The 115,078-nt window shown below is 58.7% G+C and carries 95 protein-coding genes, 2 tRNA genes, 1 other RNA gene and 1 pseudogene; 56 read left to right on the top strand and 43 right to left on the bottom strand.

Features of this window, described 5'->3' with window-relative positions:
- Positions 1-55 precede the first annotated feature (55 nt).
- The gene (glyA, locus tag ODQ19_RS22410; protein WP_116664955.1) at positions 56-1,309 is read right to left on the bottom strand and encodes a serine hydroxymethyltransferase; all 1,254 of its coding nucleotides are present in this window, start codon (positions 1,307-1,309) and stop codon (positions 56-58) included.
- Positions 1,310-1,579: 270 nt separating this feature from the next.
- A complete protein-coding gene (locus tag ODQ19_RS22405; RefSeq protein ID WP_330211242.1) occupies positions 1,580-5,431 on the bottom strand; it encodes a sensor domain-containing protein in 3,852 nt (1,283 codons plus the stop codon).
- 285 nt (positions 5,432-5,716) lie between these two features.
- Here ODQ19_RS22405 and ettA point away from each other — a divergent pair, with 285 nt between their 5' ends.
- Entirely contained in the window at positions 5,717-7,381 is a 1,665-nt protein-coding gene (gene ettA, locus ODQ19_RS22400; RefSeq protein WP_014720011.1) for an energy-dependent translational throttle protein EttA, read from the top strand.
- A gap of 66 nt (positions 7,382-7,447) precedes the next feature.
- On the opposite strand, the gene ODQ19_RS22395 is transcribed toward ettA, so the two are convergent.
- Positions 7,448-8,377, bottom strand: a complete 930-nt coding sequence (locus ODQ19_RS22395; protein WP_330211241.1) for a LysR family transcriptional regulator — start codon at positions 8,375-8,377, stop codon at positions 7,448-7,450.
- A 95-nt stretch (positions 8,378-8,472) separates the two neighbouring features.
- Here ODQ19_RS22395 and ODQ19_RS22390 point away from each other — a divergent pair, with 95 nt between their 5' ends.
- From ODQ19_RS22390 to gdhA, 7 genes are all read left to right on the top strand, one after another.
- Positions 8,473-9,666: an MFS transporter gene (locus ODQ19_RS22390; RefSeq protein ID WP_330211240.1), complete on the top strand. Its 1,194-nt coding sequence runs from the start codon at positions 8,473-8,475 to the stop codon at positions 9,664-9,666.
- A 34-nt stretch (positions 9,667-9,700) separates the two neighbouring features.
- The gene (locus ODQ19_RS22385) at positions 9,701-10,525 is read left to right on the top strand and encodes a hypothetical protein (protein WP_019818016.1); all 825 of its coding nucleotides are present in this window, start codon (positions 9,701-9,703) and stop codon (positions 10,523-10,525) included.
- Between the two features lie 32 nt (positions 10,526-10,557).
- Positions 10,558-11,775 (top strand): MFS transporter, encoded by a 1,218-nt coding sequence (locus ODQ19_RS22380; RefSeq protein WP_330211239.1) that lies wholly within the window; start codon positions 10,558-10,560, stop codon positions 11,773-11,775.
- Positions 11,776-11,814: 39 nt separating this feature from the next.
- Positions 11,815-13,044, top strand: a complete 1,230-nt coding sequence (locus ODQ19_RS22375; RefSeq protein WP_330211238.1) for a pyridoxal phosphate-dependent aminotransferase — start codon at positions 11,815-11,817, stop codon at positions 13,042-13,044.
- Between the two features lie 24 nt (positions 13,045-13,068).
- Entirely contained in the window at positions 13,069-13,914 is an 846-nt protein-coding gene (locus ODQ19_RS22370; RefSeq protein WP_330211237.1) for a hypothetical protein, read from the top strand.
- 48 nt (positions 13,915-13,962) lie between these two features.
- The gene (gene aepX / locus ODQ19_RS22365; protein WP_034126960.1) at positions 13,963-14,853 is read left to right on the top strand and encodes a phosphoenolpyruvate mutase; all 891 of its coding nucleotides are present in this window, start codon (positions 13,963-13,965) and stop codon (positions 14,851-14,853) included.
- A 358-nt stretch (positions 14,854-15,211) separates the two neighbouring features.
- Positions 15,212-16,549: an NADP-specific glutamate dehydrogenase gene (gene gdhA, locus ODQ19_RS22360; RefSeq protein ID WP_330211236.1), complete on the top strand. Its 1,338-nt coding sequence runs from the start codon at positions 15,212-15,214 to the stop codon at positions 16,547-16,549.
- Here the strand turns inward: gdhA and ODQ19_RS22355 are convergent.
- From ODQ19_RS22355 to ODQ19_RS22340, 4 genes are all read right to left on the bottom strand, one after another.
- Positions 16,546-17,043: a GreA/GreB family elongation factor gene (locus tag ODQ19_RS22355; protein WP_330211235.1), complete on the bottom strand. Its 498-nt coding sequence runs from the start codon at positions 17,041-17,043 to the stop codon at positions 16,546-16,548. The two genes, gdhA and ODQ19_RS22355, sit on opposite strands and share 4 nt — an antisense overlap.
- Before the next feature lie 172 nt (positions 17,044-17,215).
- Positions 17,216-17,572, bottom strand: coding sequence for a hypothetical protein (locus ODQ19_RS22350; RefSeq protein WP_047711822.1), 357 nt, complete (start codon positions 17,570-17,572; stop codon positions 17,216-17,218).
- 243 nt (positions 17,573-17,815) lie between these two features.
- Complete coding sequence (locus ODQ19_RS22345; protein WP_330211234.1) at positions 17,816-19,669, bottom strand: Lnb N-terminal periplasmic domain-containing protein; 1,854 nt, start codon at positions 19,667-19,669, stop codon at positions 17,816-17,818.
- Between the two features lie 92 nt (positions 19,670-19,761).
- A complete protein-coding gene (locus tag ODQ19_RS22340) occupies positions 19,762-20,250 on the bottom strand; it encodes a DUF3015 domain-containing protein (RefSeq protein WP_003194274.1) in 489 nt (162 codons plus the stop codon).
- 263 nt (positions 20,251-20,513) lie between these two features.
- On the opposite strand from ODQ19_RS22340, the gene ODQ19_RS22335 reads away from it, so the two are divergent.
- Both ODQ19_RS22335 and ODQ19_RS22330 read left to right on the top strand, forming a co-directional pair.
- Complete coding sequence (locus ODQ19_RS22335) at positions 20,514-22,952, top strand: Lon protease family protein (protein WP_202692467.1); 2,439 nt, start codon at positions 20,514-20,516, stop codon at positions 22,950-22,952.
- Between the two features lie 314 nt (positions 22,953-23,266).
- Complete coding sequence (locus tag ODQ19_RS22330) at positions 23,267-23,584, top strand: PA4575 family protein (RefSeq protein ID WP_003194269.1); 318 nt, start codon at positions 23,267-23,269, stop codon at positions 23,582-23,584.
- A 59-nt stretch (positions 23,585-23,643) separates the two neighbouring features.
- Here ODQ19_RS22330 and ODQ19_RS22325 read toward each other — a convergent pair whose 3' ends face one another.
- Positions 23,644-25,467 carry a hypothetical protein gene (locus tag ODQ19_RS22325; RefSeq protein WP_330211233.1) on the bottom strand — a complete coding sequence of 608 codons (1,824 nt, stop codon included), beginning with the start codon at positions 25,465-25,467 and terminating at the stop codon, positions 23,644-23,646.
- 162 nt (positions 25,468-25,629) lie between these two features.
- Between ODQ19_RS22325 and ODQ19_RS22320 the strand changes: the two genes are divergently transcribed.
- Complete coding sequence (locus ODQ19_RS22320) at positions 25,630-26,118, top strand: TIGR00645 family protein (RefSeq protein ID WP_014719996.1); 489 nt, start codon at positions 25,630-25,632, stop codon at positions 26,116-26,118.
- Between the two features lie 15 nt (positions 26,119-26,133).
- Here ODQ19_RS22320 and ODQ19_RS22315 read toward each other — a convergent pair whose 3' ends face one another.
- The 4 genes from ODQ19_RS22315 to ODQ19_RS22300 all read right to left on the bottom strand — a co-directional run bounded on the left by ODQ19_RS22315 (position 26,134) and on the right by ODQ19_RS22300 (position 29,937).
- Positions 26,134-27,567 carry an ArnT family glycosyltransferase gene (locus ODQ19_RS22315; RefSeq protein WP_330211232.1) on the bottom strand — a complete coding sequence of 478 codons (1,434 nt, stop codon included), beginning with the start codon at positions 27,565-27,567 and terminating at the stop codon, positions 26,134-26,136.
- A gap of 116 nt (positions 27,568-27,683) precedes the next feature.
- Positions 27,684-28,709 carry a hypothetical protein gene (locus tag ODQ19_RS22310; protein ID WP_330211231.1) on the bottom strand — a complete coding sequence of 342 codons (1,026 nt, stop codon included), beginning with the start codon at positions 28,707-28,709 and terminating at the stop codon, positions 27,684-27,686.
- A gap of 106 nt (positions 28,710-28,815) precedes the next feature.
- A complete protein-coding gene (locus tag ODQ19_RS22305) occupies positions 28,816-29,070 on the bottom strand; it encodes a DUF6124 family protein (protein WP_223023191.1) in 255 nt (84 codons plus the stop codon).
- A 348-nt stretch (positions 29,071-29,418) separates the two neighbouring features.
- A complete protein-coding gene (locus ODQ19_RS22300; RefSeq protein WP_330211230.1) occupies positions 29,419-29,937 on the bottom strand; it encodes a cysteine hydrolase family protein in 519 nt (172 codons plus the stop codon).
- Positions 29,938-30,315: 378 nt separating this feature from the next.
- Here ODQ19_RS22300 and ODQ19_RS22295 point away from each other — a divergent pair, with 378 nt between their 5' ends.
- A complete protein-coding gene (locus ODQ19_RS22295; protein ID WP_330211229.1) occupies positions 30,316-31,119 on the top strand; it encodes an HNH endonuclease in 804 nt (267 codons plus the stop codon).
- A gap of 517 nt (positions 31,120-31,636) precedes the next feature.
- On the opposite strand, the gene ODQ19_RS22290 is transcribed toward ODQ19_RS22295, so the two are convergent.
- Both ODQ19_RS22290 and ODQ19_RS22285 read right to left on the bottom strand, forming a co-directional pair.
- The gene (locus ODQ19_RS22290; protein ID WP_330211228.1) at positions 31,637-33,505 is read right to left on the bottom strand and encodes a DUF2075 domain-containing protein; all 1,869 of its coding nucleotides are present in this window, start codon (positions 33,503-33,505) and stop codon (positions 31,637-31,639) included.
- Between the two features lie 24 nt (positions 33,506-33,529).
- Entirely contained in the window at positions 33,530-33,913 is a 384-nt protein-coding gene (locus ODQ19_RS22285) for a nucleotide pyrophosphohydrolase (protein ID WP_330211227.1), read from the bottom strand.
- A 557-nt stretch (positions 33,914-34,470) separates the two neighbouring features.
- Here ODQ19_RS22285 and ODQ19_RS22280 point away from each other — a divergent pair.
- The gene (locus ODQ19_RS22280; protein WP_330211226.1) at positions 34,471-35,157 is read left to right on the top strand and encodes a sce7726 family protein; all 687 of its coding nucleotides are present in this window, start codon (positions 34,471-34,473) and stop codon (positions 35,155-35,157) included.
- 16 nt (positions 35,158-35,173) lie between these two features.
- Here the strand turns inward: ODQ19_RS22280 and ODQ19_RS22275 are convergent, their stop codons facing one another.
- The 4 genes and pseudogenes from ODQ19_RS22275 to ODQ19_RS22260 form a co-directional block, all read right to left on the bottom strand.
- The gene (locus ODQ19_RS22275; RefSeq protein ID WP_330211225.1) at positions 35,174-36,310 is read right to left on the bottom strand and encodes a beta family protein; all 1,137 of its coding nucleotides are present in this window, start codon (positions 36,308-36,310) and stop codon (positions 35,174-35,176) included.
- A gap of 5 nt (positions 36,311-36,315) precedes the next feature.
- The gene (locus ODQ19_RS22270; protein WP_005791565.1) at positions 36,316-36,807 is read right to left on the bottom strand and encodes an ImmA/IrrE family metallo-endopeptidase; all 492 of its coding nucleotides are present in this window, start codon (positions 36,805-36,807) and stop codon (positions 36,316-36,318) included.
- Positions 36,804-37,460, bottom strand: a complete 657-nt coding sequence (locus ODQ19_RS22265) for a hypothetical protein (RefSeq protein ID WP_330211224.1) — start codon at positions 37,458-37,460, stop codon at positions 36,804-36,806. The genes ODQ19_RS22270 and ODQ19_RS22265 overlap by 4 nt, the downstream gene beginning before the upstream one ends.
- A gap of 580 nt (positions 37,461-38,040) precedes the next feature.
- Positions 38,041-39,020, bottom strand: a pseudogene (locus tag ODQ19_RS22260) (integrase domain-containing protein).
- A gap of 268 nt (positions 39,021-39,288) precedes the next feature.
- Here ODQ19_RS22260 and ODQ19_RS22255 point away from each other — a divergent pair.
- Positions 39,289-39,513 carry a hypothetical protein gene (locus ODQ19_RS22255; RefSeq protein WP_330211223.1) on the top strand — a complete coding sequence of 75 codons (225 nt, stop codon included), beginning with the start codon at positions 39,289-39,291 and terminating at the stop codon, positions 39,511-39,513.
- Here the strand turns inward: ODQ19_RS22255 and ssrA are convergent.
- The 4 genes from ssrA to ODQ19_RS22235 form a co-directional block, all read right to left on the bottom strand.
- Positions 39,492-39,888, bottom strand: a transfer-messenger RNA (tmRNA) gene (gene ssrA / locus ODQ19_RS22250). The genes ODQ19_RS22255 and ssrA overlap by 22 nt on opposite strands.
- A gap of 94 nt (positions 39,889-39,982) precedes the next feature.
- Positions 39,983-40,261 carry a hypothetical protein gene (locus tag ODQ19_RS22245; RefSeq protein ID WP_330211222.1) on the bottom strand — a complete coding sequence of 93 codons (279 nt, stop codon included), beginning with the start codon at positions 40,259-40,261 and terminating at the stop codon, positions 39,983-39,985.
- A gap of 136 nt (positions 40,262-40,397) precedes the next feature.
- Entirely contained in the window at positions 40,398-43,208 is a 2,811-nt protein-coding gene (locus ODQ19_RS22240) for an FAD-binding and (Fe-S)-binding domain-containing protein (protein WP_330211221.1), read from the bottom strand.
- A gap of 70 nt (positions 43,209-43,278) precedes the next feature.
- On the bottom strand, positions 43,279-44,973 hold the full coding sequence (locus tag ODQ19_RS22235; protein WP_020301770.1) for a lactate permease LctP family transporter: 1,695 nt from the start codon (positions 44,971-44,973) through the stop codon (positions 43,279-43,281).
- 251 nt (positions 44,974-45,224) lie between these two features.
- Between ODQ19_RS22235 and ODQ19_RS22230 the strand changes: the two genes are divergently transcribed.
- Positions 45,225-45,992, top strand: a complete 768-nt coding sequence (locus tag ODQ19_RS22230; protein WP_116668666.1) for an FCD domain-containing protein — start codon at positions 45,225-45,227, stop codon at positions 45,990-45,992.
- Between the two features lie 27 nt (positions 45,993-46,019).
- Here the strand turns inward: ODQ19_RS22230 and smpB are convergent, their stop codons facing one another.
- On the bottom strand, positions 46,020-46,502 hold the full coding sequence (gene smpB / locus ODQ19_RS22225) for an SsrA-binding protein SmpB (RefSeq protein WP_003176160.1): 483 nt from the start codon (positions 46,500-46,502) through the stop codon (positions 46,020-46,022).
- Between the two features lie 167 nt (positions 46,503-46,669).
- On the opposite strand from smpB, the gene ODQ19_RS22220 reads away from it, so the two are divergent.
- Positions 46,670-47,104: a type II toxin-antitoxin system RatA family toxin gene (locus ODQ19_RS22220; RefSeq protein ID WP_330211220.1), complete on the top strand. Its 435-nt coding sequence runs from the start codon at positions 46,670-46,672 to the stop codon at positions 47,102-47,104.
- On the top strand, positions 47,097-47,399 hold the full coding sequence (locus ODQ19_RS22215; protein ID WP_330211219.1) for an RnfH family protein: 303 nt from the start codon (positions 47,097-47,099) through the stop codon (positions 47,397-47,399). Before ODQ19_RS22220 ends, ODQ19_RS22215 begins: the two co-directional genes overlap by 8 nt.
- Before the next feature lie 304 nt (positions 47,400-47,703).
- Here the strand turns inward: ODQ19_RS22215 and ODQ19_RS22210 are convergent, their stop codons facing one another.
- Positions 47,704-48,231, bottom strand: coding sequence for an outer membrane protein assembly factor BamE (locus ODQ19_RS22210; RefSeq protein ID WP_019817954.1), 528 nt, complete (start codon positions 48,229-48,231; stop codon positions 47,704-47,706).
- 98 nt (positions 48,232-48,329) lie between these two features.
- Here ODQ19_RS22210 and fur point away from each other — a divergent pair, with 98 nt between their 5' ends.
- A complete protein-coding gene (gene fur / locus ODQ19_RS22205) occupies positions 48,330-48,734 on the top strand; it encodes a ferric iron uptake transcriptional regulator (protein WP_003194220.1) in 405 nt (134 codons plus the stop codon).
- 86 nt (positions 48,735-48,820) lie between these two features.
- Here fur and recN read toward each other — a convergent pair whose 3' ends face one another.
- Positions 48,821-50,494, bottom strand: a complete 1,674-nt coding sequence (recN, locus tag ODQ19_RS22200) for a DNA repair protein RecN (protein ID WP_330211218.1) — start codon at positions 50,492-50,494, stop codon at positions 48,821-48,823.
- Between the two features lie 254 nt (positions 50,495-50,748).
- Between recN and grpE the strand changes: the two genes are divergently transcribed.
- The 8 genes from grpE to ODQ19_RS22160 all read left to right on the top strand — a co-directional run bounded on the left by grpE (position 50,749) and on the right by ODQ19_RS22160 (position 61,228).
- The gene (gene grpE / locus ODQ19_RS22195) at positions 50,749-51,309 is read left to right on the top strand and encodes a nucleotide exchange factor GrpE (RefSeq protein ID WP_003194215.1); all 561 of its coding nucleotides are present in this window, start codon (positions 50,749-50,751) and stop codon (positions 51,307-51,309) included.
- A gap of 102 nt (positions 51,310-51,411) precedes the next feature.
- Complete coding sequence (gene dnaK / locus ODQ19_RS22190) at positions 51,412-53,334, top strand: molecular chaperone DnaK (protein ID WP_330211217.1); 1,923 nt, start codon at positions 51,412-51,414, stop codon at positions 53,332-53,334.
- A 317-nt stretch (positions 53,335-53,651) separates the two neighbouring features.
- A complete protein-coding gene (gene dnaJ / locus ODQ19_RS22185) occupies positions 53,652-54,776 on the top strand; it encodes a molecular chaperone DnaJ (RefSeq protein WP_330211216.1) in 1,125 nt (374 codons plus the stop codon).
- Between the two features lie 10 nt (positions 54,777-54,786).
- Positions 54,787-55,593: a 4-hydroxy-tetrahydrodipicolinate reductase gene (dapB, locus tag ODQ19_RS22180; protein WP_330211215.1), complete on the top strand. Its 807-nt coding sequence runs from the start codon at positions 54,787-54,789 to the stop codon at positions 55,591-55,593.
- Between the two features lie 259 nt (positions 55,594-55,852).
- Entirely contained in the window at positions 55,853-56,989 is a 1,137-nt protein-coding gene (gene carA / locus ODQ19_RS22175; protein ID WP_003194208.1) for a glutamine-hydrolyzing carbamoyl-phosphate synthase small subunit, read from the top strand.
- A gap of 105 nt (positions 56,990-57,094) precedes the next feature.
- Positions 57,095-60,316, top strand: coding sequence for a carbamoyl-phosphate synthase large subunit (gene carB / locus ODQ19_RS22170; RefSeq protein WP_003194205.1), 3,222 nt, complete (start codon positions 57,095-57,097; stop codon positions 60,314-60,316).
- A gap of 2 nt (positions 60,317-60,318) precedes the next feature.
- Positions 60,319-60,795 (top strand): transcription elongation factor GreA, encoded by a 477-nt coding sequence (gene greA, locus ODQ19_RS22165; protein WP_330211243.1) that lies wholly within the window; start codon positions 60,319-60,321, stop codon positions 60,793-60,795.
- Between the two features lie 28 nt (positions 60,796-60,823).
- Positions 60,824-61,228 (top strand): MFS transporter, encoded by a 405-nt coding sequence (locus ODQ19_RS22160; protein WP_116668671.1) that lies wholly within the window; start codon positions 60,824-60,826, stop codon positions 61,226-61,228.
- Between the two features lie 9 nt (positions 61,229-61,237).
- Here the strand turns inward: ODQ19_RS22160 and ODQ19_RS22155 are convergent, their stop codons facing one another.
- Entirely contained in the window at positions 61,238-61,546 is a 309-nt protein-coding gene (locus ODQ19_RS22155; RefSeq protein WP_003176146.1) for a YhbY family RNA-binding protein, read from the bottom strand.
- 106 nt (positions 61,547-61,652) lie between these two features.
- Here ODQ19_RS22155 and rlmE point away from each other — a divergent pair, with 106 nt between their 5' ends.
- From rlmE to ODQ19_RS22075, 16 genes are all read left to right on the top strand, one after another.
- On the top strand, positions 61,653-62,303 hold the full coding sequence (gene rlmE / locus ODQ19_RS22150; RefSeq protein ID WP_014719954.1) for a 23S rRNA (uridine(2552)-2'-O)-methyltransferase RlmE: 651 nt from the start codon (positions 61,653-61,655) through the stop codon (positions 62,301-62,303).
- Between the two features lie 200 nt (positions 62,304-62,503).
- On the top strand, positions 62,504-64,414 hold the full coding sequence (gene ftsH, locus ODQ19_RS22145) for an ATP-dependent zinc metalloprotease FtsH (RefSeq protein ID WP_116668672.1): 1,911 nt from the start codon (positions 62,504-62,506) through the stop codon (positions 64,412-64,414).
- 8 nt (positions 64,415-64,422) lie between these two features.
- Entirely contained in the window at positions 64,423-65,274 is an 852-nt protein-coding gene (gene folP / locus ODQ19_RS22140) for a dihydropteroate synthase (protein ID WP_054898020.1), read from the top strand.
- 16 nt (positions 65,275-65,290) lie between these two features.
- Entirely contained in the window at positions 65,291-66,628 is a 1,338-nt protein-coding gene (gene glmM / locus ODQ19_RS22135; RefSeq protein WP_003194195.1) for a phosphoglucosamine mutase, read from the top strand.
- Positions 66,629-66,694: 66 nt separating this feature from the next.
- Positions 66,695-67,450: a triose-phosphate isomerase gene (tpiA, locus tag ODQ19_RS22130; RefSeq protein WP_003194193.1), complete on the top strand. Its 756-nt coding sequence runs from the start codon at positions 66,695-66,697 to the stop codon at positions 67,448-67,450.
- A 4-nt stretch (positions 67,451-67,454) separates the two neighbouring features.
- On the top strand, positions 67,455-67,838 hold the full coding sequence (gene secG / locus ODQ19_RS22125) for a preprotein translocase subunit SecG (RefSeq protein ID WP_003194191.1): 384 nt from the start codon (positions 67,455-67,457) through the stop codon (positions 67,836-67,838).
- Positions 67,839-67,860: 22 nt separating this feature from the next.
- Positions 67,861-67,946, top strand: a tRNA-Leu gene (locus tag ODQ19_RS22120).
- A gap of 96 nt (positions 67,947-68,042) precedes the next feature.
- Positions 68,043-68,119 (top strand) — tRNA-Met (locus ODQ19_RS22115).
- A 140-nt stretch (positions 68,120-68,259) separates the two neighbouring features.
- Positions 68,260-68,718 carry a ribosome maturation factor RimP gene (gene rimP, locus ODQ19_RS22110; RefSeq protein WP_032873230.1) on the top strand — a complete coding sequence of 153 codons (459 nt, stop codon included), beginning with the start codon at positions 68,260-68,262 and terminating at the stop codon, positions 68,716-68,718.
- Positions 68,719-68,765: 47 nt separating this feature from the next.
- Entirely contained in the window at positions 68,766-70,247 is a 1,482-nt protein-coding gene (nusA, locus tag ODQ19_RS22105; RefSeq protein ID WP_057703317.1) for a transcription termination factor NusA, read from the top strand.
- A gap of 27 nt (positions 70,248-70,274) precedes the next feature.
- Positions 70,275-72,791 carry a translation initiation factor IF-2 gene (infB, locus tag ODQ19_RS22100; protein ID WP_003194185.1) on the top strand — a complete coding sequence of 839 codons (2,517 nt, stop codon included), beginning with the start codon at positions 70,275-70,277 and terminating at the stop codon, positions 72,789-72,791.
- 159 nt (positions 72,792-72,950) lie between these two features.
- Positions 72,951-73,346, top strand: a complete 396-nt coding sequence (gene rbfA, locus ODQ19_RS22095) for a 30S ribosome-binding factor RbfA (RefSeq protein WP_003176137.1) — start codon at positions 72,951-72,953, stop codon at positions 73,344-73,346.
- Between the two features lie 3 nt (positions 73,347-73,349).
- Positions 73,350-74,267 carry a tRNA pseudouridine(55) synthase TruB gene (gene truB / locus ODQ19_RS22090; protein ID WP_005791476.1) on the top strand — a complete coding sequence of 306 codons (918 nt, stop codon included), beginning with the start codon at positions 73,350-73,352 and terminating at the stop codon, positions 74,265-74,267.
- Between the two features lie 260 nt (positions 74,268-74,527).
- The gene (gene rpsO / locus ODQ19_RS22085; RefSeq protein WP_003177875.1) at positions 74,528-74,797 is read left to right on the top strand and encodes a 30S ribosomal protein S15; all 270 of its coding nucleotides are present in this window, start codon (positions 74,528-74,530) and stop codon (positions 74,795-74,797) included.
- Between the two features lie 195 nt (positions 74,798-74,992).
- Positions 74,993-77,098 carry a polyribonucleotide nucleotidyltransferase gene (gene pnp, locus ODQ19_RS22080; RefSeq protein ID WP_003194180.1) on the top strand — a complete coding sequence of 702 codons (2,106 nt, stop codon included), beginning with the start codon at positions 74,993-74,995 and terminating at the stop codon, positions 77,096-77,098.
- Between the two features lie 294 nt (positions 77,099-77,392).
- Positions 77,393-77,992: a BON domain-containing protein gene (locus ODQ19_RS22075; RefSeq protein ID WP_116668674.1), complete on the top strand. Its 600-nt coding sequence runs from the start codon at positions 77,393-77,395 to the stop codon at positions 77,990-77,992.
- Positions 77,993-78,281: 289 nt separating this feature from the next.
- Here the strand turns inward: ODQ19_RS22075 and ODQ19_RS22070 are convergent, their stop codons facing one another.
- The 13 genes from ODQ19_RS22070 to dksA all read right to left on the bottom strand — a co-directional run bounded on the left by ODQ19_RS22070 (position 78,282) and on the right by dksA (position 96,984).
- Positions 78,282-81,203, bottom strand: a complete 2,922-nt coding sequence (locus ODQ19_RS22070; protein ID WP_330211214.1) for a DUF748 domain-containing protein — start codon at positions 81,201-81,203, stop codon at positions 78,282-78,284.
- 88 nt (positions 81,204-81,291) lie between these two features.
- Entirely contained in the window at positions 81,292-82,308 is a 1,017-nt protein-coding gene (locus ODQ19_RS22065; protein WP_330211213.1) for a class I SAM-dependent rRNA methyltransferase, read from the bottom strand.
- A gap of 92 nt (positions 82,309-82,400) precedes the next feature.
- Complete coding sequence (acs, locus tag ODQ19_RS22060) at positions 82,401-84,338, bottom strand: acetate--CoA ligase (RefSeq protein WP_330211212.1); 1,938 nt, start codon at positions 84,336-84,338, stop codon at positions 82,401-82,403.
- A 105-nt stretch (positions 84,339-84,443) separates the two neighbouring features.
- On the bottom strand, positions 84,444-86,108 hold the full coding sequence (pgi, locus tag ODQ19_RS22055) for a glucose-6-phosphate isomerase (protein ID WP_003194166.1): 1,665 nt from the start codon (positions 86,106-86,108) through the stop codon (positions 84,444-84,446).
- A gap of 224 nt (positions 86,109-86,332) precedes the next feature.
- The gene (gene panC / locus ODQ19_RS22050) at positions 86,333-87,184 is read right to left on the bottom strand and encodes a pantoate--beta-alanine ligase (RefSeq protein WP_330211211.1); all 852 of its coding nucleotides are present in this window, start codon (positions 87,182-87,184) and stop codon (positions 86,333-86,335) included.
- Positions 87,181-87,981 carry a 3-methyl-2-oxobutanoate hydroxymethyltransferase gene (gene panB / locus ODQ19_RS22045; protein WP_330211210.1) on the bottom strand — a complete coding sequence of 267 codons (801 nt, stop codon included), beginning with the start codon at positions 87,979-87,981 and terminating at the stop codon, positions 87,181-87,183. The genes panC and panB overlap by 4 nt, the downstream gene beginning before the upstream one ends.
- 363 nt (positions 87,982-88,344) lie before the next feature.
- Complete coding sequence (folK, locus tag ODQ19_RS22040; RefSeq protein WP_330211209.1) at positions 88,345-88,830, bottom strand: 2-amino-4-hydroxy-6-hydroxymethyldihydropteridine diphosphokinase; 486 nt, start codon at positions 88,828-88,830, stop codon at positions 88,345-88,347.
- A 2-nt stretch (positions 88,831-88,832) separates the two neighbouring features.
- Positions 88,833-90,236, bottom strand: coding sequence for a polynucleotide adenylyltransferase PcnB (locus tag ODQ19_RS22035; protein ID WP_003194157.1), 1,404 nt, complete (start codon positions 90,234-90,236; stop codon positions 88,833-88,835).
- 697 nt (positions 90,237-90,933) lie between these two features.
- Positions 90,934-92,370: a sigma-54-dependent transcriptional regulator gene (locus tag ODQ19_RS22030; protein WP_116668682.1), complete on the bottom strand. Its 1,437-nt coding sequence runs from the start codon at positions 92,368-92,370 to the stop codon at positions 90,934-90,936.
- A gap of 22 nt (positions 92,371-92,392) precedes the next feature.
- The gene (locus ODQ19_RS22025) at positions 92,393-95,347 is read right to left on the bottom strand and encodes a sensor histidine kinase (protein ID WP_003194154.1); all 2,955 of its coding nucleotides are present in this window, start codon (positions 95,345-95,347) and stop codon (positions 92,393-92,395) included.
- On the bottom strand, positions 95,331-95,507 hold the full coding sequence (locus ODQ19_RS22020) for a hypothetical protein (protein WP_003176118.1): 177 nt from the start codon (positions 95,505-95,507) through the stop codon (positions 95,331-95,333). The genes ODQ19_RS22025 and ODQ19_RS22020 overlap by 17 nt, the downstream gene beginning before the upstream one ends.
- A gap of 62 nt (positions 95,508-95,569) precedes the next feature.
- A complete protein-coding gene (gene gluQRS, locus ODQ19_RS22015) occupies positions 95,570-96,457 on the bottom strand; it encodes a tRNA glutamyl-Q(34) synthetase GluQRS (protein WP_330211208.1) in 888 nt (295 codons plus the stop codon).
- A gap of 83 nt (positions 96,458-96,540) precedes the next feature.
- Positions 96,541-96,984 carry an RNA polymerase-binding protein DksA gene (gene dksA / locus ODQ19_RS22010; protein WP_003194150.1) on the bottom strand — a complete coding sequence of 148 codons (444 nt, stop codon included), beginning with the start codon at positions 96,982-96,984 and terminating at the stop codon, positions 96,541-96,543.
- Between the two features lie 320 nt (positions 96,985-97,304).
- Between dksA and ODQ19_RS22005 the strand changes: the two genes are divergently transcribed.
- Together ODQ19_RS22005 and sfsA are read left to right on the top strand one after the other, a co-directional pair.
- The gene (locus ODQ19_RS22005) at positions 97,305-98,477 is read left to right on the top strand and encodes a pyridoxal phosphate-dependent aminotransferase (RefSeq protein WP_014719940.1); all 1,173 of its coding nucleotides are present in this window, start codon (positions 97,305-97,307) and stop codon (positions 98,475-98,477) included.
- The gene (gene sfsA / locus ODQ19_RS22000) at positions 98,477-99,190 is read left to right on the top strand and encodes a DNA/RNA nuclease SfsA (protein ID WP_330211207.1); all 714 of its coding nucleotides are present in this window, start codon (positions 98,477-98,479) and stop codon (positions 99,188-99,190) included. The genes ODQ19_RS22005 and sfsA overlap by 1 nt, the downstream gene beginning before the upstream one ends.
- Here the strand turns inward: sfsA and ODQ19_RS21995 are convergent.
- Positions 99,187-99,504: a Rieske (2Fe-2S) protein gene (locus ODQ19_RS21995; RefSeq protein ID WP_330211206.1), complete on the bottom strand. Its 318-nt coding sequence runs from the start codon at positions 99,502-99,504 to the stop codon at positions 99,187-99,189. The genes sfsA and ODQ19_RS21995 overlap by 4 nt on opposite strands.
- 156 nt (positions 99,505-99,660) lie before the next feature.
- Between ODQ19_RS21995 and ODQ19_RS21990 the strand changes: the two genes are divergently transcribed.
- From ODQ19_RS21990 to ODQ19_RS21980, 3 genes are read left to right on the top strand one after another with little or no spacing between them, the layout of a single operon-like run.
- A complete protein-coding gene (locus ODQ19_RS21990; RefSeq protein WP_330211205.1) occupies positions 99,661-100,539 on the top strand; it encodes a heme/hemin ABC transporter substrate-binding protein in 879 nt (292 codons plus the stop codon).
- Entirely contained in the window at positions 100,536-101,573 is a 1,038-nt protein-coding gene (locus ODQ19_RS21985; RefSeq protein WP_330211204.1) for a FecCD family ABC transporter permease, read from the top strand. Before ODQ19_RS21990 ends, ODQ19_RS21985 begins: the two co-directional genes overlap by 4 nt.
- Positions 101,573-102,340 (top strand): heme ABC transporter ATP-binding protein, encoded by a 768-nt coding sequence (locus tag ODQ19_RS21980; RefSeq protein ID WP_330211203.1) that lies wholly within the window; start codon positions 101,573-101,575, stop codon positions 102,338-102,340. The genes ODQ19_RS21985 and ODQ19_RS21980 overlap by 1 nt, the downstream gene beginning before the upstream one ends.
- A 243-nt stretch (positions 102,341-102,583) precedes the next feature.
- On the opposite strand, the gene ODQ19_RS21975 is transcribed toward ODQ19_RS21980, so the two are convergent.
- The 3 genes from ODQ19_RS21975 to ODQ19_RS21965 all read right to left on the bottom strand — a co-directional run bounded on the left by ODQ19_RS21975 (position 102,584) and on the right by ODQ19_RS21965 (position 105,054).
- Positions 102,584-102,856, bottom strand: coding sequence for a TfoX/Sxy family protein (locus ODQ19_RS21975; protein ID WP_003194139.1), 273 nt, complete (start codon positions 102,854-102,856; stop codon positions 102,584-102,586).
- Positions 102,857-103,060: 204 nt separating this feature from the next.
- Positions 103,061-103,405, bottom strand: coding sequence for a pentapeptide repeat-containing protein (locus ODQ19_RS21970; RefSeq protein ID WP_330211202.1), 345 nt, complete (start codon positions 103,403-103,405; stop codon positions 103,061-103,063).
- A gap of 92 nt (positions 103,406-103,497) precedes the next feature.
- A complete protein-coding gene (locus ODQ19_RS21965) occupies positions 103,498-105,054 on the bottom strand; it encodes a bifunctional aminoglycoside phosphotransferase/ATP-binding protein (RefSeq protein WP_330211201.1) in 1,557 nt (518 codons plus the stop codon).
- A 118-nt stretch (positions 105,055-105,172) separates the two neighbouring features.
- Between ODQ19_RS21965 and mrcB the strand changes: the two genes are divergently transcribed.
- The 9 genes from mrcB to msrQ all read left to right on the top strand — a co-directional run bounded on the left by mrcB (position 105,173) and on the right by msrQ (position 114,988).
- Entirely contained in the window at positions 105,173-107,497 is a 2,325-nt protein-coding gene (gene mrcB / locus ODQ19_RS21960) for a penicillin-binding protein 1B (protein WP_116668691.1), read from the top strand.
- A gap of 16 nt (positions 107,498-107,513) precedes the next feature.
- Positions 107,514-108,248 carry a tetratricopeptide repeat protein gene (locus tag ODQ19_RS21955; RefSeq protein WP_330211200.1) on the top strand — a complete coding sequence of 245 codons (735 nt, stop codon included), beginning with the start codon at positions 107,514-107,516 and terminating at the stop codon, positions 108,246-108,248.
- Positions 108,248-108,577 (top strand): YqcC family protein, encoded by a 330-nt coding sequence (locus ODQ19_RS21950; RefSeq protein ID WP_330211199.1) that lies wholly within the window; start codon positions 108,248-108,250, stop codon positions 108,575-108,577. Before ODQ19_RS21955 ends, ODQ19_RS21950 begins: the two co-directional genes overlap by 1 nt.
- Positions 108,578-109,007: 430 nt before the next feature.
- The gene (locus ODQ19_RS21945) at positions 109,008-110,732 is read left to right on the top strand and encodes an acetolactate synthase 3 large subunit (protein WP_330211198.1); all 1,725 of its coding nucleotides are present in this window, start codon (positions 109,008-109,010) and stop codon (positions 110,730-110,732) included.
- A 2-nt stretch (positions 110,733-110,734) separates the two neighbouring features.
- The gene (gene ilvN, locus ODQ19_RS21940; RefSeq protein ID WP_003176102.1) at positions 110,735-111,226 is read left to right on the top strand and encodes an acetolactate synthase small subunit; all 492 of its coding nucleotides are present in this window, start codon (positions 110,735-110,737) and stop codon (positions 111,224-111,226) included.
- 46 nt (positions 111,227-111,272) lie between these two features.
- Positions 111,273-112,289: a ketol-acid reductoisomerase gene (ilvC, locus tag ODQ19_RS21935; protein WP_003194132.1), complete on the top strand. Its 1,017-nt coding sequence runs from the start codon at positions 111,273-111,275 to the stop codon at positions 112,287-112,289.
- A gap of 144 nt (positions 112,290-112,433) precedes the next feature.
- Positions 112,434-113,291 (top strand): CDP-diacylglycerol--serine O-phosphatidyltransferase, encoded by an 858-nt coding sequence (gene pssA / locus ODQ19_RS21930; RefSeq protein ID WP_003194131.1) that lies wholly within the window; start codon positions 112,434-112,436, stop codon positions 113,289-113,291.
- A 63-nt stretch (positions 113,292-113,354) separates the two neighbouring features.
- The gene (gene msrP / locus ODQ19_RS21925; RefSeq protein WP_330211197.1) at positions 113,355-114,368 is read left to right on the top strand and encodes a protein-methionine-sulfoxide reductase catalytic subunit MsrP; all 1,014 of its coding nucleotides are present in this window, start codon (positions 113,355-113,357) and stop codon (positions 114,366-114,368) included.
- Positions 114,368-114,988 carry a protein-methionine-sulfoxide reductase heme-binding subunit MsrQ gene (gene msrQ, locus ODQ19_RS21920; protein ID WP_330211196.1) on the top strand — a complete coding sequence of 207 codons (621 nt, stop codon included), beginning with the start codon at positions 114,368-114,370 and terminating at the stop codon, positions 114,986-114,988. Before msrP ends, msrQ begins: the two co-directional genes overlap by 1 nt.
- The last annotated feature ends 90 nt before the right edge of the window (positions 114,989-115,078 follow it).

Below are 115,078 nucleotides of genomic sequence, written 5' to 3'. Positions count from 1 at the left end.
ATCGGCATAAAAAAGCCCGGCTCAAGAGCCGGGCTTTTCATTCAAGCAACTGCAATCAAGCGCCGTATACCGGCAGCTTCTTGCAGATGGCCTTGACCTTCTCACGTACCGCGTCGATCACGGCTTCGTTGTTCAGGTCGGCCAGGATGTCGCAGATCCAGCCCGCCAGTTCCTTGCACTCGGCTTCCTTGAAGCCACGGGTGGTCACTGCCGGGGTGCCGAAGCGCAGGCCGGAGGTGACGAACGGCGAACGTGGGTCGTTCGGCACGGAGTTCTTGTTCACGGTGATGAAGGCTTTGCCCAGGGCAGCGTCAGCATCTTTACCGGAAATGTCCTGCTTGATCAGCGACAGCAGGAACAGGTGGTTTTCAGTACCGCCGGACACCACATCAAAACCGCGCTCGATGAACACGCTGGCCATGGTCTTGGCGTTCTTGACCACTTGCTGCTGGTAGGTCTTGAACTCAGGCTGCAGTGCTTCCTTGAAGCAGATCGCCTTGGCCGCGATCACGTGCTCCAGCGGGCCGCCTTGGGCGCCCGGGAAAACGGCGGAGTTGAGCTTCTTCTCGATCTCGGCGTTGGCACGCGCCAGGATCAGGCCGCCACGCGGACCGCGCAGGGTCTTGTGGGTAGTGGTGGTGACCACGTCGGCGTAAGGCACTGGGTTGGGGTAAACGCCCGCAGCCACCAGACCGGCCACGTGGGCCATGTCGACGAACAGGTAGGCACCGACCTTGTCGGCGATTTCACGGAAGCGTGGGAAGTCCAGGATCTGCGAGTAGGCAGAGAAACCGGCCACGATCATTTTTGGCTTGTGCTCAACCGCCAGGCGCTCGACTTCGTCGTAGTCGATCAGGCCGTTGGCATCGATACCGTACTGGACGGCGTTGTACAGCTTGCCGGAGGAAGAAACGCTGGCGCCGTGGGTCAGGTGACCGCCGTGGGCCAGGCTCATGCCCAGGATGGTGTCGCCGCCTTGCAGCAGGGCCAGGTACACGGCGCTGTTGGCTTGGGAACCGGCGTGTGGCTGGACGTTGGCATAATCGGCGCCGAACAGTTCTTTTGCACGGTCGATGGCCAACTGCTCAACCACGTCGACGTACTCGCAACCACCGTAGTAGCGCTTGCCTGGGTAGCCTTCGGCGTACTTGTTGGTCAGAACCGAACCTTGAGCCTCCATCACCGCAGGGCTGGTGTAGTTTTCCGAAGCGATCAGCTCAATGTGCTCTTCCTGGCGCACGGCTTCTTGCTCCATGGCGGCGAAGAGATCGGCGTCGTACTTGGCAATAGTCAAATCACGGCTGAACATGGCGGTCCTCAAGGATCGGGGGCAGAAAAGGAGGGCATTCTAACTCAATGGGTTTTAGATGGCATATGAAAGGACATCATGTCGCGGACAAGTGGGGCTCATCTGGGGATGGGCGGTGCCGGTGATGGGTACATCGCCTTCTTCTGTAGGAGCGAGCTTGCTCGCGAAAAACGTCAACGATAACGCGTGCATCCTGAATGAACGCGGTGCCTGTGAGTTTTTCGCGAGCAAGCTCGCTCCTACAAAAAAACCTAAGCCCCGCCACAGCTTTCAGTCGAACATGAACAGCGCATCATTACTGAACTGCACCTCAAACCGATTCGCCGGCATCGGCCGCCCGAACAGGTAACCCTGCACCTCATCACAGCCATGCTCACGCAGGAAGTCCAACTGCTCATGGGTTTCCACCCCTTCGGCAATCACCGCCAGGTTCAGGCTGTGGGCCATGGCAATGATCGCCCGGGCAATCTGTGCGTCCTGCTCACCCGAGGGCAGGCCGTCGACGAAGGTGCGGTCGATCTTCAGCACATCGATGGGGAATTGCTTGAGGTAGTTGAGCGACGAATAACCGGTGCCGAAGTCATCCACCGCGATGCTCAGGCCCAGGTTTTTCAGGCTGGCGAGGATCTGCAGGGCTTCGTTGACTTCACGCATCAGGATGCTTTCGGTCAGCTCCAGCTCCAGGCACGCCGGCGGCAGGCCGGTGTCCTTGAGGATGGTGGCGATGCGCGTGCCCAACTGGCCGTCGGAGAACTGCCGCGCCGAGATGTTCACTGAGACTTTCGGCACGCGCACCTTGTTCTGGTGCCAGGTCTTGAGCTGTCGACAGGCCTCGCCAATCACCCAGTCGCCCACATCCACCACCAGCCCGAGTTCTTCCAGCACTGGGATAAAGTCCCCGGGCGGTACCAGGCCACGGCGCGGGTGGCGCCAGCGCAGCAGGGCTTCGGCGCCGGTCAGGCGTTTGCCGTCGCCGCTGAATTGCGGCTGGTAATAGAGCACGAATTCGTTCTGGTCCAAGGCGTGGCGCAGGTCGCTTTCCAGCTCCAGGCGCTCCAGGGCGCTGGCGTTCATGTCGGCCTGGTAGAACTGGAAGTTGTTCTTGCCGCGCTCTTTAGCGTGATACATCGCCGTGTCGGCGTTTTTCATCAATTGGCTCAGCTCGTTGCCGTCTTGCGGGCTCAGGGCGATGCCGATACTGGCGGTCACGAAGAACTCGCGACCCTCCAGCACAAAGGGTTTGACCAGGCTGGCGAGGATCTGCTCGGCCACATGAATGGCGCGGTTCAGCGCCATCTCGCGGCTGACCCGTGGTTGCAGGAGCAAGGTGAACTCGTCGCCGCCCATGCGCGCCACGGTGTCGTCCTCGGCCACGCAGCCGAGCAGGCGCGTGGCCATTTCCTTGAGCATGCGGTCGCCGGCTGCGTGGCCGAGGGAGTCGTTGATCGGCTTGAAGCGGTCAAGGTCGAGGAACATCAGCACCACCCACGACTTCTGCCGTTCGGCGGACTGCAACGCGGTGTGCAGGCGGTCCTGGAACAGGGTGCGGTTGGGCAGGTGGGTCAGGGCGTCGTAGTAGGCCAGGCGGTGGATGCGCTGCTCACTGGCCTTGCGCTCGCTGATATCGCTGAAGAAACACACATAGCTGGCCAGGTCGCCTTCATCGTCGAACACCGCGGTAATGCCCACCCAGGCCGGGTAATGCTCGCCATTGCGGCGCTTGAGCCACACTTCACCTTCCCAGGTGCTGTGCTGATGCAGCTGTTTGAGTACATAACGCAGATGGGCTTCCTGCTGCTCGTCGACGGTGAGCATGTTCGGCAATTGGTCGAGCACATCCGCCACTTCATAGCCGCTGACCCGGCTGAACGCCTCGTTGGCCTGCACGATATAACCGGCCGGGTCGGTGATCAGGATCGCCGAGGTGGAATGTTCGAATACCGTGGCCGCCATGCGCAGGTCTTTTTCGGCGCGGCGTTGCTGGCTGATATCGCGGCCCACGCCGAGGATGCCTTCAAACCCGCCATGCTCATCCCACACCAGCACCAGGCGCAGCTCTATCGGCACCTTGCGTCCGTCGGCGCGCAGGCAGTCGAACAGGAACAGTTGGGTCTGGACTTCATCGCGCAAGGTGTTCAAGGCCTCGGGGTTGCCGAGGGCGCGGCTGACCTGTTCCATCAGGTTGTAGATGCCGGTCAACTGCTGAGGGTTGGCAACGATCGACTGCCAACCGTTCTTGAACACCCAGTCCACGTCATAGCCCAGGACGGTGTTGACCGAGGGGCTGATGTAGTTGAGGGCCAGTTGGCTATCGGTGGAGCAGATCACGTCGCTGATGCTTTCGGCCAGCATCCGGTAGCGCTGTTCACTGTCGCGCAGCGATTCACTGGCCTCGATCTGGTCGGTAATGTCCTTGGCCACGCCGATGATCCGGGTGACCACTGTGGACGTATCGCGGGCCAGGGCCTGTTCGCGGATATCGAAGCGGCGCCACTGGTTATTGCGGTGACGAAAGCGCAGTTGGCAGTGCAGTTGGGTCGTATAAGCGGCTTGGCGTTGCTGCTGGCGCAAATCGTGGTAATGCTCGGCGTCTTCGGGGTGCAGCAGGATTTCCCAGAAGTACTCACCCATTTGCTGCAGTTCGGCTTTGTTGTAGCCCAGGGTGTGGCCCAGATGATGGTTGCTGAAAATCATGCGCTGGCTGATCACGTCCTGCACATACAGGTGATCAGGCACGGTGCGCACCACATCCGACCAGAAGCTTTCACGCTCCACCAGCGACAACTCGATCAGCTTGCGGCTGGTGATGTCGCTGATGCTGAGAATCACGGCCTTGACGTCATCCTGCTGCTCCGGCAAACGCATCACCAGCCACAGGTACTGTTCGTTGCCAGCCACGTCGTTGAGCTGGATTTCCAACTCCAGCTGTTTTTGCCGGGTCAGTACAGCTTCCAGCACCTGATAGCCGATGGACGTGGCATTGCGCGGGCAATCATCGATCAGGCGTTCCCAGGCCTGCTCGCAGGACGCGACGTTGAGCAGGCGCACGGCCATCTGGTTGACCTCGGTGACGCGCAACTCTTTGAGCAGTTGCTTGCGCTCAGTGGGGTTGGCCTGCAACCAGGCGTGCAACTGCTCGCGGCTTTGAACCTGGGTCTTGTTGCAAAACGCCTTGAGCCCGGACAGGTCAAGCACGCACAACGCCACGCCTGTGCCCTCGAAGATGTCCTGGTAGCGTCGCCGGCCTTCATGCACTTGGCGTTGGCGGCGGCGCATGTTGAGCAGCACGATCACCGGGACCAGCGAAAACGCCAGGCCCAGCAGGCACTTGCCGATAAAGGCAGGCAGCAGTTGTTCCAGCACCGCGCTACGGTCAAACAGGCCGCGCAGTTGCCAGTCGCTTTTGCTTAAAGGCGTGACCAGCACACTGCGGTTCAACTCTTCCGGCGTCAGGGCGCCGGACCACTGCGCCGGCATCCCGCTGTCACGGCTGACCACACGATGGTTCAGGCTGTTCTCGATCGCCCACATCGGGCGTTGACCCTGGGCATCCTGGCGTGTGAGGTTGGCCAGGTAATTGGGCGCCAGGCGCAAGGCCCAGTACACCTTGGAGCCACCGCTGGGTTGGTGCAGCAACAGATAGATGACCGTGCCGTCATTGTCGTTGCTCAGGTAGTAGGACTGGGCGTGACTGCGCTTGACCAGGTCTTCGAGCAGGGCACTGTCTCGGCTGTTGGCGGCAGTGTCGCTGATCAGTGCGCCGCTGGGGGCGAGCAGGGCGAAGCTGCGCAGGTCTGGCAACGAGCGCTGCAAGGTGCGCATCAGGGCCTGCTGCTGTTCGGCATTGCGCGGCGGCTCGACAATCGGCAACAGGTTCAGGGCGATCTGTGCGCTCAGGGCCATGTTCTGGCTGATCTGCTCGGCCAGGTCGGCGCTGTAGTCGATGGTGTATTGCTGCTGGTTTTTCTGGTTTTGCTGTAATTGATCAAGCAATTGCCAAAACAACAAGGCGAGCAACAGCAGCACAAGCGTCGCCAACGCGCCTTTCAAGGTGCCGTGCAGGGGCGCTCCCGGCGCAATATGAGCGGCGCGCAAGGGCGTGGGCGGCGTGACGTTGGGCAAACTGTGATCCTGCGGTTTGGCTGGACTGGCGCGCGACGTGCACTATAAGCCGGACGCCCGAAGGGCGGCTAGCATGCCTTGAGTTGTGGCAAAGTGCCAGTCCTGCCTGGCTGGACTGCCCCAGCGCATTCAGGTAGCTTTGCCGGTTACGCGGGGGCGTTCCAGCCCCAGATATTCAGGCTTTTTTTGCTCGCTGGCATTGATGATAGTCAAAGGCCCGCGCGGCGCATGGCCTGGCACGGGCATCGTCCGCTTAATTCATCAGTCACTGACGCTAGGTTCACCATGGCTCAATACGTCTTCACCATGCATCGGCTGGGAAAAGTTGTTCCGCCGAAGCGGGAAATCCTGAAAAACATTTCGCTGTCCTTCTTCCCTGGCGCCAAGATCGGCGTGCTCGGCCTCAACGGTTCGGGTAAGTCCACCCTGCTGAAAATCATGGCGGGCGTCGACACCGAGTTCGAAGGCGAAGCCCGCCCGATGCCGGACTTGAACATCGGCTACCTGCCGCAAGAGCCGATCCTGGACCCGACCAAGACCGTGCGTGAAGTGGTCGAAGAAGCCGTCAGCGTGATCAAGGACGCCCAGGCCCGCCTCGATGAGGTGTACGCCGCCTACGCCGAACCGGATGCCGACTTCGACAAGCTGGCCGCCGAACAGGCCAAGCTCGAAGCGATCCTGCAGGCGGGCGACGGTCACAACCTGGAGCGCCAACTGGAAGTCGCCGCCGATGCGCTGCGCCTGCCAGCCTGGGACGCCAAGGTCGAGCACCTGTCCGGTGGTGAGAAGCGTCGTGTGGCCCTGTGCCGCCTGCTGCTGTCGGCCCCTGACATGCTGCTGCTCGACGAACCGACCAACCACCTGGACGCCGATTCCGTCGCCTGGCTGGAGCATTTCCTCCACGATTTCCCGGGCACCGTGGTTGCGATCACGCACGACCGTTACTTCCTGGACAACGTCGCCGGCTGGATCCTGGAGCTCGACCGCGGCGCCGGTATCCCTTACGAGGGCAACTACTCCGGTTGGCTGGAAGCCAAGTCCGACCGTCTGGCCGCCGAATCCAAGCAGCAATCGGCCCACGAAAAAGCCATGAAGGAAGAACTGGAGTGGGTGCGCAAAGGCGCCAAGGCCCGCCAGTCCAAATCCAAGGCCCGTCTGCAACGCTTTGAAGAAATGCAGTCGCAGGAATTCCAGAAGCGCAGCGAAACCAACGAGATCTACATCCCGGCCGGTCCGCGCCTGGGTGACAAGGTCATCGAGTTCAAGAACGTCACCAAAGGCTATGGCGACCGCGTGCTGATCGACAACCTGTCGTTCGCCATGCCAAAAGGCGCGATCGTCGGCGTTATCGGTGGTAACGGTGCGGGTAAATCCACGCTGTTCCGCATGCTGATGGGCAAGGAAACCCCGGACTCCGGCAGCATCGAGATCGGCGACACCGTGCAGTTGGCCTGTGTGGACCAGAGCCGCGATGACCTGGACGGCAGCAAGACTGTGTTCCAGCAGATCTCCGACGGTTCCGACCAGATCCGCATCGGCAACTATGAAATCCCGTCGCGCACCTACGTCGGCCGTTTCAACTTCAAGGGCGGCGACCAGCAGAAGTTCGTCAAGGACCTGTCCGGTGGTGAGCGCGGCCGCTTGCACCTGGCCCTGACCTTGAAAGAGGGCGGCAACGTCCTGCTGCTCGACGAACCGTCCAACGACCTCGACGTTGAAACCCTGCGCTCCCTGGAAGAAGCCCTGTTGGACTTCCCGGGCGCCGCCATTGTGATCTCTCACGATCGGTGGTTCCTTGACCGCGTCGCGACCCACATCCTGGCGTACGAAGATGACTCCCAAGCGGTGTTCTTCGAAGGTAACTACACCGAGTACGAAGCCGACCGTAAGAAGCGTTTGGGTGAGGCCGCTGCCCAGCCGCACCGTGTGCGTCACAAAAAGCTGGCTTGATGCTGCAATAGCCGCAGCAGCCTGTTGAAAAAATACCCCTCACGCAGGGGTATTTTTTTGCCCGCGTTATGCCGGGAGCGTTGTGGGCGCCAGGGCCGGGCGGCTGCGCAGCAATTCTTCGACCACCCCCATAAACGCCTCGACCAACAGTGAGCGTGACTGCGAGCGTGTGAGTATCAGCAGGTGTACCCAGGCTTCGGGGTCTGCCAAGGGGCGGTAGACCACGCCTTTCCTGGCCAGGGTGTGGGTGCACCGGGGCACGAGCGAGACACCTTGGCCTGCGGCCACCAGGGCGATGATCGAGGTGATCTGGCGCCCCGCAGGGCCCGGGCGCAGCGCTAGGCCGCGGCGTTGATACAGGTGCTCGATGGAGCCGTTGAGGCCCGAACCGTAATCGCTGGGAAACAGAATCAACGGGTACTCACTGAGCTGGGCGAGGGTGACTTCGTCCTGCTCCGCCAGCGGGTTGTCGCTGCAAAGAGCCGCCACCAGCGGTTCTTGCCCCAACGACAAAACGTTAACGCCGGTTTGCCCGGCCTCCGGCAGCAGGCGGCTCATGCCGATGTCGATGCGCCCGTCCAGCACGTGGGTGTGCAGGCTGGCGGAAGCGCTCTCCACCAGGGTCAGTTGCACATCGGGAAAACGCTGGGCGAAGGCTTGCAGGGTTTGGCTGAAGAGTTCCGACAGGGCGATCGAGCTGGCATAGCCTACGACCAGTTGGCCGGTCGAGCCGGCAGCCAGCTTGGCGGCGATGTCTTGTGCAAGCCTGGCGTGCTCCAGCGCTGCGCGGGCATACGGCAAAAAGTGCTGGCCTTGGGCGGTCAGTGTGACCGTGCGACTGGTGCGGTCGAACAGGCGAAAGCCAAGCTCGGTTTCCAGGGCCGAAATCTGCCGCGTCAGGGGCGGCTGGGCAAGGTGCAGGCGCTGGGCCGCGCGGCCGAAGTGCAGCTCTTCGGCGACCGTCAGGAAGTAACGTAACTTGCGTAGATCAAGCATTCTGTTTCCTGGGTATTGATCGGTCCGAATTCGGTATTGGTGTTCCCTGCGCTGGGTATTCTATAAACATCCTCGACTATAAGACGAGAGGTCACATGAACCCGCGCTTGCTTCACGCCCGCTTCGCCGTATTCCTGTGTGGCTGTGCGGCGTTTCTGAATCTTTATGCGACACAGAGCATCCTGCCTGCGTTTGCCGAAAGCTTCCAGGTGAGTGCCCGACAGGCGGGGTGGAGCATCACGGTAACCACGTTGGCGGTGGCGATGACCGCGCCGTTTGTCGGGCGCCTGACCGGACGTTTCGAGCAACGCACGGTGATTGCCGTGGCCGCGTTGCTGCTGGCGCTGCCGACGCTGCTGACGGCCTATGTGGACAGTTTTGCCGAGCTGTTGGTGTGGCGTTTTGTCGAAGGGATGTTGATTCCCGTGGTGTTCGCCACCAGCGTGGCCTATATCGGCGATCGCTGGCGCGCGGCCACCGTCACCGAGATCACCAGTTTGTACGTCGCGGGGACGGTGCTCGGCGGGTTTGCCGGGCGCTTTGTCTCGGGTGTCATGACCCAATATGTGGGCTGGCGCGAAGCCTTCGAACTGTTGGCGGTCATCAGCCTGCTGGTCGGCCTGCTGATTGTGTGGCTGTTGCCGGCCAATCCGGTGGCGCGGCCCGGCGTCGCGGTGGTAGGCGCGCACGGGGTGCGCCGGCTTCTGCGCAAACCCTTGCTGGCGGCCTATGGCGTCGGTTTCTGCGTGCTGTTCTCACAAGTCGCAACCTTTACCTATGTCGGGCTGTATCTCAGCCAGGCCCCGTTCAACCTGGGCGCTGCAGCCTTGGGCACTTTGTATGCAGTGTTCCTGCTGGCGCTGGTGGTCATTCCTGTTGCGGGGCGCTTGAGCAAATCGCGACCACAATCGCAGTTACTGACCGGCGCTGTGGTGCTCGGCATGTGTGGCTCGGCGCTGACATTGTTGCCGTCCCTGTGGCTGATCGTGCTGGGTCTGGCCCTGAGCTCGACCGGCGTATTCCTGGCACAGGCCTCCGCCAATGCGTATATCGCCACCACGGCAGGCCCGGACAAGTCCGGCGCCGTGGGGCTGTACCTGACCGGCTATTACCTGGGCGGCAGCGCCGGCGCCGTGGCCCCGGCCATGCTCTGGAATCAATGGGGCTGGCCGGGCTGCGTGGCGTTGGTCGCAGGTTTTCAACTGTTGTCGCTGGCGATTGCCTTGCTGGGCTGGAAACCGGTAAAGCCCCAGGCCCTGGTCGCCGGACAGCGCGGCAAACCAGCCTGATTCTTCATCCAATAAAGGACTATGAGAGGTGAACATGACTAACACCGTGATCAAGCGCAGCCAGTTGTTGAAGCTCATCGAACCGGTATTGAACGACATGCCGGCCGGTGCCTTGCGCCATGCGCTGTTCGAAGCCTTCTGGGCTCAGGAAGACGCGCTGGTGGATATCGAAGACGCTTTTGCGCGACTCACCTCGCGTCGGCATTCGCCGGCGGTACTGCGCAAGTTCTTCGCCAGTTGGTCCAAGACCAATAATTCGGCGGCCAGTGTGTCCGGCCTGGCCAACCGCATTACCTTGCTGGCGCGCTCCGATGAAGGCTCCGCCGCCGCCGCGCAGTTGTACCGCGCCTGCGGCAGCCTGCAACGCATCACTGATGAAGATCTGGGCGCGTTGGGCAACACCTTGCACGCGGACCTGTTCTACACCATGGCCACCGCGCTGTGCGGCGATGACCAGTGGATATTGAAGGACAATTGCCTGCCCTCGGCACAGGCGTTCAAGGACTGGACCGACACCCGCCGCCTGCGTGATCGCGACCTGCTGCAGGGGTTACTGACCACGTTGATCCACGAGGTTTACACCCACGGCGAAGTGGAATTCATCCACCCGTTGTACTCGCAGTGGTTCGTGCGGGACATGGGCGTGCCGCCGGAGAAATCCCGGGCGACGGTGGCCTGGGTCACGGTGCATACCGGCGGTACCGAGAGCAACCATTTCGCCCATGCGGTGGCGGCGGTGAATGAGTTCACCACCGCCATGCAGATTGAAGTGGACCCCGCCACGGCGCGCGACATTTTTGCCCAATACCTGCAGCGTAAAGCCAGTGTGATGAGCGACTGTGCGCAGTTGCTGGGTTAACCCAGCGTTTTGCCTGAGAGCCTCTGACCCAGATGAACACCCTGAAGCAGACCGCAGCGCCATCGTTGTCGCCCCCTGATCCGGTCACCGTGCGTCGCCGCGCTCTGGTGGCAGGCTGCGGCGCGCATGCCGTGCACGATGGGCTGACCGATGTGATTTATGTGCTGTTGCCGATCTGGCAAGCGCAGTTCGGCCTCAGCTACGCCCAGATCGGCCTGTTGCGTGGTGCCTACGCGGGCATGATGGCCGGTTTTCAGTTACTGGCCAGCCGGGCTGCCGCGCGCTGGGGGCGTGAACGCTTGCTGGTAGGTGGCACTGCGTTGGCAGGCCTGGCCTACCTGCTGGCCGGCCAGGCTGGCGGGCTGGGCGTGTTGCTGTTGGCGCTGCTGCTAGGCGGGCTCGGCGCGAGTACGCAGCACCCGCTGGCCTCGTCGTTGATCACCGATACGCACGAGGCCGGCGGAGGCGTCAAACAAGCGCTGTCGCAGTACAACTTCAGCGGCGATATCGGCAAGACCCTGATCCCGGGGTTGATCGGCCTGTTGCTGGCGGTCATCAGTTGGCGCGCCAGTGTCACCCTGCTGGGTGTACTCGGGCTGCTGGCGGCAGCCCTGTTGTGGTGGCTGATCCCGGCACGCACCGAGGCTTCGGCGGCGCCGGTGAAAGCCACCCGTACGGGCGCCGGCGCCGGCTCCGCGAGCGGCCTGCGTGCGCTGATCGTGACCGGCACGCTGGACAGCGCCGTGCGCATGGGTTTCCTCACGTTTCTGCCGTTTTTGCTCAAGGCCAAGGGCGCCGGGCCTGCGGGCATCGGCCTGGCGTTGACGATGCTGTTCGTCGGGGGCGCCTTCGGCAAATTGTTGTGCGGTTACCTCGGTGCGCGCATCGGCATGATGAAAACGGTATGGGCCACGGAGTTCACCACGGCCGTGCTGATCGTCATGGCGGTGTACTTGCCCTACGCCGGCTTGATGGTGATGTTGCCGCTGCTGGGGCTGGCGCTGAACGGCACGTCGTCGGTGCTGTACGGCGCAGTCCCGGACCTGGCAGGGCCGGGCAGGCGCGACCAGGCGTTCGCCGTGTTCTACACCGGCACCATCGGTGGCGGCGCCTTGGCGCCGGTGCTGTTCGGCAGCCTTGGGGATGCCACCGGTGTGCCCATGGCCGTCCTGTTGCTGGCCGCCACCCTGTTGCTGACCTTGCCGCTGTCCTGGCGGGTTCAGCAAGGGCTGGAGGCCCAAGCCCGGTAGGGCGAACAAACGTTCCAACGTGTTCTGGCAGGTATAACAATGAATAACAGTGAACCGTCTGCCGTGTCATTGCCGTTGTCCCAGCGTGCGCAACGTCTCAGCGCGCCCGGCACGTCCAGCATGCGCAGTAAAGCCAATGCCTTGAAAGAAGCCGGCGTCAACGTGGTCAACTTTGCCGCGGGCGAATTGTCCTTCGATGCCTGCCCGGTCATGAAAGCCGCCGCGGCTGATGCGCTCGCCACTGCCCGCAACCGCTACACGCCGCCCATCGGCCTGCCCCAGCTTCGCCACGCGCTGGCGCAGCAGGTCACTCTGCGCTGCGGGGTGAATTACGCCGCCGATGAAATAGCGGTGACCGCCGGCGCCAAGCAAGCGCTGTACAACGCCGCAATGGTGCTGCTTAACCCGGGGGATGAAGTCATCGTCGCGGTGCCGTACTGGGAAACCTTCCCCACCCAGATCCAACTGGCCGGTGGCGTTCCCGTCTATGTCGACACGGCTGCAGATGACTATCGCCTCACCTGCGCAGCGGTCCAGAAGGCCCTGACCCCGCGCACCCGGATGATTGTGATCAACACCCCGAACAATCCGACGGGCACGGTTTATCAGCGCGAGGAACTGTTGGGTATTGCCCGGCTTGCCTTCGCACACAGGCTTTGGGTGGTGTTCGACGAGTGTTACCGCAAACTGGTGCGTGCGCCCCATGAACATCACAACATCGTGTCGCTGTTTGCGCCGCTCAAACATCAGACGGTACTGGTCGATTCGTTTTCCAAAAGCCACGCGGTCACCGGCTGGCGGGTAGGGTATGCGTGCGCGCCCGCCCCAGTCATCGCCGCCATGCACAACCTGCAAGGGCATACGACGTCCAACCCCAGCAGCCTGTCCCAATATGCCGCGCTCGGCAGCCTGATGGCGGACGCGCCGCACTTTACCCGCCAGGTCAATGCCTTCCTCGACCAGCAATTGCTCGCGGCCTGCACTTGCCTTGGGCATGTCGACGGCATTCGGTGCGCCCCGCCGGAAGGGGCGTTCTATCTGTTTATCGATGTGTCCCGCAAGTTGGGGGGCCGCTACCTGGGCACCGTTATTCGTGACGTCGACCACTTGGCCGATCTGTTATTGACCGAAGCCCATATCGCGGTAGTGCCCGGCTCTGGCTGCGGTGACGGCAACAGCATCCGTATCTCCTACGCCGTTGAGCGTGAAGCGCTGATTGAGGGCCTCACGCGCTTCGGTCGTTTCATGTCAGAAATCGTTGCGCATTAACCCCACCTTAAAAGGATATGAGCCGTGGAAAATCTGAGCCGCCAATTTATCGGGTACGTGAACCAGGCGCTGGTGGATGTCGAGGATGGACATCTGGCCCAGGCCCTGCTCAGCGGTTTCAACAGTCAAACCGCCGCGCTGGACAAGTACTGCGAGACCTATGTCGACATGACCTCCAGTAATTGGAGCGAGTCGTCACTGTGTACGTTCTTCTGTGGCTGGCGTAGCCCGGACGGCGCCGCCCATGCCGTCTCGAGCATCATCGTGCGCATCCTCCAGGAGTCGGCATCGTTGACGGATGACGCCCGGTTGAAAATGCTCGAGGCGGCGGCCCATTGTGGGGAGATCATTGTCGAGGATATCGGGCTGGGTGAAATGCATGGGCATCCGCACCATTCCAAGCTGTATTACCGCATGGCTTCGGCCATCTGCGGCTCCGATGATTGGCGCCTGCAAGACAAGTTCCTCAACCCGATCACCAAGGAATTCTCCGGTTGGGTGGGAGAAAAACGCCCGTTGGCGCCGCAACTCATCGAAGCGCTGGAAATGATGGCCATGACGGAGTTGTTCAATACCGGCGAATACAACCTGATGACCCCGCTATGGAAACAGTGGTTGCGCGATGTACGGGGCTATAGCGCCGGTGAGGCCAGCCGCGTCGCGAGTTTTCTCAGTGTGCATTGCGGCAGCGTGGAAGCACGCCACTTCAAGCATGCCGCTGAGGCGTTGCGGCTGTATGCCAGCGCCACCGGGCAGGCCGTGGATTACGCGCGTATCGCACGGCTCTCCAGGGAGTACGTGGCCAGGGCCTGCGAACATCTGCAAAAGATGGCGTCGGTGCTCAAGTGCGAACAGCCCGCCTGGGATTGAGGCTGTCCGATAACCCCCGTGGTGCCGCCGATAAGGAGCCTGAACCCTATGATGGATACCGAAGCGCGCCGACGCCCTCTGTCGGCACTGTTGGATAGCAACCGTTGCTTGCGTGTACTCGAAGCCCATAGCCCGATATCGGCGTTGCTCGCGCAGCGCGCCAGGCTGGAGATCAGCCCAGGGCATACGGTGGGGTACGACGCCATCTGGTCGAGTTCGCTGACCGACTCGACCCAACGCGGGTTACCCGACATCGAAATTCTTTCGCCCAGTAACCGATTGCCGGGGATTCGCGAAATATTCGATGTGTGCTCGCTGCCGCTGATATTCGATGCCGATACCGGCGGCAAGGCCGAACATTTCGCGATTCATATCAAGATGCTGGAGCGCGCGGGCGTCTCGGCGGTGGTGATCGAAGACAAGTGCGGCTTGAAGAAAAACTCACTCTTGGGCATCGAGGTCGACCAGGCGCAGGAGTCCATCGAGGCCTTTTGCGCCAAACTTCAGGCCGGCTGCACGAGTCGCACCGGCTCAGGGCTGATGATGATAGCCCGGTGTGAAAGCTTGATCCTCGATCGCGGCATGGAAGAGGCGATGGCACGGTGCCTGGCGTATGTCGAGGCGGGGGCGGATGGCATCATGATCCACAGCCGCAAGCAGGATGGCCTGGAAATCCTGGAATTCGCCCGGCAGTTTCGCCTGCAGCGGCCCAGGGTACCGCTGATTTGCGTGCCGACCAGCTATGTTCACCTGAAGTTCGAGGTGCTGGAGCGAGCAGGTTTCAACGCGGTGATTTATGCCAATCACATGTTGCGCAGTGCCTACCTGGCCATGCGTGATACCGCCGTCGGAATACTCGCCAATGGCCGGACACTGGAGCTGGAGCCACGTTGCCTGGGCATCGACGAGATACTCGACTTGGTGCCGGGCACACGCTAGTGCCCTGCGCGAGTCTGTAGGCAAATGTAAGAGCAGTGTGGGAGCGGGCTTGCTCGCGAAGGCGGTGTGTCAGCCACTGAATCTTGAGCTGAACCACAGCTTTCGCAGGCAAGCCAGCTCCCACATTTGATCGAGTACACCGGTCATGTGGGAGCTGGCTTGCCTGCGATAACGGCCTCCTTGTTGGTGCAAAACTCAGAGTGAAATCCCCATTTAAGGGCAAAAAAAGGCGGTTATTTATACTTATTGCACCATTTAATTTCACAAAGGCGACATTTTGCCCTGTCACGGTGCGAAACGAATTGATAAAGTCCGGCTCATTCTCTGTTTAACAACAATCAATTTGCCGAGACTTTTCATGACCGAATCCGTCGACTCCTTCCTTGCCCGCCTCAAGAAACGCGACCCGGACCAGCCGGAATTCCACCAGGCTGTAGAAGAAGTTCTGCGCAGCCTGTGGCCCTTTCTTGAAGCCAACCCCCACTATCTGACCTCGGGCATCCTGGAGCGCATCTGCGAGCCAGAGCGCGCGATCACGTTCCGGGTGTCGTGGGTGGATGATCACGGCAAGGTTCAGGTCAATCGCGGTTTCCGTATCCAGATGAACAGCGCCATTGGGCCTTACAAAGGTGGCTTGCGCTTTCATCCTTCGGTCAACCTGGGTGTGCTGAAATTCCTCGCCTTCGAACAGACCTTCAAAAACTCACTCACCTCGCTGCCCATGGGCGGCGGCAAAGGCGGCTCGGACTTCGACCCCAAGGGCAAGAGCGACGCCGAAGTGATGCGCTTCTGCCAGGCGTTCATGAGCGAGCTGTACCGCCACATCGGTGCGGACGTGGACGTACCGGCCGGCGATATCGGCGTGGGCGCGCGGGAAATCGGTTTTCTGTTCGGCCAGTACAAACGCCTGAGCAATCAATTCACCTCGGTGCTGACCGGCAAGGGCATGACCTATGGCGGTAGCCTGATCCGCCCGGAAGCCACCGGTTTTGGCTGCGTGTATTTCGCCGAAGAGATGCTCAAGCGCCAAGGCCAGCGCGTCGAGGGCAAGCGGGTGGCGGTGTCCGGCTCCGGCAACGTGGCGCAGTACGCGGCGCGCAAAGTCATGGACCTGGGCGGCAAGGTGATTTCCCTGTCGGACTCCGAAGGCACCCTGTACGCCGAAAGCGGTTTGACCGAAGAGCAATGGTCGGCGCTGCTGGAGCTGAAAAACATACAGCGCGGGCGCATCAGTGAATTGGCCGAGCGTTTCGGCCTGGAGTTCCGCAAAGGCCAGGCGCCTTGGGAGCTGGCGTGCGATATCGCGCTGCCCTGCGCGACCCAGAACGAACTCGACGCCGAGGCTGCGCGCACCTTGCTGCGCAACGGCTGTCTCTGCGTGGCCGAAGGCGCGAACATGCCGACCACGTTGGAGGCTGTGGATATCTTCATCGACGCGGGCATTCTGTTTGCGCCGGGCAAGGCATCCAACGCGGGTGGCGTGGCGGTGAGCGGCCTGGAAATGTCGCAGAACGCCATGCGCCTGCTGTGGACCGCAGGGGAGGTGGACAGCAAGCTGCACAACATCATGCAGTCGATCCACCATGCCTGCGTGCATTACGGTGAAGAAAACGGCCGTATCAACTACGTCAAGGGCGCGAACATCGCGGGCTTCGTGAAAGTAGCTGACGCGATGCTGGCCCAGGGTATCGTCTAAGCCTCGGGTTCGATGCGCAGCACTTCGATCAACTGATCGCCGACGGGGCGCTGCCACAGCACCTCGTCGCCCACCTGGGCGCCCAACAAGGCACGGCCCAGGGGCGAGCCCCAGTTGATCAAGCCTGCGTTGGCATCGGCCTGGTCTTCACCGACCAACTGGATGCGCTGCTGTTCGTCCTGCTCGTTGGCGAACGTAACCCAACTGCCGATCTGCACCTTGTCGGTGGACGTGGCCGGCGCGACTACCTGGGCGCTCTGCAGCCGCTGATTGAAGTAGCGCAAATCCCGCTCAAGGTCAGCCTGGCGCTGTTTATCAGCCTGCTCGCCCTTGGCGGCTTCGTCGCTGTGCTCCCCTTGCAACTGCGCCACCTTGGTCTGCAATTGCGCCAACCCTTGCGCGGTCAGGCGGTTAGGTTGCGCGCTGACCTGACGCTCCACTGGCTGATCAGCCTGGGCCGCCGCGTTATCTTCATTTACAAAAGCTCGGCTCATGGCGTTCTCCTTCCTATGGAAGTTGGGCCACGTTCGCTGCCTGTTCGTTCCCACCGGCGCTGATCGTTCCCACGCTCCGCGTGGGAATGCATCCTGTGACGCTCTGCGTCACGACCTCGCGAGCGGACGCGGAGCGTCCAGGGCGGCATTCCCACGCGGAGCGTGGGAACGATCAGCGTGAGCGATAGGCTTTGGCGGCGTCACGATCTTTTTCCTGCTGCCAATCGTGTTCGCGGTCGTCCCTGCGGTTTTCCTCGTAATCGCGCAGTTCCTGGCTCTCGCGCATGGCCTTGCACTGACGAAACCCATCTTCCCAGCCTTCGGCGTATGGCCGGTCTTTGAGGTAGCGCGGCACATTCTTGCGAAACGCCCCGGTAATCACCCCAGCGGCCTGGCGACCGCTGCTGCAACCGTCGTCAAAGCCATCGGCGAAGGCGGGTGGGTAACCTTTGGCCAGCAATTCCTGATGGGTTGACTGGCAACCCGACAACCCCACCACCGCGCACAGCATGACCGCATACCGCCACATGGCGTACTCCCTGGCCGGTTAACGGCTGATAAGGAGAGTCTAGAAGGGGATTTGTCAGCTGTATGTGAAAGGGGTGTCAGAGGGATGTACCGGACTTAACTGTAGGAGCGGGCTTGCTCGCGAAAAACGTCAACGATAACGCGTGTTTCCTGAATAACCGCGGCGCCTATGAGTTTTTCGCGAGCAAGCTCGCTCCTACAGAGAGCGAGCGCCGGCCAGCTTTTGATTTTCACCAGGCTTGAGTCAGTAGTGGTACCACTTCACCTCAAGCATCACTTCATTGACTGGCGTGGACAGGTGGCTGTATTCACGCTGGGCACTCAGGCGCAGGCCCAGGTTGCGCGACAGTTCCCACTGCTGGTTGAGGCTGATGCTGCGGCGCACTTCGCCGTTGGTGAAGAAATCACCCTTGGCTTCCAGGCTCAGGTTGCCCAACGGGTTTTTCCACAGCACGCCGGTGTTGAAACCGGCCGCCGGGGAGATGGCTTCGCTAAAGTCGTTGTTGTGCTCCACGCGCACGGTGCCGAGGGCGAAGCCGAGCATGTCGTCGGAGAGTTGCCAGGTGCCACCGGCGCCGCCATTGACGTGGGCCACCAGGGTTTCGTCGTCGTGTTTGCCCGGTACGCGTTCCAGGCCGCCGGTGACTTGCCACGACCAGGGTTGCAGCAGCGCATTGCGCGGCGTCAGGGAGCGGATGGTGGCCAGGTCCAGTTGCTGGAGCTGCCAGTGATTGCCCTCGTACTGGCGCAACTTCATTTGCAGGATTTCGATCTGCGCGCCCAAGGGGAAGCCTTCGGCGTTGTCATTGAGGTCGTGATAGGCCATGCGCAGGCCATATTCGCCGAAGGCTTTGTCGCCACGGGTGCCGATGCCGGCTTGCCAGGTGCGTGACTGGTGGCCGTTCTCCGGCAAACCAGGCGGCGTGATCTTGAGGTCCGGCGCAGGGTTCTGGTTGATCGCCCGCAGCAGTTCGAAGCTGCGCTGGGAGCGTTCGGTGTCGCGTTCCAGCCCATTAGCGCGGTAGCGGCCGAGGCGGTAGGCGGCGTCGATGATCAGCGCCTGGCGCTCGCGAGGCAGGGCCTTGAATGCGGGCTCTTGCAGTTGCTTCTGGTCATCGCTGACTTTCAACACCCATTGCTGCTCATCGCCATCCAGCGGCTTGGCGCGTTCGAGCAGTTCGCGTTCACGCGAGGGGCGATAGTCGATCTTTTCGACCAGCCCTGCGTCTTTTACCGCTTTGACCGTATCGGTAGGGATCGCGGTGAGCGGGAACTGTTCGGTCAGGCGCAGGCCGGGGCGGGCGACTTGCAGCAGCTCGAGCAGGCGGTAGGAGCAGTTTTCGTCGAAGAAGAAGTAATCGAACTGGATCTGCTTGAGCTCCCACACGTGCTCGACCATACGCTTGGTCTCGACCTCGGTGAGGTTCAGGCGGTATTCCCACAAATCGCGGTTTTCAAGACTGCGGTATTCGGAGAGTTTCTCCTGATAGGGCACCAGGGCGAACAGGCCGGGGTAGCCGCCCATCAGGCCCTTCCAGGCATAGAGGATGCTGTTGTCGGAGCCTTCGATATAGGCGCCGAAGTTGATCGCATAGCTGAGCAGCGCGGTGTTGTTGCTTTGCACGTCAGCCTGGTCGATGCGCAGCAGCGTATGGCCGAACATCGACGATGGGCTGTTGAGGTAGGCCGCCGGGAAGATCATCACTGCGCTATGGGGCGCGACGTCCTTGAACCACTGGGTGAACTCTTTGCACTCCAGGGCGGGCAGGTCGTTCAGTTGCAACTGGGCCTTGAGCCAGCGGGTGCGTGCGGGGTAAACGCATTGGGCGTGCTTTTCACCCAGGCTGGCCGGTGCATACAGCGCCTGCACGGTGGCCTTGAGTTCGGCGTCCGGATGGTGCGCGCCATCGGCGGCGAGGAAGAACTTCTTGTCGCTGACATAGCTGCGCCAGCCACTGATCTTGCCGGCTTCGTAGTGCCCCAGCGACAGCCAGAACGGATCATTGGCCAGTTGCTGCAAACGTTGATCGTCGAGGTGCGGTGCCGCATGCAGCGGGGCGCAGGCGAAGAGAGCCAGGCAAGCGAGGCGTTTGAGCATGGGGGCTACTTAAGTCGGACGGAAAAAAAGACCCAAGGTGGGCGGGTCGAAAAAATAAAACCCGCGCCTCGAAAGGCGCGGGCAGGTCGAGCTTAAGCCTGGGTTGCGTATTTCGCCAGACGGGCATCGCTTTTCAGTACGGCAATGGTGTTGTTGTGCACGTCGTCAGCGGTCACGTCAGCCTTGCTGAAGATCTGCTGGAAGTGCTCGTGGGTCACGGCCGCGAAATGATCGCGATCTTCCGGCGCAACGCCCAGTACCACGGCGTAGGTGGTCAGCGCTTCGCCGTTACCCTTGGCCATGTCTTCGGACAGCTCGTTCATCATGCCATTCATGGCAATCCAGGACTTGCCGCCGTAGGTCAGGGCGCTGTTGGTGCTGCAACCGTTGGTGCCCGAGGTCATGCCGAAGGTGGCGTTACCCGAAGTACCGTTGGTGGTGGAGGCGAGGAAGTGGGCTGGAGTACCGCGCTGGCCTTCGAACAACATGTTGCCCCAACCGCAGTTCGGGCCACCTGGTGCTTCTGCCATTGCATTGAGGGAGACGACGGTGAAGAGAGTACCAAGAAGGATCCGTTTCATAGCTTTGTTCTCTTTGTGTGCAAACCAATGGACAAGGGTTCAGGTGCTCAACGCACCCTAGGGGCCAGTTATTAGTCCAACCCGCGCAGTTTGGAGTTTAGGCACGTTATAAGGGTTCCGTGTTTTTTTATAAACATTCAGTCTCGGGAGATTTTTTTGCAGGACGCATGCGATGGCTATGCTTTCCCGAAAGCGCGCCTTGCCAGAGCGCTCAACCGGGAGCCAGAATGCCCCATCTGCCCCGCCTGATGTAAGGAAGCCCGATGCCTGATCCTGTTGCTGCCAGCTTGCGTCTAGCGCCCGAAGCGCTGACTCGCCCTTTCTCCGCTGAACAGTTCAGCTTCTCGACCACCAATGATTTGGAGCCCTTTCGCGGTGTGCTTGGCCAGGAACGTGCGGTTGAAGCCTTGCAGTTCGGCGTGGCCATGCCACGCCCCGGTTACAACGTGTTTGTCATGGGCGAGCCGGGCACCGGCCGCTTTTCGTTCGTCAAACGCTACCTGAAAGCCGAAGGCAAGCGCCTGCAGACCCCGGCGGACTGGGTTTATGTGAATAATTTCGATGAGCCCCGCGAGCCTCGCGCCCTGGAATTACCGGGTGGCGCCGCCGCGGCGTTTATCGCCGATATCAACGGCCTGGTCGATAATCTGGTCGCCACCTTTCCGGCGGTGTTCGAGCACCCGACTTATCAACAGCGTAAAAGCGCCATCGACCGGGCGTTCAACCAGCGCTACGACAAGGCATTGGACGTGATCGAGCGCCTGGCCCTGGAAAAAGACGTGGCGCTGTACCGCGACAGCTCCAACATCGCCTTTACGCCGATGCTCGACGGCAAGGCGCTGGACGAAGCCGAGTTTTCGCAACTGCCGGAAGCCGATCGCGAGCGCTTCCACACCGATATCTCCGAGCTGGAAGAGCGCCTCAACGAAGAGCTGGCCAGCCTGCCGCAGTGGAAGCGCGAGTCCAACAACCAGCTGCGCCAGTTCAACGAAGAAACCATCACCCTGGCGCTGCAGCCGTTGCTGGCGCCGTTGTCGGAAAAATACGCAGAAAACGCCGGGGTCTGTGGCTACCTGCAGGCCATGCAGGTGTACCTGCTCAAAACCGTGGTCGAGCAATTGGTGGACGACGCCAAGACCGACGCCCAGGCGCGCAAGCTGCTTGAGGAACAATACTGCCCGAGCCTGGTAGTGGGCCACTCGGTCAACGGTGGCGCGCCGGTGGTGTTTGAACCGCACCCGACCTACGACAACCTGTTCGGCCGTATCGAATACAGCACCGACCAGGGCGCGCTCTACACCACCTATCGCCAGTTGCGTCCCGGCGCGTTGCACCGCGCCAATGGCGGTTTCCTGATCCTGGAGGCCGAAAAAATGCTCAGCGAGCCGTTTGTGTGGGATGCGCTCAAGCGTTCCCTGCAATCGCGCAAGCTGAAGATGGAATCGCCCCTGGGCGAACTCGGCCGCCTGGCCACCGTGACCCTCAACCCGCAGATGATTCCCTTGCAGGTCAAGGTGATCATCATCGGCTCGCGCCAGTTGTATTACGCCTTGCAGGATGCCGACCCGGACTTCCAGGAGATGTTCCGCGTACTGGTGGACTTCGACGAAGACATCCCCATGGTCGACGAAAGCCTGGAGCAGTTCGCCCAGTTGCTCAAAACCCGTACTTCGGAAGAAGGCATGGCGCCGCTGACCTCGGACGCGGTGGCGCGCCTGGCGACCTACAGCGCACGCCTGGCGGAACATCAGGGGCGCTTGTCGGCGCGTATTGGCGATTTGTTCCAATTGGTCAGCGAGGCGGATTTCATTCGCCACCTGGCCGGAGACGAGATGACCGATGCCGGGCATATCGAGCGCGCCCTCAAGGCCAAGGCCACGCGCACCGGCCGTGTGTCGGCGCGGATTCTCGACGACATGCTCGCCGGCGTCATCCTGATCGACACCGCCGGGGCCGCGGTGGGCAAGTGCAACGGCTTGACGGTGCTGGAGGTCGGCGACTCGGCATTCGGCGTGCCGGCGCGGATTTCCGCCACGGTGTACCCGGGTGGCAGCGGTATTGTCGACATCGAGCGCGAAGTTAACCTCGGCCAGCCGATTCACTCCAAGGGCGTGATGATCCTCACCGGTTACCTGGGCAGCCGCTATGCCCAGGAATTCCCGTTGGCCATCTCCGCCAGTATTGCCCTGGAGCAGTCCTACGGGTATGTGGACGGCGACAGTGCGTCCCTGGGTGAGGCATGCACCTTGATCTCGGCCTTGTCGAAGACGCCGCTCAAGCAATGTTTTGCCATTACCGGCTCGATCAACCAGTTTGGTGAAGTGCAGGCGGTGGGCGGGGTCAACGAGAAGATCGAAGGCTTCTTCCGCCTCTGCGAAGCCCGCGGGCTGACCGGTGAGCAGGGGGCGATCATCCCTCAGGCCAACGTGGCCACGTTGATGCTCGACGAGAAGGTGTTGCAGGCCGTGCGTGCCGGGCAATTCCATATCTATGCGGTGCGCCAGGCGGATGAGGCCTTGAGCCTGCTGGTGGGCGAGGATGCCGGCGAGCCGGACGCCGAGGGGCAGTTCCCGGAAGGCACCGTGAATGCGCGGGTGGTGGAGCGCCTGCGCGCGATTGCCGAGATGATCAGTGAGGAAGATTTGAAGGAGGCGGAGAAAGAGCTGGCGCAGCAGGCGTTGGCAGAAGCCAAGCCAAGCTGATTGCTGTCATCACTCGGTTAAGGTGGGAGCTGGCTTGCCTGCGATAGCGGTGTATCAGCCAACTGGGAGGTTGGCTATGAGTCCGTCATCGCAGGCAAGCCAGCTCCCACACTGGTCCGTGATGTCTTTAGGGACGTTTAGCGTGCCACAAAATTGACTCTATCCTCAGGGACCAACGCCCGTTGGTCCCTACAACCTTGGTTTGTCGTGTTTTTATTCTATTCTCAGACTCAGGGATATCCACAGGAGTCGCAGGATAGAAACAGCCTCGCCTTGCGCTGGGGCTGAACACCGATCTACCGAGGGTCGCCGCCATGTCGCGCAACCTTTGCCTTACCCGCCAGTGCCTGGGCCTGGTCACCCGTATCGAATGCTCCATTCGCCCTCTCGCCGGGGATAACGGGATGTGGACGCTGTTGTTTGCCGCCGGCATGTCGGGCGAGCAGCCTTCCACCGTCAAATCCCAGGGCCCGTTCCATGGGCCCTTCGTGGCAGAACGCATGCTGGGCACCATCGTTGATAGCCTGACCTTGCACGGCTACGAGCAAATGGACGAGCCGCAGATCTGGTGCCTGCACCTGCAGGCTCATCTGCGCCAACTCAATGGCGGCCAGGAGCGGCTAGCCCTCTGAGGATCGTTCCCACGCTCCGCGTGGTAACGCCGCCCCAGACGCTCCGCGTCCACCCAGGGCTATTTGCTCTCAGGCCTGTCCAGCTTCACCTCAAAGCCGTACTGCACGGTGCTGAGGTCGGTGCGCTGGTAACTTTCCAGCGTGGTCGGCTGGCCGTAGAAGTAATGCACGTCAAACATCGCCGTGCCGTATTCCTCGGCGCGGTGGCTGACGCCGAGAATCTCCTTGAGGTAGTTGCCGCTGGCATCCTTGGCGTAGAAGCGCCAGCTATCGGCGGGGAAGTCCTTCTGGTCGACGATCAGCGCGTTGTCCTTGAGCTGCAGGCCCTTGGGCAGCTTGGCGGTGTCAATGGTGGCTTTCTCGATGGTGGCCAAAAACAACGGTACCGAACCCACCACATACGCCGGGGTTTCCGGGAACAGGTTGAGGTCATACGTGAGCGTGCCGCTGACGGCGTTCAGCTCGAACGCCTCGGTCGGCAGCTCGATAGGCTCGCCCCGTTCGCCCTTGTCATCGGCGGTGAAAAAGGTGATAGGCGCGTCACTGTTGTTGCGCTCGGCACCGACCAGGTCGTCATTGAAGGTGAACGGGTGGTCGAACACGATTTTTGCGGCACTGGCGTCTTCGGTCGATTGGCTGATGGTGACGCTGTTTTTCAGTTGGTCCTGCGTCATCGAGGCATCTTTGAGCCAACTGGCGGCGCCGTCGTCATACACCGTGACCGGCATTGGCAGGGGCTGTACGGTCTTTTGCAGGCTGTTCCTGTCAAAGCGCATCACCGGCAGGTCCAGGTCTTTACGGGTGAGCGTGGCCTTGGAGAAATCCAGCACATTCACCTGCAGGTTATCGATCAGCCCGTTGAAATACACCTTGGCGTAATGACTGGTCTGCTGGCGCTCGAAGGCCTTTTGCGCGTCGGTGAGCTGTTTATCGAAGGCATCGGACCACGCGGTTTGTTTTTGCATCTCGGCCAGTTGTTTCTCATAGAACGCTACCTGCGCGGCACTCTCGTTGATCGAACCTGAGCGGGTCAGAAATTGCCCGGTGCTGTCCCGTGCCTGCACCAGCAGCGGGTTGGGTGACGCATCGCCGACTTCGGCGGCCAGGGGCTGGCTGTTGGTCAGTTCGATCTCGGCGTAGTTCTTTTCCAGCGTCAGCAGGTTGAGGGTGATGTTGCCGTCGGTGCGTTTATGGCCCACGTCTTGTTTGGTCAGGTCAAACGTCAGCACCTTGCCCGGGGTGATCACTTCCACCGCGCCCTTGAGGCTGATGGGTTGTGGCTGGCTCTTGTTTTCCGTCTCGATGCCTTCGATGAAGGGGTAGGTCACCGTCAGGTCGTCGGGGTTAGTCAGGTTGGAGCTGCTGGGGCTCAGTTGGATGCCGGGGTCGGTTTCTGACCATTCCGGCTGGAAGGGAATAACTTTATTGTTGCTCAGGGTGACCGACTGCCATTCCAGGCCATGGGGGAAGGGAAACTGGTCCGGCGCGTTGAAGTTGAACGGGAAGACCGGCTGCAAATCCGTCAGGTAGTCGGAGTGCGAGGTTTTGCGCAGGACGAACAGGCCATTTATGTAGGTGTCCACCAGCGCTTGGGGCGTAGGGTAATGCTTGAGCAGGGCCAGGCTGTCTTCGCCGTATTCGGCTTCGATGGGCTTGCTGGCGAGCTTGACGCGCGCACGTTCCAGCAACAGCAGCGAGCCGCCCAGGTCCGCAATGGCATCGCGCAGTTTGGGGTCCTGGATGGTGTCCAGGGACTGTTCGAACTTCGTGGTTTTCTCTTCGAGGGTCGCCTGCTTCTGCTCTTCTTTGGGGGAGCAGCCGCTGGCCATCAGCAACGCCGCGCACAGGCCGAGAGCGGCCAAAGGGGATCGCACATCCATCATCTGAGTTTTCCTGTCCGACGTCATCGAGCCGAGTGAATGGCCTCGACACTAGCAGAAAAATTCTCTTACAGATGCCACTTGGGTCAGTTTTCTCGCGGTGACAGGGGCCGGGTGGCGGCTGGTATACTCGGCGCCATTTTTAGCCAAGCTGTGTGAGATTCAATGGAACGCTTTATCGAAAATACGATGTACGCCTCGCGTTGGCTGCTGGCGCCGATCTACCTGGGGCTGTCCCTGGGCTTGCTGGTCCTGGCGCTGAAATTCTTCCAGGAAATCATTCACGTGATTCCCAACATCTTCACCATGTTGGAAGCGGAAGTGATCCTGTTGCTGCTGTCGTTGATCGACATGGCCCTGGTTGGCGGCTTGCTGGTGATGGTGATGATTTCCGGCTACGAGAACTTCGTCTCGCAGCTGGATATCGATGAAAACAAGGAAAAGCTCAACTGGCTGGGCACCATGGACTCTTCGTCGCTGAAGATGAAAGTGGCGGCCTCCATCGTGGCGATTTCCTCCATCCACCTGCTGCGCATCTTCATGGACGCCAAGAACGTCGATCCGCAACACCTGATGTGGTACGTGATCATCCACATGACCTTCGTGGTCTCGGCGTTTGCCATGGGCTACCTGGACAAGCTCACCAAGCATTGATATCGCGCGCCGGCCTTACTGCTCCACGAAGTAATAAGGCTGGCGGTTGATCGCCATTTGCTTGATCACCGTAACCGGCTCTTTCAGCCGGTCGGTGTGGTCCGTCAACGCAACGTTGCCGGGCTTGGCGCTGAGGAAGGCGCGCAGTTCGGCTTCGGTGTTCAGGATCGGCAAGTAGGCCTGCAGGTAGAACACGCTGGCGCCGTCGATGCGCTCGTTGGGTTGATACATCGCCACCGTCCTGCCTTCGTCTTGCAGGGTCTGGATCTGGCTGATCACCGGTACGAATGAATGGCGTACGTCGGCTTTGGGCGCGAACCAGAACGCCGCGCTTAGATAGCAGGCGATTGTCAGGCTGAAAACTCCACCAATAATGCGCCGATGATACCGGTACGCCCCCGGCTTATGGTCTTTGGCCCACTCCAGCAGCACCCGCGCATATTCGGCGGCCAGTACTGCCGCGGCTGGCGTCAGCGCCATCAAGTACACGGTGCGTTTGCTGGAAGCCAGGGTCAGCAGGGTGAACTGCGCCACCAGCCACACACTGAAAAACAACCGGTAGCGATTACGCACCAGGCTTTTACGGAAGTGCCACAGGCCCAGGTACACCAGGATGTTCCAGGGCAGGAAGGCCTCGGGCAGTTTCGCGAGGTAATAGTAAAACGGCTCGTAATGCCCGGCTTCTACGAACGAACCACTGAAGCGCCCGACGCTATTGGTCCATAACACTTCGCCCACCGCCTGCATCCCGCCGCGCTGAAACAGAAACCCCAGCCAGATCAGCAACGGCACCAAGGCCAGCAGCGTGAACAGCGCCGGCTTGAACCAATCGCCCAGCCGCAGGCGTTTATCCATCAGGCTGGTGCTGAGCAGGTACACAAAAATCACAATGCCCGGCATCGCCAGCCCCAACACGCCCTTGCTCAACGTGGCGATGACCATCCCGGCGGTAAACAACGCCCAGGCCCACACACTGGAGCCTTCACGTTCGGGCCGTACCGCCTGGTAAAACCCCAACAGGGCCGCGGTGACACCGAGGCTGAGCAACGAATCCTCACCCACCCCCCGCACATTCCCCCAATAACTGGCCATGGTCGCCAGGATCAGCGCAGCACTGAACGCCAGCGTCTGCGGCCGCCCGAAGCGACGCAGCATCCCGTACAACAGCATCACACTGAACAACCCAGCAAACGCCGACGCCAGGCGCACCGCCCCGGTGCTGGCGCCAAACAGGCGAATCGCCCCGGCATCCAGCCACAGGCTCAGGGGCGGTTTTTCCAAGAAGGGTTCACGAAACAGGCGCGGCACCACCCAGTCATTGTCCAGGTGCATCGCCATGGCGATCCCGGACACCCGGGCTTCGGTAGAGCCTTGCAGCTCGTGGTTGCCGAGGGCGAAGAAGAACAACAGAGCAGCAAGCAAGAGCAGCAGGGGAGCGGGGCGCGTCATGGAGTCTGGCTACCGAGGCATGAGACCGATCGGGCGACCGGTCATGGGTAGTCAGGGAGTATACGAGCGCGATTCTTAACCTTTGGTGAACGGCTGTGGTGTTTTTCTCCGGCGAGTCAGGGCAGTTTCAAGCTGGGCACTGCCGCTTTGCCTTGTTCGGTCAGCACCGGCTCCAACTGCTCCCAGGTGAAGGCCAAGTCGTTGTCGCAACCGTCACCATTGGCCGGTGTCGAGAGTTGCAGGCCCTGGGTGTTGAAGCTGAGGTGAAAGTTGGAGTAATCGGTGATCGCGGGGCAGCCCTCGTCGGTAGTGGTTTGCTTGGCCAGCCAAGTGCTGAAGGCGGCCGGCAGCTTCAAATGGCCGGAATAGGCGTCATGCCATTGCTGATGGCCGCCGAGCCAGGTCCATGGGTCCACACTCTCGCCGGTTTGCAGGTTCCAGGAGTGCAGCCCCCAACTGATGCCCATGGCGCCTTGGCCTGCGGCCCAGCGGTAGAACCGCACGGTGAGAAATTGCGATGACCAATAGGCGGGCTCAACCTCTATCTCACTGGTATAGACCGAGCCGTTTCGACCCAGGTATTCACGCCGCTCATAAAAATAGTCGGTTAGATCTTCTTCATTGACGGCCAACGCGGCGAGTTGCTGGTTGATCTTCTGCACCGCCGGGCCGTCACCCTCCAGCTTGAGCGTGACGCGGGGGCCTTGGGTCTTGAGCTGGTAGGGATGGTTGTGGAAAGTCTTCTTCTCGGTCTTGATCGGCAGCGGCGCGGCTTCCATGGGCGCGTTATAGGCATCGCTGCCGCAGCCGTCCGTGCCAATGCGGCGCAGGGCCAGTGGCAGCGGCGTGCCGCCATCGGTTTTGCTCCAAGCACCAGAAAGGGTATCGCCCTGAGGTTTTTGCAGGGCCCAGAAACCGGTGTTTCCTTCCTCTACCCAGGGGGCGGCGTCGTTGGCCTGAGTCAGTTGAATCGGGGTACGGATGCGCTGGTAGTAATAGCTGCCATGCTCCCCGTCGGCGCCGTTGAAACAGACGGTGATAGCGGACTTGCCCAAAGTACCTTGCCAAACCCCGGCCAACTCGGCAGCGGTGGCGAGCAAGGGCATGACGGTGAGGGCGATGACGGCGAAGGGCTTGAGCACGAGTATCTGACTTCCGGTTGTCTGATAAAGGCCGTCAGGGTAATGGGAAGTGTGAGGAGACGCCAGCGGGCGAGATGCGCTGAGGCAGCTCGCCCGTTTTCGTGTTTTAGGGTTGTGGCGGATGGGTAGTGAATGGTTGGGTGTTCAGGACTCGTTCTACTAGCAGCTCACCTAGAACGATCAATTGTTGGGCGCCCAACAACTTGTGGCGGTGTGCGCCTTCAAGTTCGAAAGCCAGGTCGGTGGTCATGGCGTTGAGAGAGGCGAGGGTTTCGCTGGCTTGGATTAGCAGGGTTTCGGGGTGGATGTCGTCGGCGAGGATGAAGAGGGTGGTTGGGGGATTGGGGGTGATTTTTTTCATGGCTCAAACTCCTTGATTGATGGAGTCGCCAGACATCGCTGCTAAACGAAAAGGGTGGCGACCGTACGCGGGTTAGCAGACCAGGAATCAAGGAACCCGGCGCACCCGAAAGTGCCCCACGCACAGCCGCCATGACACGAACCAGCGGATGCAGAAAGCATCGCTCGAACGGATGGTGGCTTTGCAGGCCTTGATATTAACCGAGCTGCTAAACCCGGTCGCTGATTTTGCAGCGACAGGGGGAGGCTAGGCTTGTTGGGCTGAGTGCGCTAGTTCACCGACAGCTCGGCATCTTGCGGGAAAATTCCGAAGCATGGCCCTGTTGGCGCCCCCCGCCTTCAGGCTCTGCTAAAAGCTCCAGTCCTCAGCCTGAACCAACTGGCAGAACGGCCCATTGAGCGTGGCATTGTGATGAGCCACGATGGCCTCGGCTTTCATCAAGGGCGTATCAGAACAGGTATGGCCATCAGCGATAAGCACCGCATCGAAGCCAAGATCACGTGCGGCGCGGCAGGTGCTGTCGACGCAGTACTGCGTTTTCATCCCAGTGACTACCACGCCGGTGGCGCCGCTGGAGCGCAGATTGTCCGCCAGGTCAGTCATTGCAAAAGCGTTAGGCCGACGCTTTTCGAACACCACTTCCCCACCCAGCAACTTCAGTTCCTGTGCAATCAGCGTAAGCGGGCTGCCCGGCTCGATTGGCGAGCCAACAGGGCCGATGTGACGCGCGAGAAAAATCGGCGCGCCTGCGCTGCGGGCCTTGTCCATCAGGGTATTGAGGGTTTCCAACAGCTCGTCGCAGCGCCATGGTTTTTCCGGGCCGTGGATGAGTCCGACTTGGATATCCAGTATCAACAGGGCGTACATGGGGGCATCTCCTTGCGTGTGAACCAGCGACGCAAGGGCATAAAAAAGGCCCTGTCCATCGCTGGCGGGCCTTTGAAGTGTTCGTTGGTTATTGGCTCACGACACCTCGCACGCTCCGCTTGATGCGGTCGTGGTGGTGGTTGTCGAGGTGAGGCAATAGGCAGTCATGGGTTGACACTAGCATCGTGGTGGATGGAATGCCAAGTACAAAAAAGACGTTCTTGGGCGTCTTTTTTTTGATGCTGGGGGAAGCTGAAAAGCTTTCTCATCTTATTAATTTATATAAAGAATAAGAATCTTAAAAAGTTGAGTTGGAATATTTTGTAAGAAGTTTCCTCATTTTTGGTAGGCTTTTGCCATCAGTCAAGAGGAAATGGAATGCCCGCAGTCATCGTTGAAAACGACACATCGCCGTGGCAAGACGAAACCGGTGCTGTCTATCACTTCCCCAAGCGGTACCAAGCCTGGCTTGCTGAGGGAACCGAAGTGATCTATTACAAAGGACGCATCCAGGACAAAACCTTTGCTTCTGCCCGCCTCAGCGCCGATCCACATTATTTTGGTATGGCACGCATCGGCAAGGTCTACGCAGACCTGAGGAGTGATAAGGGTGACCTTTTTGCTTTGATCGAAAACTTCACTCCGTTTGAAGGCGCTATCCCCTCGAAAATTAACGGAATGTACCTAGAGACGATCCCCGCTACTCGAGTGAACAACTATTGGCGTGACGGAGTTCGGTCCATTTCCCAACTGGATTACGATGCAATCCTAAGCCATGCGAAGCTCCTATCTTCCCAGGCTGACCAGGACGCACCAAATATCGAAGGCGATCCATTGACCTTTGAATCGGCCAACGAAGGCAGCAAATCAAGTTACTTTGGAACCCGTTACGAACGCCGGAAAGATCTGAGGGTGAAGGCCATTGCTATCCACGGGCTTGACTGCAAGGCATGTGGCTTTGATTTCGAATTGGCGTACGGCGAGCACGCGAAGGGCTTCATTCACGTTCACCATATAGTGCCTATTTCGGACTTTGGTGGTGAGAAAGCCGTGAATCCTGAGACTGACCTCGTTACGTTGTGCGCCAACTGTCACGCCGTGGTCCATCGCAAGCGGGATATGACGCTGAGCGTTGATGAGCTGAAAGGCATGTTGCGCGGGCGATGGGTAATCGAGCCTTAGTTTTGTACTGTGTTCAGCCTACGGTTTTTTTGTGAGGCTGAACCCTGGATAGTGATATCCTACCGGTGGGCCCATTAGCCGTTACTTTACCGGGCAAGTTGGCTCTCAAGGTATTGCGCGGTCTCCTGATCGGTACAGTATAGGTAGCCGCTTTTTATTCCATTGAAAATGGGGCTGGAGGAAGGAGACGGATTTATTTTTCTCCGTGTTTACCTGACTTCAGGCACAAAAAAAGACGTCAATAGACGTCTTTTTTCGTTTGTTTGGCCAGGGTGATTTTAAACAAATCGGTATCTATCTTTTTTTTCTGGTTAATAATTTATTGGTCAACTTGCTTGGAATACCTGTTGGAACGCAGTGTGGTCTGGATTTCGATGGACGGTGCTTTTTGAGCTCCGCCCCATAAACGAATCGGGATCGAATCTATCAAGCAAATGGTCGCGCTGTTGATTGATGTCCCTGCGCGTACGATGTCCCCACTCGCCGCACGTAAAGGGGCTCCTAGAAAACGATAGCGTCAATGATTGCTGTGCTGGTTAAGCCGACTCTCGAAGTATTGCGCGGTCTCTTTGTCGGTGCAGTACAGGTAGCAACCCTTCATCCCGCGTGTCATCAGGGTTCGGTATGTATTTTTGATGATCACGTCTGTTTCATTTTTCGCGAGGGTAGGTTGCTCTTTCATCATTTTTTTCCAGCCGCGAATCGATTTATCGTGCTTGTCGCGCTCATCCGGGGATGTCACTACCTTACCGTCACGTACGACTAGGTCTGGTCCGATGATCACCCCGATGTAGTCGACTTCCAAACCCTGGCAGGTATGAATGCAGCCAACCTGCTCGATGGAGTTCTCAGCGATGATCCATAGGCTGCCATCCTGATCCAGGTTCCATTGGCGTTTGTAGTCACCAATGACGATATCAGTTGCGGTGGGGGCTTTCTTGCTCAACCAAGGCCAGCAATAGCCAGCGACCACACGAGCCTTGTTTCCATGGTTTTTCTCGTCAATGGCGTCATGCAGCGCCCGAGGTGAGTCGAATACCTTGAACTCGTACTCCGAGGTGTTGAGCGTCGGATTTGCTGTCGAGCGAATGCCAAGCACGTCATCCAGCCATGCCATGTAACCGTCAGAACCACTGCAGCGAAACTGTGAAGACAGCACATATTCCTCGACCACAGCACCCTTGGCTTTGGCAAAGGCGCGTATTGCCTGCTTGCTGCCTATGTCGCTCAGGGTCACACGCTGGTCTTCATCGATGAAGAAAATTGAGCATTTCGCTGATTCAATCAGCTCCTTGATCTGGTTTTCGCCAAGGTTCCCATAAAGCCCGCTCTTCTCATTCAGCCGGTGAGCTTCGTCCACGATAAGCGCATCGAATGTGTTGGGCTCAGTGTCGATGAACGCCCCAGAGCCTGAAAAGAAATTCGAGAAATGGCTGCGTTTTATGGTGCCAACCAGTTTGCTTTCGTAGACCTTGCGTGGGGCGGCATTTTTCGAGACATATTTGCTTAACAGCCTCAATTCTGTGAGCCTCACCAGTAAATTGATAGCCAGAACAGTTTTCCCGGTGCCCGGCCCCCCCTCAATGATCAGCACCTTTGGTGCCTGGTCCGAGGCTTCGCTTGCTGCCGCAAGCGCTGATTCAAAAATTGCTTTTTGATCGTCAATCAATACGAACTCTGGCTTGCCTGTCATCAGCCCTTCGAGGGCTTCGGCTAGCGCTTTGGACGGACGGATTTTCCCATCGGACAGTTCGTAGAGAACCTCTTTGTTATCGCCGTGAGCAATATGCTTTTTCAGGAAGCTTCTGAGTTTGGTGAGCTCATCCGGCCCTTTCAGGAACAGTGGGGCTTTGCTGATGTGGGGCTCGTAGTGAGCTGAGTCGATGATGCCGTCGCTGACGTAGTTATGAAGGTAGGCACACGGACGGATCTCGATGCTTTTGTCATACACTGCCTCGTTGAAGCCCTCCAGCAGCGCGGCGTATGACCATACTTGATAGGAAGGGTGAATGGTCTCAACGAGGCCGCCACCCAATGCCGTTTTGACGATGGCATCCTTGGTAGTGGCGCTGGCCTTGCTCCATTGCTTCAATTCGATCAAGACGGCTTTTTTTGCCTGATTTTCGTCGCGACCGGTGAGCAGAAAATCGATTCGCTTCGACGACTGCGGAATGTGCAGCTCAATGGCCAGACCCGCATCGCTCGGCAGGCCTTCATCGCGAAGGACCTTGGCCATGTACGTTAGCGATCCTTGCCACGACCTGATTTCCGACCTGCCAACGGTCTTGCCCGTGGCGTCCTTGTAATGCCTGAGGATCACGTCCTCGATGTCATCGTTATCGTTGTCTTTTAGAAATTGCTGTTTGGTCGCAGCGTAAACGATCACGGCTTGTCCTTAGATTCGGGTTGATCAGAGTCGGTCGTATTTTTTGCTGCTGCTTTTGGCTTTATCCACGGGGTACTTCTGGCCGTTCGAGGCGAGTTTCCGTGTCACCGCTTCGTTGAGGTCGATGCCGAGCACGCTGCTCAGGCGAACCAGATACATCAGTACGTCCGCCAGTTCATCCTTTACGGCTTGGCCGATTTCGGGATCTGTTGCGGCCGAGATTGAGTCGGCATCGCTCATCCATTGGAAAATCTCGCACAACTCACCTACCTCTCCCGTGAGGGCTAGGATGAGATTCTTGGGGGAGTGGAATTGCTGCCAGTCGCGATCATCTGTGAAACGTTGAAGGGCGGCGGCTAGCTGCGTTGTGTCGACCAGCGGCGCGACTGGGCAATCTGGGTTACTCACGGGGTTATCTCTTGGTTATCAGTGAAGGACACATGGTCCCTAGGAATTCGCACCTTGGATTGTAAGACTTTTCATGGCTGAGCGGGCTTCGTTTTACAAAATACCATTTGCTGATCGAATTTCTGGTCTGCACTAAGTTTTTTATCAGCTTATATTCTGGGCTCATGCACGCGGGCGCGTTATCGCAGATAAGGGATGTTAGTTATTGGTATGAAAAACTAGAATTACTTGTGCTTTTCATGGTCTTTAGCCGGTGATTGTGAGGGCGGGCCATCAATTTGACTTTTAGCGTATGGGGCTTCGTTTGCTAACTTGCTGGGGTGGTTCTCATGTTTTTAAAATGTATGCGTGTCCTTGGGTAGATGAGTGATTTCGTAAAATCTTGTCTGTCGTAAATTTTGATTTTTCTATTTTATGTATACCTTTTCTATAGTGCTATATGGACTTCATAAAGCGGGTTTTAAGTTTTTTCATTCAGTTGGTTGTGGTTTTTGGGGGGGGATTTAAATGCTTGAGATTTTCTTAGGTGTGATATAAAATATTTTGCGGTTTTAAAATTGTTTAATGTAGAGACTTTGCTGTTTTTTTTGGGGGTATTGGTGGGGGAGAAGGAAATAAAATCGCTGGTACTTAGTCATTTGATTTCTAGCGGAAGTTTAACCAGGGATGGGCTGGTTTTTAGTGAGATGGGTCTGGCGAAAAAGGTTAGACGACTAGATCTTGGATATGTATGCAAAGGGAAAATGATTGCAGTAGAAATCAAAAGCGAAAAGGATACTTTGGCTCGTTTGATTGGTCAGGTTGATGAGTACTGTAAATATTTTGACAAGGTTGTCGTTGCGGTCGCTCCGAAGTTTGTAAAGAAAGTGGAGGAGCTGTTGGTGGATAAAAGCGTAGGGGTGTGGGAGGTTTCGAAGGATAGTTTGAGGGTGGTAAGAAAGGGAAAGACAATAAAAGGAGCCTGTAAAGAAAACTATCTTGATCTCATGACGCGGCGTGAACTTTCAATATTAGCTAAGAAGGTTGGTGTCGTACCAGATGAATTAGGGATCTACGACCTGAAAGTTACTGTTAGGGGGCATATTTCACGGCTGTCGAAGTCGGAAATCAAGTCTGTTTTAGCAGACGGGCTACATAAGAGGTTTATGATGGCGTCCGAGCGTTTTATGAAGAAAACCTTCTTGGAAGGAAGAGTGTCCCCGTCAGACGTAGACCTGTTAAGTCCTTACAAAGTAATTGTCTAGTTGGGGACTTAGGATCTCAATCTGTCCATTCTTCGTCAGTATCAATCTCTGAAGTTTCAGTATCGTAGTGAAGTTGGTTGAATAGGTGGATGTTTATTCTGACAGCAGTTGAACGCATTGGGCTACTTATTCCAAATTCACTTCCTTCCGCAGTTATTTCGATCTGTTGAGTTCCCCATAGTCTGAGCTCAGGAATCCAGTAAGTATTGGTGGTTATTTCCTTGGCTATCTCTATATAAGCTGCGCGACGTCTCTCTTGGGCATTCGGTGCGTCATCATCTACCTCTCGCCGAACAAATTTCCAGTCCTTTTTTAACGGGTAATCAATTCTTGGAGGTGGGGTTCCTGCACCACCATCTTGTTTGTCGGCTCTAGTGCTTCCTCTGTCCGAATATATAATTGGCTTTAAGTCGGCGCGCTCGGATATTTGGTTATAAAGCATTCGTTCATATATTGAGTTTTCTCCTTGTTTTTGCCCCGCAAAACCATAAGGAAAAGATGATGCGCTTACAGCTATTTCTAGGCTGCTGGCATGAGCCCGAGCTGAAGTTATGAACGAGACTAACGTATTGATTCTTTCGCCAAATTTTGCATCTATTTGTCCCAGGTCATATATCATAAGAGTTTTTTCTAGAACTTCTGCGCCCAGTGCTCTAAGTATTAGCTCTTGCCTTTCGTAGTTTTCGGACGTTGGATTTATTCTAATGACCAGTCCGCGGGCTAATGCACATAACTTGATTGCCTGCTCGCGTAGCTCCTCTAGATTTTCTAAGTTTTCGAGTCGGAGACAGGGAATAGCTTCTTCATGGCCTTTAATGAATTCATACCAATTATTAAAAGCGTCGTGAGGATCGAGAAGCTTCTGTAGCTCATGGAAAACCGGACGTTCAGGAAAAGAGCCAGTAAATAAGAAGGTTTTATTGGAAGAAAGAAATTTGGTGTCGATGTCAGCAATCCAAGGCCTGGAGCCAGTAGCTTCCCTGATTTTTTTGATAGAGCTCGAAAGTTTGTGGGCGCTTGCCCATCCTTTAAGGGGGAAAAGTGGAAGTATCATATCTCTGTCTTTATCTGGAAGCTGTTCCATCGCAGTTATTTCCGCAATGCTAATGGCCAGTAAAGGGATATATTTCCGATCGGCAAAGTTTTTATGCATGACAGTTACTTCCCAAGCCTGATTCTAACCGCTGCCAAGGAGACTTGCGCAAGCTCTGATATGTTTTTGAGTTTCTCTTCTGCTTTTAAGGAGCTTAAATTCGCTAGTGCGATTTGTATGAGGTTGTACGGCATTATTATGTCTGCAGCTAATCGATTAGCTTGTCTTTCCAGATCATCTGTTAATCCCGAACGATAAAGGACGTCGTCGGTAATTCCGTTAGCTAATCGGTCACGATGCAATAAAAAGTGAGCAATTTCATGAGCGATTGTGAAACGCTGGCGCTCCTTCACATCATGCCTATTGACTTTTATTGTTACTTTCCCTTCTGCCTCTCTTATCTCACCCGAAATTGAGCCGGGCATTGTTGACTTCATTACAGTTATTCCGAAGTCTTTCGCAATTGCACCTACTGCCACAGGGAAGGAGGCTTGGTGCTGGAGAATGATCTGACGTTGAAAATCGTTCAGAGAGTTCCATTCAAAAGAATATTTCAATTGGTGTCTCCATTTTCTGAGGCTTCATCTGCAATGGAAATGCCCCTATATATAACATTTTCAACGGCATCTTGAATGATTTTATCAAAGCGCTTATTTTCCATCAGCGCTATGATGTTTTTTTCTGTTTCAGCGGGCAGCTCTTCTTTTGTTATTTTCTCGACAGTGTCTTTTGCAGCTGTCTTTGCGCTTCTGGCAGCTTCTTCGCGTATATTTGTATATCCAAAAATAGATAGTATCGCGAATACCACTCCAAGTATGGTTATTAATACAGATACGCATGTGAGCACAATGGTTATAGTGTTAATATCGCTAGGCTTTTCGAAATCTTCTATCTGTTTGCGAAGCGCTTTTATTTCTTCTTGTTGAGTGCTGATTTTTACAGCCAACTTGCTAATTTCTTTTGTCGTCATTAACGCATTTTCTGCGACTGCAGTTCGTACTATCATTCCTGTTTCTGAATCGCTAGCTGTTGTCGTGCTTGATATTTTTTTAACTACGTATTTGCTTGAGGTTTCAGGGGTTGAAGCACTGGCTGGACGAACAAAAACAAATATGGTGAGTAATATGAGAGCGGCAGCTAATAGAATCGATCTTGGAGCGTATCTTCGGGTGTTGGGGATGTATTTTTTTGAAAATTTCCCTATTGTCATGTCCTAATCCAAATCTCACAGCCGCTAGCTTTAAGAAATTATGGAAATACATCGCTATTTAGCCGAATCGGTACAGCTGATAGCGAGTCCATAGTGCTCTGTCAGTGTGCCATCATCAGGTGAGGATTTTCAATGCCTAAACCGCGAGTGCTTGTGCAAGCAGCCTATCTGCAAGCTCGCATTCTCGCGTGAGAGCTAGGGCGTCCACAAAACGTAAAGCGCTGCCCATAGTGCTGGATCACCGTTATCCGTGTAAAATGATCGCAGCCAGTGTCAGTGGTCGACGTGTCAACGGAAAAAGACGCGGTTCAGTCCTCGAAAACCTAGCCTTTGCCCAACCTCACGGTTAAGAGCTGAACCGTCAGGCGGTAGTAATAGCGAGTTGCATGACTATGGTGATTGAGGCGATGGCGTAGAAACCAGGACAAATACTTCCTCTGCCATTTCCAGGGGGTATCCCGCCCCCACCGATCTTCGATGGCGAATTGAATAAACTTAGCCTGACGTACATGGCGTTGCCGCGTTGCATACGATCCACTCAACACGCCAGCTATGAAAAGCTCCATATTGAATGATTTACTCATCCCTGGCCCCCGATATACGCAGAGATAATATTAATTCGACCATGTCCCAGCTCATGGGCGATTTGTATTCTGGCTTTAGCGTCTGAATAACGAGCTGGCCGATGAAAAGTTCCACCGTTAATTGGTGCCATATTTCGAGTGATTTGCTTGTAGCGTTCACACGCGTACGCCGCACGCAGTTCATGGAACCCTTTGATGCGATGAGCGTGCAAGCTCTTCCGAGCGGGTCGCGCAGTTTTTTGCAGGACACTCTTATAGTTTTGTTTCGGCGCAATCATGTTGCAACTATCTGCCGGCGATGCTTGCGTTGCGAACGCCAATGCATCCAGGACCTGCTCATCCACTCCAATCCAACGTGGCGCCGCCCCCCCAGCCCGGCCGCCCTTGGTGCTGTCCTGAATATTGATCCTGCCGAGCTTGCTCGCCTCACGGCATAACCTTGGCAGATCAGCCAAAATCGCCTCATGCAATCTCATGCCCGTAGTCCGCGCCAACAGAACTATAGCTGCCGCCCGAAACTGGCCACTACTACAAAGCGCATCAATGATCTGCTTCACCTGCTCGCGATCTTGCCCCTGCGGCACCGATTGGCGAACTAGGCTGCGCTGCATACCCAACGCCTTGCTCGGACTGGGCAATTCACGCACTGATCACCGCGAAGCGCTGCCATGGTCCTGTTAACGCTGGATAGCCGGTTTTGTGCGGTGCTAACAGCAAGCTCACCGCGCCTAACCACGTCGCGCAGATACGCCGCATAATCGGCCAACACCTTCCCATCCATCTGCCTGGCATCATTGATACCAGGCCCCTGTTCTGAGCGGCACCACTTCACGAATGCCTGCCACCGGTCACAGTGTGCCTTCACCGTGCCGTAATGGCCGCCGCCGAACATGTCTTTCAATGCCTAGGGCCCTGCGTAACTCAATTGCCTGCCGTAGCCGAAATTGCGGCCATTGCGTCTGCCCACCAATGCCATATCGGTCACCTCATCTTCCGTTCTCCGATCCTCGCCCCACGTCATCCCGCCAAGAATGCTGAGTGTTGTCAGGGATCAAGGCCCCTGCGACCTGTGGGGAATGTCCTCTACGCGGGACTGGCGGCTTCTTACGTCCGGGAGCAAGGGCATCTCATGATCTGGCCTCCTGAACACCGTTACCGGTGGGCGGGTGGAGGCTGCATTGGCTGACGAGACCAGTGCCGCGAGATCCTGAGCCAGGTGCAAGCAGCAATGCGATGACCGGGGCATGCCTGACTGTCAGTCAGGTGCAGTCCATTCCGTGGTCTGCGGCACCATCACCTACATGGCTGTTGCTGGCGATATCGGCGTTTGTCACGCAGATTGTCATGAGGGGGAATGCCGCAAAGCCTTGGAAAAGGGGACGGACTTATTTTTCACTGAATTCCAGACACAAAAAAAGACGTCCAAAGACGTCTTTTCTCATTCAATTGGTGGAGCCGGGGGGATTTGAACCCCCGTCCGCCAGTACTCCGCTGTCGGTACTACATGCGTAGCCGTTTCTATTAAGTTAACCCTCAGCGACCCGAAGGGCAGGGTGCTTTGGGCGAGTTGTGTAAGTTTTAGCCGCTTCGTCCACAACGTACTGCACGGCGATTCTGTTCTATATGACAATCACTTTGGGTTTACAGACATCCCCTGGTGATTGCTGGACCCGAAGGTACCAGAAGCTCAGGGCTAAGGCTGCTTACGCAGCGAGAGCGAATTCCTGGCCGTAGTTTTCGTCATTGGCAACTATAAGAAGTTGCAACAGTGGATTTACGAGTTCTGTTACCAACTCGGCATGCACCTAAAGTTTCGCGACCGGCGTCGAATCCTAAACGGCCCCGTGCTTGTAACTCGTTGTTTCTTAGTGAGTGACAAGCCTGTGCAGTGTACGCCAAAAGCTCAGCGAAGGCCAACCCGAAGGTTGGCCCTCTCGCTTACTGGCCGCCTTTCTCGCTGTTCTGCAGGTCTTGCAGGGCCTTGGAGGTGATTTCGATGCACTTCTTGTCATCACCGGCGGCGTGGGCGGCCTTAGCCTGGGAGACGGCGGTGTCTATTTCGCCACTTTTACCGCTGGTGTCGGTGGCGAGCAGGGCTTTGCCGTTGTTGATTTTGTCCAGGTTGATCTGGCACAGGTCTTTGTCACCGGCAGCGAAAGCAGGGGAGGCGAGCATCGCAGCGGTTATGAACAAGCCAGCAAGAGCGGAACGCTTCATAGGGTGTCTCCTTGCGCAAAAGGGCTCGACGCTGCTGGCGTGCAACCGCTGCCAGCGACATCACTGATGGGCCTCGTTTGTCGAGGCCTATGCAGATGACTGCGGCGGTGCGTCAGGGTTCGGTTTTTTTGCCGGGTCAGTGGGCGCGGGCGCTGGTGACTCGGTCTACCAAGTAGACCAGGCCGTGGTAGTCGATGCCGCCATGCTGGCTCAGGCCGATCTCGCAGGTGCGGCTGGTGGAGATGCCTTCGCTGCAATATTGCACGGCGTCCTTGAGTGAGCGCAGGGAGTGGGCGTTGAGCTCTGGCGTGGTGAAGCCTTTGTCGCCGGCAAAGCCGCAGCAATGAATGCCTTCTGGGATCACCACGGTTTTTGCGCAGCGTCGTGCCAGTTCGATCATGGCCTGGCTCTCGCCCAGGTGTTGGGTGCTGCAGGTGACGTGCACGGCGATGGGCGCTTCCTGGGGCGTGAAGTCGAGGCGGTCCATCAGGTGGGTGCGGATAAAGCGCACTGGGTCGTAGAGGTCCAGGCGCGTTTCTCCCAACTCTTGCACCAGGCGCAGGGTGCAGGGGCTGGTGTCGCAGTAGATCGGGTCGAGGCCGCCACGGCTGGCGTGGAGTAGGGCGCCGATCAGTTCCTGGCGCTTGTGTTCGGCCTGCTCGGCGTAGCCTTTGGATGCGAAGGGTTGGCCGCAGCAGAGGCTGTCCTGGTTGTCGGGGAAGACCACTTGGTAACCGGCTTTTTCCAGCAACTGGCGGGTTTTGTCGTACAGCGACATTTGCTCTTTATCGCCGGCTGCCGGGCCCATGGCGCGAGAGACGCAGGCGGCCAGGTAAACTACACGCGGGCGCGCGTCCGTCACCGCGGGGCTGAAGCGGATGACTTTTTCGGGCTGTGGCATGGCGTTGGTCCACTGCGGAATTTGCCCTTTGGACAGCTTGGTCAGCGTGCTCGAGAGCTTGGTCAGCCGTGGAGCGCCCAGCAGCATGCGCGCACCGTTGGCGACGTGCAGGGTAAAGCGCGCACCTTGCAGCGCGATGGCGAAATGGCTGGCGAGCCAGTCGGCGGTTTTCGTACGGTCGGCCTCGCGGCTGCGCAGCTTTTTCACCAAGTCGCCGGTATTGATGCCTACAGGGCAGCGTTGCGCGCATAAGCCGGTAGCGGCGCAGGTGTCGATGCCCTGGTAGTGGTAGGCCGCTTCCTGTTCGGTGGTGTCCACGCCCGCGCGTTTTTTGGCCTGGATGTCGCGCCAGATCACGATGCGCTGGCGCGGGCTCAGGGTCAGGCCTTTTGACGGGCACACCGGCTCGCAGAACCCACACTCGATGCACTTATCCACAAGCTCATCGGCGGCGGGCAACGGCTTGAGGTGCTTGAGGTGGATCTGCGGGTCTTCGCTGAGTACCACGTCCGGATTGAGGATGCCGTTGGGGTCGAGCAGGCGCTTGAGTTGCCACATCAGTTGATAAGCGTCGCTGCCCCATTCCAGTTCGACGAAAGGGGCCATATTGCGGCCGGTGCCGTGTTCGGCCTTCAGCGAGCCACCGAACTCCACGGCCACCAGTTGCGCGACGTCGTCCATGAACGCTTGATAGCGTGCGACTTCTTCGCTGCTGTTGAAGCCTTGAGTGAACACAAAGTGCAGATTGCCTTCCAGAGCATGTCCGAAAAGGATGGCTTCGTCGTAGTGATGTTTGTCGAACAGTGCGATCAAGCGGTTCACGCCAATCGCCAGCTGTTCTACCGGGAAGGTCACGTCTTCGATGATCACGGTGGTGCCGGTTTTGCGCACGGCGCCTACGGCCGGAAAGGTGTCCTTGCGGATGGCCCACAGGCGTGCGTTTTCCAGTGGGTCTTCGGTGAAGTCGACTTGTTTCTCCACGGGAAACGTCGCCAGGGACGCCATGATTCGCGTCAGTTGTTCGTGCAGCAGCGATGGCGAAGCGGCGCGGGACTCGATCAATAGTGCGCAGGCGTTTTCCGATAAGTGCTGTACGAAAGCAGGCATGCCCGGTTTGTCCTGTACCGAGCGCATGCTGCGTCGGTCCAGCAGTTCAACGGCGGAGACTGGCTGGGTTTTCAGCACGGTGACTGCGTTGCAGCAGGTTTCGACATCCGGGAAGACGATCAGCGCCGAGGCTTTGTTGGGGTGATCAATCACGGTGTCGTAGGTGACCGCACTGATAAACCCCAGGGTGCCCTCGGAGCCGACCAGCAGGTGGCTGAGGATATCCAGCGGGTCATCGAAATCCACCAAGGCATTGAGTGACAGGCCGGTTGTGTTTTTCAGTCGGTATTTATGGCGGATCCTTGCCGCCAGCTCAGTATTTGCCCGTGTTTCGCGACCCAACAGGGCCAGGCGTTCAAGCAGTGCGCCATGTGACTGGCGGAAGGCTTGCACGCTGGCGGCATCTTCGGTGTCCAGGCGGCTGCCATCGGCCAGCACCAAGCGGATGCCCGCCAGGGTGTGGTAGGTGTTTTGCGCCGTGCCGCAGCACATGCCACTGGCATTGTTGGCGACGATACCGCCGATCTTGCAAGCATTGATGGATGCCGGGTCCGGCCCGATCTTGCGCCCGAACGGTGCGAGCCAGGCGTTGGCCTGGGCGCCGATCACACCCGGTTGCAGGCGGATCTGGGTGCCTTGCCCGCGAATTTCGCGGTGGTTCCAGTTATCACCCAGCACGATCAGTACCGAGTCGCTGATGGCCTGGCCCGAAAGGCTGGTGCCTGCGGCACGGAAGGTCACCGGCACGCGGTCGCGCTGGGCCAGTTGCAGCAGTGTTACCACTTCGTCTTCTGACTCCACGCGGATCACCAGCTGTGGGATCAGTCGGTAGAAGCTGGCGTCGGTGCCGAAGGCGAGCGTGGAAAGTGGATCGTCGAAGCGACGATCTTGCGGGATCAGTTGTGCGACGTCGCTCAGGAAAGCAGCAGGCAGGCTCATCGGTCCTCCAGAAATAGCAGACGCCGGAAGGATGCCCCGGCGTCGATTCTTACCCTATTACGTGCAGGTCTCAGTGCACCAGCATACCGGTGAACCAGTACGCCTGCGCCAAGGTGATCAGCCCGACGATGGTGGCAAAAAACAGGCTGTGCTTGAGGGTAAAGCGGAACAGGTCGGATTCCTTGCCCACCAGGCCGGTGGCGGCGCAGGCCACGGCGATTGATTGCGGCGAGATCATTTTGCCGGTCACGCCACCGCTGGTGTTCGCGGCTACCAGCAGGGTGTCGTTGACGCCGATCTGGTGAGCGGTAGTGGCTTGCAGTGAGCTGAACAGGGCGTTGGATGAGGTATCGGAGCCTGTCAGGAAAACTCCCAGCCAGCCAAGGAATGGCGAGAAGAAAGGGAAGGCAGCACCGGTGCCGGCCAGAACCAGGGCCATGGTCGAGGACATGCCGGAGTAGTTGGTGACGAAGGCGAATGCGAGGACCATGCCGATGGACAGGATCGGCCAGCGCAGCTCAAAGAAGGTCTCTTTTAAAGTGGTAAGACCAGTTTTGACATCGATTTTCAACACCAGCATGGAGACCAGTGCCGAGAAGAAGATCGCAGTGCCGGTGGCCGAAATCGGGTCCAGCTTGAATACGGCCGGGATGGCGGTCGGGTTGGTCACGATGGGCGCGACTTTAACCACCAGTTGATCCAGGTGCGGGATCGCAAAATTGAATACCCAGCCGTACATCGAACCGCCCGCGGCGAACAGGGCCTTGAAGGGTTTGAGGGTCCAGATGGTCACCAGTACGGTGAGGATCAGGAACGGCGACCAGGCCTTGAAAATTTGCCCCAGGCTGTAGGGTGAAACCACGGTGTTGCGTGGCAAGCCGAAGCCGCCGGCGCTGGAAGTGACCGCTACGCTGGAGGTGGCGCCGGCAATTTGTGCGCCTGCGGTGCGCTTGGGTTGCCAGACTTTCAGGAACAGCGTCAGGGCAATCAGGCTGGCGAGTGCCGAGGTAATGTCCGGCAGTTCCGGGCCAATGAAGTTCGAGGTGAAATATTGGGTGACGGCAAAGCTCAAGCCCGCCACCAAGGCTGCCGGCCAGGTTTCGCGAACGCCGCGCAGGCCGTCCATCATGAACACCAGCCAGAACGGCACGAACAGCGACAGCAGCGGCAGTTGGCGGCCGGTCATGGCGCCAATCTTGAACGCATCAATACCGGTGACCTGGCCGGCGACGATGATCGGAATGCCCAATGCGCCGAAAGCCACGGGCGCGGTATTGGCAATCAGGCACAGGCCGGCGGCGTACAGCGGGTTGAAGCCCAGGCCCACCAGCAGCGCGGCGGTGATCGCGACGGGCGCGCCGAAACCGGCCGCACCTTCCAGGAAGGCGCCAAAGCAAAAACCGATCAACAACACCTGCAAGCGCTGGTCGTCGGTGATCGACAAAACGGAGCTGCGGATGATCTCGAACTGGCCGCTCTTGACCGTCAATTTGTACAGGAATACTGCTGCGACGATGATCCAGGCGATGGGCCACAGGCCGTAGGCAAAACCATAACCGGCCGCAGCCAGCGCCATGTCTACCGGCATCTGGAAGGCGAAAATGGCGACCAGGATCGACAGGGCCAGGGTGATGCTGCCGGCCACATGGCCTTTGAGGCGGAACACGGCCAGCGCCAGGAAGAAGAATACGATGGGAATGACGGCGGCCAGTGCGGACAGGCCGAGGCTGCCGAGTGGGCTGTAAAGCTGTTGCCAGGTTTGCATATGGGGTGGCCCCTGATTGTTGTTGTTTGGTGAGCTTGGGTAATTGGTAATACCAATTTACAATCGCTGTGGGCTAGATTAAGAGCCTGGGCAGGGGTGTGTCAATTTGCCGCCTGCGAAACTTTGGTCGTAGGTCGGGAGGCGGGGTGTTCTGATCGGCGAAATTGAAGGCGTTCTGATAGGTGCTGCCGGCACGTCGATAGGCCAGAATAGGGGCCCCGGCGAGTGGTCGGGATGGTGGAGAGTGAGTTATGGGGTTTGATCAGGTGCGTCAGCGCCGTTTGTCTGACGATATTGTCGAGCAGCTTGAGGGGATGATTCTCGAGGGCACGCTGAAGTCGGGCGAGCGCTTGCCGGCCGAGCGCGCGTTGGCTGAGCGCTTTGGTGTGTCGCGCCCATCGTTGCGTGAGGCGATTCAGAAGCTGGCGGCCAAGGGGTTGCTGGTCAGTCGCCAGGGCGGTGGCAACTATGTGGTGGACTCCCTGGGTTCGACCTTCAGCGATCCGCTGTTGCACTTGTTGGAAAGCAACCCCGAAGCGCAGCGCGATCTGCTGGAGTTTCGCCAGACCCTGGAGGCTTCGTGTGCCTATTACGCGGCGTTACGCGCCACTGAGGTTGACCGTGAACGCCTGACCGCAGCGTTTGAGGCGTTGCAGGATTGCTATGCGCGAGCCGACGAGGTGAGCCGAGTGGAGGAGGGCGCTGCGGATGCAAGGTTTCACTTGGCGATTGCCGAAGCCAGTCATAACGCCGTGTTGCTGCACACCATCCGCGGGCTGTTCGACCTGCTCAAGCGTAACGTGGTGACGAATATTGGTGGCATGTACCAGCAGCGTACTGAGACCCGCGACATGCTGATCAATCAGCATCGGGACTTGTACCTGGCCATCATCGAGGGGCGGGCCGAGCAGGCGCGCGAAGTCTCGACACGACATCTGCTGTATGTGCAGGAGGTGTTGGCGGAGGTGCGTCAGGAGGTTCAGCGCGTGGCTCGGGCGGAGCGGCGCAAAGGGATGTAGCCCGCGTGGGCTACATCGTCACAAGGATTACTCTTCCTTGCCTTTGTTGCGCACGGCGCGATGCAGCTCGCGATTGGAATCGCGCTCGCGTTCGGTGTCGCGCTTGTCGTATTCCTTTTTGCCCTTGCCCAATGCGATCTCGCATTTGACCAGGTGCTTGCTCCAGTACCAGGACAAGCAGATGCACGCGTAGCCTTTTTGCTGCACGGCTGCGGCGAGCTTTTCGAGTTCGCGGGCATTGAGCAACAACTTGCGCGTACGCACCGGGTCGGCAATCACGTGGGTGCTCGCGGTGGTCAGCGGGGTGATATGACTGCCAAGCAGCCATGCCTCGCCATCCTTGAGCAGCACATAGCTGTCGACCAGCTGCAGTTTGCTGGCACGCAGACTTTTTACTTCCCAGCCGGCCAGGACCAGACCAGCCTCGAACCGATGTTCGATGAAGTAATCGTGTCGCGCTTTTTTATTTTGCGCGATGGTCCCTGTGGGGTGTTTCTTTTGTTTAGCCATAGGGGCGGCATTATAGGGAGTTGCGAGCGTGTCGGCTACGGTCAACCTGTGTGCTTGAGCGAGTTGGGCGAATCCCGGACAATGCGGGCAGTTCTTTGGTTTTTTTCTCTCGCGGATTGGGCTGTTCTTTCGCGATGTTTGCCTTAAGCAGTGGAAGTAACGCTCACATGACGACGCATATTCAACGTTCGGCCCTGTTGCCCTATCCGGCACAGGCGCTCTATGACCTGGTCAACGACGTGGCGCGTTACCCGGAGTTTCTGCCTTGGTGCTCGACAGCCGAGGTTCTGGAGAGCAGTGACGAGCACATGGTTGCCAGTGTGGGGGTGGCCAAGGGCGGCCTCAGCCAGCATTTTGTGACGCGCAATGTGCTGGTGCCGGGCCGGTCCATCGAAATGAACCTGCAGGAAGGGCCGTTCACCCAACTGCACGGTGTGTGGGTGTTCAAGGCGTTGACGGACAAGGCCTGCAAGATCAGCCTGGATCTTTCGTTTGATTATGCCGGGCCAATTGTTCGTGCGACTTTAGGGCCTTTGTTCAATCAGGCAGCCAATACCCTGGTGGACGCGTTCTGTCAGCGCGCCAAGCAACTGCATGGTTGAGATTGAGGTGGTGTTCGCCGCTGAGGATCGCCAGGTGTTGCTGGGGGTAAAGGTGGCTGAAGGCACTAGTTTGCGCGAGGCGGTGCGGGCGTCGGGAATGGCGGCGCATTTTCCTGATGTTGATCTGGCTGATTGCCCGCTGGGTATATTTGGCAAGGTTGTCGTGGATGCCGGGGCGCGGCGCGTACAAGCGGGCGACCGTATTGAAATATATCGGCCTTTGCTGGTCGACCCTAAAGAAGTGCGCAGGCTGCGCGCGGCCAAGGCGGCATTGGCCAGGCAAACGAATTCTTGAGCTTGCCAAATGGCAGCCTAGCTATCTGGAACGCCGCGATCCAACTGTGGGAGCTGGCTTGCCTGCGATGACGCCCTGATAGCCAGCGCATATCTACCTGATACCCGCGATCCAAATGTGGAAGGGACGGTCCCGTTAACGGATATGTACTCGATCTGATCCAAGATCCTGGTTGACTGTCAGATCGCTTTCGCAGGCAAGCCAGCTCCCACAGGTTCAGCGTCGCACCAAGGTTATGTAGATGCCTATGTAAATGGCAGGCAACAAAAAGCCCGGCATGCCGGGCTTTTTATCGAGCGCAAAATTATTGCGGGCTGGTGTCCAGAGGCTCAGGCGTCGGGACGGGCACGGTTTCCACGTTGTCGATGTCTTTCTGGATGGTGTCCAGCAACGAACCTGGCTTGGCCGGTACCTCGGATTTTGGTTTTTCGGCTTCCTGCGCAGGTGCGGTCACGTTGGTGCCGCTGTCCTTGCCCAGCAAGGCTTCATCGCGGCTTACGCCGGGCATGAAGTCACCGGACAGGCTCACGAGCTGGTCATTGCCATTGAAGATGACACTGACGCGCTCCTGCTGGCGTTCACCACCACCAGGCTGCAGGCTGTAGAGATAATCCCAGCGATCGGCATGGAAAGTGTCGGTCAGCAGGGGATTACCCATGATAAACCGTACTTGCCGTCGGGTCATTCCCGGGCGTAACTGGTCTATCATGTCCTGCGTGACGACATTGCCCTGCTGGATGTCGATTTTGTAAACCCCGGGGAATGAACAACCGGCGAGTGCGAGCAGTCCCACAAAGGTGAAACTGGTTAGCAAGAGCTTGGTGTTTTGCATCGGTGGGCGACTTCCACTATCTTGGCTGGGACAACGTAAACGCCGATCATACCCGTATTAAGAGAAGCTGCGAAGCAGCATCCGCGAGAAAGCTAACCATGGTTGAAAATAGCGAACTACGCAAAGCCGGTCTCAAAGTGACTCTGCCACGAGTCAAGATTCTACAAATGCTCGATTCTGCTGAGCAGCGCCACATGAGTGCCGAAGATGTTTACAAGGCGCTGATGGAGTCTAACGAGGACGTCGGCCTGGCCACGGTTTACCGTGTACTGACCCAGTTTGAAGCCGCAGGGCTGGTGGTTCGTCATAATTTCGACGGCGGTCATGCGGTGTTTGAATTGGCTGACGGTGGTCACCATGACCACATGGTTGACCTGGATACCAATGAGGTTATCGAGTTCACCAGCCCTGAAATCGAAGCGCTGCAGCACAAGATTGCTGAGGAGCATGGGTTCGATTTGGTCGACCACAATCTCGTGTTGTACATCCGTAAGAAAAAGTAAAAATCGACGCAGTTTTGCTTTGCGAAACGATTGAAGGCGACCCTCGGGTCGCCTTCGTGCTTTCTATAAGAGGGAAAGGTGTCGCTTCAAGCCTTCGCGGCCACCACCATTTTTTTCGCGTGGGCCAAGGACTCCTTGGTCAAGTCGATACCGCCGAGCATCCGCGCCACTTCTTCCACCCGTTCCGACTTGTTCAGCTTGGAGACGGCTGTGTGTGTCGCGTCACTGCCGCGCACCTTATGTACAAACAGGTGCTGATGCCCTTGGGCTGCCACTTGCGGCAAGTGGGTCACCGTAAGCACTTGGCCGCGATCCCCCAGGCGACGCAGCAATTGGCCAACAATTTCTGCGGTCGGCCCGCCAATGCCCACATCCACTTCATCGAATACCAGGGTGGGTACGCGTGAGGTCTGGGCGGTAATCACTTGGATCGCCAGGCTGATGCGCGAGAGTTCGCCGCCGGAGGCCACTTTGGCCAGGGCCTTGAGCGGTTGGCCGGGGTTGGCACTCACCAGCAGTTCGATGTGCTCCAGCCCATGGGGCTGCAGTTCTTGACTGGCGTTGGGATGCAACTCGATGGTGAAGCGCCCGCCTGGCATGCCCAGGCGCTGGATTTCCAGCTCAACGGCGCTTGCCAGGCTAGTAGCTGCCTGCTGGCGCAGAGCGCTCAGCTCCCGGGCCTTTTCCTGATAATGACGGGCAAACGAAGCGAGTTCCTCGCCCAGTCGTTCGATGGATTCGTCGTTCGCGTTGAGTGTTTCGATTTCATCCAGCAGTTTCTGCTGCATGGTTGCGACTTCAGTCGGCTGGATTCGATGCTTGCGAGCCAGGGTATAAATAGTGTCCAGGCGTTCTTCTATTTCCTGCAGGCGAGCTGGGTCGGCGTCGAAATGGTCCAGGAAACGATTGAGTTCGCCCACGGCCTCTTCAACCTGGATCTGCGCGCTGGTCAGCAGGGTGGTCGCTTCACTCAGTGAGCCGGAAGCATTATTCACACTGGACAGGCGATTGAGGCTGGCGGTCAGTGCGTTGAGCACATTGCCGGAGTCGCTCTCACTGCATTGCTCGACCACCTGGCGGCAGATGCCCAGCAGGGTCTCGGCGTTGGTCAGGTTCTTGTGTTCCTGCTCAAGTTGCTCCAGCTCTGTCTCACCCAGGCCCAGACTCTCGAGCTCTTCCAGTTGATAGCTGAGCAACTGGTGGCGGGCGCGTTGTTCGTCGCCGGAGTTGGAAAGGCGTTCCAGTTCCTGGCGTGTCTGGCGCCAGCGTTGGGCTGCCAGTTGAACTTGCCGGGAAAGATCGGTGGCGCCGGCGTACTCATCGAGCAGGCGACGGTGGGTATCGGTTTTCAGCAGGGATTGGTGTTCGTGCTGACTGTGGATATCGATCAGCAACTCGCCCAGGGCTTTCAAGTCTCCCAGTGGGCAAGGCGTGCCGTTGATATAGCCACGTGAGCGCCCCTCGGCCGTGATCACCCGACGCAGAATGCAGGGGCCTTCATTATTAAGGTCGCGCTCGGCCAGCCATGCTTCGGCTTCGGGGATGTCCGCCAGGTCGAAGGTGGCCAGGATGTCAGCCTTGTCGGAGCCAGGGCGTACCACGCCACTGTCGGCGCGGTCGCCAAGCGTCAGGCCGAGGGCGTCGAGCATGATCGACTTGCCGGCGCCGGTTTCGCCTGTGATTACGCTCATCCCGCGATCAAGTTCAAGATCCAGATGTTCAACGATGGCGTAGTTATGTACAGACAGGTGCACGAGCATGACGGCCGCTCCCAGGCTTTAGGTCTGGTTATTTATACAGTGTTTTGTTCAGGCCTGACAATCCTGGCGCTTAGCTCGATTTGCTTGATTAGCGATTTTTTTTAGCGCGATGTGGAATGAGCATGAAGGAAATGATCTAGGTCAATCGAAAGACTTTTGGTAACGCCTGCGCCCTTGAACCTGAAAATTGTGGCCCCATATACCGGAGCAGAAGCGCGAGTTGAGTTCGCGCATGATTTTGAAAGGAGAAATCTATGGCTGACGAACAGACGCAGGATACGCAAACTCCAGACGCCAATTCGGCTGCCGGTGATGAACTGGCGACTCGTGTGCAAGTGCTCGAAGAGCAATTGGCCGCTGCGCAGGATCAATCGTTGCGTGTTGCCGCCGATCTGCAGAACGTCCGCCGCCGTGCCGAGCAGGATGTAGAGAAGGCTCACAAGTTCGCGCTGGAAAAATTCGCCGGTGACCTGCTGCCGATCATCGACAGCCTGGAGCGTGGTCTTGAGTTGTCCAACCCGGACGATGAAAACATCCGCCCAATGCGCGAAGGCATCGAGCTGACCCTGAAGATGTTCCAGGACACCCTGAAGCGTTATCAGTTGGAAGCTATCGATCCGCAAGCTGGCGAGCCGTTCAATGCTGAACATCACCAAGCCATGGCCATGCAGGAAAGCCATGACCTGGAACCCAATAGCGTGATCAAGGTGTTCCAGAAGGGTTACCAGCTCAACGGTCGCCTGATGCGTCCGGCAATGGTGGTGGTGAGCAAGGCTCCTGCACCTGTTGCACCTTCTATTGATGAGCAGGCTTGAAATTCGCCGCAAGGCCCCCATTTATAAGTCAAGCGTTTAAGTGCTACCGCAGTTAGCCAAAACTGCTGCGGCAACCAAATTCAAGTTTCGGGAGAGTAAATCATGGGCAAAATTATCGGTATCGACCTGGGGACCACCAACTCCTGCGTCTCCGTGCTGGAAAACGGCGTTGCAAAAGTTATTGAAAACGCCGAAGGCGCACGTACCACTCCGTCGATCATCGCTTACGCCAACGACGGTGAAATCCTCGTCGGTCAATCGGCCAAGCGTCAGGCGGTGACCAACCCGCACAACACTCTGTACGCGGTAAAGCGTCTGATCGGTCGTAAGTTCGACGAAGAAGTCGTACAGAAAGACATCAAGATGGTGCCTTACAAAATCGCCAAGGCCGACAACGGTGACGCCTGGGTTGAAGTGAACGGCCAGAAAATGTCGCCGCCGCAAATCTCGGCTGAAATCTTGAAAAAGATGAAGAAGACCGCCGAAGACTACCTCGGTGAAGCAGTGACTGAAGCGGTGATCACCGTCCCTGCCTACTTCAACGACAGCCAGCGCCAGGCCACCAAAGACGCCGGCCGCATCGCGGGCCTGGATGTAAAACGTATCATCAACGAACCAACCGCAGCCGCGCTGGCTTACGGTATGGACAAGGCCAAGGGCGACCACACCGTGATCGTTTACGACCTGGGTGGCGGTACGTTCGACGTCTCCGTGATCGAGATCGCAGAAGTTGATGGCGAGCACCAGTTCGAAGTGTTGGCCACCAACGGTGACACCTTCCTGGGTGGTGAAGACTTTGACATTCGTCTGATCGACTACCTCGTTGACGAATTCAAGAAAGAAAGCGGCATGAACCTCAAGGGTGACCCGCTGGCCATGCAGCGCCTGAAAGAAGCCGCTGAAAAAGCCAAGATCGAGCTGTCTTCCGCTCAGTCGACTGACGTGAACCTGCCGTACATCACTGCAGACGCTACCGGTCCTAAGCACTTGAACGTGAAGATCTCGCGTTCCAAGCTCGAAGCACTGGTTGAAGACCTGGTTCAGCGCACCATCGAACCTTGCCGCATCGCGCTGAAAGACTCCGGTATCGACGTTGGCTCTATCAACGACGTGATCCTGGTGGGCGGTCAGACCCGTATGCCGCTGGTTCAGAAGCTGGTCACCGAGTTCTTCGGCAAAGAAGCCCGTAAAGACGTGAACCCGGACGAAGCCGTTGCCATGGGTGCTGCCATCCAGGGTGCTGTACTGGCCGGTGACGTGAAAGACGTGCTGCTGCTGGACGTAAGCCCGCTGACCCTGGGTATCGAAACCATGGGCGGCGTGATGACTGCGCTGATCGAGAAAAACACCACGATTCCTACCAAGAAATCCCAGGTGTTCTCGACTGCCGATGACAACCAGGGCGCCGTGACTATCCACGTGCTGCAGGGCGAGCGTAAGCAAGCCGCACAGAGCAAGTCCCTGGGCAAGTTCGACCTGGCTGAGATTCCACCAGCACCACGTGGCGTGCCGCAAATCGAAGTGACCTTCGACATCGACGCTAACGGCATCCTGCACGTCGGCGCGAAAGACAAGGCCACCGGCAAAGAGCAGAAGATCACCATCAAGGCCAACTCCGGCCTGTCTGATGAAGAAATTCAACAGATGATCCGTGATGCTGAAACCAATGCTGAAGCGGACAAGAAGTTCGAAGAGTTGGCAGGCGCCCGTAACCAGGGTGACGCGCTGGTTCACTCGACGCGCAAAATGATCGCTGATGCTGGCGACAAAGTGACGGGCGAAGAGAAAACCGCAATCGAAGCGGCAGTGGTTGCCCTGGAGGCCGCCATTAAAGGCGACGACAAGGCTGCCATCGAAGCCAAGGTTGAGGAGCTGTCGAAAGTCTCCGCGCCAGTTGCTCAGAAAATGTACGCCGAGCAAGGCCAGCCGGCTGACGGCGCTGCGCAACAAGCAGAGCCTGAAGCCAAGCACGACGATGTTGTCGATGCCGAGTTCGAAGAAGTCAAACCCGAAGACAAGAAGTAACTTTGTCGCCCGGTTGACCGCGCATAAGCGGTGACTGGTAGGATGTCGCCGCGCGGGAGCTTGCTCCCGCGTTGGCGTGTCTGGGGTATGCGAATTTTTACAGCATGCGACAACGCTCGGATGCTGGCGGTGTGAACGGGAATGCTCCTGCTTTCCGAATGACAGTCACCGCGTTTTTGGCCGGCTCCCTGGCTGAAAGCAGTAATGACCAGGATCGTTGAATTGACGTGAGTTGGGTCCGGGCCTGTATTGGGGCTCAACGAGTTTGGCAGGGTTCAGGAGGGCCAGGTCGAACGTCCTTAAGAGTGCAAAGACTTATGGCAAAGCGTGACTATTACGAAGTATTGGGTGTGGAGCGTGGCGCCAGCGAGGCGGACCTGAAGAAGGCCTACCGTCGCCTGGCGATGAAGCACCACCCGGACCGTAATCCGGATAACAAAGAATCCGAAGAGATGTTCAAAGAGGCCAACGAGGCCTACGAATGCCTGTGTGATCCCAATAAGCGTGCGGCGTACGACCAATATGGCCATGCTGGCGTCGACCCGAGCATGGGTGGCGGCGGTGCCGGTTTTGGTGGCCAGAACTTCTCCGATATTTTTGGCGACGTATTCAGCGACTTCTTCGGCGGCGGCCGTGGCGGCCAGCGTGGCGGCCCTCAGCGCGGCAGCGACTTGCGCTACACCCTGGAGCTGAACCTGGAAGAAGCCGTGCGCGGTACCAGTGTCAATATCCGTGTGCCGACGCTGGTTAACTGCAAGCCGTGCGACGGCTCGGGTGCGAAGAAAGGCTCCTCGCCGATCACGTGCCCGACCTGCGGCGGTATCGGGCAGGTACGCATGCAGCAGGGCTTCTTCTCGGTGCAGCAAACCTGCCCGCGTTGCCATGGCCAGGGCAAGATCATTTCCGATCCGTGCGACTCCTGCCACGGCGAAGGCCGCGTCGAAGAGTACAAGACGTTGTCGGTGAAAGTACCGGCGGGTGTGGATACCGGTGATCGTATTCGCCTGTCGGGCGAAGGCGAGGCGGGTGCCCAGGGCGGCCCTACGGGCGACCTGTACGTGGTGATCAATGTGCGCGAGCACTCGATCTTCCAGCGCGACGGCAAGCATTTGTTCTGCGAAGTGCCGATCAGCTTTGTTGATGCGGCCCTGGGTGGCGAGCTGGAGATTCCGACGCTGGATGGTCGGGTCAAGCTCAAGATTCCCGAGGGAACTCAAACCGGCAAGCAGTTCCGCATTCGTGGCAAAGGCGTTGCGCCCGTGCGCGGCGGTGGTGCGGGCGACCTGATGTGTCGTGTGGCGGTGGAAACTCCGGTCAACCTGGGCCGTCGTCAGCGCGAATTGCTCGAAGAGTTCCGTAGCTCGTTGGAAGGCGATGACTCGCATTCGCCGAAGACCACGGGCTTCTTCGACGGTGTAAAACGCTTCTTCGGCGACCTGTAAGGATCTGAATATGCGACGTATAGCCGTAATGGGCGCTGCCGGGCGCATGGGCAAGACGCTGGTCGAGGCGGTGCAGCAGCGCTCGCCGGCCTCCGGGCTGACGGCGGCGATTGTTCGTCCAGGCAGTACGTTGATCGGCGCGGACGCAGGTGAGTTGGCCTCGTTGGGTCGCATCGGTGTTTCGCTGTCTGGCAACCTCGAGCAGGTGGCTGACGAGTTCGACGTGCTGATCGACTTCACCCTGCCGGAAGTGATGCTGAAAAATCTGGCCTTCTGCCGCAAGGCAGGCAAGGCCATGGTGATCGGTACGACCGGTTTGAATGCCGAGCAGAAACAGTTGCTGGTGGAGGCGGGCAAGGATATTCCGATCGTCTTCGCGGCCAATTTCAGCGTGGGCGTAAACCTGTCGCTGAAATTGCTGGACCTGGCGGCGCGTGTGCTGGGGGATGAGGCGGATATCGAGATTATCGAGACCCATCATCGCCACAAGATCGACGCGCCTTCGGGTACTGCGTTGCGCATGGGCGAAGCCATCGCGGATGCGCTGGGTCGCGATCTGTCGAAAGTGGCGGTGTACGGGCGTGAGGGCCATACCGGTGCGCGCGCGCGTGACACCATTGGTTTTGCCACTGTGCGCGGAGGTGATGTGGTCGGTGATCACACGGTGCTGTTTGCTACCGAGGGCGAGCGCCTGGAAATCACCCATAAAGCCTCCAGCCGCATGACTTTCGCCAAGGGCGCGGTGCGTGCTGCACTCTGGTTGGAAGGGCGTGAGTCGGGCCTGTACGACATGCGTGACGTGCTGGGCCTGCACTAAGCAGTAGCTAAAACGGGGCCTCAGGATTATCCTGTAGCCCCGTTTTTACCCGCTAAGCGACGTCCTGTCGCATTCTCCTGCCTTTAAGGCTCATTAGCGGTGGACCAAAAAAGCCTTTTTCTGTAAGCTACAGCTTTAGTGTGTCCACTAAAAGCGCGCAGAATAATTCAGTGAAGAAGCGGGGTGACGTGTCCATACGTCACTCCGCTTTTTTACAACCTGCGATCGCCCTTTCAGGCTTTATTTACGGGAGGTCTTCTTGACTAAGCCAGCCATACTCGCCCTTGCTGATGGCAGCATTTTTCGCGGCGAAGCCATTGGAGCCGACGGTCAAACCGTTGGAGAGGTGGTGTTCAACACCGCCATGACCGGCTATCAGGAAATCCTTACCGATCCTTCCTACGCCCAACAGATCGTTACCCTGACCTATCCGCACATCGGCAACACCGGCACTACGCCGGAAGATGTCGAGTCTGATCGTGTCTGGTCGGCGGGCCTGGTGATTCGTGACCTGCCACTGGTTGCGAGCAACTGGCGTAACACGATGTCGCTGTCCGATTACCTGAAAGCCAATAACGTTGTGGCGATCGCCGGTATCGATACGCGCCGCCTCACGCGCATCCTGCGTGAAAAAGGCTCACAGAACGGCTGCATCATGGTCGGTGACAATATCTCCGAAGAGGCGGCGATTGCCGCGGCGCAAGGCTTCCCTGGCCTGAAGGGCATGGACCTGGCGAAAGTCGTCAGCGTCAAAGAGAAGTACGAATGGCGTTCCACTGTGTGGGATCTGAAGACCGACAGCCACGCGACTATCGAGGCTGCCGATCTGCCTTACCACGTGGTCGCCTATGACTACGGCGTCAAGTACAACATCCTGCGCATGCTGGTCGAGCGCGGTTGCCGCGTGACCGTGGTGCCCGCGCAAACCCCTGCCAGCGATGTGCTCGCGATGCAGCCGGACGGTGTGTTCCTGTCCAACGGCCCGGGTGACCCTGAGCCATGCGACTACGCTATCCAGGCCATCAAGGATGTGCTGGAGACCGAGATTCCGGTGTTCGGTATCTGCCTTGGCCACCAGCTGCTGGCTTTGGCCTCCGGCGCCAAGACCCTGAAAATGGGGCACGGCCACCACGGTGCCAACCACCCGGTACAAGATCTGGACACCGGCGTTGTGATGATCACCAGCCAGAACCACGGTTTTGCGGTGGATGAAGCCTCCCTGCCGAGCAACGTGCGCGCCATTCACAAGTCGCTGTTCGACGGTTCCCTGCAGGGCATCGAGCGCACCGACAAGAGCGCGTTCAGCTTCCAGGGCCACCCTGAAGCCAGCCCGGGCCCGAACGACGTAGCGCCGCTGTTCGACCGTTTCATCAATGAGATGGCCAAGCGACGCTGACTGAGTGGCCTGCGGGCGGCCCCGGATTGCGGTGGCCCCCACAGGCTCTTCAAAGATTGTTCAAGACGGCTTGCCGACTGACCTGCGGATTTGAGTGACAAACCCATGCCAAAACGTACAGACATAAAAAGCATCCTGATTCTCGGCGCTGGCCCGATCGTGATCGGCCAGGCCTGCGAATTCGACTACTCCGGCGCCCAGGCCTGTAAAGCCCTGCGCGAGGAGGGCTACCGCGTCATCCTGGTGAACTCCAACCCAGCGACCATCATGACCGACCCGGCCATGGCCGACGCCACCTACATCGAGCCGATCAAGTGGCAGACGGTTGCCAAGATCATCGAGAAAGAGCGTCCTGACGCACTGCTGCCAACCATGGGCGGCCAGACCGCTCTGAACTGCGCCCTGGACCTGGAGCGCGAAGGCGTCCTGGAAAAGTTCGGCGTAGAGATGATCGGTGCCAATGCCGACACCATCGACAAGGCTGAAGACCGTTCGCGCTTCGACAAGGCCATGAAGTCCATCGGCCTGGCGTGCCCGCGTTCCGGTATCGCCCACAGCATGGAAGAGGCCAACGCGGTTCTCGAGACCCTGGGCTTCCCATGCATCATCCGTCCGTCCTTCACCATGGGTGGCACCGGCGGTGGTATCGCTTACAACCGTGAAGAGTTCGAAGAGATCTGCGCGCGTGGCCTGGACCTGTCGCCGACCAAAGAGCTGCTGATCGACGAATCGCTGATCGGCTGGAAAGAATACGAGATGGAGGTTGTCCGCGATAAGAAGGACAACTGCATCATCGTCTGCTCCATCGAAAACTTCGACCCGATGGGCGTGCACACCGGTGACTCGATCACCGTAGCTCCGGCGCAGACCCTGACCGACAAGGAATACCAGATTCTGCGTAACGCCTCCCTGGCGGTACTGCGCGAGATCGGCGTTGAAACCGGCGGTTCCAACGTTCAGTTCGGCATCTGCCCGGACACCGGCCGCATGGTCGTGATCGAGATGAACCCACGTGTATCGCGTTCTTCTGCGCTGGCCTCGAAAGCCACCGGCTTCCCGATTGCGCGTATCGCTGCCAAGCTGGCTATCGGCTACACCTTGGACGAGCTGCAAAACGAAATCACCGGCGGCGCTATGCCGGCGTCTTTCGAGCCGTCTATCGACTACGTCGTGACCAAGCTGCCACGCTTTGCCTTCGAGAAGTTCGCCAAGGCTGATGCGCGCCTCACCACCCAGATGAAGTCTGTCGGTGAAGTCATGGCAATTGGCCGCACTTTCCAGGAATCCCTGCAGAAAGCGCTGCGCGGTCTGGAAGTCGGCGTTTGCGGCCTGGACGAAAAGCTCGACCTGAGCAACCCGGAAAGCATGAGCATCCTCAAGCGCGAGCTGACCGTGCCGGGCGCTGAGCGTATCTGGTATGTGGCTGACGCCTTCCGTGCCGGCCTGAGCGTCGAAGATATCTTCGGCATGAACATGATCGACCCGTGGTTCCTGGTGCAGATCGAAGATCTGATCAAGGAAGAAGAGAAGGTCAAGACGCTTGGCCTGTCGTCTATCGATCGCGACTTGATGTTCCGCCTCAAGCGCAAAGGCTTCTCCGACCAGCGTCTGGCCAAGCTGCTGGGTGTGACCGAGAAGAACCTGCGTACTCATCGCCACAAGCTGGATATTTTCCCGGTCTACAAGCGCGTTGACACCTGCGCCGCAGAATTCGCCACCGACACGGCCTACATGTACTCAACTTATGAAGAAGAGTGCGAAGCCGCGCCGACAGGCCGCGACAAGATCATCATCCTGGGTGGCGGTCCGAACCGTATCGGCCAGGGCATCGAGTTCGACTATTGCTGCGTGCACGCCGCCCTCGCCCTGCGCGAAGACGGGTACGAGACCATCATGGTCAACTGCAACCCGGAAACGGTTTCCACCGACTATGACACGTCCGACCGCTTGTACTTCGAGCCGGTAACGCTGGAAGACGTATTGGAAATCTGCCGCGTCGAGAAGCCTAAAGGCGTGATCGTCCAGTACGGCGGCCAGACCCCGCTGAAACTGGCGCGTGCCCTCGAAGCCGCTGGCGTGCCGATCATCGGTACCAGCCCGGATGCAATCGACCGTGCCGAAGACCGTGAGCGTTTTCAACAGATGGTTGAGCGCCTGAACCTGCGTCAGCCGCCGAACGCCACTGTGCGCAGCGAAGACGAAGCCATCCGCGCGGCCAGCAAGATCGGCTACCCGCTGGTGGTGCGTCCGTCCTACGTACTGGGCGGCCGGGCGATGGAAATCGTCTACGAAGAAGAAGAACTCAAGCGTTACCTGCGTGATGCGGTGAAAGTCTCCAACGACAGCCCGGTGCTGCTGGATCACTTCCTCAACTGCGCCATCGAAATGGACGTGGACGCGGTGTGCGACGGTACTGACGTAGTGATCGGCGCCATCATGCAGCACATCGAACAAGCCGGTGTTCACTCTGGTGACTCCGCATGCTCGCTGCCGCCGTATTCGCTGCCGGCGCACATCCAGGACGAGATGCGCGAGCAGGTCAAGAAGATGGCCCTGGAATTGGGCGTTGTCGGCCTGATGAACGTACAGTTGGCGCTGCAAGGCGAAGACATCTACGTCATTGAAGTCAACCCGCGTGCTTCGCGTACCGTACCGTTCGTGTCCAAGTGCATCGGTGTGTCCCTGGCCATGATCGCTGCACGTGTGATGGCTGGTAAGACCCTGAAGGAAATCGGCTTTACCAAGGAAATCATTCCGAACTTCTACAGTGTGAAAGAGGCGGTGTTCCCGTTCGCCAAATTCCCTGGCGTGGACCCGATCCTGGGCCCAGAGATGAAGTCCACCGGTGAAGTGATGGGCGTGGGCGATACCTTCGGTGAAGCGTTTGCCAAGGCCCAGATGGGTGCCAGCGAAGTGCTGCCGACCGGTGGTACTGCGTTTATCAGCGTGCGTGATGACGACAAGCCACTGGTTGCAGGGGTTGCCCGCGATCTGATCAACTTGGGCTTTGAAGTCGTGGCTACCGCCGGGACCGCCAAGCTGATTGAGGCTGCCGGCCTGAAAGTACGTCGCGTGAACAAGGTGACGGAAGGCCGTCCGCATGTGGTCGACATGATCAAGAATGACGAAGTCACCCTGATCATCAACACCACCGAAGGTCGTCAGTCGATCGCGGACTCCTATTCCATTCGTCGTAATGCCTTGCAGCACAAGATTTACTGCACCACTACCATTGCTGCTGGCGAAGCTATCTGTGAAGCGCTGAAGTTCGGTCCGGAAAAGACCGTGCGTCGCTTGCAGGATCTACACGCAGGATTGAAGGCATGAGCATAACCAAATACCCGATGACCGTTCAGGGCGCTCGCGCCCTGGAAGAGGAACACGCCCATCTGACCAAGGTCGTACGTCCAAAGCTGAGCCAGGACATCGGTACGGCCCGCGAGCTGGGCGACTTGAAGGAAAACGCCGAATACCACGCTGCTCGCGAGCAGCAGGGTATGGTCGAGGCGCGGATTCGTGACATCGAAGGCCGTATGCAGAATGCGGTGATCATCGATGTCACCACCATCGCGCATACCGGTAAGGTGATTTTCGGCACGACCGTGGAAATCGCCAACGTCGAGACCGACGAAAGCGTGACCTACCAGATCGTGGGTGAGGATGAGGCTGACTTCAAGCAAGGCAAGATCTCTGTCGGCTCGCCGATTGCTCGCGCCTTGATTGCCAAGGAAGAAGGCGACGTCGTTGCCGTGAAAACGCCGAGCGGCGTCATTGAGTACGAGATTGTCGAAGTTCGTCACATCTGAAAGACGGCGCCCGCTGCGTGCGGGCGCCATGCTTTGGCAGCTCTCTCAGATGCTTTGGGTGGGCGGTCTATGGCTGTTACATATTGGTGTGTTGCCGGCGTTGGGCCTGATTGGCCTGGCGCCGCTGCTGATCGACGAGATCGACGGATTGTTGAGTGCGCTGCTGGTGGGTTTTGCGGCGGCGTGCGTGATGCTTCAGGTGTTGGTGCTGATCAAGGCCGAAGGCTTGAAGAGTTTGTGGCGGGATATTCGCGGGCAACTGCTGTTGATGGCGCTGTATGCATGCGCAATGTTTTGCGTGGTGCATGTATGGCTGCCGCAAGCGTTGCGCTGGCAGTTGTTCAGCTATCTTGTGCTAGGGTTCTCTGGCTTGGTGCTGGTTATGCAACCTGCGCCGGGATGGAGTGGCGGGGCGCGCGAAGCACGCCCTTGACCCTTTTCATCATTTGAAGCGATGAACGTTCGACAGTTGCTTGTTGACGCTGAAGTTCTTGCGATACAACAGCGCCATCTTGCCGATGACCTGAACCAGGTCCGCTTTGCCCACCTTGCACAGTTCTGCAACGGCGGCCAGGCGCGCTTCGCGATCAAGGATGTTGACCTTGATCTTGATCAGTTCGTGATCGTTCAGTGCACGCTCGAATTCGGCTAGCACACCCTCAGTCAAGCCGTTGTCTGCCACAATCAGAACTGGTTTCAGATGGTGGCCAATGGATTTGTACTGTTTCTTCTGCTCTTGAGTGAGCGGCATAATCTGACCCCTGCGTCTGATCTTGTAAAAAGCGGCGGCCAGTTTACCCGAGCGAGTCCGGGACCGCCCAGTTAATCACGACCCGTTTTATTTTTCGAGGTGGCCCGTGGCCCGTTCCAAAACCAGCCTTAAGTGGCTACAAGAACATTTCAATGATCCTTACGTCAAAAAGGCGCAAAAGGACGGCTACCGTTCCCGGGCCAGCTACAAGCTGCTGGAGATCCAGGACAAGGACAAATTGATCCGTCCAGGCATGAGCGTTATCGATCTCGGCGCGGCCCCCGGTGGCTGGTCCCAGGTGACCAGTCGTCTGATTGGTGGGCAAGGCCGATTGATCGCTTCCGACATCCTCGAGATGGACAGCATCCCGGACGTGACCTTTGTTCACGGCGATTTCACCGAGGACAAAGTATTGGCCGAGATCCTGGAGGCTGTGGGAAATTCGCAGGTAGACCTTGTGATTTCCGACATGGCCCCCAATATGAGTGGATTACCGGCTGTTGATATGCCGCGTGCCATGTTCCTGTGTGAACTGGCGCTGGATTTGGCAGGTCGGGTGTTGCGTCCGGGTGGCGATTTCCTGGTGAAGGTCTTCCAGGGCGAAGGTTTCGACGAGTACCACAAGAACATTCGCAAGTTGTTCGACAAGGTGCAGACCCGCAAACCGGACTCTTCCCGTGACAGGTCCAGGGAGCAGTATCTGCTGTGCCGTGGCTTCCGCGGCGTAGAAGGCGCTGCGAGCGAAGAGCGTTTTTGAGAAATTCGAGGAGGGCGATAGGTTTTTTTATATCGCTTTCGTCACCAAGCTTTACGAATATTGAGTGGTCAAAGTTTCACAAAGGGTTACAGACTGCGCCTGCCAGAGTTGTAGGTAATGTAGTAAGTTAGGCCGGTGAATATCATGCGAAGCGCGCGCCAGTAGCGGAGCTTGCTTCAGAGGGTAGTTAATTGAACGATATGGCAAAGAATCTGATCCTGTGGTTGATCATCGCGGCTGTCCTGGTGACGGTGATGAACAACTTCTCCAGCCCTAACGAGCCGCAGACCCTCAACTATTCCGACTTCATCCAGCAAGTTAAGGATGGCAAGGTCGAGCGCGTAGCGGTTGATGGCTACGTGATTACCGGTAAGCGCAACGATGGCGACAGCTTCAAGACCATTCGTCCTGCCATTCAGGACAACGGTCTCATCGGTGACCTGGTGGATAACAAGGTCGTTGTGGAAGGCAAGCAGCCTGAACAGCAAAGCATCTGGACCCAGCTCCTGGTGGCCAGCTTCCCGATCCTGGTGATTATCGCCGTGTTCATGTTCTTCATGCGCCAGATGCAAGGTGGTGCGGGAGGCAAGGGCGGGCCGATGAGCTTCGGCAAGAGCAAGGCACGCCTGCTCTCCGAAGACCAGGTGAAGACCACCCTGGCTGACGTTGCAGGTTGCGACGAAGCCAAGGAAGAAGTCGGCGAGTTGGTCGAGTTCCTGCGTGATCCGGGCAAGTTCCAGCGCCTGGGTGGCCGTATCCCTCGCGGTGTGCTGATGGTGGGCCCGCCGGGTACCGGTAAAACCTTGCTGGCCAAGGCGATTGCCGGCGAAGCCAAGGTGCCTTTCTTCACGATTTCCGGTTCTGACTTCGTCGAGATGTTTGTCGGCGTCGGCGCCAGCCGTGTTCGCGATATGTTCGAGCAGGCCAAGAAGCACGCTCCATGCATCATCTTCATCGACGAAATCGATGCCGTCGGTCGCCATCGTGGCGCGGGCATGGGTGGTGGTCACGATGAGCGTGAGCAGACCCTCAACCAATTGCTGGTAGAGATGGATGGTTTCGAGATGAATGACGGCATTATCGTCATCGCCGCAACCAACCGTCCCGACGTTCTCGACCCCGCGTTGCTGCGTCCGGGCCGTTTCGACCGTCAGGTTGTGGTCGGCCTGCCGGACATTCGTGGCCGTGAGCAGATCCTGAAAGTACACATGCGCAAGGTACCGATGGGTGACGACGTGGCTCCGGGCGTGATCGCACGCGGTACTCCCGGCTTCTCCGGTGCTGATTTGGCGAACCTGGTGAACGAGGCTTCGCTGTTCGCTGCTCGTACTGGCAAGCGCATCGTTGAAATGAAAGAGTTCGAATTGGCAAAAGACAAGATCATGATGGGCGCTGAGCGCAAATCCATGGTCATGTCCGAGAAAGAGAAGCAGAACACCGCTTATCACGAAGCCGGTCACGCTATTGTAGGTCGTGTTGTGCCTGAGCATGACCCCGTCTACAAAGTGTCGATCATTCCCCGTGGTCGGGCACTCGGTGTGACCATGTTCCTGCCGGAAGAGGATCGCTACAGCCTCTCCAAGCGTGCGCTGATCAGTCAGATCTGCTCGTTGTATGGCGGCCGAATTGCTGAAGAAATGACCCTTGGCTTCGACGGTGTGACCACTGGCGCCTCCAATGACATCATGCGTGCCAGCCAGATTGCGCGAAACATGGTGACCAAGTGGGGCTTGTCGGAAAAACTCGGCCCATTGATGTACGCCGAAGAAGAAGGCGAAGTGTTCCTGGGGCGTGGCGGCGGTGGGCAAAGCGCCAGCTTCTCAGGTGAGACAGCCAAGCTGATCGATTCCGAGGTTCGTAGCATCATTGACCAGTGCTACGGCACTGCCAAGCAGATTTTGACTGACAACCGTGACAAGCTGGACGCCATGGCTGATGCGTTGATGAAGTACGAAACCATCGATGCCGACCAGATCGATGACATCATGTCGGGCCGTACGCCGCGTGAGCCGCGCGACTGGGAAGGTGGTTCGGGTACTTCGGGCACTCCGCCTGTGGTGCAGAATGAGCGCCCTGAAACGCCTATCGGCGGCCCGGCAGCTGATCACTAAGGTTTGAAATGACTTCTGCTTTGTCCTCTACCCGGTTGCCTTGCGGCAACCGGGTTCTTGATTTGGCCCGGACGCATGTCATGGGCATTCTCAATGTAACCCCTGACTCCTTTTCCGATGGTGGCCGCTTCAGCCAGCTGGATGCCGCGTTGCGCCACGCCGAGGCGATGGTGGCTGCCGGTGCGACGCTGATTGATGTAGGAGGGGAATCCACCCGCCCCGGCGCTCGTGTTGTTTCTCCTTTGGAGGAGCTGGAGCGGGTGGCGCCCGTAGTTGAGCGTATTGCCCGTGAGCTGGATGTCATCATCTCGGTAGACACCTCCACCCCGGCAGTAATGCGCGAAACTGCGCGGCTCGGAGCTGGGTTGATCAACGATGTGCGTTCGCTTCAGCGCGATGGCGCCCTTGATGCGGCCGCTGCTACCGGCTTGCCTGTCTGCCTGATGCATATGCTGGGTGAGCCCGGCAACATGCAGGACAATCCGCATTACGACGATCTGGTCGGCGAGGTGAGTGGGTTTCTTGCTGAGAGGATTGCCCAGTGTGTGGCGGTGGGTATTGCGCCTGAGCAGATCATCCTCGATCCGGGGTTTGGCTTTGCCAAGACCCTGCAGCACAATCTAAGCCTGTTCAAACACATGGAAGCCTTGCATGCCCTTGGTCGCCCGCTGTTGGTCGGTGTTTCGCGCAAGAGCATGATAGGGCTCGCCTTGAATCGCCCGGTCGGCGAGCGCCTGTATGGCGGGCTGGCGCTTGCGGCGCTTGCCGTGACCAAGGGCGCACGTATTTTGCGTGTGCATGATGTCGCCGAAACGGTCGATGTGGTGCGCATGCTCGCTGCTGTAGAATCAGCCGAATAAGAATGATGGAGCACTTATGACTAAAAAATATTTTGGCACCGACGGCATTCGTGGTCGGGTCGGCGAATTCCCGATCACCCCTGATTTCATGCTCAAGCTGGGTTGGGCTGCAGGCATGGCGTTCCGCAGCATGGGCGCGTGTCGCATCCTGGTGGGCAAGGACACCCGTATTTCGGGCTACATGTTTGAGTCTGCGCTGGAGGCCGGATTGTCCGCCGCCGGGGCCGATGTGATGCTGTTGGGCCCTATGCCCACGCCGGCGATCGCTTACCTGACGCGTACCTTCCACGCTGAAGCCGGTATTGTGATCAGCGCCTCCCACAATCCTCATGATGACAACGGCATCAAGTTTTTCTCGGGGCAGGGCACCAAGCTGCCTGACGAGATCGAGTTGATGATCGAAGAGCTGCTGGATGCGCCGATGACGGTGGTCGAGTCCAGCAAGCTGGGCAAGGTGTCGCGCATTAACGACGCGTCAGGTCGCTATATCGAATTCTGTAAAAGCAGCGTCCCGAGCAGCACTAATTTCGCAGGCTTGAAGATTGTTGTCGATTGCGCCCATGGTGCGACCTACAAGGTAGCGCCGAGCGTCTTCAAGGAGTTGGGCGCACAGGTCACCGTGCTGTCGGCTCAGCCCAACGGCTTGAACATCAACGACAATTGCGGTTCTACCCACATGGAGCAGCTGCAGGCTGCTGTGCTGGCTGAACATGCGGACCTGGGCATTGCTTTTGATGGCGATGGCGACCGTGTGCTGATGGTGGATCACACTGGCACGATCGTGGATGGTGATGACCTGTTGTTCATCATTGCCCGTGACCTGCATGAGCGTAACAAGCTGCAAGGTGGCGTGGTCGGCACCCTGATGAGTAATCTCGGGCTGGAATTGGCGTTGGCAGAACTGGGGATTCCTTTTATTCGCGCCAATGTCGGTGACCGCTATGTGATCGCCGAACTGCTGGAGCGTAACTGGTTGGTTGGCGGTGAGAATTCCGGGCATGTGGTCTGCTTCCAGCACACCACCACGGGTGACGCTATCATCGCCGCACTACAGGTGCTGCTCGCCCTGCGTCGCCGCGAGGAGAGCCTGGCCCAGGCGCGTCAAGCCCTGCGCAAGTGTCCGCAAGTGCTGCTCAATGTGCGTTTTGCCGGTGGCGAAAACCCCATCGAGCACCCTGCTGTCAAAGAGGCCTGCGAGCGCGTGACCCAGGCAATGGCGGGGCGCGGGCGCGTGTTGCTGCGCAAGTCCGGCACTGAGCCTCTGGTGCGTGTCATGGTCGAAGGCGAGGACGAAACCCAGGTTCGCGGCCATGCCGAAGACCTGGCAAAACTGGTAACTGAAGTTTGCGCCTGAATTCGGCTTGCCAGTGATGGTGTGGTTGGGTAACATCTGCGCCCACTTTGACCGACGGGGTACAGCATGCGTCGCACTATGGTAGCTGGTAACTGGAAGATGCACGGTACCCGCGCCAGTGTCGCTGAGCTGATCAATGGCCTTCGTCACTTGGCCTTGCCTAGCGGTGTTGACGTCGCGGTGTTCCCGCCTTGCTTGCATATCAACCAAGTGGTTGATGGCTTGAAGGGTAAGTCGATTCAGGTCGGCGCGCAGAACTCTGCGGTAGAGCCGATGCAAGGTGCGTTGACCGGCGAGATTTCGCCGAGTCAGCTGGTTGATGCGGGTTGTTCCTATGTGCTTGTCGGGCACTCCGAGCGTCGCCAGATGATGGGCGAGCGGGATGGGACGCTCAACCGCAAGTTCGCCGCGGCACAGGCTTGTGGCTTGATTCCGGTGTTGTGCATAGGGGAGACCCTTGAGCAGCGCGAATCGGGCAAGACTCTTGAAGTTGTCTCGCGTCAGCTGGGCAGTATCATCGAGGAGCTGGGTGTTGGTGCATTTGCAAAGGCGGTCATTGCTTACGAGCCGGTCTGGGCCATTGGCACCGGGCTGACTGCTACACCGCAACAGGCGCAGGATGTGCACGCAGCCATCCGCGCGCAGTTGGCGGCAGAGAATTCTGAGGTCGCACAAGGTGTGCGGCTTCTATACGGCGGCAGCGTGAAGGCGGCCAATGCGGTCGAACTGTTCGGCATGCCGGATATCGATGGGGGGCTCATTGGTGGAGCTTCCCTGAATGCAGATGAGTTCGGTGCGATCTGTCGCGCCGCGGGAAACTGAAAAAATGCTGGAAACAGTCGTAGTCGTTTTTCATCTGTTGGCTGCCCTGAGCGTAGTTGCTCTGGTTTTGCTGCAACAGGGTAAAGGTGCGGATGCTGGTGCGTCTTTCGGTGCAGGTGCTTCAAATACTGTGTTCGGAAGCCAAGGTTCCTCTACCTTTCTTAGTAAGTTTACTGCTATACTTGCCGCAGGTTTCTTCATAACCAGCTTAGGGTTAGGTTACTTTGCTAAAGAGAAAGCTCATGTGCTGACTCAAGTAGGTTTGCCAAACCCAGCGGTGTTGGAAGTTCCAAAAGCAAAACCGGCTTCTGATGATGTCCCGGTGCTTCAAGAGCAAAAGTCGGCTACTCCAGCGACTGACGTACCTCCAGCTCAAGAGCAAAAGTAAGAAGGGTTGTAAGCGCTGTATTGCCGAGGTGGTGGAATTGGTAGACACGCAACCTTGAGGTGGTTGTGCCCATAGGGTGTAGGGGTTCGAGTCCCCTTCTCGGTACCAATTATCAGGAGAGCCCGCTGTTGCGGGCTTTCTTGTAGGTGGAAGGTTACATTGACCCTGTAAGGGATCGGTCGTATACTTCCGCCCCAGCTTTGTCGCGGGGTGGAGCAGTCTGGTAGCTCGTCGGGCTCATAACCCGAAGGTCGTCGGTTCAAATCCGGCCCCCGCAACCAGTTTTAGCGGAGCCCCTTTTAAGGGGCTTTTTGTTAGCTGGACACTTTCAACGCCGCTGTTCGACGGCGTTTCAAGGATGGGCGTTTCGCCCATTTTTTTATTTTGCACAGCATGCACATACATGCACGAGGGGGTTCAGGTGTCGAGCAAGCTAGAAGAGTTGCAGGCCTTGTTGGCCCCGGTGGTCGTGGCCCTAGGCTATGAATGCTGGGGTATTGAGTTTTCGGCTCAAGGTCGCCACTCAATGTTGCGCGTTTATATCGATAAAGAGGGCGGCGTGCTGGTGGACGATTGTGCCATTGTCAGCCGTCAGATCAGCGGTGTGCTGGATGTTGAAGATCCGATCTCCGTTGAATACACCCTTGAAGTTTCCTCGCCAGGCATGGAACGCCCACTGTTCACTATCGAGCAGTTTGCTAAATATGCCGGTGAACAAGTGAAGATCAAGCTGCGCTCCCCCTTTGAAGGGCGACGCAACTTTCAGGGCCTTCTGCGCGGTGTAGAAGAGCAGGATGTCGTGGTGCAGGTAGAAGACCACGAGTTCCTGTTGCCGATCGATATGATCGACAAGGCCAACATTATTCCCAGTTTTGACTGAGACGCGGATCCCGCGGATCCAATGGCTTGCGAAAGGCGAGGCGTACGATGAGCAAAGAAGTACTGCTGGTTGTTGAGTCGGTATCCAATGAAAAGGGTGTACCGGCAAGCGTGATTTTTGAAGCGTTGGAGCTGGCCCTGGCCACTGCTACCAAGAAACGTTTTGAAGACGAAGTAGATCTGCGTGTGGAAATCAACCGCCACACTGGTGCCTATGAGACTTTCCGTCGTTGGACGGTGGTCGAAGAGGACGATCTTGATGATCCGGCCATCGAAACCTGGCCAAGCAAGGTTGCGCAAACGCATCCGGGCGCTCAGGTTGGCGATGTTGTCGAAGAAAAGATCGAGTCGATCGAATTCGGCCGTATTGCTGCACAGACCGCCAAGCAGGTCATCGTGCAGAAGGTTCGCGAAGCCGAGCGCGCTCAAGTCGTTGACGCCTATCGCGAACGCCTGGGTGAAATCATCTCTGGCACCGTGAAAAAAGTTACCCGCGACAACGTGATCGTCGACCTGGGCAACAACGCCGAAGCGTTGCTGGCCCGCGAAGACATCATCTCTCGCGAAACCTTCCGTGTCGGCGTGCGTCTGCGTGCGCTGCTCAAGGAAATCCGCACCGAGAACCGCGGCCCGCAGTTGATCCTGTCGCGTACCGCGCCGGAAATGCTGATCGAGCTGTTCCGTATCGAAGTGCCGGAAATCGCCGAAGGCCTGATCGAAGTGATGGCTGCGTCCCGTGACCCGGGTTCGCGTGCCAAGATCGCGGTCCGCTCCAAGGACAAACGCATCGACCCGCAAGGCGCTTGCATCGGTATGCGCGGTTCGCGCGTCCAGGCAGTGTCGGGCGAATTGGGCGGTGAGCGTGTGGATATCGTCCTGTGGGACGATAACCCGGCGCAGTTCGTGATCAACGCCATGTCGCCGGCTGAAGTGGCGGCAATTATCGTTGACGAAGATGCCCATGCAATGGACATCGCCGTTGGCGCAGACAATCTGGCTCAGGCCATTGGTCGTGGTGGTCAGAACGTGCGTCTGGCCAGCCAACTGACCGGCTGGACCCTGAACGTGATGACCGAATCGGACATCCAGGCTAAGCAGCAAGCTGAAACCGGTGACATCCTGCGCAACTTCATCGAAGAGTTGGAAGTCGATGAAGACCTGGCACAGGTACTGGTAGATGAAGGCTTCACCAGCCTGGAAGAGATTGCCTACGTACCGTTGGAAGAAATGCTCAACATCGACGGCTTTGACGAAGACACCGTCAACGAGCTTCGCGCTCGGGCCAAGGATCGTTTGTTGACTAAAGCCATCGCTACTGAGGAAAAGCTGGCAGACGCCCATCCGGCCGAAGACCTGCTCTCGCTTGAGGGTATGGACAAGGATTTGGCGATGGAACTGGCGGTGCGCGGCGTAATTACCCGCGAAGACCTGGCCGAGCAGTCTATTGACGATCTGCTCGACATCGACGGCATTGACGAAGATCGTGCCGGCAAGTTGATCATGGCCGCCCGAGCCCATTGGTTCGAGTAATTAGGCGCGGCCTGAGGAGAGAAGTGCATGACGCAAGTCACGGTGAAACAACTGGCCGATGAGGTCAAAACACCGGTAGAGCGCCTGTTGCAGCAGATGCGTGAGGCAGGTCTGCCGCACACCGCCGCCGATGAAGGTGTGAGCGATAGTGAGAAGCAGTCTTTGCTGACTCACTTGAAGAGCAGCCACAAGGCGAAAGTGGAAGAACCGCGCAAGATTACATTGCAGCGCAAAACCACCAGCACCCTGCGGGTTGCGGGTAGCAAGAGCATCAGCGTTGAAGTACGCAAGAAGAAAGTCTTCGTACAGCGCAGCCCGGAAGAAATCGAAGCCGAGCGCAAACGCGAGCTGGAAGAACGTCGCGCAGTAGAAAATGCTGCACGTCAGAAGGCTGAAGAAGAAGCCAAGCGTCGCGCCGAAGAAGAAGCGCGTCGCCAGCCTGCTGCTGCGCAACCTGCTGCCACTGACGCGGTCGCCGCCCCTGTTGAAGCTGTGCGTGAGGCTGCCCCGGCTGCCGCCGCACCTGCTCCTGCAGCAGACGCCCGCAAGCGCGACGAGCCTCGTCGTCCGGACAAACCACGTGCTGACGACAACAATCGTCGCGGTGGTGGTGGCGATGGCGAGCGTAAAAACGCTCCGCATCGCGCCTCGGTCAAAGAGAAAGCGCCTGCACCACGCGTTGCCCCACGTACCACCGACGAAGAAAGCGATGGCTTCCGTCGTGGTGGTCGCGGCAAAGCCAAGCTGAAGAAACGCAACGCCCACGGTTTCCAGAGCCCAACCGGCCCTGTCGTGCGTGAAGTGAAGATCGGCGAGACTATCACTGTGGGCGATCTGGCCCAGCAGATGTCGGTCAAGGCTGCTGAAATCATCAAGTTCATGTTCAAGCTGGGCACTCCAGCCACCATCAACCAGGTACTGGACCAGGAAACTGCCCAGTTGGTTGCTGAAGAGCTGGGCCACAAAGTGACCCTGGTCAGCGACACCGCCCTGGAAGATTCCCTGGCCGAGTCCCTGAAGTTTGAAGGTGAGGCGGTCTCCCGTGCGCCGGTTGTGACCGTAATGGGCCACGTTGACCACGGTAAGACTTCCCTGCTCGACTACATCCGTCGTGCCAAGGTTGCCGCAGGCGAAGCCGGTGGTATTACTCAGCACATCGGTGCATACCACGTTGAAACCGAGCGCGGCATGGTCACCTTCCTCGACACCCCAGGTCACGCCGCGTTTACCGCAATGCGTGCCCGTGGTGCCAAGGCGACCGACATCGTGATCCTGGTGGTTGCAGCGGACGACGGCGTAATGCCGCAGACCATTGAAGCTGTCCAGCACGCCAAGGCTGCCGGTGTTCCTCTGGTCGTTGCCGTGAACAAAATCGACAAGCCGGGCGCCGATCTCGATCGCATCCGTAGCGAACTGTCGGTTCACGGCGTGACGTCCGAGGAATGGGGTGGCGAGACGCCATTCGTATCGGTCTCGGCGAAAATGGGTACCGGCGTTGACGAGCTGCTCGAAGCGGTCCTGTTGCAAGCCGAAGTCCTGGAACTGACCGCTACTCCATCGGCTCCTGGCCGTGGCGTCGTGGTTGAGTCCCGTCTCGACAAGGGCCGTGGCCCGGTTGCCACCGTGCTGGTCCAAGACGGTACTCTGCGCCAAGGCGACATGGTACTGGTCGGTTCGAACTACGGCCGTGTACGTGCCATGCTCGACGAGAACGGCAAGCCAATCAAGGAAGCAGGTCCTGCCATCCCAGTCGAGATTCTCGGCCTGGACGGTACGCCGGACGCTGGCGACGAAATGAGCGTAGTGGCTGACGAGAAGAAAGCCCGTGAAGTGGCTCTGTTCCGTCAAGGCAAGTTCCGCGAAGTCAAGCTGGCCCGTGCTCACGCCGGCAAGCTGGAAAACATCTTCGAGAACATGGGTCAGGAAGAGAAGAAGACGCTTAACATCGTCCTCAAGTCTGACGTTCGTGGTTCCCTCGAAGCGTTGAACGGCGCCTTGAACGGCCTGGGTAACGACGAAGTGCAAGTGCGCGTTGTCGGTGGCGGTGTCGGTGGTATCACCGAATCCGACGCCAACCTGGCACTGGCCTCCAACGCTGTACTGTTCGGCTTCAACGTGCGTGCCGATGCTGGCGCTCGCAAGATCGTCGAGCAGGAAGGCCTGGACATGCGTTACTACAACGTCATCTACGACATCATCGAAGACGTCAAGAAAGCCCTTACCGGTATGCTTGGCAGCGACGTCCGGGAGAACATCCTGGGTATCGCCGAGGTGCGTGACGTGTTCCGCTCGCCGAAATTCGGTGCGATTGCCGGCTGTATGGTGGTTGAAGGCACTGTGTACCGTAACCGTCCAATCCGTGTGCTGCGTGAAGACATCGTTATCTTCGAAGGCGAGCTGGAATCCCTGCGCCGCTTCAAGGATGACGCTGCCGAAGTACGTGCCGGCATGGAATGCGGTATCGGCGTCAAGAGCTACAACGACGTCAAGGTTGGCGACAAGATCGAAGTCTTCGAGAAGGTTCAGGTTGCTCGCAGCCTCTAACTCGCGCACTTCAGGAGCCGCGCAGCGTGTGGGCATGCAGATGCCCCGCGCAGCGTCAGGACTCTAAACGCAACGCCCGGTCTGGCTTTTGTCAGGCCGGGCGTTTGCCGCTTTCAGACCCCACGGGTTTCACCGTGTGGCAGTAACAGGTAACAAGACATGGCAAAAGAATACAGCCGTACCCAGCGTATCGGCGATCAGATGCAGCGTGAGCTGGCCCAACTGATCCGCCGCGAAGTCAAAGACCCACGCGTTGGCCTGGTCACCATTACCGCTGTTGAAGTGAGCCGTGACGTGGGTCACGCCAAGATCTTCATCACCGTGATGGGGCAGGACAACAGCGAAGAAATCGCACAAAGCATCAAGGTGCTCAACTCCGCCGCAGGTTTCCTGCGTATGCAGTTGGCCCGTGAAATGAAGCTGCGCAGCGTTCCACAGTTGCACTTCCACTACGACGAAAGCGTCGTGCGTGGCGCGCACCTGTCGGCCCTGATCGAACGCGCCGTGGCTGAAGACAGCCAGCATCCGTCCACACCTGAAGACGCCAAGGAGTAAGCGGTGGCTCAGGTCAAACGTATCCGTCGCAACGTCAGTGGCATCATTCTGCTCGACAAACCCATTGGCTTTACCTCCAATGCCGCGTTGCAGAAGGTTCGCTGGCTGCTCAATGCCGAGAAGGCCGGGCATACCGGCAGCCTTGATCCATTGGCCACCGGTGTATTGCCGTTGTGCTTTGGCGAGGCCACCAAGTTTTCGCAATACCTGCTTGATTCCGACAAGGGTTACGAAACCCTGATGCAACTGGGCAAGACCACCACCACGGCAGATGCCGAAGGTGATGTTTTGCAGGTTCGCGACGTGACCGTTGGTCGTGCGGATATCGAAGCTGCTTTACCCGCTTTTCGTGGGCAAATCAGTCAGATACCGCCGATGTACTCGGCACTCAAGCGCGATGGTCAGCCACTTTACAAGCTGGCACGTGCGGGCGAAGTAGTGGAGCGCGAACCGCGTTCTGTTACTATTGCGCGCTTGGAATTGCTCGCTTGTGAAGGCGACACTGCCCGTTTGGCCGTGGACTGCAGCAAAGGCACCTATATCCGTACCCTGGTGGAAGATATTGGTGAAAAGCTCGGTTGTGGCGCCTACGTTGCAGAACTGCGACGTACACAAGCCGGACCTTTCACCTTGGCCCAGACGGTCACGCTGGAAGAGCTGGAAGCGGTGCACGCCGAAGGCGGCAACGAAGCGGTTGATCGCTTCCTGATGCCATCGGACAGCGGTTTGCTGGATTGGCCATTGCTGCACTTCTCGGAGCACAGCGCGTTCTATTGGCTCAACGGCCAGCCGGTACGCGCCCCGGATGCCCCGAAGTTCGGCATGGTGCGAGTACAGGATCATAACGGTCGCTTTATCGGTATCGGTGAAGTGAGCGAAGACGGGCGCATCGCGCCGCGTCGGCTGATTCGGTCAGAATGACCGGAACCAGTTTGTGGTAAAAGCGTAGCGAGCGAAGGTAAGACAAGGAAAAAACAGGCGAGGAAGCGGAGTTAACTGCTGTTAATGAGCATTCCGAGCCTGTTTTTGACGCAGGATTACCGAGCGCAGTAGCTTTTACGCAAACTGGGACGAGTGTGGCTGTTAACAGGCATGGTCAACACTCATTTTTAGATACAGGGATTTGTCCCTGGCCTGTTGAAACTGCCCTTTGGGTGGTTTCCTGAAAAAAGGATTGCCTCATGGCTCTCGACGTTCAAGAAAAAGCACAAATCGTAGCTGACTATCAGCAAGCTGTTGGTGACACTGGTTCGCCAGAAGTGCAAGTTGCACTGCTGACCCACAACATCAACAAACTGCAAGGTCACTTCAAGGCCAACGGTAAAGACCACCACTCCCGTCGTGGTCTGATCCGCATGGTAAACCAGCGCCGTAAGCTGCTGGACTACCTGAAAGGCAAGGATCTGGGTCGTTATCAGACTCTGATCGGTCGCCTGGGTCTGCGTCGCTAATAAGCGATTGCGCTAGAGGTTGGTTGTCTGCCGCGTGTCATCGGGATTCCCGTTGGCCCGTGGTAGGCTCCCAGCCTCAAGTTTTATCTGGATACACGTTTTACCCTGGACGAGCGTCGGGCCGATTCCCGGCATTGCCCAAGAATTTCGCAAGAAGACAAGTTCCCCCAAGAGCCACAAAGAAGGTAGGACACCGTGAACCCGGTTATCAAAAAATTCCAGTTCGGTCAGTCGACCGTTACCCTCGAGACAGGCCGTATCGCCCGTCAAGCCTCCGGCGCAGTGCTGGTTACCGTTGACGACGACGTGACCGTACTGGTGACCGTTGTTGGCGCCAAGACCGCTGACCCGAGCAAGGGCTTCTTCCCTCTGTCCGTTCACTACCAGGAAAAAACTTACGCTGCCGGTAAGATCCCTGGCGGTTTCTTCAAGCGCGAAGGCCGTCCTTCCGAGAAAGAAACCCTGACTTCCCGACTGATCGACCGTCCGATCCGTCCGCTGTTCCCAGAAGGCTTCATGAACGAAGTGCAGGTTGTCTGCACCGTCGTTTCCACCAGCAAGAAGACCGATCCGGACATCGCTGCGATGATCGGTACCTCGGCTGCCCTGGCCATCTCCGGCATTCCTTTCGATGGCCCGATCGGCGCTGCCCGCGTTGCGTTCCACGAAAGCACCGGCTACCTGCTGAACCCGACTTACGAGCAACAGAAAGCATCGAGCCTGGACATGGTCGTTGCCGGTACGTCCGAAGCCGTATTGATGGTTGAATCGGAAGCCAAAGAGCTGACCGAAGACCAGATGCTGGGTGCCGTACTGTTTGCTCACGACGAGTTCCAGGTTGTGATCAACGCGGTTAAAGAATTGGCTGCCGAAGCTGCCAAGCCGACCTGGACCTGGGCTGCTGCCCCGGAAGCCACCGAACTGCTGGGCGCTATCCGCTCCGAGTTCGGCGCTGCCATCTCCGACGCCTACACCATCACCGTCAAGGCCGACCGTTACGCTCGCCTGGGTGAGCTGAAGGACCAGGTCGTCGCCAAGCTGTCCGGCGAAGAAGGCCAGCCTTCTTCCAGCGAAGTCAAAGCTGCTTTCGGTGAGATCGAATACCGCACCGTTCGCGAAAACATCGTTAACGGCAAGCCACGTATCGACGGTCGGGACACCCGCACCGTGCGTCCGCTGAACATCGAAGTCGGCGTTCTGCCGAAGACTCACGGTTCGGCGCTGTTCACCCGTGGCGAAACCCAGGCCCTGGTCGTTGCGACCCTGGGTACTGCCCGTGACGCACAACTGCTGGACACCCTGGAAGGCGAGAAAAAAGACCCCTTCATGCTGCACTACAACTTCCCTCCGTTCTCGGTGGGCGAGTGTGGTCGTATGGGCGGTGCAGGTCGTCGCGAGATCGGTCACGGCCGTCTGGCCCGTCGTTCGGTTCAGGCCATGCTGCCTGCTGCTGACGTGTTCCCGTACACCATCCGTGTTGTATCGGAAATCACCGAGTCCAACGGTTCCAGCTCCATGGCTTCGGTCTGCGGTGCTTCCCTGGCTCTGATGGACGCCGGTGTGCCAATGAAGGCACCGGTTGCCGGTATCGCCATGGGCCTGGTTAAAGAAGGCGAGAAGTTCGCCATCCTGACCGACATCCTGGGTGACGAAGACCACCTGGGCGACATGGACTTCAAAGTAGCCGGTACCGCCAAAGGTGTGACCGCGCTGCAGATGGACATCAAGATCAAAGGCATCACCGAAGAGATCATGGAAATCGCCCTGGGCCAAGCCCTGGAAGCGCGCCTGAACATCCTCGGCCAGATGAACCAGATCATTGGTCAGTCCCGCACCGAACTGTCGGAAAATGCTCCGACCATGATCGCGATGAAAATCGACACCGACAAAATCCGTGATGTCATCGGTAAAGGCGGCGCGACCATCCGTGCGATCTGTGAAGAAACCAAGGCTTCGATCGACATCGAAGACGACGGTTCGATCAAGATCTTCGGCGAAACCAAGGAAGCGGCTGAAGCTGCACGCCAGCGCGTCCTGGGTATCACCGCTGAGGCCGAGATCGGCAAGATCTACGTCGGTAAGGTTGAGCGCATTGTCGACTTCGGCGCGTTCGTCAACATCCTCCCAGGCAAAGACGGTCTGGTTCACATCTCCATGCTGAGCGATGCTCGCGTTGAGAAAGTGACCGACATTCTGAAAGAAGGCCAGGAAGTGGAAGTGCTGGTACTGGACGTGGACAACCGCGGCCGTATCAAGCTGTCCATCAAGGACGTAGCAGCAGCCAAGGCTTCGGGCGTTTAATCACCCGCAGGCTTCACGCTGAAAAAAAGGACTCCTCGGAGTCCTTTTTTATGGGCGCGAGAAAATGAAGCAGAATCAGCTGTTTAGCGCCGCCCAAAAGCCGCAACTTGCATGCAGGCACGATGGGCTTCATGCAAGTTGCACGATTTCGAAAATTCACTGATTTCATAACTCATTGTTTATTAAGGGATTTAATCTGTTCGGCGAGTTGGCACACTGCCTGCAATATCCCTGGTAGCGCTGCAGCATGAAGGTTTACGCCTGCAGACTTTTAATAAAACAGGAGTTACTCGTATGAAGAAGTTCGCTCTCGCTACTGCTACCGCTCTGACCCTGGCCATGGGTGCTAACGTAGCCTTTGCTCAGACTTCCCAAGCCCCTATGACTTTGGCGGCCGGTGAAGCGACCAAGGCTAAGGAAAGCGTTTCGGATACTTGGATCACCACTAAAGTCAAAGCTGACCTGCTGACCGAAAAAGGCATTCCAGGTTCGGATATCAAGGTTGAGACCAACAAAGGTGTGGTTTCCCTGTCCTCCGAAGTAGCAGTCTCGGATTCGCAGAAAGCCACTGCTGTAGCCATCACCAAGAAAATCAAAGGTGTGACTGCGGTTTCTGCTGACGGCCTGCTGGCTGGCGGTGCTGTGAAAGCTGACAACATCGACAAAGCCAAGGAAGGGACTTCGGATACTTGGATTACCACCAAGGTAAAAGCTGATCTGGTAACCGAGAAAGGCATTCCTGGCACCGACATCAAAGTCGAAACCAACAAAGGCGTAGTTTCCCTGTCGTCGACCGCAGCGGTCACCGAGGCTCAGAAAACTACAGCTGTGAACATCGCCAAGAAAATCAAAGGCGTTAAAGCTGTATCGGCCGATGGCCTTAAAGCAGAGTAACGCTGACGTTTCGTTTGAACTGAATAGCGGCGGCTTAGGGTGAGTTAGATATCCACCTGACGCACCTCTGGAGTTCATGCGACCGACCACACGGATGTGGTCATTACAGGCCCCGGCACTTGTGTCGGGGCCTGTTCTATTCCGGTTGAAACAAAACTGCCAACCCAACCACAAAAAAATGTGGGAGCTGGCTTGCCTGCGATGCTGGCACCTCGGTCATTCAGTTGCACCGAGGTGATGCTATCGCAGGCAAGCCAGCTCCCACATTAGGATGGGCGGTGCTTAGAAGTTATTCAGCATCCAGGTGCATTGGAGTGATCACCCGGCCATCTTTCTCGGCCTGCCCCAACTGCGCATCGATGAAGTACACGCGGTCATCTTCCAACTGGCCCTTGTCCACCAGGTAATCCTTGATCGTGCTGGCTCGGTCCTGCCCCAACTGGCGCAGCAGTACATCACTGCTACTCCAGAACTTGATCACACCGTCCTTGAGCTTCGCCGAGCGCTCGTCACTGCCCAGGTCTTTCCATTCGGCCGGGGGTTGCTGTTTGAGGCGGGTGCGGTAGATGCCTTCCAGCAATGGTGCCTTTTCCTTCTCTGGCACTTCAAGCAACGAGGCCTGGGCCGGGACCTTGTCGCCACGGCGCTGGAGGATCTTGTAATAGTTGTATTGGTATTCACGTTCCAGTCGCTGTGCGGCCAGGAACGGCCCGTCGCTGCTGGCGGCGGCCGTGCCTTCAATCTCCAGGCGCAGGGCAGGGCGTTCTTTCAGCGCCTTGGCCAGGGTGTTCAGGGCGCCTTCGGCGTCTTTATTCAGCTCACTGGAGCCTGCGGCGAATGACACATTGCCCAGGTCTTCAGAGCCACCCCCGGTGACCAGTCCGCCAATGAACTTGAAGGGCGCGGTTGCCGCGCGCACCACGAGGTTGCGCAGGGTCTGCCACACAATCGGCATCACGCTGAATTGCGGGTTATTCAGGTCGCCGCTTACCGGCAGTTCGATGGAGATCTTGCCGTCGGAGTCCTTGAGCAGGGCGACAGCCAGGCGAATCGGTAAGTCCACGGCATCGGAGCTGTCGACTTTTTCACCCAACTGCAGTTGCTCGACCACCACTTTGTTTTCAGCCTTCAATTGGCCTTTGGTGATCACGTAGTGCAGATCGAGATTCAGGCGGCCCTTGCGGATGCGGAAGCCTGCGAATTTACCTGAGTAGGGCGTCAGGTTGGTCAGCTCGACACGCTTGAAGCTGGTGGCGATGTCCAGCGCGGCCATCGGGTCAAACGGGTTCACGCTGCCTTTGATCGTCACTGGCGCGTAACGGTCCACCTTGCCCTTGATGTCGACGCTCGCCGGTTTGGCCTGGCGACTGTCGATGGTGCCAATCTGGCCGTTGAGCTGTTGAATCGCGGTGGCAAAGTTGGGCGTGAGGCTAAAGTCGGCAAAGTTGGCCGAACCGTCGTTGATCGCGATCTGCCCGATATGAATGCCCAAGGGCTTCTCGTTACTGGCGGCAGGTTTGGCTGCCGACTTGCTGCCACTGTTGGCCGGCTGCGGAATCAGCAGGTCGTCGATGTTAGTGGTGCGATCTTCGTTGATCATGAAGCGTGCATACGGCTGCAACAGGTTGACCTTGTCGATCGACAGGCTTTGGCCGTGCTGGTAGTTCACGCCCTCTAGCACCAGGCGCTGCCACTTGAGGAAGTCGCGGGTCTTTAGGGTGTCGAGGGTATGCAACTGGTCAACCTGGGCGCGGCCGGTGACCTGAAGGGCCAGTGGCTCGGTGCTTTTGAGGTTCACGTCCAGGTTGCTGCCCAGCATGCCGCTGCGCAATTCCAGGCGAATAAACGGGCTGATATAGGCCTGGGCGATACGCAGGTCGATGTCCTGGGTGTTCACTTTCAGCTTGGCACTGACCGGGTTGAGGTTGACCTCGCCGGTTGCCTGGATCTTGCCTTGCTTACCCAGGCCGGTGTCGACCTTCAAGGCGAAAGGGCTCTGGTTGAGGCTGTCGAAGTTTTGCACGTCGACATTCAACGGGCCCAGTTCCAGTGCAACCGCAGGTTTTGCCTGGCGATCTGCCAGGTGCACCTGATAGTTACGCAGTTGCACATCTTTGAGCAGCACTTGCCATGGTTTGCTCGGGGCCGCCGGTTGTGCCGACGGTGCGTCGGCAGCGGCTGGTTCCGGAGCCTTGGCCGGTTTGCTCGGTTGGCTGGCGAACAGCTTCTGCCAGTCCAGCTGACCATCGGCCTCACGGGCGGCCCAGGTTTCCAGCTTGTTGCTGCGGATCTTGCCGATAATGACCTGCTGCTTGGCCAGGTCTACCGTGGTTTCGCTGACGTCCAGGCGCTCCAGGCGCGCCAGTGGCCGGCCATCGGGGGCCTTGATAGCAAAGGGGGCGATGCTGGCGGCGGTGTTGGTCAGGTTCAGCTCGGTTTCTTTGGCCAGGCTGAATTTGTAGTCAGTGCTGAAGTTGAGCACCCCGTCTTCCAGCACCAGTGGCAGGGCGTCACGTACATATGGCCACCAGGCTTTCATCTTGCCGTCGGTAACCTTCAAGGTGCCTTCGGAGGTGATCGGTACCAGGCTGAAGTTGCCTTTCCAGTCGATTTGCCCACCATCGGGGCCGGCGGCGACCAGCGTCATATCGGCATTGTCGTCAGGTAAGGTGCTGAGGTTTTTCAGCTCGAAGTCGAGTTCGTCGTAGAGGAATTCGATGGGCTCGCTGGGGCGCAGGTCCTGGAAATGCAGGTTACCACCGGCCAGCTTGATGCTGTCGATACGCAGTGGGAACGGCTTGGCATCAGGATCGGCCGGGGTTGGCTCGCTTGGAGGCAGTTTGAACAACTGCGCCAGGTTCAGTTGGCCGGACTTGTGGAACAGCAGTTCGGTCTTGGGCTTGTCCAGTTGCACATCGGCCAGGTGCAGGGCGCGGGTCCAGAGGCTGTCGATCTGCAGGTTGGCGTAGAGGCGTTCGAAACCTACTTGTTCTTTGCCTGGCTCACCGATCTTCAGGCCCCACAGCGTCAGTTCCAGGCTGAAGGGGTTGAGCTCGATGCGCTCGATTCGCGCCGGCACCGTGGCGTAATTGGCCAACTGTTGGTTGGCAATGCGAAGGGCGATGCCGGGTAATATCAGAAAGCCCAGCAAGCTGTACAAAGCAAGGGCGGTCAACAAGGCGCCTACGGCGCGGATCAATCCTTTGGGCATGGGTGAACGCCATCTATGTCGAACGAGAGTGCCTTGGAGTATGGCACGGGAATTCGGTTCCGAAGAACCGTGGGCGCTGGGAAACTTCCTACAAATGCAGGATCAGCGTTTTCAACGGAGGCTGTTGGTCCCTGGAGGGAAAGTCGGCTCCAGGTGTCATAACCTGCCATTCGCGCACCGGGCGCCCGGCTTTTTCTGCACAGCGCAGCACTTGTTCACGCCAGTCCTCCATGCTGACCTTTGCCAGGTTGTTGCAGCAAATCAACACGCCATGGTCGGCGGTGGCCAGCAGTGCGGGTTTGAGCAGGCTTTGATAGTCGCGCAACAGGTCGACGGTGCCGAAGGCGCTCTTGGCCCAGGCGGGGGGATCGAGCAGTACCAGGTCGTATTGGCGCTGCTCCAGGCGTGGATAGCTCGGCAGTTTCTGCCCGCGACGCTGGGTGATCGGCAGGCCCGCCAGTTGGCGAATGGCCGGGAAGTAATCGGACTGTACAAACTCCATGCTCGGCAACTGTGGGTTGAGCTGGCCGTTTTCACGCCCCACTGCCAGGTTGCCCTCGGCAAAATCCAGGTTGCACACCTCGCGTGCGCCGCCCGCTGCCGCGCTCAAACCTACGCCGCAGGTATAGGCGAACAGGTTCAGCACGCTTTTGCCGGCGCTGTGGTCCTTGACCCAGCCCCGGGTGTTGCGCAGGTCGAGGAACAGCAGTGGGTCTTGCCCGGCGTGGCGCCCACGCACACGGTAATTGAGGCCCCACTCGTGGCCGACCAGGTCTTCCAATGCGCCAGGCTCCGCGCGGTACACCGTGTCTTCGCGGTCGATGCGCGAGTTGCCGCGGGCACGGTCGTTGTACACCAGCAACAATTCCAGGCCCATGTATTGGTTGATCAGTTGGTGCAGGTCCAGCAAGTCTGCCGTTTCCAGGGACTGGTGGAAGCTTTGTACCAGCAATTGCGGACCGTAGCGGTCGATGGTCAAGCCGCCGGCGCCTTCCTGGCTGCCGTGAAACAGCCGATAGCAATCCGTACCCTGGGCGTGCAGCGTGTTGATCAGGTCTTGGCGGTGATCGAGGGCGGCGCGCAGCGCCTGATTCAAGGGAGTCATGGAGCGCGCCTTGCTGGTAGATGAATAAGAAAAATGGGGCGCGAAGTTTAACAGCTAACCCCGGCCTGCACAGGCCGGGGATAATCCTGGCGCTACCGGTTGAGGCGTTTGTCGATCAAACCGTCCACCACGCTGGGGTCGGCCAGGGTCGAGGTATCGCCCAGGCTGTCCAGTTCGTTACAGGCGATCTTGCGCAAGATGCGTCGCATGATCTTGCCGGAGCGAGTTTTCGGCAGGGCAGGCGCCCATTGGATCAATTCCGGTTTGGCGAAGCTGCCAATTTCCTTGCTGACCAAGTCCAGCAGGTGCTTTTTCAACGCGTCGCTGGGTTCGACGCCATTCATGGGGGTGACAAAAGCGTAGATGCCCTGGCCCTTGACGTCGTGGGGGTAGCCTACTACAGCGGCTTCGGCGACCTGATCATGCAGCACCATGGCACTTTCCACCTCGGCGGTGCCGATGCGATGGCCGGACACGTTGATCACATCGTCGATCCGCCCGGTGATCCAGTAGTCGCCGTCTTCATCGCGCCGTGCGCCATCCCCGGTGAAGTAGTAGCCGGGGTAGGGCTTGAAGTAGGTGTCGATCATGCGCTGCGGGTCGCCGTAGACGCTGCGAATCTGCCCCGGCCAGCTTGATTTGATGGCAAGTACACCACTGCCGGCGCCACTGATTTCCTTGCCCTGTTCGTCGAGCAACACCGGTTGTACGCCGAACATGGGCTGTGTCGCGCAGCCCGGTTTGATGCGCTGGGCGCTGACCAACGGGCTGAGCATGATGCCGCCGGTTTCGGTCTGCCACCAGGTATCGACAATCGGGCAGCGCTGTTCGCCGACGGCGTTGAAATACCAGTCCCAGGCTTCCGGGTTGATCGGCTCACCCACGCTGCCCAGCAGGCGCAGGCTGGCGCGGGACGTGCTCTGCAGCGGGCCGTGGCCTTCTCGCATCAGGGCGCGCAGAGCGGTGGGCGCTGTGTAGAAGATATTCACCTGGTGTTTATCGATGACCTGCCAGAAGCGCGAACTGTCCGGATAACTCGGCACGCCTTCGAACATCAGCGAGGTGGCGCCATTGGCCAGCGGGCCGTAGACGATATAACTGTGGCCGGTGACCCAGCCCACGTCGGCGGTGCACCAGAACACTTCGCCTTCTTGGTAATCGAGCACGTACTTGAAGGTCATCGCTGCTTGCAGCAGGTAGCCAGCGGTTGTATGCAGCACGCCTTTGGGTTTGCCGGTGCTGCCGGAGGTATAGAGGATGAACAGCGGGTCTTCGGCGTCCATCGGCTCGGGTGGGCAGTTGTCGCTGGCGGCGTCCAGGGCGGCTTGGTACTTGAGGTCGCGGCCCTCGTGCCAACTCACGCCCGCCCCGGTGCGCTCCACCACCAGTACCGTGCTGACATTCGGGCAACTGGCCAGGGCCTTGTCGACGTTCTGTTTCAGCGCCACGGGCTTGCCACCGCGTACGCCTTCGTCGGCGGTGATCACGGTGCGGCAATCGGCGTCGAGAATGCGGTCGCGCAGGGCGTCAGGAGAGAAACCACCAAACACCACCGAGTGCACTGCGCCAATTCGCGTGCAGGCCAGCATGGCGTAGGCCGCCTCGGGGATCATCGGCATGTAGATGCACACGCGATCACCTTTGTTGACGCCACGGCTTTTCAACACATTGGCCAGGCGGCTGACGTTTTGGTGCAGTTGACGGTAAGTAATCGTGCAGGATTTTGACGGATCATCGCCTTCCCAGATGAAGGCCGGCTGATCGGCGCGTTGCGCCAGGTGACGGTCGATGCAGTTGTAGCTGACGTTCAACTGACCGCCGGCAAACCATTGGGCGGCACCGGTGTGGATGTTTGACTGCTGGACGCTGTGCCAGGGTTTTATCCAGTCGAGAAAGCCCTTGGCCTGTTCGGCCCAGAAGGTGTCTGGCTGGTCGATGGATTGGCGGTAGAGGCGCTGATAGTCCTCTTGACTGAGTTGCGCAGCCCGGCGGACGGCATCGGCGGTGGGAAAGGTGCTGATATCGAACATGAGCGCTCCTTATTCTTGTTTTTGCGACAAGTAATAAAGATGCACCCTGGGGCGGGAGGGTTCAAGGCCAACGTCCAAACGGACGTTGGCCTTGAATGAACGGCTTCAGCCGCGGTGACGACCGCGGAAGTAGTTGATCAGGCCCTGGGTCGAAGCATCCTCGGCCAAGGTTTCTTCGGCGCCGGTCAGGCGGTTGTACACGCCTTTGCCCAGCTCCTTGCCCAGTTCAACGCCCCATTGGTCGAAGGCATTGATGCCCCACACCACGCTCTGCACGAACACCTTGTGCTCATACATCGCCACCAGCGCACCCAGGCGGCGCGGGCTGATGCGCTCGACCACCAGGGTATTGCTCGGACGGTTGCCCGGGATCACCTTGTGCGGTGCCAGCTTCTGTACTTCGGCTTCCGGCAGGCCCTTCTCGCGAAGTTCGGCTTCGGCCTCGCTGCGGGTCTTGCCGAGCATCAGCGCCTGGCTCTGGGACAGGCAGTTGGCGTACAGCCACTGATGGTGGTCGGACACCGGGTTGAAACTGACGATCGGCACGATGAAGTCGGCCGGGATCAATTGAGTCCCTTGGTGCAGCAACTGGTGGTAAGCGTGCTGGCCGTTGCAGCCTACGCCGCCCCAGATCACCGGGCCGGTATCGGTGGACACGGGCGTGCCGTCCTGGCGCACGCTCTTGCCATTGGATTCCATGTCCAGCTGCTGCAAATGCTTGGTGATGTTACGCAGGTAATGGTCGTACGGCAGGATCGCATGGCTCTGCGCACCCCAGAAGTTGCCGTACCACACGCCCAGCAAGCCCAGCAACACGGGCATGTTGGCTTCGAACGGCGCGTTCAGGAAGTGCTGGTCCATGGTGTAGGCACCCGACAGCAGTTCCTTGAAGTTGGACATGCCAATGGCCAGGGCGATTGGCAAACCGATGGCCGACCACAACGAGTAACGCCCACCGACCCAGTCCCACATCGGGAAAATGTTCTCTTCACGGATACCGAAGGCCACGGCCGCGGCATTGTTGCTCGAGACGGCGATGAAGTGGCGATACAGCTCGGCTTCCGAGCCCCCCTGGGCCAGGTACCAGGCGCGGGCGGCCTGGGCGTTTTTCAGGGTTTCCAGGGTGTTGAAGGATTTGGACGAGACGATAAACAGCGTGGTCTCGGCGCGCAGCTTCATGGTCAGTTCGTGGAACTCGCTGCCGTCGATGTTCGCCAGGTAGTGGCAACGCACGCCTTTGTGGGCATAGGACAGCAAGGCCTCCGAGACCAGTTCCGGGCCGAGGAACGAGCCACCGATACCGATGTTCACCACGTCGGTGATCGGCTTCTCGGTGTAGCCGCGCCACAGGCCGTCGTGGATACGACCGACCAGGTCAGTGATCTGGTTCAGCACCTTGTGCACGTCCGGCATGATGTTCACGCCGTTGACCGACAGCTTGTCGCCCACCGGGCGGCGCAGGGCGGTGTGCAGGGCAGGGCGGCCCTCGGAGGAGTTGACCGGTTCGCCAGCGTACTGCGCGTCGATCGCCGCCTTGAGATTGACTTCCTTGGCCAGGCCCACCAACAGGTCGCGGGTTTCGCTGGTGATCAGGTTTTTCGAGTAATCGAGGAAAAGTCCGCAGCTGCTCAAGGTGAACTGGGAAAAACGCTGAGGATCGGCATTGAACGCCTCGCGCATGCTGAAATCCTGCATGGCTTGGCGATGTTGAACAAGCGCTTGCCAGGCGGGCAGCGCGGTAACGTCATGAGGGGTGCGGTAGTACGCCATCGCTGCGGGTTTCCTTTTATTACGGGGACTGCCTTTAGGACACTTCAAAGCCCGGAACATCCAGTCTTATCGCAAGGATTGGGTTCCAGACAGCGCTAACCATAGCGCAGGGCAGTTACATTAAACCTAGCGTGTGGATATGTCTTGGCTTTGTCTGCGCTGTGGCCGGTACTTTTTTATACCGGCACAGCCGTCGGGGCAACAGGTTGAGGGTAAAGCGGGGGTCAGGCGAGGTTCAGGTGCAGGTTATCGATGAGGCGTGTTGCCCCCAGATAAGCGGCGACCAGGATCACCACATCACGATCTTCAGCCGTGGCCGGGCGCAGATGTACGCCTTGGCGCACTTCCAGGTAGTCCATGCGCAGCCCTGCGGCTTCAATCTGTTGAATGTGCTCGGCGCGAAGCCTGGCAAAATCATGATCGCCGCCTTGGATGGCCGTGGCGATCTGGCTGAGCACGCGGTACAGCACTGGCGCGACCGCACGTTGCTCCTCGGTGAGGTAACCGTTGCGTGATGACAGCGCGAGGCCGTCCTCGGCGCGCACGGTAGGCTCGCCGATGATCTGGATCGGCATGTTCAGGTCGCGGACCATGGCGCGGATCACCGCTAACTGCTGGTAGTCCTTCTGGCCAAATACGGCCATGTCCGGCTGGACCATGTTGAACAGCTTGCTGACCACCGTGGCCACGCCCTCGAAGTGCCCTGGGCGGCTGGCGCCGCACAAGCCTTCGGACAGCTGTGGCACGCTGACTCGGGTCTGGCCGTTCATGCCATCGGGGTACATTTCCTCGACCGTGGGCGCGAACAGCAGGTTGCAGCCCGCCTGCAGGAGTTTTTCCTGGTCGGCGGCCAATGTGCGCGGGTATTTGTCCAGGTCTTCGCCAGCACCGAATTGCAGCGGGTTGACGAAAATGCTCGCCACCACGAAATCCGCTTGCTGCGCGGCCTTGGTCACCAGGGTGGCGTGGCCGCTGTGTAAGTTGCCCATGGTGGGTACAAAGCCGATGCGCTTGCCGGCGCTGCGGGCGTGAGTTACGGCAGCCCGCAGTTCGCGGACGGTTTTTACGGTGTTCATGCCGAGAATCCGTGTTCAACGCCTGGGAACGTCACGTTTTTGACTTCGCTGACATAGGCGCTCAGGGCGGCGTGGATGCTGTCCTGGCCAGCCATGAAGTTCTTCACGAACTTCGGTACGTGGCCGGTGATCGACAGGCCGAGCATGTCGTGCAGGACCAGCACCTGGCCGTCGGTGGCGGAACCGGCGCCAATCCCGATCACGGGCACTTTGACGGCCTGGGTGATTTCGGCGGCCAGTTCGCTCGGCACGCACTCCAGCAGAATCATCGCAGCACCGGCCTGTTCCAGGGCGATGGCATCGGCGCGCATCTGGCGGGCCTGGGCTTCATTGCGTCCTTGGACCTTGTAGCCACCGAGGATATTCACCGACTGGGGCGTCAGCCCCATGTGTGCGCACACTGGCACGCCGCGCTCGGCCAGCAACCGGATCGACTCGGCCAGCCACACGGCACCTTCGACTTTGATCATGTGCGCGCCGGCCTGCATCAGCTTGCCGGCGTTCAGGAAGGTTTGCTCAAGGGTGGCGTAACCCATGAACGGCAGGTCCGCGATGATCAAGGCGCCATCGTTGCCACGCTTGACGCTGGCGGTGTGGTAGGCGAGTTCATCGGTGGTCACAGGCAGCGTGCTGTCATTCCCTTGAAGAACCATGCCCAGGGAGTCGCCCACCAGCAGCACTTCGACTCCAGCCTGGCAGCTGGCGTGGGCGAAGGTGGCGTCATAGCAGGTCAGCATGGTGATTTTTTCACCTTTGAGCTTGAGGCTCTGCAAGGTGGTCAGGGTAACGTCTGGCATGAAAAGGGTCCTCGTTCAGGCGCTTGGAAACAGCGAGTAACGCGCGTGAGTCTTCGTTTATACAGGCGCACTGTCTTGAAAGCAGTGCTTATAAGGCCTGGATTGCGCCCTGTCGCGCCGGGTTGGCGGCAGCGGGACGCCTATAGTCGTGAGGAGGACACGGGAAGTCAATTGGATGTGTTACCGCATTGTTACGATGGCGGTGTTACCGCTGTTACTGAAGCGATTGCGCAACGTGTGCGCTGTATTACGGCAGAGAAGATCAAAGGTGGGAGCTGGCTTGCCTGCGATGGCATCACCTCGGCGTGGCTGATACACCGTGTCGCTTGCATCGCAGGCAAGCCAGCTCCCACATTGACCGAGTCATTCTTGAGGGAGGCGTTCCAGGCCGACGAAGGGGCAGGCTGTAAGCAGGTCGCTCAAGCGTTGGCCGTCGGGCAGTTGCAGGTCGGCTGGCGCCAGTTCAGCCAGCGGGTACAGTACAAACGCACGCAAATGCATCTGGTAGTGCGGCACCTTGAGGCGCGGCTCATCAATCAGGCGATTGCCGAACAGCAGGATATCCAGGTCCAAGGTGCGCGGGCCCCAGCGTTCCAGGCGTTCGCGGCCCTGATCGTTTTCGATGGCTTGCAGCGCATCGAGCAAGTCCAATGGCGCCAGGTGACTGTCCAGCGCCGCAACGGCGTTGGTATAGCGCGGCTGGCCTGGAAGCAATGAGTCGCTTTGGTAGAACGCGGACACACCGGCGAGGTGGGTGCCAGGCAGTTGCGCCAGCGCCTCGATCGCGCTGCGCAATTGTTGTTGCGGGGCAGCCAGGTTGCTGCCCATGCCGATGTAGATACGTTCCACGTTTATTCGCCCGCAGCGCCCGAGGCATCGGCACTGCTGCGTTTACGCTTGGTGCCGCTGCGGCGACGCTTTTTCGGCCCTTCGCCGGCGCTATCACCTTTGCTGCCCAGTTCACGAATCATTTCGCGGCGCTGGCTGTCATTGGCGTCCTGATAATCGGTCCACCATTCGCCCAGGCCATCGGTCTGCTCGCCCGCGCTTTCGCGTAGCAGCAGGAAGTCGTAGCCGGCACGGAAGCGCGGGTTGTCCAGCAACAGATCGGCGCGCTTGCCGCTGCGGCGTGGCAGGCGCTCCTGCATGTCCCAGATTTCGCGGATCGGCATGGTGAAACGTTTAGGGATGGCGATGCGTTGGCACTGTTCGGCGATCAGCTCGTGAGCCGCTTCCTGCATGGCCGGGATCGGCGGCATGCCACGGTCCTGCAGGCGCAGTACGCGTTTGGGCAGGGCCGGCCACAACAAGGCGGCAAACAGGAACGCCGGGGTCACCGGCTTGTTCTGCTTGATGCGCAGGTCGGTGTTGATCAAGGCTTCGCTGATCAAGGTGTGGGTGTACGTCGGGTTGTACTCCAAGGCCTCGGCGCTGGCCGGGAACAGGGGGTCGAATAACTGCAGGTCCACCAGCATTTCGAAGGTGTCGGCGGCGTAACCCGAAAGGAACAGCTTGAGCACTTCTTCAAACAGGCGTGCCGAGGGGATTTCCCGTAGCATCGGCGCCAGTTCGCGAATCGGCGCGGCGGTGTGTTTTTCGATGCCGAAGTTGAGCTTGGCGGCGAATCGCACGGCACGCAGCATGCGCACCGGGTCTTCCTGGTAGCGCTGCGTCGGGTCGCCGATCAGGCGGATCAGGTTGTTGCGAATGTCGTGTACGCCGTTGGCGTAATCGAGGATGCGCTCGCTGACCGGGTCGTAATACAAGGCGTTGATGGTGAAGTCGCGACGTTGCGCGTCCTCTTCCAGTGTGCCATAGACGTTATCGCGCAGGATGCGCCCGCTCTCGTTGCGGGAAGACTGGTTAGTGTCCTCCTCTTCATCGTTTTGCGGGTGACCGGCGCGGAAGGTCGCGACCTCGATGATTTCGCGACCAAAGTGGATATGCACCAACTTGAAGCGCCGACCGATGATTCGTGCATTACGAAACTCGGCGCGCACTTGTTCAGGCGTGGCACTGGTGGCGACGTCGAAATCCTTGGGCGTGATGTTGAGCAACATGTCGCGTACGCAGCCACCCACCAGGTAGGCCTGGTAGCCGGCGTTCTGCAAACGTTCGACGATGTTCACTGCATAACGGCTGAATTGAGCGCGCTGCAGCGAATGCTGGCTGCTATTGAGCACTTCAGGCGTGCTGCGTTTGTGTTGCGTTCGACGCAAGGGAGAACGGAATGACTGGAACAACTTCTTCAGCATGGGATGCACTGTTTGAAGGAATGTTCGGCCATAACGAAGAATGACCGCATGATGGGCGGGGATTCTAGCATTTAGTCAGGGGATGGTGTAGGAACAAGCTAAAGGCATTGCGCCATAAGCGTTTGCAGGTCAAATCCCGGAAACTACAAGGGGAGCCGAAGCTCCCCCAGAAGTAGTTGCGTGCTCTATTTTTATTATTGATGTCGGGCTTCTTGTTTTTGTTGATCGCCCTCGCCACGAAGCTTCACCTTCATGACACTCCCAATCGGGAGTCAAGAGCAAACGGATTGCTTTGGTCGCTGTGTTGCTGATCTACGATCCAACCAGTTCAGGCTCTGCCTTAGGGCAGTTTTTGTTGTTCTCGGCCTGGTTGCGGGGCAAGCCCCAAATGCAACGCCTCTCCAAAAGAATCAGTTAGCTGCGCCTCCGCCGTGTTGTTTTTGTTATGCGTGAGTCGATTCGTCTTATTTTTATTGTCTTGTACAAAGCTTGTTATTGTTTTTGTACTAAGCATATAGCAGGGTGCGTGCCAACTTTTGCGCAGGCCAGCAAAACCGGGGGGTTGGGCTGGTTTCGCCAGATTGAGGGCCAAAAAAAAGCCGGGGCTTCGTTACCGTAAGCCCCGGCTTTTGTTACGTGAAAAGTCAGCGGTAACAGTTTTTTCACATCAACAGGTGTTACCTGTGGGGCTGCACCCTCAGCTTTCGCTGGCCACCCCGGTCTTGCGCCGTGGAATGCCCAGGCGCTGACGCCGCTCCCACAGGCATTTGCGACTCACGCCCAGCTTGCGTGCCAACTCGGTCTCGGTCATATGGTCCTGATGCTCGAGCACGAAGTGCTGGAAGTAGTCTTCCAGTGACAAATCTTCCGTCGGTTCATGGCTGGTATTGCTACCGCCGCCCTGCTGCGGGGCCAGGCCGATGAAGTCGTCGTCATCCAGGTCGCTGAGCTCAATGTCAATGCCCAGCAACTCGGCGGAGATCTCCGGGCTCTCCGACAGAATCACGGCCCGCTCGACCGCGTTCTCCAGCTCACGCACGTTCCCTGGCCACGAGTAGTGACGGATCGCCTGCTCGGCGTCTGCGGCAAACTTCAGGTCGGTGCGGTCAATGCGCGCGCCTTGACGCAACAGGAATGCGTTGGCGATCTCGTTGACGTCGGCGCCACGCTCGCGCAGGGCCGGCAATTTAAGCGCGATGACATGCAGGCGGTAATACAAGTCCTCACGGAACTGGCCGATCTTGGCCAGGCTCTTCAGGTCCCGGTGTGTCGCCGCGATCAATCGAACGTCGACCTTCTGCGATTGCACCGAGCCGACACGGCGAATTTCGCCTTCCTGCAGCACGCGCAGCAAACGCGCCTGGGCTTCCAGGGGCAACTCGCCAATTTCATCAAGGAACAAGGTGCCGCCGTCCGCAGCTTCCACCAGGCCCGCACGCCCGGCGCTGGCGCCGGTGAACGCACCTTTCTCGTGGCCGAACAGCTCGGACTCGATCAGGGATTCGGGGATCGCCGCGCAGTTCACCGAGATCATCGGCGCCTTGGCACGCTTGGACAGGTTGTGCAGGGCGCGGGCCACCAGTTCTTTACCGGTGCCCGATTCGCCCTGGATCAATACATTGGAGTCGGTCGGCGCCACCTTGCGGATCTTGCTGTACAAGTCCTGCATCGGAGGGCAGGAGCCAATGATGCCGATCTCGCCGTTGCTGTTGTCGACACCCGGTTTTTCGCCGCCGCTGGCCTTGCCGGTAGGGCGTTGCTCGGCAGGCGCGCTGCTGGCCGATACACGGTCACGCAGGATGCGGGCCACGGCCTGGAGCATTTCATCGTGATCGAAAGGCTTGGCGATGTAGTCCACCGCGCCCATCTTCATCGAGTCCACCGCCGAGCGCAGGCTGGCGTAGCTGGTCATGATCAGCACCGGGGTGCCCTGGCCCAGCTTGATCAGCTCGGTGCCCGGGGCGCCGGGCAGGCGCAGGTCGCTGACAATCAGGTCGAACGTGGGAATGCTGAATCGCTCTTGGGCTTCCTGCACCGAGCCGGCTTCGCTGACCTGGTACTGATTACGTTCAAGCAGGCGACGCAAGGCAGAGCGGATAATGGTTTCGTCTTCGACGATCAAAATGTGCGGCATTGATTCAATTCTCTCGACGGTCTCAGTTCACAGCGGACGTCGCTTCGACATGACGCGGCAAGGTCACCCGGATACGGGTGCCGCGTTGGCTTTGTGTGTCAGCCGGGCTGTCGATGGTGATTTGTCCATAATGCTCTTCAACGATGGAATAGACCAGTGCAAGGCCCAGACCGGTACCTTCACCCGGGTCCTTGGTGGTGAAGAAGGGTTCGAACAATCGGTCCATGATGTTCTGTGGAATGCCGCTGCCTTCGTCTTCCACGATCAGGTCGACCGTGTGCTCGAAAGCCTCGCTCTTGACGCGTACAGCACTGCCGGCCGGCGACGCGTCGCGGGCGTTGGACAGCAGGTTGATCAGCACCTGGGCCAGGCGTTGTGAGTCGCCATCGACCCAATGGTCCGGATCGCACAGGTTAAAGAACTGTACTTCGAAATTGCGCCGGTTCAAGGCCAACAGCCCAATGGCATCCTGCGCCACTTCGGCCAGGCATACCGCTTCGTCCTGATTCTGATGGGCGCCGGAGTGGGCAAAGCTCATCAGCGACTGGACGATGCGTGAAACCCGCTTGGTCTGTTCAAGGATTTGCCCGCTGATTTCGGTGATCTCCCCATCTTCTTCGCGCTCTTCGCGCAGGTTTTGCGCCAGGCAGGCGATACCGGTGATCGGGTTGCCGATTTCATGGGCCACGCCTGCCGCCAGGCGCCCAATGCTGGCCAGGCGTTCGGAGTGCACCAGCTTGTCTTCGAGCATCTGTGTATCGGTCAAATCTTCTACCAGCAGCACCAGGCCACTGTTACCCGGCGCCAGAGGTTCGTCGATGGCCGCTTTGTGCAAGTTGAGCCAGCGGGTCTGGCCGTCGAGGGCCAAGTGCTGTTTGTGCAAGTGCTCGTCCGGCAGGTTGATGAAACCCTGCAGCAGCTCTTTCCATGGATCGCCCAGGGTATTAAGGCGCGAACCCACCACTCGCTGGGCGGCGATGCCGGTGAGTTCCTCCATGGCCTTGTTCCACATCAGGATTTCCTGGTCCTTGGCCAGGGAACACACGCCCATCGGCAGTTCCTGCAGGGTCTGGCGGTGGTAACGGCGCAGGGCGTCGAGTTCGGCGGCCAGGCCTGTGAGGCGTGAGTGGTAATCCTCCAGCCGGCTTTCGATGAAGTGGATGTCTTCGGTGACGTAGTTTTCGCCACCGGCCTTGTAGGGCAAGAAGGTTTCCACCATGTCCTGGGACACGCTAGGGCCCATCAACCCGGACAGGTTGGCTTCGATGCGGTCACGCAGGCGGCGCAGGGCATAAGGGCGGCGCTCGTCAAATGGCAGGTAGAGGTCGCGCAGCGCCTGTTCGACTTCCTTTTGTGCGGCCTTGGCGCCCAGGGGCTTGGCCAGTTGCGTGGCGAACTCCTGGGGCGAGGCCGCATGCAGTTCGCGGCGTTGCGGGCGGCGCACGTTGTCCACCGCGCAGGCTTCGGCGGCGCTGGTTTCCTCGGCGCTGGCGTTGGTGAACAGCGAGATCAGGGTAAACATCAGTACGTTGGCGGCCAGCGAGGCGATGGCAGCCATGTGCCAACTGGTGTCGTCCAGCACGTAAATCATGTTCAGCAACGGGATATAGAAGCCCTGCAAGTTGCCGACCAGCGGTAGCAGCATGGTCACGGTCCACACCAGGATCCCGGCCAGCAGCCCTGCAATAAAGCCACGGCGATTGGCGGTCGGCCAGTACAGCACCGACAACACGCCCGGCAGGAACTGCAAGGTGGCGACAAACGCGACGATGCCGAGGTTGGCCAGGTCTTGCCCGGCGCCCAGAAGCAGATAAAACGCGTAGCCGGCCATGATGATCGCGACGATCAGCGCGCGTCGGGTCCATTTCAACCAACGGTAGATATTGCCCTCAGCCGGCGGCTGGTACAGCGGCAGTACCAAGTGGTTGAGCGCCATGCCCGAGAGTGCCAGGGTGGTGACGATGATCAACCCGCTGGCGGCCGACAACCCGCCGACATACGCCAGTAGCGCCAGGGCCGGGCTGTTGGCGGCAATACCGATGCCCAGGGTGAAATACTCAGGGTTGGTGGTGGCCCCCAGTTTCAGGCCGGCCCACAGGATCAGCGGCACCGCCAGGCTCATCAGCAACAGGAACAGGGGCAAGCCCCAGCTGGCGCTGACCAGCGAGCGCGGGTTGAGGTTCTCGGTGAAGGTCATGTGGTACATGTGCGGCATCACGATCGCCGAGGCAAAGAACACCAGCAGCAGCGTACGCCATGGGCCTTCCTGCAAGGGGGTATGCAAGGCGGCGAGGGCGGTCTGGTTTTGCAGTAGCCACAGCTCCAGCTGTTGGGGGCCGTCGAACACGCCGTAGAGCGCATAAAGGCCGACGCCGCCGATGGCGATCAGCTTGATGACCGACTCAAAGGCAATCGCAAACACCAGGCCCTGGTGTTTCTCGCGGGTGGCGATATGGCGAGAACCAAAGAAGATGGTGAACAAGGTGATCAGCGCGCAGAACGCCAAGGCAACCCGATGTTGCACAGGCTCACGGGTCAGGATGCTGATGGAGTCGGCCACCGCCTGGATCTGCAGGGCCAGCAACGGCAGCACGCCGATCAGCATGAAGATCGTGGTTAGCGCACCGGCCCAGGTGCTGCGAAAGCGAAAGGCAAACAGGTCTGCCAGGGAGGACAGCTGGTAAGTCCGGGTGATTTTCAGGATCGGATACAGCAGCACCGGCGCCAGCAGGAACGCGCCGGACACCCCCAGGTAACTGGAGAGAAAGCCGTAGCCGTACTGATAGGCCAGCCCCACCGTGCCGTAGAACGCCCACGCACTGGCGTACACGCCCAAGGACAAGGTGTAGGTCAACGGATGGCGAATGATCGCCCGCGGAATCATTCCGCGCTCACTGATCCAGGCCACGCCGAATAACGCAGCCAGGTAGGCGGCGCTGATCAGCAGCATCTGGGTGAGACTAAAGCTCATCGGCATCTTTTTGGCTCTGCAGGATGAAGGTCACGACGATCAGGATCAGCCATAGCAGATAAGGGCGATACCAGGCGCCCGTGGCGTCGATCCACCAATCCATGATGGCGGGGGAGAACAGGTAGATCCCGACGACCAGCAGCAGGACCAAACGATAGATGTACATGTTGGCCTCTGATTAAAAATCTGCCGCGATGTTAACGGATGATGAACAACCTGCAAGCGCCTTCAACTCAATTGCGCTTCGGCCAGGGTCAGTGTGCGCGGGATGCGGGTGGCGTCCCAGTGCGCAATGCCCCAATCCAGCAGTTCTCGTGGGCTGGCGTGCAGCAGCTGCGCGTCGGGCTGTTGGCCAAGTGCACGCAGCGCTCTGAGCAGCAAAGGCGTGGCCTGGTCGGCTGTCAACGGTGCAGAGCGGTAGGACTTGCCCAGCTTGTTGCCGTCCGGCTGCACGATCAGCGGCACGTGCAAGTAACGGGGTTGGCGCAGGCCGAGCAGCTCTTGCAAGTAAAGTTGGCGCGGTGTGGAGTCGAGCAGGTCGGCGCCGCGCACGATATCGGTTACACCTTGCCAGGCGTCGTCGAGCACCACCGCCAGTTGATAGGCGTAGAGGCCATCACGGCGACGGATGATGAAATCGCCGGCATCGCGGCCCAGATGCTGCCGGAACTCGCCCTGCACACGGTCGGTAAAGTGGTATTCCAGCTCGGGCACGCGCAGGCGGATGGCGGCATCCTGCTGTTCGTGGCCGGCATTGCGGCACAAGCCTGGGTAAATCCCGTTGTAGGGCTCCAATTGCTTGCGCGAGCAGGTGCAGGCGTAGGCCAGGCCGTGGTTGAACATATCGTTCAGCACTTTGGCGTAGGCATCATGCCGCTCGCTCTGGCGAACCAGTTCGCCATCCCATTCAAAGCCGTAGCTTTCCAGTGCATGCAGGATCGCCGCCTGGGCGCCGGGCTCTTCACGGGGAGGGTCAAGGTCTTCCATGCGCATCAACCAACGGCCATGGTGGGCGCGTGCATCGAGGTAGGAGGCGAGGGCGGCAACCAGGGAACCGAAGTGCAAATGGCCGCTGGGTGTGGGGGCGAAGCGCCCAATATAGGTAGAGGCTGTCATGGGCCGGATACTACTGCATAACCGGTAAACGCCAGAAACAAAAATGGAGCGTTCGCACGCTCCATTCGTTCAGTTCGGCAAAGTTACTTGCCGACCTGTTTTTCCTTGATTTCAGCCAAGGTCTTGCAGTCTACGCACAGGTCCGCGGTTGGGCGGGCTTCCAGGCGGCGAATACCGATTTCGACGCCACAGGATTCGCACCAGCCGTATTCTTCGTCTTTGATCAGTTGCAGGGTCTTGTCGATCTTCTTGATCAACTTGCGCTCGCGATCGCGGGCGCGCAGTTCGAGGGCGAACTCTTCTTCCTGGCTGGCACGATCGGCCGGGTCAGGGAAGTTGGCCGCTTCATCCTTCATATGGTCAACCGTACGGTCGACTTCCTGCATCAAGTCCTGTTTCCACTTGTTGAGGATCTTGGTGAAGTGCTCGCGCATGGGCTCGCCCATGTACTCCTCGCCCTTTTTTTCGACATAGGGTTCGAAGCCGCCGAGGCCTTGAGTCTGCTGTTGCTTTGCTTGGGTGGACATGAATAGACCGCCTCTCACTCTTCTAATCCATTGCGCAGGATTGCAACGTCACCGACACCTGCCGGCCCTGCGGCTGCAAGCGGGCGAACTTACCAGATACATTCAGGGTGCGCTACTCCCGGTTGTCGAGGTCCAGGGCAAAGGGGTTGCAAACCGCAGCAGCCCGCCATGACTGGGTATGTATCGCCTCGACTATTGATTTTAGCTGTTTTACGAGCGCGCGCAGGGTGCACTTGCAGCCCCAATCAGGCAATAGAGCATGTTTTACCGTGAGGGTTCGGTAGAATCCAGATTTTGTCCTCACCGTCTAAGGAAGGCTAATGGCTCAGCCCTACAGTGCGCGCAGTCGCGCCATCGAACCTTTTCATGTCATGGCGTTACTGGCGCGTGCCAATGAGCTGCAGGCCGCCGGCCACGACGTGATCCACTTGGAAATCGGCGAGCCGGACTTCACCACCGCCGAACCGATCATCCAGGCCGGCCAAGCGGCGTTGGCAAACGGTAAGACGCGCTACACCGCCGCCCGCGGCTTGCCCGAGTTGCGCGAAGCCATCAGTGGTTTCTACCAGCAACGCTACGGTTTGAGCATCGACCCGCAGCGCATTCTGATCACTCCCGGTGGCTCCGGCGCGTTATTGCTGGCCAGCAGTTTGCTGGTGGATCCGGGTAAGCATTGGCTGCTGGCGGACCCAGGCTACCCCTGCAACCGACACTTCCTACGTCTTGTGGAAGGCGCGGCGCAGTTGGTGCCGGTCGGCCCAGACGTACGCTACCAGTTGACCGCTGATCTGGTGGCCAGGCATTGGGACCAAGACAGTGTCGGCGCGCTGGTGGCATCGCCCGCCAACCCCACCGGCACGATCCTCACCCGGGACGAGTTGGCTGGGCTGTCGGGCGCCATCAAGGCGCGCAACGGTCACCTGGTGGTCGACGAGATTTATCACGGCCTCACCTACGGCACCGACGCCGCCAGCGTGCTGGAAGTCGATGATGACGCCTTTGTCCTGAATAGTTTTTCGAAGTATTTCGGCATGACCGGCTGGCGCCTCGGTTGGCTGGTGGCGCCCCCTGAAGCGGTGGGTGAGCTGGAGAAGTTGGCGCAGAACCTCTACATCAGTGCGCCAAGCATGGCCCAGCATGCCGCTTTGGCCTGTTTCACCCCGCAAACCCTGGAGATTCTGGAGCAGCGCCGTGCCGAATTTGGTCGCCGCCGTGACTTCCTGCTGCCGGCCCTGCGTGAGCTGGGGTTCGGTATCGCCGTGGAGCCCGAAGGTGCCTTTTATCTGTATGCCGATATCAGCGCGTTCGGCGGCGATGCCTTCGCATTTTGCCGTCATTTCCTCGAAACCGAACATGTGGCCTTTACGCCCGGGTTGGATTTCGGTCGCTACCAGGCGGGGCACCATGTGCGTTTTGCCTACACGCAGAACCTCGATCGGCTGCAAGAGGCGGTGGAGCGCATTGCCCGTGGTTTGCGGAGCTGGCAAGGCTGATGCGTTTTAATCCTCCTCTTGAAGAAGGGCGGCTCATCCGCCGCTACAAGCGCTTTCTCACCGATATCGAAACCGTTACCGGCGAGTTGCTCACCATTCACTGCCCTAACACCGGTTCGATGCTCAACTGCATGGTCGAAGGTGGCCAGGTCTGGTTCAGCCGTTCTACGGATCCCAAGCGCAAGCTGCCGGGCACGTGGGAAATTGCCGAAACGCCCCAGGGCCGGCTGGCGTGCGTCAACACCGCGCGCGCCAATCAGTTGGTTGAAGAAGCCTTGCTGGCCGGTGTGATCACTGAGCTCAACGGCTTTACCGCGTTGAAGCGTGAGGTGCCTTATGGCCAGGAGAAAAGCCGCATCGACTTTCGCCTGGATTACCCCCAGGGCGCTGCGTTTGTCGAGGTCAAAAGCGTCACCCTGGGCTTTGATGGAAGCTCGGTGGCGGCTTTCCCCGATGCGGTGACGCAGCGTGGGGCCAAGCACTTGCGTGAGCTGGCTCATCTGGCTCGCGACGGTATACGGGCGGTGCAGTTGTATTGCGTGAACCTGTCGGGGATCGACGCGGTGCGCCCGGCTGTGGAAATCGACGCGGGTTATGCGGCCGCGCTACGTGAGGCCAAGGCTGCAGGTGTGGAGGTGCTGGCCTACGGTGTACGGGTCACGCCGCAGGAAATTTACGTCGAGCGTCGGCTGAAGGTGCTGGTGGGCGATTAGAGATCGACCCACAATCCCTGTTCGTCTTCACGGCCGGGCAGGGCAGTGAGGTATTGGCCTGCGCAGGGCCCGGCGATGCACTCGCCGCTTTCAATCAGGAACAATGCGCCATGGGTGGCGCATTGGATCAGGCTGGCGCTGTCGTCGAGGAAGCGATCAGGTTGCCATTCCAGCGGGATGCCGCGATGGGGGCAGCGGTTGAGATAGAAGTACGCAATGCCGTCCCGCCGCACCGCCAACAGCCTGTGGCCATCGATATCAAAACCGCGGCTGCTGTTGGCGGCGAGGTCGCCTGAGGCGCAGAGAAACTTCATTTCAATCCTTAAGTGCCTTGACGTGCAAATGCAAACAATTATCAAATGCCTGCTTCGCCCGTCAGCTGACTGGGTGCTCAATACGATGCCTGGCAGGGTTTATCTGTCACATCAATGAGTGCTTGAGTGGCCCTGCCCTAGGAAGGAAACCCTGTTATGCGCCTGAGTACCAGCGCTATTGCGCTTGTTGCCTCACTGCTGATCAACTCTGGGGCGCACGCCTCTGAACTGCCGCAACGCTGGGTCAGCGCTGGCGGGGCGCTGTCGGAATGGGTGGTGGCCATGGGCGGTGAAGCGAAGTTGGTCGGAGTGGATACCACCACTCAGCATCCCGCCTCGCTCAAGGCCTTGCCGAGCATTGGTTACCAGCGACAGTTGTCGGCCGAAGGCATTCTCAGCCTGCGCCCGCAACTCCTTGTGGGCACTGAGGAAATGGGGCCACCGCCGGTGCTGGCACAGATTCGCAGTGCAGGGGTGCAAGTGGAGATGTTCTCGGCCCAGCCGGATTTGCCTACGCTCAAAGGCAACCTTGAACACTTGGGGAAGCTGCTCGGCAGTGAGGCCCAGGCTAATGCCTTGTTTGCCGGGTATGAGCAGGCGCTGGCACAGCAAAAAAGCCGGGTGACCAAGGCCCAGGCCACGCAAAAAGCTCCAGGCGTGCTATTGCTGCTCGGCCATGCCGGTGGCAAGCCGCTGATCGCGGGCAAGGACACCGCCGCTGATTGGATGTTGCAGCAGGCTGGGGGGCGTAATCTTGCCACGCATGTGGGCTACAAGCCGTTTTCCGTCGAATCGCTGGCGGGGTTGAGCCCTGAGGTGCTGGTATTTGCCGATCGCGCGCTGACCGGGGACGCGGCGCGCGCAGCCTTGTTCAAGGAAAATCCGATCCTTGCCTCTACGCCGGCAGCCAAGAGCGGCCGCGTCTTTGAGCTGGATCCGACTTTGCTGGTAGGTGGCCTGGGGCCGCGATTGCCGCAAAGCCTGGAGAAACTGTCTGCCGGTTTTTATCCGTCCCAGCCTAAGCCTGCTCCATGACCACTCTGGTTAAGCCAAAAACGCTGTTTATCGGGCTGTCGCTGCTGTGTGTATTGGCGATCTGGCTTTCATTGGCACTGGGGCCGGTCAGCCTGCCGTTGGTGGACACCCTCAGGGCTGCGTTAAGGCTGATGGGCGTACCGCTTGAGGCCCAGGGGTTGGAGCAGGCCGAGTTGATCCTGGGGCAGATTCGCCTGCCGCGAACCCTGTTGGGGCTGGCGGTCGGCGGTGTGCTGGCGTTGTCGGGTGTGGCGATGCAGGGGTTGTTCCGCAACCCGCTGGCCGACCCTGGCTTGGTCGGTGTGTCCAGCGGCGCAGCGCTGGGGGCGGCGGTGGCGATTGTCGGTGGCTCGCTATTTGGCGGGCTGCCGGATGCTTTCGGGCCGTACCTGTTGTCGCTGTGCGCCTTCCTCGGTGGCCTGGGCGTCACGGCATTGGTCTATCGGCTGGGGCGTCGCAATGGCCAGACCAATGTCGCGACGATGTTGCTTGCCGGTATCGCGCTGACGGCCCTGGCCAGTTCCACCGTTGGCCTGTTTACCTATCTGGCAGACGATGCCACCTTGCGCACCCTGACGTTCTGGAACCTGGGCAGCCTCAATGGCGCGAGTTATTCACGGTTGTGGCCCTTACTGCTGGTGAGTGCGGGTGTGGCGCTATGGTTGCCGCGCCGGGCCAAGGCGCTGAACGCGCTGCTGTTGGGGGAGTCCGAGGCCAACCACCTGGGTATTGATGTGGAGGGGCTCAAGCGCGAGTTGGTGTTCTGTACAGCCCTAGGTGTTGGCGCCGCAGTGGCGGCGGCGGGCATGATTGGTTTTGTCGGTTTGGTGGTACCACATCTGGTGCGGCTGTTGGCGGGGCCGGATCATCGAGTGTTGTTACCGGCCTCGGTGTTGGCGGGTGCGAGCCTGCTGCTGTTTGCGGACCTGGTGGCGCGCCTGGCGTTAGCGCCGGCGGAACTGCCAATCGGTATTGTCACTGCGTTTATCGGTGCACCGTTTTTCCTCTATTTATTGTTACGAGGGCGCGCCTGATGTTGCGGGTAGAAGCGTTGCAGATCCGGCGCGGTGGTAAGACCGTGCTCGCCGATGTCACCTTGGACCTATTGCCGGGCGAAGTGCTGGGCGTGCTGGGTCCCAACGGTGCCGGCAAAAGTACCTTGCTTGGGGCGCTGTGCGGGGAGTTGCAGCCGGATCAGGGCAAGGTCTGGCTCGATCAGCAGGCGCTCAAGCATATGACCGGCGCGCAACGTGCCCAGCGCCTGGCGGTGCTGCCACAATCCTCCACCCTGGACTTTGCCTTTCGTGTCGAAGAGGTGGTGGGCATGGGGCGCTTGCCTCATCAGACCGGGCGAGTGCGCGACGACGAAATCATCAACGCGGCGCTGCAGGCTGCTGATGTAGGCCACCTGAGTGGGCGCAGTTACCTGGCCTTGTCGGGCGGCGAGCGGCAGCGTGTGCACCTGGCACGGGTACTGGCGCAGTTATGGCCGGGTGAGGCAGGGCAGACGTTGTTGCTGGATGAACCCACGTCGATGCTCGACCCTCTGCACCAACACACCACCTTGCAAGCTATCCGACATTTTGCCGACAGAGGCGCTGCGGTGCTGGTCATCCTGCATGACTTGAACCTGGCGGCGCGTTACTGCGACCGGATCCTGTTGCTGGAAAACGGCCGCCCCCACGCGCTGGATACGCCCTCTAAAGTCCTGCAACCTGTGCCGCTCAAGGCTGTATTCGGTCTGGATGTATTGGTACAGCCGCATCCGGAGCGTGGGCATCCGTTGATCATTGCGCGCTGAGGCCGGTTAATTCGCGGGCAAAAAAAGACCCGGCAAGAGCCGGGTCAAATAACCGTGATTAGCCTGATGAGGAGATAATCTGAGAGTCCGAACCAATGGTCTTTCAGTTATCGGCTGATCTCGCGACCAGTTGTGATAATCATAACGATTCTCATTTGAGAGTCAACATTTGTTTTTCTGCTTCATCCATTTTTCTCAAACGCTTGTTTGTAATGCCCATAAACACTGGGTTTGAGTGTCACTCTAGTTCTTCTGATGCACTGAGATCGCTTCCAACTGACGGTTCAAGGCCTCCTTGCGCTCCGTGGGTATGTCGTTCCAGTGCACATCCATCAATGCCCCTTCAATGGCATACAGCAGAACCTTCGAGGCTCGAAACCCGCGCGTGCGCACGGCTCGGTAAGCATCGACCGCCCCCAGCCGGCGCAGGTCGGACGCGCTGTGGATGCCCACCGCATGCAGCCACTGCGCTGACGTCTTGCCAAGGTTTTTCAGGTGTTGCAGCTCATCGTTCATCAAGCCTCCTTGCGTTGGCTGAATGGTGCGGTGGGTGTCGTGACCAGGCAGCCTGAAAATGAGTGTAGCGCTCAGTAGGAAAAGCGTGGTTCTTTGGTCAGATAGGGCTGAAAAGCTTATAAGGATGGCGCGACGGCGCTTACTCGCAGGCAGGCGCAAAGCGCCCGGCAGGCAGGGGGTGTCGCCGGAACTCGGTGTGTGGGGTTACTTGGTGCGGTAGCGCAGGCGAGTACCGAAATTGACCGACATGAGTATTTCGTCAGCCGTGAGTTCGGGCGGGAAATAAGTCCCCGATATCTGCGCATGGGCCAGGCTGGCGCCTTCCAGTGAGCAGCCACGCAAGTCCAGGCCGCGCAGATCGGCAGAGCGAAAATAGGCGTCGGTGAAGTCAATACCGGTGGCGTTCAGGTCGCGCAGGTCCAGCCCTCGAAAGTCGCCACCGCGCATGTCGAGGGTGCCATTTTCAGGGCGCTCCTGGTTGAAGCCGCGGATGTCGTCTTTGTGCAGGAGGGCGTAGAGCGGGGTATCAAGAAGCTTGGGCTGACTCATGATCGCGACTCTGGTTGGCGTTATGGAGCCATTATAGTGCCACTATTGCTAGGTCGCGCGCCGAAGACGACGACGCGACCAAGAAATATTTCTTACAGGCCCGGCAGATGCTGACGGATATGCCCGACCAAAGCGTCGAGCGTCCCGCTTTCATTGGTCTCCACACGCTTGCTGAGCAGCAGCTCCTCGGCAGTCAGCGGATCACGACTGGCTTGTTGTTCTTCGATAACGGCCAGTGTGGCGTCAGACGGATCGTTTTTATCCGCCTGACGTTGTGCCAGCCAACTGGTGATAACGGCTTGCGGGGCGTTGCAGTCGAGGATCAGGAACGGCGCCCCGGTGGCTTCGGCAACCTGGGCGGCGGCGTCACGCTGCGCGCGTTTCAAGAACGTGGCATCCAGCACCACCGGGTAGCCGGCACGCAGCACGGTGTCGGCAATCTCGTTCAGGCGTGCGTAGGTGGCAGCACTGGCGTCCTGATTGTAGATGCCGGCCTGCAGGGTGTTCTCTACCTGTTGTTCGCCAAACAGGCGCTTGCGCTCTACATCCGAACGCAGGCGTACCGCGCCCAGGGCTTCGACCAGGCGCATGGCCACGTGGCTCTTGCCCACGGCTGAAACGCCATGGGTGATTGCCAGGAAGCGCGAGGGGATGGTGCTGTAGCTTTCCGCCAGGTTGGCGTAGTTGCGGTACTGGCGCAGGGTGGTAGCGCGTTGCACCGGGTTGGCTTCGCTCGGCATGCTGAACAGCGCAACCTTGGCGCGTACCAATGCACGGTAGGCTTTATAGAAGTTCAGGAGCTCCAGGCCCTGGTAGTCGCCGGTCAATTCCAGGTACTGGCTTATGAAGCGCCGTGCCAGGCATTTCAAGCCGCGATCTTCCAGGTCCATGGCCAAAAAGGCGGTGTCGGCATACACGTCGGTAAAGCGGAAAGGCTCGTTGAACTCGATGCAGTCGAAGATCACCACGCGGCCATCGATCAGGGTGGCGTTGCCCAGGTGGATATCACCGTGACATTCACGGGTATAGCCATCGAGCTTGCGCTGCGCAAGCAGAGGCTTGAGGCGTTCGAAGCTGCTTTCAGCCCAGGCTTGCAGAGCCTCCAGCTGAGTCAGGTCGGCCTTGTCGCTGAGGAATGGGCGGATTTGGTCGAAGTTCTGGCGTACCGGAGCCATCACTTCCTGCGGCGTGCCGGCGGGGTGATCTTGCGGGACTTTGGGGGCGCTGAGGTGGAACTGCGCAATCTGCTTGGCCATCTCATCGATGTGCGCGCTGGTCAGTTCGCCGTTGGTTTGCAGGGTACTGAGCATCTGGCTTTGCGGGAACTGGCGCATTTTCAGCGCGTACTCGATGGCCGGGCCGTCACCACCCAGTTGCGGCGCCTCGGCAGTGCCGGTAATCGGCAACACTTCAAGATACAAATCTTCGGTCAGGCGCTGGTTGAGGCGCAGTTCCTCGCGGCAGAAATGCCCACGGTCGTCCAGGTGGGTGAAGTCCAGGAAGCCGAAGTTCATCGGTTTCTTCAGCTTATAAGCGTAGGGCCCCGTCAGTATCACCCAGGAAATATGGGTCTCGATGACTTGAAACGCTTCAACCGGATGAGGGTACAAGGCCGGGTTTTGCAGGGCAGCGATCAGGGTCTGGCTCACGGGCGATCCTTCAAAGTCTGGGGAAAATCATGGGGAACATTATGGCTGCTGAGGCCAGTCGTGCAAACCGCTGTCCGGCTCATGTTGATCATCAATAAAGTGCGTATAATCCGCCGCCATGACTCGAACCCGATCTCCCCGTTCCCGTAAAAAACCTCCTTCCCGTGGCCCGCGCCCTTGGCTGGGCTGGGTGATCAAGCTTGGCCTGGTGGGCCTTGTGGCCGTCGCCGGCCTTGCGGTGTACCTCGATGCCGTGGTGCAGGAAAAATTCTCCGGCAAGCGCTGGACGATTCCGGCCAAGGTGTATGCACGCCCGCTGGAGCTGTTCTCTGGCCAGAAGCTGAGCAAGGAAGACTTCCTTACCGAGCTCGATGCGTTGGGCTACCGCCGCGAACCCGTGAGCAATGGCCCTGGCGCTGCGGCGGTCAGCGGTAATACCGTCGACCTGAACACCCGTGGCTTCCAGTTCTACGAGGGCCTGGAAAAAGCCCAGCCGGTGCGCGTGCGTTTCTCTGGCGACTATGTGGCTGAGCTGTCGTCGCTCAATGGCTCCAAGCTGCCGGTGGTGCGTCTTGAACCGTTGCTGATCGGCGGTATTTACCCGAAGAACCTTGAAGATCGCATCCTGATCAAGCTCGATCAGGTGCCGCCATATCTGCTGGAAACCCTGGTCGCTGTCGAAGACCGCGATTTCTATAGCCACTGGGGTGTGTCGCCGAAGTCGATTGCCCGCGCTATCTGGGTCAACACTTCCGGCGGCAAGATGACCCAGGGCGGCAGTACGCTGACGCAGCAACTGGTCAAGAACTTCTACCTGACCAACGAGCGCAGCCTGACCCGTAAGCTCACCGAAGCCATGATGGCGATGTTGCTGGAGCTGCATTACAGCAAGCAGGAAATCCTCGAGGCCTACCTCAACGAGGTATTCGTCGGTCAGGATGGCCAGCGCGCCGTGCACGGTTTCGGCCTGGCCAGCCAGTTCTTCTTCGGGCAGCCGTTGTCCGAGTTGAAATTGCATCAGGTCGCGTTGCTGGTGGGGATGGTCAAGGGGCCGTCCTATTACAACCCGCGCCGCAACCCGGAGCGTGCGCTTGAACGTCGCAACCTGGTGCTCGATGTACTGGAGCAGCAGGGTGTCGCCACTGCTGAGCAAGTGGCCGCTGCGAAAAAAATGCCACTGGGTGTGACAACCCGCGGCAAGCTGGCGGATAGCTCATTCCCTGGCTTTATCGACCTGGTCAAGCGCCAACTGCGCGAAGACTACCGCGACGAAGACTTGACCGAAGAGGGGCTGCGGATCTTCACCAGCTTCGACCCCATCCTGCAGATGAAGGCCGAAGCGTCGGTCAACGACACCTTCAAGCGCCTGACTGGCCGTAAAGGCTCGGATGAAGTCGAAGCCGCCATGGTCGTGACCAACCCGGAAACCGGCGAGGTCCAGGCCATGATTGGCAGCCGCCAGGCCAGTTTCGCCGGTTTCAACCGCGCACTGGATGCCGTGCGGCCGATTGGCTCGCTGGTCAAGCCCGCGGTCTATCTCACGGCACTGGAAAAACCCAGCAAGTACACGCTGACCAGTTGGCTGTCCGATGACCCGCTGTCGGTCAAAGGTGCGAATGGCCAGGTATGGACGCCCAAGAACTTCGACCGCCGTTCCCATGGCACGGTGTTCCTGTATCAAGGGTTGGCGCATTCCTACAACATCTCGACCTCGCGCCTGGGGCTTGAAGTCGGTGTGCCGAATGTCCTGAAGACCCTGGCGCGACTGGGGATCGAACGTGAGTTTCCGGCGTTTCCGTCCATGCTCCTGGGCGCTGCGGCCATGACGCCGATGGAAGTGACCACCATGTACCAGACCCTGGCCAATGGTGGCTTCAATACGCCGATGCGCGGTATTCGCAGTGTGCTGACCGCCGATGGCGAACCGCTCAAGCGCTACCCGTTCCAGATTCAGCAGCGCTTCGACGCGGGCTCCATCTACCTGATCCAGAACGCCATGCAGCGCGTAATGCGCGAGGGGACGGGGCGTTCGGTCTACAGCGTGCTGCCGTCGAACCTGACCCTGGCGGGCAAGACCGGTACCAGCAACGACTCCCGCGACAGCTGGTTCGCAGGTTTCGGCCAGGATGTACTGGCCGTGGTATGGCTGGGGCGCGACGACAATGGCAAGACGCCGTTCACCGGTGCGACCGGCGCGTTGCAGGTATGGACCAGTTTCATGCGCAAGGCTGACCCGTTGCCGCTCAACATGCCGCAGCCGGACAATATCGTGCAGGCCTGGATTGATCCGCACACCGGCCAAGGCTCCGATGCCAACTGTCCGGGGGCGGTGCAGATGCCGTATATTCGCGGCAGCGAACCACCACCCGGGCCTGCGTGCGGTGGCAGTGCCCCTGCTGACGCGGATTCGGTGATGGATTGGGTCAAGGGCTGGATGAATTAAGCAAAGAGGGTTTCAAGTGAACAAGTTGTGGATTCCAGCAATTACGGCTCTGGCTTTGCTCGGCGGTTGCTCCAGCGTGCAGCGCGGCTCTATCCCTGTGGTGGACTCAAGCACGTCCGTCTCCAATAACGACCGCATTTCGGCCAATGGCGGCTTCCGTCAGACCGTGGTCAAACGGCCTGCCCAAGCTGCAACCCAGGCAATTCCCCAGGACTCCGGCGTCGTGGTGATGGTGCCCGGCAGTGGGACTGCAACCTCGGCGCCTATCAGTGCCGAGCCATGGACCCCAGGCCCGAGCACTTCCGGGCCGGTGAACTCCACGCCGATTCAAACCGCGCCGGTCAACCAGGGCACCTACAACATGCCTTCGACGCCGAGCGGTATTCCGTCATCGTCCAATGCGGGCGGGTTGTCGGCTGACGAGCAACTCGATGGCCCGGTGCTGGCGTTGCTCACCACCGCTCAGCAGCAGCAGGCGGGTGGCGATTTGAATGGCGCCTCGTCGAGCCTTGAACGTGCCCAGCGCGTGGCGCCGCGTGAGCCACAAGTGCTCTATCGCCTGGCCCAGGTGCGCATGGCCCAGGGCGATGCGCCCCAGGCGGAGCAATTCGCTCGCCGTGGTCTGAGCCTGGCCAATGGGCGTCCAGACCTGCAAGCCAGCCTGTGGGCCTTGATCGGTGATGCACGTGCCGCCCAGGGGGATGCTGCGGGTGCTGCCCAGGCGCGGCAAAAAGCCAAGGTCAGCCTCTGATGGATGCGCGTTTTCCCGCGATTGCCGAGCAGTTATTGCTGATCGAGCGCGAACTGCGCGTTCAGGGCTGGTGGGATGAAGTCTCCCCCAGTGCTGAAGCGCTCAGCAGTGTCGAGCCCTTTTCCGTTGATACCCTGGACTTCCACCAGTGGCTGCAATGGATCTTCCTCGCGCGTATGAAGCAGATCCTGGAACAGGACCTGCCCTTGCCGAATGCGTCGGGGATCCTGGAAATGGCCGAAATGGTCTACGCCGATCGGCCGCTGGAGAGCCTCGGCTTGCGTAACGCGCTGAAAAAGTTCGATCAATTGATCGTCGACGCTCGTTAATTGCCTGACTGCCGGTTTTTCCGGCAGTCTTGCGCACATTTCTACCGCTTGACGACATTCAGGCGAGTTTTATCCCTCCTCAAAGCCCTTTCTTCTACGTTCTCATGCGCTTAGTTGGAAAAAAGCGCAATTATTGCTTGACTTGAAGGGCGTGAAACAGAAGAATCCAAAGTCCGCTGTATCGGGACTGCCAGAAGCAGGCCCGCTCAGCAGATCATGAGGCGCACATCCGCGCCGACCTGTAACACCCGCAACGCGTTACCTCGCGCTGGGTGGGAAAAGCCCGCAACACTTGGGACGATCCCAATACTTGCTCAGTCAGTGCTGACGTAGTCGGCGACCACCGTCGCTCATGCTCTGTTGAGAAGTAAACCTATTAAGACCCGTCGGTTTTAACGGACGGTATTCTGGCGTTTTAGAGGTGAACAACGTGGAGCTTTTATCTGGCGGTGAGATGCTCGTCCGCTTTTTGCGTGACGAAGGCGTCGACTATATCTACGGGTACCCAGGTGGTGCTCTGCTGCATGTCTACGACGCACTGTTCAAGGAACCGGCTGTTACCCACATCCTGGTTCGCCACGAACAGGCCGCGACTCATATGGCTGACGGTTACGCCCGTGCCACCGGTAAAGCCGGCGTGGTACTGGTAACGTCCGGCCCAGGCGCAACCAATGCCATTACCGGCATCGCGACTGCCTATATGGACTCCATTCCGATGGTGATCATCTCTGGCCAGGTGCCTAGCACCATGGTCGGCACCGATGCATTCCAGGAAACCGACATGATCGGTATTTCCCGGCCGATCGTGAAACACAGCTTCATGATCAAGCATCCCTCGGAAATCCCGGATGTCATGAAAAAGGCGTTCTACCTCGCCCAGTCCGGTCGCCCGGGCCCGGTAGTGGTCGATATCCCGAAAGACATGACCAACCCGGCCGAGAAGTTCGAATACGTCTTCCCGAAAAAAGCCAAGCTGCGTTCCTACAGCCCAGCCGTGCGTGGGCACTCGGGGCAAATCCGCAAGGCAGCAGAAATGCTCCTGGCGGCCAAGCGTCCTGTGCTCTACTCCGGCGGTGGCGTGATTCTGGGTGGCGGTTCCGGTCCGTTGACCGAACTGGCCAAGTTGCTCAACCTGCCGGTGACCAACACCCTGATGGGCCTCGGCGCATTCCCGGGTACGGACCGCCAGTTCGTCGGTATGCTCGGCATGCACGGCAGCTACACTGCCAACCTGACCATGCACCACGCTGACGTGATCCTGGCGGTGGGCGCGCGGTTCGATGACCGTGTGATCAACGGCGCGAGCAAGTTCTGCCCGAATGCCAAGATCATCCACATCGACATCGACCCGGCGTCCATTTCCAAGACCATCAAGGCCGATGTGCCGATTGTTGGGCCGGTGGAAAGCGTGTTGACCGAGATGGTTGCCGCGCTCAAGGACATCGGCGAAACGCCGAACAAGGAATCCGTTGCCAGCTGGTGGAAGCAGATCGACGAATGGCGCGGTGATCGCGGCCTGTTCCCTTACGACAAGGGCGACGGCAGCATCATCAAGCCGCAAACCGTGATCGAAACCCTGTGCGAAGTGACCAAGGGCGACGCCTTTGTGACCTCCGACGTAGGCCAGCACCAGATGTTCGCGGCGCAGTACTACAAGTTCGACAAGCCTAACCGCTGGATCAACTCCGGTGGCCTGGGCACGATGGGCTTTGGTTTTCCTGCGGCAATGGGTGTGAAGCTGAGCTTCCCGGATGCCGACGTTGCCTGTGTGACGGGCGAAGGCAGCATCCAGATGAACATCCAGGAACTGTCGACGTGCCTGCAGTACGGCCTTCCGGTGAAGATCGTCTGCTTGAACAACGGCGTACTGGGCATGGTTCGTCAGTGGCAGGACATGAGCTACGGTAGCCGTCACTCCCATTCCTACATGGAATCGTTGCCAGACTTCGTCAAATTGGTTGAGGCCTATGGCCACGTCGGCATTCGCATCAACGATCTGAAAGATCTGAAGCCGAAAATGGAAGAGGCGTTCGCCATGAAGGACCGCCTGGTGTTCATCGATATTCAGGTGGATACCAGCGAGCACGTCTACCCGATGCAGATCAAAGACGGCTCTATGCGCGACATGTGGCTGAACAAGACGGAGCGTACTTAATCATGCGGCATATTATCTCCCTGCTTCTGGAGAACGAACCCGGCGCTCTGTCTCGTGTTGTCGGCCTGTTTTCGCAACGCAACTACAACATCGAAAGCCTGACCGTGGCCCCGACCGAAGACCCGACCCTGTCGCGCCTGACGTTGACCACCGTAGGCCACGATGAGGTGATCGAGCAGATCACCAAGAACCTCAACAAGCTGATCGAAGTGGTCAAGCTGGTCGACTTGTCGGAAAGCGCTCACATCGAGCGCGAGCTGATGCTTGTTAAAGTCAAGGCGACTGGGGCGCAGCGTGCCGAGATCAAGCGCACTACCGATATTTATCGCGGGCAGATCGTCGATGTGAGCGCCAGCGTTTATACCGTTCAACTGACCGGTACCAGCGACAAACTGGACAGCTTCATCCAGTCGATCGGGACGGCCTCGATTCTGGAAACCGTACGCAGTGGTGTCACCGGGATTGCCCGTGGCGACAAAGTACTCAGCATCTAACCCAATTAGCGAATGGCCTTACGGCCTGGATATATAGAGGAACCTCATGAAAGTTTATTACGATAAAGATTGTGACCTGTCGATCATCCAGGGCAAGAAAGTCGCCATCATCGGCTACGGTTCCCAGGGCCACGCCCAAGCGTGCAACCTGAAAGATTCCGGCGTGGACGTGACTGTTGGCCTGCGTAAAGGCTCGGCCACTGTCGCCAAGGCTGAAGCCCATGGCCTGAAAGTGACTGACGTTGCTTCTGCTGTCGCGGCTGCCGACCTGGTCATGATTCTGACCCCGGACGAGTTTCAGTCCTCGCTGTACAAAAACGAAATCGAACCGAACATCAAGAAGGGCGCCACCCTGGCCTTCTCCCACGGCTTCGCGATTCACTACAACCAGGTTGTGCCACGCGCTGACCTCGACGTGATCATGATCGCGCCGAAAGCACCGGGTCACACCGTGCGTTCCGAATTCGTCAAAGGCGGCGGTATCCCTGACCTGATCGCGATCTACCAGGACGCTTCGGGCAACGCCAAGAACGTTGCACTGTCCTACGCTGCTGGCGTGGGTGGCGGTCGTACCGGCATCATCGAAACCACCTTCAAGGACGAGACCGAAACCGACCTGTTCGGTGAGCAAGCCGTTCTGTGCGGCGGTACCGTTGAGCTGGTAAAAGCTGGTTTCGAAACCCTGGTTGAAGCTGGCTACGCGCCGGAAATGGCCTACTTCGAATGCCTGCATGAACTGAAGCTGATCGTTGACCTCATGTACGAAGGCGGTATCGCCAACATGAACTACTCGATCTCCAACAACGCCGAATACGGCGAGTACGTGACCGGCCCTGAAGTGATCAACGCCGAGTCCCGCCAGGCCATGCGCAACGCCCTGAAACGTATTCAGGACGGCGAATACGCCAAAATGTTCATCAGCGAAGGCGCTACCGGCTACCCTTCGATGACCGCCAAGCGTCGTAACAACGCTGCTCACGGTATCGAAGTCATCGGCGAGCAACTGCGCTCCATGATGCCGTGGATCGGTGCCAACAAGATCGTCGACAAAGCCAAGAACTAAGTCGTACGCATCAAGGGAAAACGCGGCTTAGGCCGCGTTTTTTCGTTTGAGGGGTGGGTTCTGGTATAAAGCTGCATCGTTTGCGGGCGAACACTCGCCGCAAGTATCTGTCGAATTTTTTCACACCGTTGCAAGGTAAAGTCCATGAGCGAACGTCCCGAAGAGCCACATCAGGCTTCCGACGCCGAAAGCATGCTGCCGATCGATGAACATGTCGAAGAAGGGCATGACGCCGAAGGCCGCAAAGTCCGGCATCGTGGCATCTATCTGCTGCCCAACCTGTTCACCACGGCGAACCTGTTTGCCGGCTTCTACTCCATCATCAACTCCATGAGTGCCCAGAGTGCGCTGGCGGCGGGTGATGCGGCGAGTGCCAGCAAATACTTCGGTTTTGCCGCTATCGCAATCTTCGTCGCCATGGTGCTCGACGGCCTGGATGGGCGTGTCGCGCGCATGACCAATACCCAAAGTGCCTTCGGCGCCGAGTATGACTCGTTGTCGGACATGGTTGCCTTTGGTGTCGCCCCCGCACTGCTGGCGTTTGCCTGGGCGCTGGGTGACATGGGCAAGGTCGGCTGGATGGTTGCCTTCATCTATGTCGCGGGTGCCGCTTTGCGCCTGGCGCGCTTCAACACCCAGGTGGGGACTGCCGACAAGCGCTACTTCATCGGCCTTGCCAGCCCGGCAGCGGCGGGTGTTGTCGCGGGGATTGTCTGGGCGTTCAGTGACTACGGGATTCAGGGGTCGAAGATGTCGTTCCTGGTTGCCCTGATGGTGGCGGCGGCCGGCATGCTGATGGTCAGCAACATCAAGTACAACAGCTTTAAGGAATTTGACCTCAAGGGCCGCGTGCCTTTCGTGGCCATCCTTGTCGTGGTGCTGGTGTTCGCGGTCGTGTTCAGTGATCCGCCGCGTATCCTGCTGCTGGCGTTCCTGGCCTACGCTGCTTCTGGCCCGATTCAGTACTTGTTGCGACTGCGTCGGGACAAAACATTGCCTTAATGTAATTTCCCCCATACTCCGCAGTCTATTGGTGCATCAGTTCTCCAACGCTGCGGAGTTACCATGTTAATCAAATTACCCAAAGCGTCCGATTGTCACGAATCGGATGTCACGCCTGAATCCTTCTATCTCTCTCGCCGCAGCCTGCTCGCCGGTGCGCTTGCCGGTATTGCCGCCAGCAGCTTGCCGCGTTGGGCCAGTGCGAGCGATGCTTCGCGGTATGCCGACGTCGAGCCGGGCAGGGCGCCTGACTGGTTTACGGAAAAACTTCCGAATACGAAGTGGCAGGCGGTGATGGTCCAAGATGAGGCCATCACGCCATTCAAGGATGCAACTCACTACAACAACTTTTATGAGTTCGGCACAGGCAAGGGCGACCCGGCAACGAATGCGGGCTCACTCAAGACGCAGCCCTGGAGTGTGGTGATTGATGGTGAAGTCGCAAAACCTGGGCGCTATGCCTTGGAGGACTTCATGAAACCCTATGAGCTGGAAGAGCGCATCTACCGCCTGCGTTGCGTCGAGGCATGGTCCATGGTGATTCCGTGGATAGGCTTTCCCATCTCGGCGTTGCTCAAGCAGGTCGAGCCAACCTCCAAAGCCAAGTACATCCGTTTTGAAACCCTTCAGGATCCCAAGAGCATGCCTGGGCAACGCTCAAGTTTCGGCTTGATCGATTGGCCTTATGTGGAAGGGCTGCGCCTGGATGAGGCGATGAATCCGTTGGCGATCCTCGCTGTGGGCATGTATGGACGGGAGTTGCCTAACCAGAACGGCGCGCCGTTGCGCTTGGTGGTGCCGTGGAAGTATGGCTTCAAGAGTGTGAAGTCCATCGTGCGTATCAGTCTGGTCAGTGAGCAGCCGAAAACGACCTGGCAGAGTATTGCGGCTGATGAGTATGGGTTTTATGCGAATGTGAATCCTACGGTCGATCACCCGCGCTGGACCCAGGCGCGGGAGCGCCGTCTGCCGAGCGGCTTGTTTAGTCCGAATGTGCGCGAGACGCAGATGTTCAATGGCTATTCGGATGAGGTCGCTGCTTTATATGCAGGCCTCGATTTGCGGAAGAACTACTGATGCGCTATCCCATCTGGCGCATCGGAGTGTTTGTAGCCGCAGCAGTGTGGCCATTGCTCTGGTTGTATGAAGCGTGGAGTTCTGCGCTGGGGCCTGATCCAGGCAAGGTGCTCGTCGATCGCCTGGGTTTGGGGACGCTCATTCTATTGCTGATCACGCTTGCTATGACGCCGCTGCAGAAGTTGAGCGGTTGGGCGGGGTGGATAGCGGTGCGTCGACAGTTGGGGTTGTGGTGCTTTGCTTATGTTGTGCTGCACCTGGCGGCCTATTGCGTGTTTGTTCTGGGGCTGGATTGGTCGCAGCTCGGCGTAGAGCTGAGCAGACGGCCCTACATCATTGTGGGTGCGCTGGGGTTTGTTGCTCTTCTTATGTTGGCCGTCACGTCGAACCGCTATAGCCAGCGTCGGTTGGGGAGTCGCTGGAAGAAGCTGCATCGTCTGGTCTATGTGATTCTTGGGCTCGGTTTGCTGCACATGCTATGGATAGTGCGGGCGGATCTGAAGGAGTGGGCTATCTACGCTTCTGTAGGTGCGCTACTTCTGTTGATGCGGGTGCCGCCGGTAATGCGTCGAATCCCTCGCCTTATTGCTAAAAAAGCGCCTTCTGCAACAAAAGCGTAATTAAGCCTTGACGGCAGATTCTGGAAGCCTATAATTCGCCCCACTTCCGGCGCAGTCGAAACGGAAAACTCCTTGGTAAACAATGAGTTG

The organism is Pseudomonas sp. AM4(2022) (assembly GCF_036346515.1).
GTDB classification, from domain to species: domain Bacteria; phylum Pseudomonadota; class Gammaproteobacteria; order Pseudomonadales; family Pseudomonadaceae; genus Aquipseudomonas; species Aquipseudomonas paracarnis.
This window is presented reverse-complemented; position numbering and strand designations above follow the sequence as displayed.

Excerpts from the sequence above, each read along its gene's own strand:
- rpsO (WP_003177875.1), top strand. The coding sequence starts at position 74,528 with ATGGCTCTCGACGTTCAAGAAAAAGCACAAATCGTAGCTGACTATCAG.
- aepX (WP_034126960.1), top strand. The coding sequence starts at position 13,963 with ATGATGGATACCGAAGCGCGCCGACGCCCTCTGTCGGCACTGTTGGAT.
- ODQ19_RS22220 (WP_330211220.1), top strand. The coding sequence starts at position 46,670 with ATGACGACGCATATTCAACGTTCGGCCCTGTTGCCCTATCCGGCACAG.
- ettA (WP_014720011.1), top strand. The coding sequence starts at position 5,717 with ATGGCTCAATACGTCTTCACCATGCATCGGCTGGGAAAAGTTGTTCCG.
- ODQ19_RS22380 (WP_330211239.1), top strand. The coding sequence starts at position 10,558 with ATGAACACCCTGAAGCAGACCGCAGCGCCATCGTTGTCGCCCCCTGAT.
- ODQ19_RS22030 (WP_116668682.1), bottom strand. The coding sequence starts at position 92,370 with ATGCCGCACATTTTGATCGTCGAAGACGAAACCATTATCCGCTCTGCC.
- ODQ19_RS22025 (WP_003194154.1), bottom strand. The coding sequence starts at position 95,347 with ATGCCGATGAGCTTTAGTCTCACCCAGATGCTGCTGATCAGCGCCGCC.
- glmM (WP_003194195.1), top strand. The coding sequence starts at position 65,291 with ATGACTAAAAAATATTTTGGCACCGACGGCATTCGTGGTCGGGTCGGC.
- grpE (WP_003194215.1), top strand. The coding sequence starts at position 50,749 with ATGGCTGACGAACAGACGCAGGATACGCAAACTCCAGACGCCAATTCG.
- ODQ19_RS21970 (WP_330211202.1), bottom strand. The coding sequence starts at position 103,405 with ATGAGTCAGCCCAAGCTTCTTGATACCCCGCTCTACGCCCTCCTGCAC.
- ODQ19_RS22035 (WP_003194157.1), bottom strand. The coding sequence starts at position 90,236 with ATGCTGAAGAAGTTGTTCCAGTCATTCCGTTCTCCCTTGCGTCGAACG.
- recN (WP_330211218.1), bottom strand. The coding sequence starts at position 50,494 with ATGCTCGTGCACCTGTCTGTACATAACTACGCCATCGTTGAACATCTG.
- ODQ19_RS21950 (WP_330211199.1), top strand. The coding sequence starts at position 108,248 with ATGGATGCGCGTTTTCCCGCGATTGCCGAGCAGTTATTGCTGATCGAG.
- ODQ19_RS22305 (WP_223023191.1), bottom strand. The coding sequence starts at position 29,070 with ATGAAAAAAATCACCCCCAATCCCCCAACCACCCTCTTCATCCTCGCC.
- ODQ19_RS22235 (WP_020301770.1), bottom strand. The coding sequence starts at position 44,973 with ATGCAAACCTGGCAACAGCTTTACAGCCCACTCGGCAGCCTCGGCCTG.
- dnaK (WP_330211217.1), top strand. The coding sequence starts at position 51,412 with ATGGGCAAAATTATCGGTATCGACCTGGGGACCACCAACTCCTGCGTC.
- ODQ19_RS22295 (WP_330211229.1), top strand. The coding sequence starts at position 30,316 with ATGCCCGCAGTCATCGTTGAAAACGACACATCGCCGTGGCAAGACGAA.
- ODQ19_RS22240 (WP_330211221.1), bottom strand. The coding sequence starts at position 43,208 with ATGAGCCTGCCTGCTGCTTTCCTGAGCGACGTCGCACAACTGATCCCG.
- msrQ (WP_330211196.1), top strand. The coding sequence starts at position 114,368 with ATGCGCTATCCCATCTGGCGCATCGGAGTGTTTGTAGCCGCAGCAGTG.
- pssA (WP_003194131.1), top strand. The coding sequence starts at position 112,434 with ATGAGCGAACGTCCCGAAGAGCCACATCAGGCTTCCGACGCCGAAAGC.
- ODQ19_RS22395 (WP_330211241.1), bottom strand. The coding sequence starts at position 8,377 with ATGCTTGATCTACGCAAGTTACGTTACTTCCTGACGGTCGCCGAAGAG.
- ODQ19_RS22350 (WP_047711822.1), bottom strand. The coding sequence starts at position 17,572 with ATGTGGCGGTATGCGGTCATGCTGTGCGCGGTGGTGGGGTTGTCGGGT.
- ODQ19_RS22255 (WP_330211223.1), top strand. The coding sequence starts at position 39,289 with ATGCCTGACTGTCAGTCAGGTGCAGTCCATTCCGTGGTCTGCGGCACC.
- ODQ19_RS22070 (WP_330211214.1), bottom strand. The coding sequence starts at position 81,203 with ATGCCCAAAGGATTGATCCGCGCCGTAGGCGCCTTGTTGACCGCCCTT.
- panC (WP_330211211.1), bottom strand. The coding sequence starts at position 87,184 with ATGAACACCGTAAAAACCGTCCGCGAACTGCGGGCTGCCGTAACTCAC.
- ilvN (WP_003176102.1), top strand. The coding sequence starts at position 110,735 with ATGCGGCATATTATCTCCCTGCTTCTGGAGAACGAACCCGGCGCTCTG.
- ODQ19_RS22065 (WP_330211213.1), bottom strand. The coding sequence starts at position 82,308 with ATGACTCCCTTGAATCAGGCGCTGCGCGCCGCCCTCGATCACCGCCAA.
- ftsH (WP_116668672.1), top strand. The coding sequence starts at position 62,504 with ATGGCAAAGAATCTGATCCTGTGGTTGATCATCGCGGCTGTCCTGGTG.
- ODQ19_RS22335 (WP_202692467.1), top strand. The coding sequence starts at position 20,514 with ATGCCTGATCCTGTTGCTGCCAGCTTGCGTCTAGCGCCCGAAGCGCTG.
- dnaJ (WP_330211216.1), top strand. The coding sequence starts at position 53,652 with ATGGCAAAGCGTGACTATTACGAAGTATTGGGTGTGGAGCGTGGCGCC.
- ODQ19_RS21990 (WP_330211205.1), top strand. The coding sequence starts at position 99,661 with ATGCGCCTGAGTACCAGCGCTATTGCGCTTGTTGCCTCACTGCTGATC.
- tpiA (WP_003194193.1), top strand. The coding sequence starts at position 66,695 with ATGCGTCGCACTATGGTAGCTGGTAACTGGAAGATGCACGGTACCCGC.
- ODQ19_RS22300 (WP_330211230.1), bottom strand. The coding sequence starts at position 29,937 with ATGTACGCCCTGTTGATACTGGATATCCAAGTCGGACTCATCCACGGC.
- ODQ19_RS21975 (WP_003194139.1), bottom strand. The coding sequence starts at position 102,856 with ATGAACGATGAGCTGCAACACCTGAAAAACCTTGGCAAGACGTCAGCG.
- fur (WP_003194220.1), top strand. The coding sequence starts at position 48,330 with ATGGTTGAAAATAGCGAACTACGCAAAGCCGGTCTCAAAGTGACTCTG.
- ODQ19_RS22340 (WP_003194274.1), bottom strand. The coding sequence starts at position 20,250 with ATGAAACGGATCCTTCTTGGTACTCTCTTCACCGTCGTCTCCCTCAAT.
- ODQ19_RS22210 (WP_019817954.1), bottom strand. The coding sequence starts at position 48,231 with ATGCAAAACACCAAGCTCTTGCTAACCAGTTTCACCTTTGTGGGACTG.
- ODQ19_RS22020 (WP_003176118.1), bottom strand. The coding sequence starts at position 95,507 with ATGTACATCTATCGTTTGGTCCTGCTGCTGGTCGTCGGGATCTACCTG.
- pgi (WP_003194166.1), bottom strand. The coding sequence starts at position 86,108 with ATGGCGTACTACCGCACCCCTCATGACGTTACCGCGCTGCCCGCCTGG.
- glyA (WP_116664955.1), bottom strand. The coding sequence starts at position 1,309 with ATGTTCAGCCGTGATTTGACTATTGCCAAGTACGACGCCGATCTCTTC.
- panB (WP_330211210.1), bottom strand. The coding sequence starts at position 87,981 with ATGCCAGACGTTACCCTGACCACCTTGCAGAGCCTCAAGCTCAAAGGT.
- ODQ19_RS21995 (WP_330211206.1), bottom strand. The coding sequence starts at position 99,504 with ATGAAGTTTCTCTGCGCCTCAGGCGACCTCGCCGCCAACAGCAGCCGC.
- ODQ19_RS22230 (WP_116668666.1), top strand. The coding sequence starts at position 45,225 with ATGGGGTTTGATCAGGTGCGTCAGCGCCGTTTGTCTGACGATATTGTC.
- ODQ19_RS21985 (WP_330211204.1), top strand. The coding sequence starts at position 100,536 with ATGACCACTCTGGTTAAGCCAAAAACGCTGTTTATCGGGCTGTCGCTG.
- dksA (WP_003194150.1), bottom strand. The coding sequence starts at position 96,984 with ATGTCCACCCAAGCAAAGCAACAGCAGACTCAAGGCCTCGGCGGCTTC.
- ODQ19_RS22215 (WP_330211219.1), top strand. The coding sequence starts at position 47,097 with ATGGTTGAGATTGAGGTGGTGTTCGCCGCTGAGGATCGCCAGGTGTTG.
- ODQ19_RS22325 (WP_330211233.1), bottom strand. The coding sequence starts at position 25,467 with ATGATGGATGTGCGATCCCCTTTGGCCGCTCTCGGCCTGTGCGCGGCG.
- ODQ19_RS22355 (WP_330211235.1), bottom strand. The coding sequence starts at position 17,043 with ATGAGCCGAGCTTTTGTAAATGAAGATAACGCGGCGGCCCAGGCTGAT.
- ODQ19_RS22315 (WP_330211232.1), bottom strand. The coding sequence starts at position 27,567 with ATGACGCGCCCCGCTCCCCTGCTGCTCTTGCTTGCTGCTCTGTTGTTC.
- ODQ19_RS22245 (WP_330211222.1), bottom strand. The coding sequence starts at position 40,261 with ATGAAGCGTTCCGCTCTTGCTGGCTTGTTCATAACCGCTGCGATGCTC.
- nusA (WP_057703317.1), top strand. The coding sequence starts at position 68,766 with ATGAGCAAAGAAGTACTGCTGGTTGTTGAGTCGGTATCCAATGAAAAG.
- ODQ19_RS22075 (WP_116668674.1), top strand. The coding sequence starts at position 77,393 with ATGAAGAAGTTCGCTCTCGCTACTGCTACCGCTCTGACCCTGGCCATG.
- msrP (WP_330211197.1), top strand. The coding sequence starts at position 113,355 with ATGTTAATCAAATTACCCAAAGCGTCCGATTGTCACGAATCGGATGTC.
- sfsA (WP_330211207.1), top strand. The coding sequence starts at position 98,477 with ATGCGTTTTAATCCTCCTCTTGAAGAAGGGCGGCTCATCCGCCGCTAC.
- rbfA (WP_003176137.1), top strand. The coding sequence starts at position 72,951 with ATGGCAAAAGAATACAGCCGTACCCAGCGTATCGGCGATCAGATGCAG.
- folP (WP_054898020.1), top strand. The coding sequence starts at position 64,423 with ATGACTTCTGCTTTGTCCTCTACCCGGTTGCCTTGCGGCAACCGGGTT.
- ODQ19_RS22320 (WP_014719996.1), top strand. The coding sequence starts at position 25,630 with ATGGAACGCTTTATCGAAAATACGATGTACGCCTCGCGTTGGCTGCTG.
- ODQ19_RS22375 (WP_330211238.1), top strand. The coding sequence starts at position 11,815 with ATGAATAACAGTGAACCGTCTGCCGTGTCATTGCCGTTGTCCCAGCGT.
- ODQ19_RS22390 (WP_330211240.1), top strand. The coding sequence starts at position 8,473 with ATGAACCCGCGCTTGCTTCACGCCCGCTTCGCCGTATTCCTGTGTGGC.
- gluQRS (WP_330211208.1), bottom strand. The coding sequence starts at position 96,457 with ATGACAGCCTCTACCTATATTGGGCGCTTCGCCCCCACACCCAGCGGC.
- ODQ19_RS22160 (WP_116668671.1), top strand. The coding sequence starts at position 60,824 with ATGCTTTGGCAGCTCTCTCAGATGCTTTGGGTGGGCGGTCTATGGCTG.
- ODQ19_RS22275 (WP_330211225.1), bottom strand. The coding sequence starts at position 36,310 with ATGCATAAAAACTTTGCCGATCGGAAATATATCCCTTTACTGGCCATT.
- ODQ19_RS22345 (WP_330211234.1), bottom strand. The coding sequence starts at position 19,669 with ATGCTCAAACGCCTCGCTTGCCTGGCTCTCTTCGCCTGCGCCCCGCTG.
- smpB (WP_003176160.1), bottom strand. The coding sequence starts at position 46,502 with ATGGCTAAACAAAAGAAACACCCCACAGGGACCATCGCGCAAAATAAA.
- dapB (WP_330211215.1), top strand. The coding sequence starts at position 54,787 with ATGCGACGTATAGCCGTAATGGGCGCTGCCGGGCGCATGGGCAAGACG.
- ODQ19_RS22155 (WP_003176146.1), bottom strand. The coding sequence starts at position 61,546 with ATGCCGCTCACTCAAGAGCAGAAGAAACAGTACAAATCCATTGGCCAC.
- gdhA (WP_330211236.1), top strand. The coding sequence starts at position 15,212 with ATGACCGAATCCGTCGACTCCTTCCTTGCCCGCCTCAAGAAACGCGAC.
- acs (WP_330211212.1), bottom strand. The coding sequence starts at position 84,338 with ATGTTCGATATCAGCACCTTTCCCACCGCCGATGCCGTCCGCCGGGCT.
- ODQ19_RS21980 (WP_330211203.1), top strand. The coding sequence starts at position 101,573 with ATGTTGCGGGTAGAAGCGTTGCAGATCCGGCGCGGTGGTAAGACCGTG.
- ilvC (WP_003194132.1), top strand. The coding sequence starts at position 111,273 with ATGAAAGTTTATTACGATAAAGATTGTGACCTGTCGATCATCCAGGGC.
- ODQ19_RS22385 (WP_019818016.1), top strand. The coding sequence starts at position 9,701 with ATGACTAACACCGTGATCAAGCGCAGCCAGTTGTTGAAGCTCATCGAA.
- ODQ19_RS22005 (WP_014719940.1), top strand. The coding sequence starts at position 97,305 with ATGGCTCAGCCCTACAGTGCGCGCAGTCGCGCCATCGAACCTTTTCAT.
- infB (WP_003194185.1), top strand. The coding sequence starts at position 70,275 with ATGACGCAAGTCACGGTGAAACAACTGGCCGATGAGGTCAAAACACCG.
- ODQ19_RS22330 (WP_003194269.1), top strand. The coding sequence starts at position 23,267 with ATGTCGCGCAACCTTTGCCTTACCCGCCAGTGCCTGGGCCTGGTCACC.
- secG (WP_003194191.1), top strand. The coding sequence starts at position 67,455 with ATGCTGGAAACAGTCGTAGTCGTTTTTCATCTGTTGGCTGCCCTGAGC.
- mrcB (WP_116668691.1), top strand. The coding sequence starts at position 105,173 with ATGACTCGAACCCGATCTCCCCGTTCCCGTAAAAAACCTCCTTCCCGT.
- carB (WP_003194205.1), top strand. The coding sequence starts at position 57,095 with ATGCCAAAACGTACAGACATAAAAAGCATCCTGATTCTCGGCGCTGGC.
- ODQ19_RS22265 (WP_330211224.1), bottom strand. The coding sequence starts at position 37,460 with ATGACAATAGGGAAATTTTCAAAAAAATACATCCCCAACACCCGAAGA.